General features: G+C 68.3%; 109 protein-coding genes (2 of these 109 cut by a window edge). 60 read left to right on the top strand and 49 right to left on the bottom strand.

Translation table 11 applies throughout. The annotated features are described in order from the left end of the window. The 3 genes in view from ACLJO0_RS02175 to ACLJO0_RS02165 are tightly spaced (at most 40 nt apart) and all read right to left on the bottom strand, a layout consistent with a single transcriptional unit that may run on beyond the window. Positions 1-1,660: the 5' portion of a VanW family protein gene (locus tag ACLJO0_RS02175; RefSeq protein WP_410576332.1), read on the bottom strand. Its footprint begins 185 nt before the window's first position; only the first 1,660 of its 1,845 coding nucleotides appear in the window; it begins with the start codon at positions 1,658-1,660; the stop codon falls past the left edge of the window. A 30-nt stretch (positions 1,661-1,690) separates the two neighbouring features. Beyond that, positions 1,691-1,984: a GroES family chaperonin gene (locus ACLJO0_RS02170; protein ID WP_007032412.1), complete on the bottom strand. Its 294-nt coding sequence runs from the start codon at positions 1,982-1,984 to the stop codon at positions 1,691-1,693. 40 nt (positions 1,985-2,024) lie between these two features. Then, on the bottom strand, positions 2,025-3,833 hold the full coding sequence (locus ACLJO0_RS02165) for an NHL domain-containing thioredoxin family protein (RefSeq protein WP_410576949.1): 1,809 nt from the start codon (positions 3,831-3,833) through the stop codon (positions 2,025-2,027). Positions 3,834-4,012: 179 nt separating this feature from the next. On the opposite strand from ACLJO0_RS02165, the gene ACLJO0_RS02160 reads away from it, so the two are divergent. After that, positions 4,013-4,582: a hypothetical protein gene (locus ACLJO0_RS02160; protein ID WP_410576331.1), complete on the top strand. Its 570-nt coding sequence runs from the start codon at positions 4,013-4,015 to the stop codon at positions 4,580-4,582. On the opposite strand, the gene ACLJO0_RS02155 is transcribed toward ACLJO0_RS02160, so the two are convergent. Both ACLJO0_RS02155 and ACLJO0_RS02150 read right to left on the bottom strand, forming a co-directional pair. After that, the gene (locus ACLJO0_RS02155) at positions 4,549-5,046 is read right to left on the bottom strand and encodes an SRPBCC family protein (protein WP_410576330.1); all 498 of its coding nucleotides are present in this window, start codon (positions 5,044-5,046) and stop codon (positions 4,549-4,551) included. The two genes, ACLJO0_RS02160 and ACLJO0_RS02155, sit on opposite strands and share 34 nt — an antisense overlap. Before the next feature lie 35 nt (positions 5,047-5,081). Then, the gene (locus ACLJO0_RS02150) at positions 5,082-7,427 is read right to left on the bottom strand and encodes an oxidoreductase (RefSeq protein WP_410576329.1); all 2,346 of its coding nucleotides are present in this window, start codon (positions 7,425-7,427) and stop codon (positions 5,082-5,084) included. A 273-nt stretch (positions 7,428-7,700) separates the two neighbouring features. Between ACLJO0_RS02150 and ACLJO0_RS02145 the strand changes: the two genes are divergently transcribed. From ACLJO0_RS02145 to ACLJO0_RS02130, 4 genes are all read left to right on the top strand, one after another. After that, positions 7,701-8,294 (top strand): DUF3558 domain-containing protein, encoded by a 594-nt coding sequence (locus ACLJO0_RS02145; RefSeq protein WP_410576328.1) that lies wholly within the window; start codon positions 7,701-7,703, stop codon positions 8,292-8,294. A 172-nt stretch (positions 8,295-8,466) separates the two neighbouring features. After that, positions 8,467-9,588: a DUF3558 domain-containing protein gene (locus tag ACLJO0_RS02140; RefSeq protein ID WP_410576327.1), complete on the top strand. Its 1,122-nt coding sequence runs from the start codon at positions 8,467-8,469 to the stop codon at positions 9,586-9,588. Continuing rightward, the gene (locus ACLJO0_RS02135) at positions 9,585-10,793 is read left to right on the top strand and encodes a hypothetical protein (RefSeq protein WP_410576326.1); all 1,209 of its coding nucleotides are present in this window, start codon (positions 9,585-9,587) and stop codon (positions 10,791-10,793) included. Before ACLJO0_RS02140 ends, ACLJO0_RS02135 begins: the two co-directional genes overlap by 4 nt. Before the next feature lies 1 nt (position 10,794). Then, a complete protein-coding gene (locus ACLJO0_RS02130; protein WP_410576325.1) occupies positions 10,795-11,538 on the top strand; it encodes an ESX secretion-associated protein EspG in 744 nt (247 codons plus the stop codon). On the opposite strand, the gene ACLJO0_RS02125 is transcribed toward ACLJO0_RS02130, so the two are convergent. The 4 genes from ACLJO0_RS02125 to ACLJO0_RS02110 all read right to left on the bottom strand — a co-directional run bounded on the left by ACLJO0_RS02125 (position 11,535) and on the right by ACLJO0_RS02110 (position 14,490). Next, positions 11,535-12,290, bottom strand: a complete 756-nt coding sequence (locus ACLJO0_RS02125; protein WP_410576324.1) for an amino acid ABC transporter ATP-binding protein — start codon at positions 12,288-12,290, stop codon at positions 11,535-11,537. The genes ACLJO0_RS02130 and ACLJO0_RS02125 overlap by 4 nt on opposite strands. Further along, complete coding sequence (locus ACLJO0_RS02120) at positions 12,287-13,093, bottom strand: amino acid ABC transporter permease (RefSeq protein ID WP_410576323.1); 807 nt, start codon at positions 13,091-13,093, stop codon at positions 12,287-12,289. The genes ACLJO0_RS02125 and ACLJO0_RS02120 overlap by 4 nt, the downstream gene beginning before the upstream one ends. 70 nt (positions 13,094-13,163) lie before the next feature. Beyond that, positions 13,164-13,985, bottom strand: a complete 822-nt coding sequence (locus ACLJO0_RS02115; protein ID WP_410576322.1) for a transporter substrate-binding domain-containing protein — start codon at positions 13,983-13,985, stop codon at positions 13,164-13,166. 217 nt (positions 13,986-14,202) lie between these two features. Then, on the bottom strand, positions 14,203-14,490 hold the full coding sequence (locus ACLJO0_RS02110; RefSeq protein WP_410576321.1) for a hypothetical protein: 288 nt from the start codon (positions 14,488-14,490) through the stop codon (positions 14,203-14,205). Positions 14,491-14,689: 199 nt separating this feature from the next. Between ACLJO0_RS02110 and ACLJO0_RS02105 the strand changes: the two genes are divergently transcribed. Genes ACLJO0_RS02105 through ACLJO0_RS02095 form a run of 3 tightly spaced genes read left to right on the top strand, consistent with a single transcriptional unit; the run spans position 14,690 to position 18,149 of the window. Beyond that, entirely contained in the window at positions 14,690-16,351 is a 1,662-nt protein-coding gene (locus ACLJO0_RS02105) for a circularly permuted type 2 ATP-grasp protein (protein ID WP_410576320.1), read from the top strand. Positions 16,352-16,362: 11 nt separating this feature from the next. Next, a complete protein-coding gene (locus tag ACLJO0_RS02100) occupies positions 16,363-17,310 on the top strand; it encodes an alpha-E domain-containing protein (RefSeq protein ID WP_125790813.1) in 948 nt (315 codons plus the stop codon). Next, on the top strand, positions 17,307-18,149 hold the full coding sequence (locus ACLJO0_RS02095) for a transglutaminase domain-containing protein (RefSeq protein WP_125779889.1): 843 nt from the start codon (positions 17,307-17,309) through the stop codon (positions 18,147-18,149). The genes ACLJO0_RS02100 and ACLJO0_RS02095 overlap by 4 nt, the downstream gene beginning before the upstream one ends. Here the strand turns inward: ACLJO0_RS02095 and ACLJO0_RS02090 are convergent. Both ACLJO0_RS02090 and ACLJO0_RS02085 read right to left on the bottom strand, forming a co-directional pair. Continuing rightward, positions 18,146-19,150 (bottom strand): FecCD family ABC transporter permease, encoded by a 1,005-nt coding sequence (locus tag ACLJO0_RS02090; RefSeq protein WP_396554232.1) that lies wholly within the window; start codon positions 19,148-19,150, stop codon positions 18,146-18,148. The two genes, ACLJO0_RS02095 and ACLJO0_RS02090, sit on opposite strands and share 4 nt — an antisense overlap. Then, positions 19,147-20,130: a FecCD family ABC transporter permease gene (locus tag ACLJO0_RS02085; protein WP_410576319.1), complete on the bottom strand. Its 984-nt coding sequence runs from the start codon at positions 20,128-20,130 to the stop codon at positions 19,147-19,149. The genes ACLJO0_RS02090 and ACLJO0_RS02085 overlap by 4 nt, the downstream gene beginning before the upstream one ends. Before the next feature lie 114 nt (positions 20,131-20,244). Here ACLJO0_RS02085 and ACLJO0_RS02080 point away from each other — a divergent pair, with 114 nt between their 5' ends. After that, positions 20,245-21,243, top strand: coding sequence for an ABC transporter substrate-binding protein (locus ACLJO0_RS02080; protein ID WP_410576318.1), 999 nt, complete (start codon positions 20,245-20,247; stop codon positions 21,241-21,243). Here ACLJO0_RS02080 and ACLJO0_RS02075 read toward each other — a convergent pair. Both ACLJO0_RS02075 and ACLJO0_RS02070 read right to left on the bottom strand, forming a co-directional pair. After that, complete coding sequence (locus tag ACLJO0_RS02075; protein ID WP_410576317.1) at positions 21,240-22,097, bottom strand: alpha/beta fold hydrolase; 858 nt, start codon at positions 22,095-22,097, stop codon at positions 21,240-21,242. The two genes, ACLJO0_RS02080 and ACLJO0_RS02075, sit on opposite strands and share 4 nt — an antisense overlap. 85 nt (positions 22,098-22,182) lie before the next feature. Further along, positions 22,183-23,595 carry a M20/M25/M40 family metallo-hydrolase gene (locus tag ACLJO0_RS02070; protein ID WP_410576316.1) on the bottom strand — a complete coding sequence of 471 codons (1,413 nt, stop codon included), beginning with the start codon at positions 23,593-23,595 and terminating at the stop codon, positions 22,183-22,185. A gap of 373 nt (positions 23,596-23,968) precedes the next feature. On the opposite strand from ACLJO0_RS02070, the gene pdhA reads away from it, so the two are divergent. From pdhA to ACLJO0_RS02035, 7 genes are all read left to right on the top strand, one after another. After that, positions 23,969-25,174 carry a pyruvate dehydrogenase (acetyl-transferring) E1 component subunit alpha gene (pdhA, locus tag ACLJO0_RS02065; RefSeq protein ID WP_125790807.1) on the top strand — a complete coding sequence of 402 codons (1,206 nt, stop codon included), beginning with the start codon at positions 23,969-23,971 and terminating at the stop codon, positions 25,172-25,174. A gap of 1 nt (position 25,175) precedes the next feature. Beyond that, the gene (locus ACLJO0_RS02060; RefSeq protein WP_125780070.1) at positions 25,176-26,168 is read left to right on the top strand and encodes an alpha-ketoacid dehydrogenase subunit beta; all 993 of its coding nucleotides are present in this window, start codon (positions 25,176-25,178) and stop codon (positions 26,166-26,168) included. 16 nt (positions 26,169-26,184) lie between these two features. Next, the gene (locus ACLJO0_RS02055; protein WP_410576315.1) at positions 26,185-27,537 is read left to right on the top strand and encodes a dihydrolipoamide acetyltransferase family protein; all 1,353 of its coding nucleotides are present in this window, start codon (positions 26,185-26,187) and stop codon (positions 27,535-27,537) included. A 148-nt stretch (positions 27,538-27,685) separates the two neighbouring features. After that, positions 27,686-28,264: a TetR/AcrR family transcriptional regulator gene (locus ACLJO0_RS02050; protein WP_410576948.1), complete on the top strand. Its 579-nt coding sequence runs from the start codon at positions 27,686-27,688 to the stop codon at positions 28,262-28,264. A gap of 32 nt (positions 28,265-28,296) precedes the next feature. Further along, positions 28,297-30,231: an ABC transporter ATP-binding protein gene (locus ACLJO0_RS02045; RefSeq protein WP_410576314.1), complete on the top strand. Its 1,935-nt coding sequence runs from the start codon at positions 28,297-28,299 to the stop codon at positions 30,229-30,231. 2 nt (positions 30,232-30,233) lie between these two features. Further along, positions 30,234-30,734 carry a DNA topology modulation protein FlaR gene (locus tag ACLJO0_RS02040; RefSeq protein ID WP_410576947.1) on the top strand — a complete coding sequence of 167 codons (501 nt, stop codon included), beginning with the start codon at positions 30,234-30,236 and terminating at the stop codon, positions 30,732-30,734. A gap of 58 nt (positions 30,735-30,792) precedes the next feature. Next, positions 30,793-31,275: an FxsA family protein gene (locus ACLJO0_RS02035; protein WP_410576313.1), complete on the top strand. Its 483-nt coding sequence runs from the start codon at positions 30,793-30,795 to the stop codon at positions 31,273-31,275. Between the two features lie 382 nt (positions 31,276-31,657). On the opposite strand, the gene ACLJO0_RS02030 is transcribed toward ACLJO0_RS02035, so the two are convergent. Beyond that, positions 31,658-32,305, bottom strand: coding sequence for an SCP2 sterol-binding domain-containing protein (locus ACLJO0_RS02030; RefSeq protein ID WP_410576312.1), 648 nt, complete (start codon positions 32,303-32,305; stop codon positions 31,658-31,660). A 29-nt stretch (positions 32,306-32,334) separates the two neighbouring features. After that, a complete protein-coding gene (locus ACLJO0_RS02025; protein ID WP_410576311.1) occupies positions 32,335-32,970 on the bottom strand; it encodes an SCP2 sterol-binding domain-containing protein in 636 nt (211 codons plus the stop codon). Between the two features lie 127 nt (positions 32,971-33,097). Here ACLJO0_RS02025 and ACLJO0_RS02020 point away from each other — a divergent pair, with 127 nt between their 5' ends. After that, the gene (locus ACLJO0_RS02020) at positions 33,098-33,763 is read left to right on the top strand and encodes a TetR/AcrR family transcriptional regulator (protein WP_007032385.1); all 666 of its coding nucleotides are present in this window, start codon (positions 33,098-33,100) and stop codon (positions 33,761-33,763) included. Here ACLJO0_RS02020 and ACLJO0_RS02015 read toward each other — a convergent pair. Both ACLJO0_RS02015 and ACLJO0_RS02010 read right to left on the bottom strand, forming a co-directional pair. Further along, positions 33,746-34,591 (bottom strand): MaoC family dehydratase, encoded by an 846-nt coding sequence (locus ACLJO0_RS02015; protein WP_410576310.1) that lies wholly within the window; start codon positions 34,589-34,591, stop codon positions 33,746-33,748. The two genes, ACLJO0_RS02020 and ACLJO0_RS02015, sit on opposite strands and share 18 nt — an antisense overlap. 2 nt (positions 34,592-34,593) lie before the next feature. Next, positions 34,594-35,928 carry a 3-oxoacyl-ACP reductase gene (locus ACLJO0_RS02010; RefSeq protein WP_410576309.1) on the bottom strand — a complete coding sequence of 445 codons (1,335 nt, stop codon included), beginning with the start codon at positions 35,926-35,928 and terminating at the stop codon, positions 34,594-34,596. Between the two features lie 92 nt (positions 35,929-36,020). On the opposite strand from ACLJO0_RS02010, the gene ACLJO0_RS02005 reads away from it, so the two are divergent. The 4 genes from ACLJO0_RS02005 to ACLJO0_RS01990 all read left to right on the top strand — a co-directional run bounded on the left by ACLJO0_RS02005 (position 36,021) and on the right by ACLJO0_RS01990 (position 39,604). After that, on the top strand, positions 36,021-37,310 hold the full coding sequence (locus tag ACLJO0_RS02005; RefSeq protein WP_125790802.1) for an acetyl-CoA C-acetyltransferase: 1,290 nt from the start codon (positions 36,021-36,023) through the stop codon (positions 37,308-37,310). 69 nt (positions 37,311-37,379) lie between these two features. Beyond that, positions 37,380-38,333 (top strand): ATP-binding cassette domain-containing protein, encoded by a 954-nt coding sequence (locus tag ACLJO0_RS02000; protein WP_410576308.1) that lies wholly within the window; start codon positions 37,380-37,382, stop codon positions 38,331-38,333. Further along, positions 38,330-39,133 (top strand): ABC transporter permease, encoded by an 804-nt coding sequence (locus ACLJO0_RS01995; RefSeq protein WP_125679465.1) that lies wholly within the window; start codon positions 38,330-38,332, stop codon positions 39,131-39,133. Before ACLJO0_RS02000 ends, ACLJO0_RS01995 begins: the two co-directional genes overlap by 4 nt. 99 nt (positions 39,134-39,232) lie before the next feature. Beyond that, positions 39,233-39,604 (top strand): YciI family protein, encoded by a 372-nt coding sequence (locus tag ACLJO0_RS01990; protein ID WP_125790800.1) that lies wholly within the window; start codon positions 39,233-39,235, stop codon positions 39,602-39,604. Between the two features lie 67 nt (positions 39,605-39,671). Here the strand turns inward: ACLJO0_RS01990 and ACLJO0_RS01985 are convergent, their stop codons facing one another. Further along, the gene (locus ACLJO0_RS01985) at positions 39,672-40,178 is read right to left on the bottom strand and encodes a DoxX family membrane protein (protein WP_410576307.1); all 507 of its coding nucleotides are present in this window, start codon (positions 40,176-40,178) and stop codon (positions 39,672-39,674) included. A 129-nt stretch (positions 40,179-40,307) separates the two neighbouring features. Beyond that, positions 40,308-41,339, bottom strand: a complete 1,032-nt coding sequence (locus ACLJO0_RS01980; protein ID WP_410576306.1) for a glycerophosphodiester phosphodiesterase family protein — start codon at positions 41,337-41,339, stop codon at positions 40,308-40,310. 71 nt (positions 41,340-41,410) lie between these two features. Here ACLJO0_RS01980 and ACLJO0_RS01975 point away from each other — a divergent pair, with 71 nt between their 5' ends. The 7 genes from ACLJO0_RS01975 (at position 41,411) to ACLJO0_RS01945 (ending at position 47,410) form a co-directional block, all read left to right on the top strand. Further along, positions 41,411-42,172: a MerR family transcriptional regulator gene (locus ACLJO0_RS01975; RefSeq protein ID WP_410576305.1), complete on the top strand. Its 762-nt coding sequence runs from the start codon at positions 41,411-41,413 to the stop codon at positions 42,170-42,172. Between the two features lie 176 nt (positions 42,173-42,348). Further along, positions 42,349-43,539 carry an ATP-binding protein gene (locus ACLJO0_RS01970; RefSeq protein WP_125790796.1) on the top strand — a complete coding sequence of 397 codons (1,191 nt, stop codon included), beginning with the start codon at positions 42,349-42,351 and terminating at the stop codon, positions 43,537-43,539. A 256-nt stretch (positions 43,540-43,795) separates the two neighbouring features. Further along, positions 43,796-43,945, top strand: a complete 150-nt coding sequence (locus ACLJO0_RS01965) for a hypothetical protein (RefSeq protein ID WP_007032374.1) — start codon at positions 43,796-43,798, stop codon at positions 43,943-43,945. Positions 43,946-44,180: 235 nt separating this feature from the next. Further along, complete coding sequence (locus ACLJO0_RS01960; RefSeq protein WP_410576304.1) at positions 44,181-45,104, top strand: GNAT family N-acetyltransferase; 924 nt, start codon at positions 44,181-44,183, stop codon at positions 45,102-45,104. Between the two features lie 69 nt (positions 45,105-45,173). Further along, positions 45,174-45,521, top strand: a complete 348-nt coding sequence (locus ACLJO0_RS01955) for a YciI family protein (protein WP_125790794.1) — start codon at positions 45,174-45,176, stop codon at positions 45,519-45,521. 19 nt (positions 45,522-45,540) lie between these two features. Next, positions 45,541-46,746 (top strand): RNA polymerase sigma factor, encoded by a 1,206-nt coding sequence (locus ACLJO0_RS01950; RefSeq protein ID WP_410576303.1) that lies wholly within the window; start codon positions 45,541-45,543, stop codon positions 46,744-46,746. A 43-nt stretch (positions 46,747-46,789) separates the two neighbouring features. Then, a complete protein-coding gene (locus ACLJO0_RS01945) occupies positions 46,790-47,410 on the top strand; it encodes a hypothetical protein (protein ID WP_410576302.1) in 621 nt (206 codons plus the stop codon). 1 nt (position 47,411) lies between these two features. Here the strand turns inward: ACLJO0_RS01945 and mctP are convergent, their stop codons facing one another. After that, positions 47,412-49,055, bottom strand: a complete 1,644-nt coding sequence (gene mctP / locus ACLJO0_RS01940; RefSeq protein ID WP_410576301.1) for a monocarboxylate uptake permease MctP — start codon at positions 49,053-49,055, stop codon at positions 47,412-47,414. Further along, positions 49,052-49,330, bottom strand: a complete 279-nt coding sequence (locus ACLJO0_RS01935; RefSeq protein ID WP_199746190.1) for a DUF3311 domain-containing protein — start codon at positions 49,328-49,330, stop codon at positions 49,052-49,054. The genes mctP and ACLJO0_RS01935 overlap by 4 nt, the downstream gene beginning before the upstream one ends. A gap of 205 nt (positions 49,331-49,535) precedes the next feature. Here ACLJO0_RS01935 and ACLJO0_RS01930 point away from each other — a divergent pair, with 205 nt between their 5' ends. Together ACLJO0_RS01930 and ACLJO0_RS01925 are read left to right on the top strand one after the other, a co-directional pair. After that, complete coding sequence (locus ACLJO0_RS01930) at positions 49,536-51,152, top strand: alpha/beta hydrolase (protein WP_125790790.1); 1,617 nt, start codon at positions 49,536-49,538, stop codon at positions 51,150-51,152. Positions 51,153-51,369: 217 nt separating this feature from the next. Beyond that, entirely contained in the window at positions 51,370-51,645 is a 276-nt protein-coding gene (locus ACLJO0_RS01925; protein ID WP_125790789.1) for a helix-turn-helix domain-containing protein, read from the top strand. On the opposite strand, the gene ACLJO0_RS01920 is transcribed toward ACLJO0_RS01925, so the two are convergent. The 11 genes from ACLJO0_RS01920 to ACLJO0_RS01870 form a co-directional block, all read right to left on the bottom strand. After that, a complete protein-coding gene (locus ACLJO0_RS01920; RefSeq protein WP_125790788.1) occupies positions 51,642-52,217 on the bottom strand; it encodes an EndoU domain-containing protein in 576 nt (191 codons plus the stop codon). The genes ACLJO0_RS01925 and ACLJO0_RS01920 overlap by 4 nt on opposite strands. 76 nt (positions 52,218-52,293) lie before the next feature. Then, positions 52,294-53,541 carry a hypothetical protein gene (locus ACLJO0_RS01915; protein ID WP_410576300.1) on the bottom strand — a complete coding sequence of 416 codons (1,248 nt, stop codon included), beginning with the start codon at positions 53,539-53,541 and terminating at the stop codon, positions 52,294-52,296. Between the two features lie 31 nt (positions 53,542-53,572). After that, positions 53,573-54,178, bottom strand: a complete 606-nt coding sequence (locus ACLJO0_RS01910) for an ATP-binding cassette domain-containing protein (RefSeq protein WP_410576299.1) — start codon at positions 54,176-54,178, stop codon at positions 53,573-53,575. Further along, positions 54,175-55,047, bottom strand: a complete 873-nt coding sequence (locus tag ACLJO0_RS01905) for an LLM class F420-dependent oxidoreductase (protein ID WP_410576298.1) — start codon at positions 55,045-55,047, stop codon at positions 54,175-54,177. Before ACLJO0_RS01905 ends, ACLJO0_RS01910 begins: the two co-directional genes overlap by 4 nt. A 237-nt stretch (positions 55,048-55,284) precedes the next feature. Beyond that, positions 55,285-57,108, bottom strand: a complete 1,824-nt coding sequence (locus ACLJO0_RS01900) for a phosphoenolpyruvate carboxykinase (GTP) (protein ID WP_410576297.1) — start codon at positions 57,106-57,108, stop codon at positions 55,285-55,287. 396 nt (positions 57,109-57,504) lie between these two features. Then, positions 57,505-58,227, bottom strand: coding sequence for a DUF6802 family protein (locus ACLJO0_RS01895; protein ID WP_410576296.1), 723 nt, complete (start codon positions 58,225-58,227; stop codon positions 57,505-57,507). A gap of 91 nt (positions 58,228-58,318) precedes the next feature. After that, positions 58,319-60,154, bottom strand: coding sequence for a dynamin family protein (locus ACLJO0_RS01890; protein WP_125790782.1), 1,836 nt, complete (start codon positions 60,152-60,154; stop codon positions 58,319-58,321). Further along, a complete protein-coding gene (grpE, locus tag ACLJO0_RS01885) occupies positions 60,151-60,636 on the bottom strand; it encodes a nucleotide exchange factor GrpE (protein WP_410576295.1) in 486 nt (161 codons plus the stop codon). Before grpE ends, ACLJO0_RS01890 begins: the two co-directional genes overlap by 4 nt. 39 nt (positions 60,637-60,675) lie before the next feature. Beyond that, positions 60,676-61,332: a TetR/AcrR family transcriptional regulator gene (locus tag ACLJO0_RS01880; RefSeq protein ID WP_410576294.1), complete on the bottom strand. Its 657-nt coding sequence runs from the start codon at positions 61,330-61,332 to the stop codon at positions 60,676-60,678. Further along, positions 61,329-61,808, bottom strand: a complete 480-nt coding sequence (locus ACLJO0_RS01875; protein ID WP_410576293.1) for a hypothetical protein — start codon at positions 61,806-61,808, stop codon at positions 61,329-61,331. The genes ACLJO0_RS01880 and ACLJO0_RS01875 overlap by 4 nt, the downstream gene beginning before the upstream one ends. Positions 61,809-61,934: 126 nt before the next feature. Beyond that, positions 61,935-63,509 carry a dynamin family protein gene (locus ACLJO0_RS01870; RefSeq protein ID WP_410576946.1) on the bottom strand — a complete coding sequence of 525 codons (1,575 nt, stop codon included), beginning with the start codon at positions 63,507-63,509 and terminating at the stop codon, positions 61,935-61,937. Positions 63,510-63,674: 165 nt separating this feature from the next. Here ACLJO0_RS01870 and ACLJO0_RS01865 point away from each other — a divergent pair, with 165 nt between their 5' ends. From ACLJO0_RS01865 to ACLJO0_RS01855, 3 genes are all read left to right on the top strand, one after another. Beyond that, on the top strand, positions 63,675-64,871 hold the full coding sequence (locus ACLJO0_RS01865; RefSeq protein ID WP_410576945.1) for a sensor histidine kinase: 1,197 nt from the start codon (positions 63,675-63,677) through the stop codon (positions 64,869-64,871). Beyond that, entirely contained in the window at positions 64,868-65,524 is a 657-nt protein-coding gene (locus ACLJO0_RS01860; RefSeq protein WP_410576292.1) for a response regulator, read from the top strand. Before ACLJO0_RS01865 ends, ACLJO0_RS01860 begins: the two co-directional genes overlap by 4 nt. A 117-nt stretch (positions 65,525-65,641) precedes the next feature. Beyond that, positions 65,642-66,055, top strand: coding sequence for a VOC family protein (locus tag ACLJO0_RS01855; protein WP_410576291.1), 414 nt, complete (start codon positions 65,642-65,644; stop codon positions 66,053-66,055). Between the two features lie 101 nt (positions 66,056-66,156). Here the strand turns inward: ACLJO0_RS01855 and ACLJO0_RS01850 are convergent, their stop codons facing one another. Both ACLJO0_RS01850 and ACLJO0_RS01845 read right to left on the bottom strand, forming a co-directional pair. Beyond that, positions 66,157-67,068 (bottom strand): SDR family NAD(P)-dependent oxidoreductase, encoded by a 912-nt coding sequence (locus tag ACLJO0_RS01850; RefSeq protein WP_410576290.1) that lies wholly within the window; start codon positions 67,066-67,068, stop codon positions 66,157-66,159. After that, positions 67,069-67,647, bottom strand: coding sequence for a TetR/AcrR family transcriptional regulator (locus tag ACLJO0_RS01845; RefSeq protein WP_410576289.1), 579 nt, complete (start codon positions 67,645-67,647; stop codon positions 67,069-67,071). A gap of 190 nt (positions 67,648-67,837) precedes the next feature. Between ACLJO0_RS01845 and ACLJO0_RS01840 the strand changes: the two genes are divergently transcribed. The 6 genes from ACLJO0_RS01840 (at position 67,838) to trmB (ending at position 72,793) form a co-directional block, all read left to right on the top strand. Further along, complete coding sequence (locus ACLJO0_RS01840; protein WP_410576288.1) at positions 67,838-68,776, top strand: ABC transporter ATP-binding protein; 939 nt, start codon at positions 67,838-67,840, stop codon at positions 68,774-68,776. 28 nt (positions 68,777-68,804) lie between these two features. Then, positions 68,805-69,536: an ABC transporter permease gene (locus ACLJO0_RS01835; RefSeq protein WP_410576287.1), complete on the top strand. Its 732-nt coding sequence runs from the start codon at positions 68,805-68,807 to the stop codon at positions 69,534-69,536. 149 nt (positions 69,537-69,685) lie between these two features. Then, positions 69,686-70,606, top strand: a complete 921-nt coding sequence (locus ACLJO0_RS01830; RefSeq protein WP_410576286.1) for an ABC transporter ATP-binding protein — start codon at positions 69,686-69,688, stop codon at positions 70,604-70,606. Further along, positions 70,603-71,355 (top strand): hypothetical protein, encoded by a 753-nt coding sequence (locus ACLJO0_RS01825; protein WP_125790771.1) that lies wholly within the window; start codon positions 70,603-70,605, stop codon positions 71,353-71,355. The genes ACLJO0_RS01830 and ACLJO0_RS01825 overlap by 4 nt, the downstream gene beginning before the upstream one ends. A gap of 159 nt (positions 71,356-71,514) precedes the next feature. Beyond that, positions 71,515-72,066 (top strand): hypothetical protein, encoded by a 552-nt coding sequence (locus ACLJO0_RS01820; RefSeq protein ID WP_125791548.1) that lies wholly within the window; start codon positions 71,515-71,517, stop codon positions 72,064-72,066. 43 nt (positions 72,067-72,109) lie between these two features. Beyond that, entirely contained in the window at positions 72,110-72,793 is a 684-nt protein-coding gene (gene trmB / locus ACLJO0_RS01815) for a tRNA (guanosine(46)-N7)-methyltransferase TrmB (RefSeq protein ID WP_410576944.1), read from the top strand. A gap of 367 nt (positions 72,794-73,160) precedes the next feature. Here the strand turns inward: trmB and ACLJO0_RS01810 are convergent, their stop codons facing one another. Both ACLJO0_RS01810 and ACLJO0_RS01805 read right to left on the bottom strand, forming a co-directional pair. Next, positions 73,161-75,410 (bottom strand): FtsX-like permease family protein, encoded by a 2,250-nt coding sequence (locus ACLJO0_RS01810; protein WP_410576285.1) that lies wholly within the window; start codon positions 75,408-75,410, stop codon positions 73,161-73,163. Further along, on the bottom strand, positions 75,410-76,105 hold the full coding sequence (locus tag ACLJO0_RS01805; RefSeq protein WP_125779989.1) for an ABC transporter ATP-binding protein: 696 nt from the start codon (positions 76,103-76,105) through the stop codon (positions 75,410-75,412). Before ACLJO0_RS01805 ends, ACLJO0_RS01810 begins: the two co-directional genes overlap by 1 nt. 180 nt (positions 76,106-76,285) lie before the next feature. Between ACLJO0_RS01805 and ACLJO0_RS01800 the strand changes: the two genes are divergently transcribed. From ACLJO0_RS01800 to ACLJO0_RS01790, 3 genes are read left to right on the top strand one after another with little or no spacing between them, the layout of a single operon-like run. After that, the gene (locus ACLJO0_RS01800; RefSeq protein ID WP_410576284.1) at positions 76,286-78,061 is read left to right on the top strand and encodes a sensor histidine kinase; all 1,776 of its coding nucleotides are present in this window, start codon (positions 76,286-76,288) and stop codon (positions 78,059-78,061) included. Beyond that, complete coding sequence (locus ACLJO0_RS01795; RefSeq protein ID WP_125790766.1) at positions 78,058-78,708, top strand: response regulator; 651 nt, start codon at positions 78,058-78,060, stop codon at positions 78,706-78,708. Before ACLJO0_RS01800 ends, ACLJO0_RS01795 begins: the two co-directional genes overlap by 4 nt. A gap of 14 nt (positions 78,709-78,722) precedes the next feature. Continuing rightward, positions 78,723-80,030, top strand: coding sequence for an amidohydrolase family protein (locus ACLJO0_RS01790; RefSeq protein ID WP_125790765.1), 1,308 nt, complete (start codon positions 78,723-78,725; stop codon positions 80,028-80,030). 66 nt (positions 80,031-80,096) lie between these two features. On the opposite strand, the gene ACLJO0_RS01785 is transcribed toward ACLJO0_RS01790, so the two are convergent. The 8 genes from ACLJO0_RS01785 to ACLJO0_RS01750 all read right to left on the bottom strand — a co-directional run bounded on the left by ACLJO0_RS01785 (position 80,097) and on the right by ACLJO0_RS01750 (position 91,303). Next, entirely contained in the window at positions 80,097-80,783 is a 687-nt protein-coding gene (locus ACLJO0_RS01785; protein WP_410576283.1) for an SDR family oxidoreductase, read from the bottom strand. A gap of 105 nt (positions 80,784-80,888) precedes the next feature. Beyond that, positions 80,889-82,616: a hypothetical protein gene (locus ACLJO0_RS01780; RefSeq protein WP_410576282.1), complete on the bottom strand. Its 1,728-nt coding sequence runs from the start codon at positions 82,614-82,616 to the stop codon at positions 80,889-80,891. A gap of 53 nt (positions 82,617-82,669) precedes the next feature. Continuing rightward, positions 82,670-83,293, bottom strand: a complete 624-nt coding sequence (locus ACLJO0_RS01775) for a class I SAM-dependent DNA methyltransferase (protein ID WP_410576281.1) — start codon at positions 83,291-83,293, stop codon at positions 82,670-82,672. 180 nt (positions 83,294-83,473) lie between these two features. Next, entirely contained in the window at positions 83,474-85,093 is a 1,620-nt protein-coding gene (locus tag ACLJO0_RS01770) for an SdrD B-like domain-containing protein (protein WP_410576280.1), read from the bottom strand. A gap of 110 nt (positions 85,094-85,203) precedes the next feature. Then, positions 85,204-87,306, bottom strand: coding sequence for a PhoX family protein (locus ACLJO0_RS01765; RefSeq protein ID WP_410576279.1), 2,103 nt, complete (start codon positions 87,304-87,306; stop codon positions 85,204-85,206). Between the two features lie 178 nt (positions 87,307-87,484). Further along, positions 87,485-89,527 carry a PhoX family protein gene (locus ACLJO0_RS01760; RefSeq protein WP_410576278.1) on the bottom strand — a complete coding sequence of 681 codons (2,043 nt, stop codon included), beginning with the start codon at positions 89,525-89,527 and terminating at the stop codon, positions 87,485-87,487. A 98-nt stretch (positions 89,528-89,625) separates the two neighbouring features. Next, positions 89,626-90,843 carry an MFS transporter gene (locus ACLJO0_RS01755; protein ID WP_410576277.1) on the bottom strand — a complete coding sequence of 406 codons (1,218 nt, stop codon included), beginning with the start codon at positions 90,841-90,843 and terminating at the stop codon, positions 89,626-89,628. Further along, positions 90,833-91,303, bottom strand: a complete 471-nt coding sequence (locus tag ACLJO0_RS01750; protein ID WP_410576276.1) for a MarR family winged helix-turn-helix transcriptional regulator — start codon at positions 91,301-91,303, stop codon at positions 90,833-90,835. Before ACLJO0_RS01750 ends, ACLJO0_RS01755 begins: the two co-directional genes overlap by 11 nt. Before the next feature lie 77 nt (positions 91,304-91,380). On the opposite strand from ACLJO0_RS01750, the gene ACLJO0_RS01745 reads away from it, so the two are divergent. Next, positions 91,381-92,016, top strand: a complete 636-nt coding sequence (locus tag ACLJO0_RS01745) for an HAD family hydrolase (RefSeq protein WP_410576275.1) — start codon at positions 91,381-91,383, stop codon at positions 92,014-92,016. A gap of 152 nt (positions 92,017-92,168) precedes the next feature. Here ACLJO0_RS01745 and ACLJO0_RS01740 read toward each other — a convergent pair whose 3' ends face one another. After that, positions 92,169-93,251, bottom strand: a complete 1,083-nt coding sequence (locus ACLJO0_RS01740) for an inositol-3-phosphate synthase (protein WP_125790757.1) — start codon at positions 93,249-93,251, stop codon at positions 92,169-92,171. A 63-nt stretch (positions 93,252-93,314) separates the two neighbouring features. Next, entirely contained in the window at positions 93,315-93,860 is a 546-nt protein-coding gene (locus ACLJO0_RS01735) for a PadR family transcriptional regulator (protein WP_005168208.1), read from the bottom strand. A 248-nt stretch (positions 93,861-94,108) separates the two neighbouring features. Here ACLJO0_RS01735 and ACLJO0_RS01730 point away from each other — a divergent pair, with 248 nt between their 5' ends. The 3 genes from ACLJO0_RS01730 (at position 94,109) to ACLJO0_RS01720 (ending at position 100,108) form a co-directional block, all read left to right on the top strand. Further along, a complete protein-coding gene (locus ACLJO0_RS01730; RefSeq protein ID WP_410576274.1) occupies positions 94,109-94,522 on the top strand; it encodes a DUF5318 domain-containing protein in 414 nt (137 codons plus the stop codon). A gap of 493 nt (positions 94,523-95,015) precedes the next feature. After that, positions 95,016-97,403, top strand: a complete 2,388-nt coding sequence (locus ACLJO0_RS01725; RefSeq protein ID WP_410576943.1) for a transglycosylase domain-containing protein — start codon at positions 95,016-95,018, stop codon at positions 97,401-97,403. A gap of 161 nt (positions 97,404-97,564) precedes the next feature. Further along, positions 97,565-100,108 (top strand): transglycosylase domain-containing protein, encoded by a 2,544-nt coding sequence (locus tag ACLJO0_RS01720; RefSeq protein ID WP_410576273.1) that lies wholly within the window; start codon positions 97,565-97,567, stop codon positions 100,106-100,108. 85 nt (positions 100,109-100,193) lie between these two features. Here ACLJO0_RS01720 and ACLJO0_RS01715 read toward each other — a convergent pair whose 3' ends face one another. Next, a complete protein-coding gene (locus ACLJO0_RS01715) occupies positions 100,194-101,243 on the bottom strand; it encodes a Gfo/Idh/MocA family oxidoreductase (RefSeq protein WP_410576272.1) in 1,050 nt (349 codons plus the stop codon). 55 nt (positions 101,244-101,298) lie between these two features. Here ACLJO0_RS01715 and ACLJO0_RS01710 point away from each other — a divergent pair, with 55 nt between their 5' ends. Then, complete coding sequence (locus ACLJO0_RS01710; RefSeq protein WP_410576271.1) at positions 101,299-102,387, top strand: ROK family transcriptional regulator; 1,089 nt, start codon at positions 101,299-101,301, stop codon at positions 102,385-102,387. A gap of 17 nt (positions 102,388-102,404) precedes the next feature. Then, the gene (locus tag ACLJO0_RS01705; RefSeq protein ID WP_410576270.1) at positions 102,405-103,982 is read left to right on the top strand and encodes a glycosyltransferase family 87 protein; all 1,578 of its coding nucleotides are present in this window, start codon (positions 102,405-102,407) and stop codon (positions 103,980-103,982) included. A gap of 124 nt (positions 103,983-104,106) precedes the next feature. Here ACLJO0_RS01705 and ACLJO0_RS01700 read toward each other — a convergent pair whose 3' ends face one another. Further along, on the bottom strand, positions 104,107-104,616 hold the full coding sequence (locus tag ACLJO0_RS01700; RefSeq protein WP_125790752.1) for a hypothetical protein: 510 nt from the start codon (positions 104,614-104,616) through the stop codon (positions 104,107-104,109). Positions 104,617-104,790: 174 nt separating this feature from the next. Next, the gene (locus ACLJO0_RS01695; protein ID WP_410576269.1) at positions 104,791-105,570 is read right to left on the bottom strand and encodes a deoxyribonuclease IV; all 780 of its coding nucleotides are present in this window, start codon (positions 105,568-105,570) and stop codon (positions 104,791-104,793) included. A 119-nt stretch (positions 105,571-105,689) separates the two neighbouring features. Here ACLJO0_RS01695 and ACLJO0_RS01690 point away from each other — a divergent pair, with 119 nt between their 5' ends. The 12 genes from ACLJO0_RS01690 to dnaB all read left to right on the top strand — a co-directional run. Then, on the top strand, positions 105,690-106,496 hold the full coding sequence (locus ACLJO0_RS01690) for a hypothetical protein (RefSeq protein ID WP_410576268.1): 807 nt from the start codon (positions 105,690-105,692) through the stop codon (positions 106,494-106,496). Positions 106,497-106,620: 124 nt separating this feature from the next. Further along, on the top strand, positions 106,621-107,508 hold the full coding sequence (locus tag ACLJO0_RS01685) for a hypothetical protein (protein ID WP_410576267.1): 888 nt from the start codon (positions 106,621-106,623) through the stop codon (positions 107,506-107,508). Positions 107,509-107,609: 101 nt separating this feature from the next. Beyond that, the gene (locus ACLJO0_RS01680; protein WP_410576266.1) at positions 107,610-108,497 is read left to right on the top strand and encodes a hypothetical protein; all 888 of its coding nucleotides are present in this window, start codon (positions 107,610-107,612) and stop codon (positions 108,495-108,497) included. A 102-nt stretch (positions 108,498-108,599) separates the two neighbouring features. Further along, on the top strand, positions 108,600-108,920 hold the full coding sequence (gene rpsF, locus ACLJO0_RS01675; RefSeq protein ID WP_173426372.1) for a 30S ribosomal protein S6: 321 nt from the start codon (positions 108,600-108,602) through the stop codon (positions 108,918-108,920). A gap of 17 nt (positions 108,921-108,937) precedes the next feature. After that, positions 108,938-109,447, top strand: a complete 510-nt coding sequence (locus ACLJO0_RS01670) for a single-stranded DNA-binding protein (RefSeq protein ID WP_125679406.1) — start codon at positions 108,938-108,940, stop codon at positions 109,445-109,447. Positions 109,448-109,524: 77 nt separating this feature from the next. Next, positions 109,525-109,773, top strand: coding sequence for a 30S ribosomal protein S18 (rpsR, locus tag ACLJO0_RS01665; RefSeq protein WP_005168122.1), 249 nt, complete (start codon positions 109,525-109,527; stop codon positions 109,771-109,773). Positions 109,774-109,785: 12 nt separating this feature from the next. Continuing rightward, positions 109,786-110,241 carry a 50S ribosomal protein L9 gene (gene rplI, locus ACLJO0_RS01660; protein ID WP_005168124.1) on the top strand — a complete coding sequence of 152 codons (456 nt, stop codon included), beginning with the start codon at positions 109,786-109,788 and terminating at the stop codon, positions 110,239-110,241. Between the two features lie 142 nt (positions 110,242-110,383). After that, on the top strand, positions 110,384-110,788 hold the full coding sequence (locus ACLJO0_RS01655; protein WP_199748673.1) for a hypothetical protein: 405 nt from the start codon (positions 110,384-110,386) through the stop codon (positions 110,786-110,788). Next, on the top strand, positions 110,788-111,381 hold the full coding sequence (locus tag ACLJO0_RS01650; protein WP_410576265.1) for a DUF3558 domain-containing protein: 594 nt from the start codon (positions 110,788-110,790) through the stop codon (positions 111,379-111,381). Before ACLJO0_RS01655 ends, ACLJO0_RS01650 begins: the two co-directional genes overlap by 1 nt. Before the next feature lie 3 nt (positions 111,382-111,384). Beyond that, entirely contained in the window at positions 111,385-112,725 is a 1,341-nt protein-coding gene (locus tag ACLJO0_RS01645) for a hypothetical protein (RefSeq protein ID WP_410576264.1), read from the top strand. 97 nt (positions 112,726-112,822) lie between these two features. Beyond that, complete coding sequence (locus ACLJO0_RS01640) at positions 112,823-113,620, top strand: ESX secretion-associated protein EspG (RefSeq protein ID WP_410576263.1); 798 nt, start codon at positions 112,823-112,825, stop codon at positions 113,618-113,620. Between the two features lie 475 nt (positions 113,621-114,095). Then, positions 114,096-114,920, top strand: the 5' portion of a protein-coding gene (gene dnaB, locus ACLJO0_RS01635) for a replicative DNA helicase (RefSeq protein ID WP_125791544.1). The gene runs 585 nt beyond the window's last position; 825 of the gene's 1,410 nt are visible here — the first part of the coding sequence; the start codon lies at positions 114,096-114,098; the stop codon falls past the right edge of the window.

The following is a 114,920-nucleotide window of genomic DNA, read 5'->3' as shown; positions in this document are numbered from 1 at the left end:
GTTCGCCGCCGACGCTCTGTACCGAAAACCGTTTCGTGCCCCAGATCCGCACGGTCACCGAGCCGTTGGCGGGGAGCACCTGGATCGCGATCCCGGTCGGCGCGTCGTTGACGATCTGCATCTCGACCGGTGAGCCGTTGTTGTCGATCGCCTTCACGTCTCGCGCGACCGGATAACGGTCGAGGTAGTGGTCGTGCTCCAGATGTCCGCCGTCGGCCATACCTGCCAGGTACGCGGCGTTGTAGAGCGTCGTCGCGAGCTGTGAAACGCCGCCGCCGACCACGACCGGGCCGGAGCCGTCCTCGTTCACCGGGGCGGGGACGTAGCCCGCTTCCGCCGTCCTCGGCCCGGATCGCGCGCCGAGGCTGAACGTCTCGTTCGGCTTCACGATGGCGCCGGAGACCCTGGCGGCCAGCGCCTGCACGTTCGTCATCGCGGGCCCGCTCAGGCCCGACGTGGTGAACTCGCCGATGACCTCGTTGATCCCGAGGACGTTCGCCGCGTCGGTGCTGACGGCCGGGCTGCTGGCGTCGTAGACCGCTTTCAGTTCCCTGTCCTGGCTCTTGGCGAGCGTCGAGGTCAGCGCGGAGAACGTGAGGCCCCAGTTGACCTTCCGCGCGTCCTTCGACGGCTGGACGGCCGGCCTGTCGCCGACGAAGACGATCTGCGCGTCCGCCCCGTCGGTCTCGGTCTCCTTGAGCTGCGGCTGCGCCGCGGCCCGCAGTTTCCCCTGGTCGATGCGGACTTCGAGGTTGCCGTCGTCGCGCGCGGCGAACTGGAAGGACCCCGCGATCGTGTCCGGTTTCAGCGTCGCGTCCTTGCCTTCGCCCCGGATGACGAGCGGCTTCGCGACCGCCGGGACGACGATCTTGACGAGCGCCGCGTGCACCCCCGGCGAAGTCGCCTTCACCGGCGAGACGTTCACCTTCAACTCCACGCCGCCGTCGCCCAGCCAGCCGTCGATGACCGCGGCGACCGCCGCTTTGACGTCGGCGAGCGACTGACCGGCCCGCGGTTCGACCGCGGCCGGGACGACCCCGCCGTCAGTGCCCTCGACCGACCGGAAGGTGATGTTCCCTTCGATCGGCTGGCGGTTCAGCTGCGCGGCGGCGAGATCCGAGACGGTCTTTTCGAGTTTCGGCGCGTCGGTCCAGGTGACGACGCCGACCTCGCGGCTGGTGAAGAACGACATCACCCGCGTGTACGGGCTCAGCGGCTGGTGGCCGGCGCGGCCCAGCGTCTGCGGCCAATCCAGGCCGAGGCCGGACGACGTCGGGTACAGCACCGTGCGGACGTCTCCCGCCCGGACCCGGACCGGCTCGATCAGCTTCGGTTCCAGCTCACGGCGAAGCTTCGACTCGGCCTCTTTGTGCGTCAGGCCGCCGACGTCGATCCCGGCGACAGTGACGCCGCGCGGGACGTCCCCGGCGCTGACGATGAGATCGACCGCGTACGCGAGCACGAACAGGCCCATGAGGACCCCGGTGAGCATGAGGGCCTTGCCGAGGCCCCGGCGGAACTTCGACGCGGGTGTCGGTGGCGGCTGGACCACCCTGTCGCCCTCGAAGAGCTCGTCGACCAGGTCTTCGTCGGTGTCCGCGGGGGGCAGGAGGTCGTCGGTGAACAGATCGGTGCCCGGCTCCTCGTGGTCATCGCGCACCTTCCCTCACCACCCCTCCCGCGGCTCGAGCTACAGGTACAACCCCGTGCCGTGTTCGGTCCGTTCGGTCGCCACGGCGTGGATGTCCCGCTCCCGCATCACCAGGTGCCCCTCACCCTGGATCTCGACCTCGTGCTGGTCGTCCGGGTTGAACAGCACCCGATCGCCGGTCTTCACGTTGCGCACACTGTTGCCCACGCCCAGTACATCACCCCAGGCGAGCCGCCGCGCGACCTGCGCGGTGGCGGGGATGACGATCCCGCCGGAACTCCGGCGCTCTCCGTCCTCGGGGGACAGCTTCACGAGCACCCTGTCCTGCAGCATCTGAATCTCGAGTTTCGGCCCGTCTGACACGAGTACGACTCTACTTACCCGGATCGCCCGCCATGACCAGGCTCAGCACGCTTTCTCCACCGGTTTCGAACCGCACCGGCACGCCCCAGTCCTGCCGGGTGATGCGGCAGGCCGGGTGTTCGCCGCCGTCATCACAGCTCGCGGCCTGCGCGACGACCTGCAGGACGCCCGCGGTGACACCTTCGGCGAAGCGGAGCTTGCGGAACAGGTCCGTGCCCACGCCCGCGCCGTCGGCGAGCAGTTCCGGCGGCGACGCGCTGATCTCCAGCCGTGTCGAGGGCCCGTAACGGTCGTCGAGCTTCTCACCGGGAGGCGGGGTGAAGACGACGGAGAACTCCAGTTGGCCCGGCGCGAGCACGGTCGGCGGACGGCGGACCGCGTGCGCGTCCCCGGCCACGGCCTGCTCACCGAGCGGCACCGGCCCGATCCGGCCACCCGCCGACTCGACGACCAGCAGTTCGCCGTCGTGCACCAGCAGACCGGACGGCTCCGCGAGACCGGACGCGAGCGTGGTCACCTGGCGGGTGAGCGGGTCGAAGCGGCGGACGGCGCCGTTGTAGGTGTCGGCGATCGCGATGGTGTCGCCGGGCAGCACGGCGAGGCCGAGCGGATGCTGCAAGAGCGCCTTGTCCGCGGGGCCGTCGACGTGACCGAAGGAGAACAGGTCGACACCGACCGCGGTGTGCACGGTGAACGTCTCGCCGTCGGGCTCGATCCAGCGCAGCGCCGACGTCTCCGCGTCCGCGAGCCACAGCTTCTGCCCGTGAGGCGTGAGACCGGACGTCTGCGCGAAGAACGCTTCATGGACGTCGCCGTCACGCAAGCCCTCGACGGTTGTACCGGCGAAGCGGCGGATGGAGCCCGAGACCGGCTCGAACACGCTCAGCGTGTGGTTGCCCGCCATGGCGACCACGACTCCGCCCGCGGGGCCCCACCAGGCGACGTCCCACGGGCTGGTGAGGTCGATGTCGAGCGCCTTGCCGGTGTCGACGCCGTCGCGCCACTGGCGGCCGGTGCCGGCGACCGTGGAGACCTCACCGGTGATCAGGTCGATACCGCGCAGCCGGTGGCCGGCCGTGTCGGCGACGACGGCGTGGTAACCCGCGCGCTCGGCGACCTCGTACGGCAACAGGGTGATTCCGGCCGGCTCGGTGAAACTCGCCAGGTCGAACGGACCGTCCTGCGCGCCACGCTCACCGCTGCCGAAGCGGCGGATGATCGTCTCGCCGTCGGACGCGAACTCGACGATGGAGTGGTTGCCGGTGTCGGCGACCAGGATGCGGCCTTCGGCGGTGGTGACGGCCTTGCTCGGGAAGCGCAGCTCGGTGCGCTGCTCCTCGGCGGGCACGTACGGGCTGCCACCGCGGCGCAGCGTGCCCTTGGCCTCGTGGGTCGCGACGAGATCGGCGATCACCCGGCGCAACGCCTCGGCATGCCCCTCACCGGCGGCGACGTGGACGACGTAACCCTCGGGGTCGACGACGACCAGCGTCGGCCACGCCTTGACCGCGTACTGCGACCAGGTGGTCATCTTCGGGTCGTTGAGCACCGGATGGTGCACCTCGTAGCGCCGCACGGCGGCCTCGATCGCGGCCGCCTCGCCCTCGTGCAGGAACTTCGGCGAATGCACGCCGATGGTCACCAGGACGTCGGCGAACTCGGCCTCCAGCGGGCGCAGCTCGTCCAGCACATGCAGGCAGTTGACGCAGCCGCTGGTCCAGAAGTCCAGCAGGACGACACGGCCGCGCAGCCCGGCGAGCGTGAGCCGCTCGCCGCCGGTGTTGAGCCACACGTCACCGGCGAGCTCGGGCGCCCGCACGCGGGACTGCGTTCGTGGGGAAGTCACGACATGAGTGAACTACACCGATGGCCGCACTGTTCCGAGGTCCAGGCGTTGAGAGGGCGAGCTCACCCCGGGGGAGGAGCCTCATGTGGGTGATGAGGGAGTGGTGTTAAAAGAGAAGGCGCCCACGCGGTACGCAATTTAGGCTCGAACACATGTCCACTGTTGAGCACGCCTTCACCATCGAGGAGGCACACGACCTCCAGGCGAGCTTGGCCGAACCCGTGCGTCCCGGGTTGAGCGAGGCCGAGCTCGACGACGTCGAAGCCCGTTTCGGCTTCCGGTTCGCCGCCGATCACCGCACGTTCCTGTCCGCCGGGGTGCCGATCGGCGACCGCTGGCCGGACTGGCGCTGCGGCAACCCCGACCAGCTGCGGAAACGCCTGGACTGGCCGGTCGACGGGGTGCTTTACGACGTCGAACACAACGGCTTCTGGCTGCCGGACTGGGGCATGCGCCCGATCGACCTCGACGACGCGCTTTCGCGGGCCCGCTCGCAGTTGGCGCGCGCCCCTCAGCTCGTGCCCGTCTGCGGGCACCGGTACCTGCCCGGGATAGCCGGGAGCACGGGGTATCCCGTGCTGTCGGTGTATCAGACCGACATCGTCTATTACGGCTACGACCTGCGGGGATACCTGCGGCACGACTTCTGCGACCAGCCCTTGGGCCCAGCACCGGACGGCGGGCCGCGTCAGATCGAGCTCTGGTCGCGGTTCGTGGAGTGAGCGGACTCGGCGGCGGCCTTCAGCCGGGCCAGCGTCGCGGCGATGTTCGCCCGGTTGGCGTCGTCCCGCTTCCAGACCCCGGTGAACAGCGACGTCGGCCCGCGTAGCCAGCCCGGCCGCCGGTCCCACGTGCTTTCGACGGCCACGCAACCGTCACCCGTGGGCTCGATGTCGTACTGCCAGCGCGCCACGGGGAGTCCGGCGACGGTGGTCACCTCGAACGCGAACCGCTTGCCCTCGTCGGCGTCGGTGATCGTCGAAAGGGTGCTCCAACGACGGATCCCGTGGCGGTTGCGGCCGCGGAACTTGGCGCCGACGGCGGGCTCCTTCGCCGCACCGACCCAACGGTGCCCTTCGTACTCCTCGGCCATGCCCGCGAGCGCGCCCGGGTCGCTGACCAGGGCGTACACCTTCTCAGGCGGGGCGGCGATCGTGATCTTGCCGGTGGCGCTGGGCTCCGTCATGACATACCTCCGTACTGATGGTATGTGAAATACCCTCAGTTGTCGCGGCGGAGCATGCGGCTTATCCCGGCCGCCACCGTCGTCGCCAGCACCCAGCCCGAGGCGGTGAACCCGGCCGCGACCCAGTTGTCCATCCCGTGCATGTACCAGCGCGACTTGTTGCCGAAGTCGACGATCGGCACCAGGAGGTCGATCGTGTACAGCACCGGATTCCACTGCAGCCCGGTGTCGTCCTGGTTGACCAGGCACCGCGGCCCGCTCACCGTGAGCTTCGGATTCGTGATGCAGTCGTCGACGCCGAGCCCGAACCACAGACTGCCCAGCACGAGCAGCGTCAGCAACCAGCCGAGCGCGCGCACCGGACGGAAGCCGTAACCGACCATCGACCGCTGCAACCAGCTCCACACGTGCACGCCGGGCCCGAAGAACTTGAAGCCCTTCGCGAGCGCTTCGTACCGGAACTGCTGCTTCTTCAGCAGCACCGTGGACGCGTGCTCTTCATTACCGGACGCGCGCAGCGTCGCCGCCAGCTGGTCGTACGGCCCCGGGCGGTAACCGTCCATCGCCTTGCGCAGCAACACGATCCGATGGTCGATCGCCCGGTCGTCGTCGAGCGCGATGTCCTCTTGCAGCGCGTCGTACCGGAAATCCTCCAGCTCGATCCCCGTCGCCGACGCCCAGAACGCCTCATTGTCGCCCAGCGTCCCGCAATGCGCGCGCCGCAACACGATCCGGCCGTCCGGCGGAGTGCCCGGCGTGAGCAGGAACTCGTCGGCCGAAACGTCACTGCCGTCGAGCGCGACCCCGTGCTGCGGAAGGGAACCGAGCCGCGCGCCACGGAAGTCGACGCGCCGCGCGACCTGCGCGCCGTCGAGGTTGACCCCGCCCTGCGCGACGAACGGACGCTCCTTGTTCTCGGTGAGGATCAGATCCCGCCCGATCCGCGCGGTGCGGACGTCCAGCGAGTAACTGGTACGCGTGCGCGCGCCGGGCTCGGTCAGGCTCGTGCCGAAGAGGTTCACGCTGCCGCCGACCTCGGCGCCCTGCAACCGCAAGGTGCCCTGGACGGTCGCGTCGGTGAGCTGGAAGTTGCCCGCGATCTTCGCGCGCCGCGCGGAAAAGACGTCACGGCGCGGATGCAGGAACATCGAGTTCCACGCCAGTACGTTGCCGCCGACGGTGATGTCGGCCATGCGCAACTGCCCGGACGGCACGCGCAGGCTCGTCGCTTCGAGATCGCCGCCGATGGTGGTCCCGTCGAGATGGATCGCGCGGTCGTAGTAAGGAATGCTCTGCCCGCGGACGACCTGGACCTCGGCACCCGCCAGCCGCAGCGAACCGCCGATCCGGGCGTTGACCATCCGCAGGGTCCCGGTCACCTGCATACCGTCGCTCAGCTCGAGGTTTCCGTTGACCGTACATCGATCCGCGACCAGCGCCGGCCGCGGATCGATGTACGGATCGTTCGACTTCCACGCGTCGACCACGATCGGCCCGGACTGGTTCACCGACAGCTTGGCCTCGCGGAAAATGATGTCACTGTCCACGGTGGCGCTCGGCAGGAACATGATCCCACTGGCGGAGAAGCGTTTCCGCTGCGCGGCGGGCCCGTAGTTGTCCACCTCGCACAGCAGGCTGCCACCGATGTGGATCCCGTTCCCGTTGAGCGCGAAGCCGTCCCGGTTGTTCAGCGTCGCGCCGGAGAAGTTGACGTTACCGCCGGCCCGCATCCCCGGGATGCGGACTTCTCCGTTGGCCACCAGCCGATACGCCAGCAGCGCGCCCACGATGTTGACCCGGTCCGCCTGGATCGCCTTGCCGCGCGGATGCGTGATCACCGTGCGGGTCAGCACGACCGAGCCCTCGATGACCGCGTCGGTGAGGTTGACCGCCGCGTTCGGCATCCCGCGCTCGCGATCGTCGCCGCGCTGGACCGTGGTCTCCTCGATCTCATGCTCGGCGTCGACGTGCACGACACTGCGGATCAGGCGGACGTCGTTGCGGGTACGGAGATTGCGCGCCTTGAGCCCGGGCAGCCAGCACTTGCGGAACACGAGTCCCAGCAGATGCGCCTCACGGACGTCCGGCGGATGCTCGAACCGGCACCGCTCGAACCGGAACAGATACTTGATGTCGGCCGCGCGCAGATCCAGCGTCCCGGTGATGTACGCGTCCTCGACCTGCACGATCGGCGCGTTGGTCGCCTGGCGACGCCACCGGAGCAGCCCCGTCGACCCCGGCTTCATCAGCTCGGACGCCGGGACCTCGTACCGCTTGTCGGGGTTCGGATCGAACGGGTCGAGCGGCGGCAAGGACGTGTCGCCGTTCTGGTCACCTTCCCCCGGATCGCGCGGCCCGTTGTTGCGCCGAAAACCCGGCATCGTCTCGCTTCCCTCCCCATCGTTCCCCGGCCACCAGCGAAGCCGATCACGCACGGGATTCGCAAGTGGCCCAGGACAGTAGACCGGAACCTGCCACAGGACTACGACGGCAGAACAGCCACCCCGGGTTCCGGACCAGGGTTTCTCTGGACGTTGGTGATCTTGGCCGGATTCGGCGTCGGGGCGATGGTTCGCTGCTACCGTCACTCAGCGGAGTCGGTGATGGACTACGGGTAGGTCGCGCCCTTCGCGGCCCGTGCGGGGAGGCACGAGATGAAGAAGAATGTTCTGCTCTTGGCAGCGGCAGCATCACTCTTGACCGGTGGTTGCGGCACACAGGTGACCGGCACCGCGACGACGAGCGCACCTTCCTCGGCGCGGCTTCCGTCCGATGGAGCACCGGCGGTGACAGCCCCGATCAACGACACGGCAAGGGTCGAGAAGGACCCGTGCAGCGCCATCCCGACGGCCGAGATCGAGGCGATCGGCGGCAAGGTCAAGAACTCCCGCCTTGATGATTTGACCATGGGAAACAACTGCGTCTGGGTCTTCCAAGAATCGCCTAACACCGTCAGCGCCGGACTTGTCACTGGAAACAAGGACGGTCTGAGCGCCCTCTATGCACAAAATGCAGCTGCCGGCCTGACCACCTTCAAACCGGTCGATCCGATCAACGGGTACCCAGCAGTCATCTTCGCCAACGGCGGCGAGGGCGAAGGAAACTGCACTCTCGCCGTCGGTGTTCGAGATGACCTGGTCTACACCGTTATCCCGCGCCTGACCGACCAGCACCCTTCCTTCTCAGACCCATGCGGCATGGCGACCAAGGTGGCGGCTGCGGCGATCAACAACATCAAGAAGCCCTGATCAGGCAAAACCGCCGTTCAGGACAAAGCACGCCGGACACCCCATCTTCGATGGTGATCTTCCTCGAAGTAGCTGATCAACGGTTTACCTGCTGCTATCGTCACCGGTTGGAGTCAGTAGGGAACTACGGGTAGGTCGCACCCCATCGCGGCCCGTGCGGGGAGGCACGTCAATGACAGGACCGGGACGCGGCCCTCAAGGGGTCTACGACCAGCTGAACGCCACGCCACCGCAAGCACCGTCGCCAGGCTCGGGGATGATCTCCGGGGCAACGGCCGCCTCAGCCCCCGTCGACCCGGACCAATACAGCAAGCTTGGCAGCGGACAGGCGAAGGCCGACTTCGCGGCCGCGTCGGCGAACGGTGGCTGGGAGTTCGACCCAGCGGCCATGGACAAGGTCATCAAGGCACTTCAAGACAGTTTGGACAACGACTACAGCCGCGCCAATGTCGAGGCGACGTTCCTCACCGGAATCGATGCCATGGGCACGGAGGTGGGCAGCGAGGGATACGTGGCCAAAGCCAACGCTTCCGGCGCCGCCTACCAGGAGTTTCTTCGCAGCGCGGTGGATTACACCACCGCCTATGTGGATACATTGAGGCAAATCCGCGATGCGTACCAACGGCAGGACCAGGCCGCCCTGGACGCCATTCGCGACGTCGGAAAGGCAGTTAGAATGGGATCGCGTTCGGCCCTTTTGGTTTTGGCGACAGCAGCGTTGCTCGTCAGCGCGTGCAGCGATTCCCGCAACGGCAACCCGACAACACCAGCCCCGTCGTCATCCGCAGGGCAGGCGGGTTCGCTACCGCGGGCCGGTGCACCGAACATCGATCAGCCTCTCGACACCGCTGCCGCCGAAGCCGATCCTTGCAGCGTCGTGAAGAACGATCAGGTACAAACGTTCGGTGGCGGCGCAGTGGACCGGTCCCGGGTGGAAGACCTGTCCTCCGGCAAGGTCTGCACGTGGGTGTTCGCCAACGGACTGGGCACGATAAGCGCAGGGATGAACACTGGTGAACGTGATGGTCTCAGTCATCTGTACGCGTTGAACGCACAGGGCAGCGGCCTCACGACCTTCAAGCCGTCGGAACCGATCGACGGATATCCCTCTGTGGTCTTCGCGAACGGTGGCGAGCGCAGCTATGTCTGCAATCTCGCCGTCGGGGTCCGCAACGACCTCATGTACACGATCGTCGCGACCCCTGGAACCAGCAACCCGAACCGCTCCGACCCCTGTGGAATGGCCACCAAACTCGGCACGTTCGCAATTCAGCATCTCAAGGCGGCGCAATGACCTACAGCGGCTGGGAGATCTTCGACAAACTCAACGCCAATCCCAACACCACTAAGCGACTCGACGCGGCACAGGTAGCCTCCCACAAGTTGTTGGTCATCCATGAGGACATCAGCAAAGCGATGACCAACAGTCAAACGGCGCTGAGTTCCTTCTGGAAGGGCAAAGCCGCCGACAGCGGCGTAGCGGGCCTTGCTCCGCTCATCGCGACTTCCAAGATCGCGGGCGAGAACATGGACCGCGCCCGGCAGTCGATGTACGACCAGAACGCCTCTTTCCATTACACGCGCGGCAATGTCCGGCCGGTCGAGAAGGAGCGCGCGGGGGACAGCGGGCCGGAGGACGTTCTGTCCATCGGGGCGAGTGACGACGAGATCGCGGCCGCGAAGTTCGACGCGGACACCAAGCACAACGTCGAGATCTACGAGCCGTACTACCAGGGCACGCAGCCTCGGCAGCAGTCGCTCGCGCCGGCGTATCCGGCCGCGCACGATCCGAACGTCTCGTCCGGGCCGATCACGCCGGATCCGGTCGATCCTGGTCAGACCAAGGTCAGCGGGTTCACCGGTGGGCCTGGTGACTCGGGGCGGCATGGTGGACCCGGCGGGTACACCGGCGGGCCGAGTTCGTACAGCGCGCCTCCGGGGGCCGAGGGGTATCAGGCGCCGAGGCCGCCGCAGGTTCCGCAGCCGCCGAGGATGCCGCAGATGCCGAGTCCGCGGCCTTCGCCGCAGCCCAACGATCGGACCGACCTGTCCTCCAAGGCGGACGACAAGGTCCAGGGGCGTCCAGGCAACTTCCCGCCGCCAAACTTTGGGCCAGGAACCGGTGGGCCCGGTGGTGGCAGCGGATTCGGCCCGGGTTCGGGTGGGTTCAGCGGCGGTTTCGGGCCTGGTGGCGGGTTCGGGCCGGGTGGGTCGACGGGCGGGCCGGGGAGCATGGGGCCCGGTCGCGGTGTCGGCGCCGGGATGCCCGGCGAAGGCGCGATGCGCGGGCCGGCCGGGACGCCGGCGGGTGGCCCCGCCACGGGACGTCCCGGAGCGCCGGGCATGGGCGGTGGAGGCATGGGTGCGGGCGCCGGCAAGGGCAAGGGTGGCGAGGACGAGGAGCACCAGCGCAAGATCATGCTGCAGGAAGAGGACGGCGACTCCCTCTTCGGCGGCTACGACGGGGACAAGCCGGTGCCGCCGGTGATCGGCGCGTAACGTGCTGCGGAAACCCGTCGAACTGACGCTTCAGACTTACGAAACCCTGCTGGATCAACACAATCTGGGCGACATCCACCCGACGCTCGTCCGTGGCGCGCAGTGGTATCTGCCCGAGGAACGTCGCGAGCTCACCGTGACCGCACAGTCCGAATTGGACAGACAGGGTCTGCTCAGGCATGGCCGGATCGACGACGAATTCCTCGACGCGCTGCGTTTTCTGCAGCGGCCTGCGGTGGAGTACTACTCGTGGGTGAAGTCCGAGGGGCGTGAGCGGACCGTTCGCGCCGCGGGCAGTGGCCGGGAAGCGGTCACGGTCGTCTTGGTCGACAAGGTCGTGTACCTGAAGCCGACCAGGCCGGACGCGCTCGCGCAGGATTTCACCGGTCTGCTCCCGGAGGCTCCCGCCGCGCGCACACCGTCGTTGAACTGCGCGGAAGCCGATCTGCAGGTCCTGATGAAGGGCGAAACGCTGACCGGCACCGGCCCGAGCATCCGCGACGCCAAGAAGATCATCCAGTGGATCCGGTCGCCGCACACCTTCTTCGGCAGGCTGTACGTCGCCATCCGTGACGGCGGCGGCAACCGGAAACGCGTCGAAAGGCCACCGGGCTGGATGGACACCGAACAGGGCCGCGTCGTGTTCGGCCCGGACGCCAAGGGCTGGGTGAGCCTCATGGGCGCCGGGCCGCACGAAATCGTCTCCAAGGTGGTCCAGCTCCAGGCGCAGCTCCGGGGACGTTAGCCCTGGTGGTTCGGGTTCAACACCCGCGAGAGGAACGTCTTCGTGCGCTCCTCCTGCGGGTCGCCGATCACCTGGTCCGGCGAACCCTGCTCGACGACGACACCGCCGTCCATGAACAGCACGGTGTCGGCGACCTCGCGGGCGAACTGCATCTCGTGCGTGACGACGAGCATCGTCATGCCCTCCTGCGCGAGCTGCCGCATGACCGCGAGGACGTCACCGACCAGTTCGGGGTCGAGCGCCGACGTCGGTTCGTCGAACAGCATGACGTCGGGGTCCATCGACAGCGCCCTGGCGATCGCGACGCGCTGCTGCTGCCCGCCGGAAAGCTGTGTCGGCAGCGAAGATTCCTTCTCCGCCAACCCGACCTTCGCGAGGTTCTCCCGCGCGATGCGCTCCGCCTCGTCCTTGCCTCGCTTCAACACCTTGCGCTGCGCGACGGTGAGGTTGTCGAGCACGCTCAGGTGCGAGAAGAGGTTGAACGACTGGAAGACCATGCCGATCTTCGTGCGGGCGCCGTCGATGTCGACGTCCGGGTCGGTGATCTCGCTGCCGTTGACCACGATCTTGCCCTGCTGCGGTTCCTCGAGGAGGTTGACGCAGCGCAGCAACGTCGACTTGCCGGAGCCCGACGGGCCGATGATGCAGACGACCTGGCCGCGCTCGACGTGCAGGTCGATGCCCTTGAGCACTTCGAGTTCGCCGAACGCCTTGTGCAGTCCTGAAACCTCGACGATCGTCTGGGCGCTCATACCGTTCCTCCGCCGGGCACTCCGGCTCCGTATTTCTTCTCTAGCCGCTGCTGCAGGATCGACAGCGGAATGGTGATGACCAGATAACACAGACCGGCGACGACGATCGGTGTCAGGCCCTTGGCCTCCAGCAGCGCCTGACGGCTGAACTGCGCGAGTTCCTGCTGCGCCGGCGTGGTGCCGAGCAGGAACGCCAGCGAAGAGTCCTTCGTCAGCATGATCAGCTCGTTGGCCAGCGGCGGCAGGATGATCCGGAACGCCTGCGGGATCACGACGGTGATCATCGTGCGCGCGGGCGACATGCCGAGCGACCGCGCGGCCTCGACCTGTCCGCGCGGCACCGCCTGGATACCGGCGCGGATGGTCTCCGCCATGTAGGCCGAGGACACGATGCCCAGCGCCAGCATGATCGAAATGTTCCGCGGCAGGAACACGTTCGGGAAGGCGATCGGCACCCCGACACCGACCGCCAGGAAGATCAGCAGCGCGGGCAGGCCGCGGAAGAATTCGATGTACCCGCGCGCGAACCAGCGGTAGGGGGCGACCGAGGACAGTCTCATCAGCGCGAGCAGGAGACCGAGCCCGAGGCCGAGCGCGAAGCCCAGCGCGGTGAAGATGATGGTGTTCTTCAGTGCGACGGTGATGACGTCCGGGAACTGCTTCGCGGCGACTTCGAGGTCGAAGAACGCCTTGCCCAGCCGTCCCCAGTCGGCCAGCAGCGCGAACACCAGGACGATCACCAGCAGCAGACCGTACTGCGCCCACCGGAACGCCGATCGTCGCTGGCGGCGGCTCAGAGCCATTTCTCTCCTCAAACAGGTGGTGACAAGCCTGTGGCCGGTGCGCTGGGCACCGGCCACAGAGGACGGATTATCAACCGGCGGCCGGGCTGCCCGGCTGCCAGGTCGGCGCCTTGCCGAACCACTTCTGGTAGATCTGCGCGTACGAGCCGTCGGCGGCCGAGGCCTTGAGGACCTCGTTGACCTGGTTGAGGAGGGCGGTGTTGCCCGTCTTCATGCCGATTCCGTAGAACTCGTTGGTCTTGAACTCGGTGACGACGGTGGTGTCCGGGTTCGTCTTCACGAAGTCGTAGAGCACGCCGTTGTCGTTGATGCCCGCGTCGATCTGGCCGCTCTTGACCGCCTGCTCCAGCAGCGCGAGGTCGTCGAAGGTGACGATCTCGGCGCCGGCGGCCTTCTCCTTGGCGTAGTCGGCACCGGTGGTGGCCGACTGGACGCCGATCTTCTTGCCCGCGACGTTGCTCAGGTCCTTGATCGGCGAACCGGTCTTGACCAGCAGCGCCTGCGACGCCTCGAAGTACGGGTCGGAGAAGGCGAACTTCGCCTTGCGCTTGTCGTTGATCGTCATGCCCGCGGCGGCGAGGTCGCACTGACCGGTGTTCATCGCCTCGCCGGACTCGATGTTCTCGAAGGCGATGTCGACGATGCTCTGCTCGACGCCGAGCTTCTTCGCCACGAGGTCGACCAGGTCGACGTCGAAGCCGACGATCTTGTCGCCCTGCTTGACCTGGAACGGCTGGTAGGGCAGGTGTGTGCAGGTGGTGAGCTTGCCGGAAGCGACGAGCTGGACGCCACCGGCCGCGGTGCTCTGCCCACCTTCTTCGCCACACGCGGTCAGCGCACCCGCGGCTAGGGCGAGCGCCGGGATCAGGGCGAGCGCTTTCAATCGGGCCACGTCGTCACTCCTTGTAGTTCCCATGTGTCGAGAGCACGCATATTGCCACTCATCCGGCGGCAAGCACAGCACCGAGACGTTACAGCGCTGTTTCCACCGACGATCGTCCCGACGACGGGATCGAGCCGACCTCGGTCCCGATGGGTCACGACAGGGGGTTCAACCGGCCCGGCACGTGAAACACGGTGGGGCGCCGAAGCGCCCCACCGCCGCCTTACTACTTGTTCCAATAATCGAACACGTAGCCGTTGTAGCAGATACCCGCACAACTGGGGTCAACAGGAAAGTACTGGAGCGGCCCAACGTTGTAATACCGGGCGAATTCGCTCCGCTCCCGGACACAGCTGTTGTAGTTATGGCCGCACCAGCGGCTCTTGACATCCGCCACGCCGACACTGGCCGTCGGCGCCGCGGCACCCTCCTGAGCAGCCATCGCGACACCCGGAACAGCCAACGCCGCCACTGCGGCACCGGCCACGATGAACGTCTTCACAAGATTCTTCACAATTCCCCTTGAAAATTGCAGGTAAAATTCAGAGCCTGCTTATCCAGCAGGTAATGCGCGAGTTATCACATGGCGAAACGCCAAACAGAATCCAACCTTCCCCAGTCAGGTTTGAATACGTCCGGGAGGCTAGCATCAGGTTGATCATTACAACAAGCCAACCCCGGTGACTCGCGTCGGACGGGGTTCATGGGTCACGATGGCCCCCATGAACAACAACCCGGCGCCGCGTCTCCCACCTGCGGGCCGCCGCCCGCGGACGACGACGTCGGCGCGGCGCGCGGCGAAGCCAGGGGCGCAGTTCGACGGCTATCTCTCGCCGTCCCGGCCGCACGCGGACGCGTACGACGAGATGTTCACCGCCGACGGCACGGTCCGCCAGCCGTATCGGGCGCTGTACGAGTCGATCTCCTCGCTGACGTCGGCGGATCTTTCGTCGCGGTCGGCGGCGATCGACCGGGCGATGGTGGATCAGGGCATCACGTTCTCGCTGTCCGGCCAGGAACGCCCGTTCCCGCTCGACCTGGTGCCGCGCGTGATCACCTCGTCCGAATGGACCAGACTCGAACGCGGTGTGGCGCAACGGGTCCGCGCGCTGGAGGCCTTCCTCGCCGACGTGTACGGCGATCGGCAGATTCTGCGGGACGGTGTGCTCCCGCGCCGGCTGATCACCTCGTGTGAGCATTTCCAGCGCGAGGCGTTCGGGATCAACCCGCCCAACGGCGTCCGCATCCACGTGTCCGGTGTGGACCTGGTGCGTGACGAGGAGGGCACCTTCCGGGTGCTGGAGGACAACCTCCGCAATCCCTCTGGTGTTTCGTACGTGATGGAGAACCGCCGCACGATGGCGCGCGTGTTCCCGGATCTGTTCGCCCAGCACCGGGTCCGCCCGGTCGGCGACTACGCCTCGCATCTGCTGCGCGCGCTGCGGGCGGCGGCCGCGGCGAACGTCGCCGATCCGATGGTCGTCGTGCTCACGCCGGGGGTGCACAACTCCGCGTACTTCGAGCATTCGCTGCTGGCCCGGCTGATGGGGGTCGAGCTGGTCGAAGGCCGCGACATGTTCTGCCGTGACAACGTCGTCTACCTGCGCACCACCGAGGGCGAACGGCAGGTCGACGTCATCTACCGGCGGATCGACGACGAGTTCCTCGACCCGGTGCACTACCGGCCCGATTCCGTGCTGGGGGTCGCCGGGATCCTCAACGCGGCGCGCGCGGGCAACGTGGTGATCTCGAACGCGGTCGGCAACGGTGTCGGTGACGACAAGCTCGTCTACACCTACGTGCCCGAGATGGTGAAGTACTACCTCAACGAGAAGCCGCTGCTGCCCAACGTGGACACCTTCCGGTGCTGGCTGCCGGACGAGTTCGACCACGTCATGCGGCATATGGACGAGCTGGTGATCAAACCGGTCGAAGGCTCCGGCGGATACGGCATCGTGTTCGGCCCGGAGGCGTCGCAGGCCGAGCTGGCCGCGTTGAAGCGGAAGGTCCGGGCGCACAAACGCGGCTGGATCGCGCAGCCGGTGGTCCAGCTGTCCACCGTGCCGTCCAAAGTGGACGAACGGCTGGCGCCGCGGCACGTCGACCTCCGGCCGTTCGCGGTCAACGACGGCAAGGAGATCTTCGTGCTGCCGGGCGGGCTGACCAGGGTCGCGCTCCCGGAGGGCAGCCTGGTGGTCAACTCGTCGCAGGGCGGCGGCTCCAAGGACACCTGGGTGCTGGCGCCGCGGTCTTCGACGGCGGAGCGGGAGCTGGAACGGCCCGCGCTCGGCGCACTGTCCGAAGTGGACGGACTGGTCGCCGAACAGGGCCCCGAGCTGACCACGACCCAGCAGCAACAGCAGCAACAGGCCTAAGGGAGGTTGACGTGCTAGCCCGTAACGCGGAATCGCTGTACTGGATCGGCCGCTACGTCGAACGCGCCGACGACACCTCCCGCATCCTCAACGTCTCCGTGCACCAGCTGCTCGAAGACGCGAGCGTCGACCCGGACCACGCGAGCCGCCAGCTGCTCGCCGTCCTCGGCATCTCGCCGGAGGGGATGGATTCGCTCGACGTGTGGAAGCTGACCGAACTGGTCGCCTACGCCAAGGACAACCCGGCGTCGATCGTCGGTTCGATCAACTCCGCCCGCGAGAACACCCGCGGCGCCCGCGAGGTCGTCTCGACCGAGCTGTGGGAATGCCTGAACGCGACCTGGAACGCGGTGCCGGACAGGCAACGGTACGCGCGCCGCGCCGGACCGCACGCCTTTCTGTCCTTTGTGGAGGAACGCGCGGCGATGTTCGCCGGGCTCGCGGATTCGACGATGAGCCGCGACGACGGCTGGCTGTTCATGGTGCTCGGCCGTTCGATCGAACGCGCGGACATGGTGGTGCGGTTGCTGCTTTCGCGGGTCCAGGACAGCGCGTCCTCACCCGGCTGGATCACCGTGCTCCGTTCGGCCGGCGCGCAGGACACCTACCTGCGGACCTATCGCGGCGCGCTCGACGCGGCCCGGGTCGTGCAGTTCCTGATGCGCGACACGCTGTTCCCGCGTTCGGTGTTCCACGCGCTGCGCCAGGCGGAGGAATGCCTGGAACGGCTGGATCCCGGTGTCAACTCGCGGGCCAACGAGAAGTCCGAGGCGCTGCGGCAGCTCGGCCGGGCCCGCAGCGAGCTGGAGTTCCTGCGGCAGTCCGATCTGCTGGAGGACCTGCCGAAACGGCTCGGCGCACTCCAGACGTCGATCAAGGACATCGGCGACGCGGTTTCGGTGCAGTACTTCCATTCGTCGCCTTGGGTGGCCTGGAGCGGTGCGGAGGTTTCGCTGTGACCTGGCAGCTTCGGGTGGCGCATCGCACGGGATACCGGTACGCGACGCCTGCCACGCAGTCGTACAACGAGGCGCGGCTGACCCCGCGGTCCGATCGGCGGCAGACCACGGTCGTGAACCGGGTCGAGACGACGCCCGCGACCCGCGCCTACCGGTACACGGACTACTGGGGCACCGTCGTGACCTCGTTCGACCTTCACGCGCCGCACACCGAGTTCACCGTGCTCGCGACGTCGGTGGTCGAGACCGCAGACGAGGGCGAGCCGATCCGCTCGGCGTCGTGGAAGGACCTGCGCGGCGACACGGTGGTCGACCACCGCACCGAGTACCTGACGCCGACGCCGTACACGCCGCGCGATCCGGAACTGACGAAGGTCGCGCGCGAACTGCGGAAGGGGCTCGACCCGGCGGAGGCCGTGCTCGCCGTCTGCGAATGGGTCAACCAGCAGCTCAAGTACCAGCCGGGGACGACCGGCGTGCACAGCACGGCGACCGACGCCTGGCGTGCGCGCGAAGGGGTTTGCCAGGACTTCGCGCATGTGACGCTGGTGATGCTGCGCGCGATCGGCGTCCCGGCGCGGTACGTCTCCGGGTACCTGCACACGAAACCGGAGGCGAAGCTCGGCGAGACGGTCGAGGGCGAGAGCCACGCCTGGGTCGACGTGTGGACCGGCGGCTGGTGGGCCTACGACCCGACGAACGCGATCCCGGTCGGACCGCGACACGTCTGGGTCGCGTACGGCCGCGACTACGCCGACGTGCCGCCGCTCAAGGGCATCTTCACCGGTGGCGGTCAGTCCACTTTGGACGTATCGGTGCAGCTGACCAGGCTGACCTAGGCCCTGCGCCGCAGCAACAACCAGAGCAGGTAGGCACCGCCGAGGGCCGCCGCGACGACGCCCGCGGGCAGCAGCGAAGACGCCAAGAGGCGCTGGCCGAGGAAGTCCGCCGCGACGACCAGGGTCGCCCCGACGAACACCGACGCCACCAGATTGGGCCCCGGCAGCCGCGTCATCCGGCGCGCCAGCTGTGGTGCGGCGAGGGCGATGAACGGGAGCGGGCCGGTCGCCGCGGTGGCGGCGGCGACCAGCGCGACGGCGACCAGCACCAGCGTCAGCCGCACGCGGTGGACGTCGACGCCGATGCCGGTGGCGGTGTCGTCGCCCATCTCCAGCATGCGCAGCGCGCGGCCGTTCGCGAAGACGACCGGGGCGAACACCGCCATCGCGACCGCCAGCGGCACGAAATAGCTCCAGTCGCGGCCGGACAGGTCGCCGACCAGCCAGCCGACGGCCTGCGCGGCGGCTTCGAGGTTCGCCTTCACCAGCAGGTACGAGTTCACGCCGACCAGCACCGCGCTGACCGCGATCCCGAGCAGCACCAGCCGCGAGCTCAGCAGGCCGTGCGGCGCGCACAGCGCCATGACGACCAGCGCGGTCAGCAAACCGCCGGCCAGAGCGCCGAACGAGACGACAGCGGGACTCCCGCCGAAGACCAGGAACGTCACGATGCCGCCGGTCGCGGAACCCGTGGTGAAGCCGATGATGTCCGGGCTGCCCAGCGGATTACGGGTGATCGTCTGGAAGATCGCCCCGGCCAGCGCGAGCGCGGCGCCGACAAGGATCGCGACCAACACCCGCGGAAGCCGCCCCATGACGACCAGGTACTGCGCCTTCGTCCCTTGGCCTGCCAGTGTCGCGAGCACCTCGCCGGGACTCATCTCGTAGTCGCCCGTGCCGACCGAGAGCACGACGAGCGCCAGGACCACCAGTGCCAGCGCGGCGATGACGACCAGCGATCGTCTGTCCAAACCGGACTCACGGCGGACGGGGGCGGTCATCGGCGCACCGCCCGGAGTTTCCTTACCACGATCACGAACGCGATCCCGCCGACCACGTCGGTCATCACGCCGACCTGGATCTCACCCGGCGCGCCGAGCAGGCGGCCGAGGACGTCGCAGCCGAGCAGCAGCACCGGCCCGAGAAGCGCCGAAAGCAGCATCACCCAGCGCTCGTCCTGGCCGATCAGCGACCGGACGACGTGCGGGATCATCAGGCCGACGAAGGCGATCGGCCCGCAGGCCGCGGTCGCCGCCGCCGACAGAAGCCCGACGGCGACCATCCCGGCGACGCGGACGAGCGCCGGATTCGCGCCGAGACCGCGGGCGGTGTCCTCACCGAGCGCCAGCGCGTTCAGCGCGCGGGCCAGCGCGATCGCGATCACCACACCCGCGACGAAGAACGGCAGCAGCACGGACAACTGGTCCGCGTTCCGGTTGACCAGCGAGCCGACCAGCCAGAACCGCATCGCCTGCAGGTTGTGCGTGTTGATCATCTGCATGCCCTGGTTGATCCCGACGAACACCGCCTGCACCGCGACCCCGGCCAGCACCAGCCGCAGCGGGCTCGTGGCGCCCCGCGTGCCGCCGATCACCGAGACCAGCGCGGTTCCCACGAGCGCTCCGGCGAAGGCGAACCAGACGTACTCGCCGGGCGAAGTCACCGAGAACACCGCGGAGCCGAGCACGATCGCGACGGCGGCCCCGTGGTTGATGCCGAGCAGACCAGGCTCCGCGACCGGGTTGCGGGTGATCGCCTGCATGAGCGAACCGGCCAGCCCGAGCGCCATCCCGACCAGGACACCGAGCACCGTGCGGGGCAGGCGATCGTCGCGGACGACGACATCGTTGTAGCTGCCGTCGTAGGCGAAGAGAGCGTGCAGCACTTCGCCGAGGGAAAGGCGGTTCGAGCCGAAGCCGATCGACAGCAGGACGACCGCGGCGAGCGCTACGAGCGACCCGGTCAGGACCAGCGTTCGCACGGAAACACTGGTCCTCGGTGTTCTGACGCGCTCCGTGACCTGGACCATGGCGTTCACGATAAGGGAAGGCTAGCCTAACGCCGAACTTCGGTCCCTCGGTGAAAGAAGATCTCCATGCACCTCTCTCGACGCGGCTTCCTCGCCGGCACCGCGGCGCTCGGCGCCACCGGCCTCCTGACCGCCTGCGGCTATCAGGAAGAGGCACCCGCCCCGGGAGCGGGCGAGACCTGGTCCTTCACCGACGATCGCGGCCGGAAACTCGAAGGCGAGCGGCCGACGCGGATCGTCGCGCAGGTGACCGCCGCGGCCGCGCTGTGGGACCTCGGCGTGAAGTCGGCCGGGATCTTCGGCCCGTCGAAGTTCGCCGATGGCAAGCCGGATCCGCAGGCGGGCGGCGTCGACCTGACCGCGGTGACCTCGCTCGGGAACGTCTACAACGAGTTCAACTTCGGCAAGTTCGTCTCGCTGAACCCGCAGCTGCTGGTCAGCGTGATGTACCTCAAAGACCAGATGTGGTACATCCCGGACACGCAGACGGAGAAGATCGACAAGGCCGCGCCGAGCGTCGGCGTCCGGCTGCAGGGGCTCGCGATGCCGGAGGGGATCGCGAAGTTCATCGCGCTGGCGAAGGCGCTCGGGGCCGACACGGACACTCCGGCGATCCAGGCCGCGAAGGCCGAGTACGAGAAGGCCGACGCCGCACTGGGCGACGCGATCAAGAAGGCCTCCGGGCTGAAGGTCCTCCTGATCTCCGCGCAGAAGGACACCGTCTACATCGCGAACCCGCCATCGTTCGCGACCTCGAAGCACTACCAGAACAAGGGGATGAACTTCGTTCTCCCCGAGGCGCCGGACCAGAGCCAGGGCGGCTACTACCAGCAGATCAGCTGGGAGAACATCGGCAAGTACACCGCCGACGTGATCATGTACGACAACCGCGGCGGTTCGCTCTCCCTCGGCCCGGACGGGCTCGGCGGCGTGCCGACCTGGGGCCGGCTGCCCGCGGTCAAGGCGGGGAAACTGATCCCTTGGAACAACGAGACACCGTTCTCGTACCAGCGCTTCACACCGCAGCTGACGGAGCTCGCCGCCGCGCTGAACAAGTTCGCCTAGGCCAGGAACTCCCGCAACGCCGCCGCGAGGTCGGCCGGGTTGTCCTCGGCCACGTGGTGCCCGGACTCGATGGCGAAGCCGCGGACGTCCTCTGCCCATTCGCGCCACACCGCGATCGGGTCGCCGTACAGGTCGGCCATGTCGTCGCGGCTGGACCACAACATGAGCAAGGGACAGCTGAGTTTCCGCCCGGCCGCCTTGTCTGCGTCGTCGGCTTCGCGGTCGGGGCCGAGGCCTGCGCGGTAGTCCTCCAGCATCGCGTGGACGGTGTCAGGATCGTGGATCGCGCGCAGGAAGTCGGCGTGGTTCTCCGCACCCATCGCCTCGGGATCGCCGCCGTACCAGGCGTCCGGGTCGGCGTTGATCACGTGCTCGGCGGGTTTCGCGAGCTGGCCGAAGAAGAACCAGTGCCACCATTTCCGCGCGAAGTCCGCGTCGGCGCGGGCGAGCGCTTCGCCGATCGGGACGCCGTCGAGGATGACCAGCTTCGTGACGTTTTCGGGGTGGTCCATGGCCAGCCGGTGCGCGACGTAACTGCCGCGGTCGTGCCCGGCGACGGCGAACCGCTCGTACCCGAGGTGACGCATGAGCGCGACGATGTGCCGGGCCATGGCGCGTTTCGAGTGCGCGGAGTGATCCTCGCGGGTCTCGGGTTTCGAGGACTGGCCATAGCCGGGGAGATCCGGGCAGACGACGGTGAACGCGTCGGCGAGCCGGGGCGCGACGTCGTACCAGGTGGTGTGGGTGCGGGGATGTCCGTGCAGGAGCACGAGAGGCGGTCCCGATCCGCCGTAGCGGACCCTCAGGTTCACTTCGCCGACATCGACGTTTTCGAGCTCGAAACCCTCGAACACGTTCCTCCCGCCTACGCCATGAAAGGTCCTTTCCTTGCAAATTTTGCAAGGAAAGGACCTTTCATGGCAGCGTGAGCGGAGGAGATCAGCTCCGTGCGTGCGCGTCCAGGATGTGCGCGACCGCTTCGGTGACCCGCTGCGCGAAGTCGATGTTCAGCCACTCGTCCGGCACGTGGATGTTCGAGTCCGGCCCGCAGGCGCCGGTGACCACGAACTGCGCCTCCGGGTACTTCTCGCCGAGCAGCCCCATGAACGGGATCGACCCGCCCATGCCGTAGCTCTTGTGCGGCGCGCCGAAGACCTCGCCGCTCACGTGGTGCAAGACGTCGTCGAGCCACGGCGCGGTGGCCGGCGCGTTCCAGCCGTTTTCGGCCTGGAAGTCTCCGAGCTCCACCGAAGCGTCGTACGGCACGTCGGTGGTGAGGACGCGGCGGACCGCCTCCATCGCGGCCTGCGCGTTGACGGTCGGCGGCAGGCGGAAGCTCAGGGTGAGCGTGGTGCTGCCGCGCAGCACGTTGCCCGCCTCGGCCGGGAGCGGGAAGCCCTCCGCGCCGATCACCGAAAGCGTCGGCCGCCACGAGTTGTTGAGCAGCAGTTCCAGGTCGTCGTCGGACACCGTCCGGCCGACCACCGGGAAGAGCGTCTTCGCCGCGCCGGGCGCGATCTCGGCGACACCGCGGGCTTCCTCGACGCGGTTCTCCGGGATGTCGACGCTCAGCTCGGCGAGCTTGATCTCGCCGGTCTCGGCGTTCTCGATCCGGTCGAGCAGGGCACGCAGGACACGGAACGAGCTCGCGACGATGCCGCTGGCCATCCCCGAGTGCTGCGCGGACTCGAGCACCTTCACGGTGACGTTGACGTGCAGCATGCCGCGCAGGCTGGTGGTCAGCCAGAGGCGCTTGTAGTCGGTGCCGCCGGCGTCGAGGCAGACGACCAGCGAGACGGCGCCGAGCTTCTCCTTCAGGTGCTCGACGTAGGCGGGCAGGTCCGGGCTGCCGGATTCCTCACCGGTCTCCAGCAGCACGACCGCGCGGGAGTGCTCGCCACCGGCGGCGCGCACGGCCTCGATCGCCGTCGTCGCCGCGTAGCCCGAGTAGCCGTCGTCGACCGCGCCGCGGCCGTACAGCCGCCCGTCGCGGATCACCGGCGTCCACGGGTCGAGCCCCTCGGACCAGCCGCCCACCGGGGGCTGCTTGTCGAGGTGCCCGTACATCAGCACGGTGCCCTTGTCGGCCGCCGCGGACGTCGCCGGGATGTCGACGACCAGCAGCGGGCTGCGGCCTTCGAGCTCCACGACCTCGAGCGTCGCGCCGGGGATCTCCCGTGCGGCGATCCAGGACCGGACGTGCTCGACGGCGGCGGCCAGATGACCGGTCTTCGCCCACTCGGAGTCGAACGCCGGCGACAAGGCGGGGATCGCCACCAGGCCGGACAGGCTGGGAAGGACGTCGTTCGTCCAGTTCGAAACCACGGTTTCGCGTACGGATTTCTGCTCCACGTCCGCCATCCTGCCACGGGTCCGGGAGGGTGGGATGGGTCACAGCGGCGGGCACGGATCGTCATCGATCAAGCCGGGCAGGACACCCGTCCGGACGAACCGTCCGCTGGTCGGCCCGCGGGTGAATTCCCTACTTTCGGCGGCCCCACACTCGGGCTTCCTAGCATTTTCCCTGATCAGGCACCCTTTCTCAGCAACAAATCAGCATCCGCCACTGACCAAAACGGCGTCCGGCATGCCAGGATGTGCGCACGAACCGTCAACGCCGATGGTGACCCAGCGCTTCAGATCCGACGCGCTGGTCCCCGCCGGCGCAGTCACTGTGGCCGCCACAAGTGGCCGCCAGAGGCGCCGACATCAAGGAGAGCAGCGCATGCCGTCCGAACACTGGACGCACCCGGAGCCTGGAGATGGTCCCGCCGCCGTAGCGGCGCAACCTTCCCCCGAACAGGTGATCGCCGGTTTGCGAGCAACGAGCGAAGGTGGCGCTGAGCTGACTCAGCTGCTCACCCCCGAAGGCGAACGAGTCGCCTCGCCGCAATTCGACCGCTACGTCGACGACATCGACATCGAAGCCCTCAAGGGCCTCTACCGCGACATGGTCCTGGTCCGCCGCGCGGACCGCGAGGCCAACGCGATGCAGCGCCAGGGCCAGCTCGGCATCTGGGTCCCGCTGCTCGGCCAGGAGGCCGCGCAGATCGGCTCCGGCCGCGCGCTGCAGAAGCGGGACATGGCCTTCCCCAGCTACCGCGAACACGGTGTCGCGTACGCCCGCGGCGTCGACCTCAAAGAGGTGCTCGGCATCTTCCGCTGCACCGACCACAGCGGCTGGGACTACAAGGAACACGGCTTCCACCCGTACACCATCGTGATCGGCAACCAGGTGCTCAACGCCGCCGGTTACGCGATGGGCCAGAAGTTCGAAGGCAAGGTCGGCGACGACGACGGCGAAGCGACCATCTGCTACTTCGGTGACGGAGCGACTTCGCAGGGCGACGTGCACGAAGGCTTCGTCTGGGCCGCCGTCTACGACGCGCCGCTCGTGTTCTTCTGCCAGAACAACCAGTGGGCGATCTCGGAGCCCACCGAACGCCAGTCGCGGCTGCCGCTGTACCAGCGCGCCCGCGGTTACGGCTTCCCCGGCATCCGCGTGGACGGCAACGACGTCCTCGCCTGCCTCGCGGTCTCCCGCTGGGCGCTCGACGAATGCCGCCACGGCAACGGCCCGGTGCTGATCGAGGCGTTCACCTATCGGATGGACGCGCACACCACCACCGACGACCCCACCCGCTACCGGCTCTCCGACGAGCTGGAGGAGTGGAAGCTGAAGGACCCGATCGAGCGCGTCCGGGCGTATCTCGCCCGCGGTGGCGGCGCCGACCAGGCGTTCTTCGACCAGGTGCAGGCCGATTCGGACGCGTTCGCGGCCGAGCTGCGCGAGTACTGCTTCAACATGCCCGAACCGCCACCCGAGCGGATCTTCTCCAACGTGTACGCGGAATCCACGCCGCTGCTGGACGCGCAGCGCGAAGAGTTCCTGTCCTACATGGACGGTTTCGTCGGGGCGGGTGAGCACTGAAATGGCCGACCTCCAGAAACTCACCATCGGCAAGGCGATCAACCTCGGCCTCCGGCGCGCCATGGAAGAGGACCCCAAGGTCCTGGTCATGGGTGAAGACGTCGGCAAGCTCGGCGGCGTCTTCCGCATCACCGACGGCCTGCAGAAGGACTTCGGCGAGCAGCGCGTCCTGGACACGCCGCTGGCCGAATCGGGCATTATCGGCACCGCGGTCGGCCTCGCCGTCCGCGGTTTCCGCCCGGTGTGCGAGATCCAGTTCGAGGGCTTCATCTTCCCTGGCTTCGACCAGATCTCCAGCCAGGTCGCGAAGCTGCACTACCGGACACAGGGCAAGATCAAGATGCCCATCGTGATCCGGGTGCCGTTCGGCGGCGGTATCGGCGCGGTCGAGCACCACTCGGAGTCGCCGGAATCGCTGTTCGCGCACATCCCCGGGCTCAAGGTCGTGTCGGTTTCGAACGCCGTCGACGCCTACTGGGGCATCCAGCAGGCGATCAAGTCCGACGACCCGATCCTGTTCTTCGAACCGAAGAAGCTGTACCACTCGGGCGCTTTGAAGGCCGAGATCGACACCGACGCCACGCCGGACCCGCTGTTCAAGTCCCGCGTCATCCGCGAAGGCACGACGGCGACCGTCGTCGCGTACGGCCCGTCGGTGAAGGTCGCGCTCGACGCGGCGGCCGCCGCCGAGGACGAGGGCAAGTCCCTGGAAGTCATCGACCTGCGGACGCTGTCCCCGCTCGACCTGGAGCCGGTGTTCGAATCGGTGCGCAAGACCGGACGGCTCATCGCGCTGAGCGAGGCGCCGTCGGAGTCGTCGCTGACCTCGGAGATCGCCGCGCGTGTGCAGCAGGAATGCTTCTACTCGCTGGAAGCCCCCGTGCTGCGGGTGACCGGATTCGACACGCCGTACCCGCCGGCCAAACTCGAGGAGCACTACCTCCCCGATCTGGACCGGGTCCTGCACACCGTCGACCGCTCACTCGCCTGGTAAGGGGGAAGTTCCTGAAATGCCCGAGTACAAACACTTTCCCCTCGCCGACACGGCGGAGGGGCTGACCGAGGCCGACATCATCGCCTGGCAGGTCAAACCGGGTGACACCGTGACGGTGAACCAGATCGTGGTCGAGGTCGAGACCGCGAAGGCCGCCGTCGAACTGCCCATCCCGTGGGCGGGCGTGGTCACCGAACTGCTCGTCGAACCGGGCCAGACGGTGGAGGTCGGCGCGCCGATCCTCACCATCGACGTCGACCCGGACGGCAAGGCGGCCCCCGCGCCCGCCGCTGCCGCCCCCGTGGCGGAAGAGCCGGCGGAAGAGGAGATGAAGCCGCTGGTCGGCTACGGCTCCAAGGCCGTCGTCACGCAGCGGCGTGCGCGGAAGGGCGCGGCTCCGGCCGCTCCGGCCGCTCCTGCCGCCGCTCCGGTGGCTGTGGCGCCCGCTCCTGTCGCGCCTGCTGTGTCTTCAAAGCCGAAGGGCGGGTACGTGCCGCTGGCGAAGCCGCCGGTACGCAAACTCGCCAAGGACCTCGGCGTCGACCTGCACGCGCTCACCGGCACCGCCGAGGGCGGCGTCATCACCCGTGACGACGTGCAGGCGGCCGCCAACGGTTCCGCGGCACCGGCCTCCGCAGTGTCCAGTGTGGACAGTGGCTACGACCCCGCGACGCGGGAACGCCGGGTGCCGATCAAGGGCGTCCGCAAGGCCACCGCCGCCGCGATGGTGCAGAGCGCCTACACCGCCCCGCACGTCACGGAATTCCTCACCATCGACGTCACGCCGATGATGGATTTCCGGGAGAAGCTCAAGAAGTCGCGCGAGTTCGCCGGGGTCAAGGTCACCCCGCTGACCTTCGCGGCGAAGGCCGTCTGCCTGGCGGCCAAGCGCACTCCGGACGTCAACGCGGTGTGGGACGAGGCGGCACAGGAGATCGTCTACAAGGACTACGTGCACCTCGGGATCGCCGCGGCCACCCCGCGCGGGCTCGTCGTGCCCAAGGTCCGTGACGCGGATTCGATGTCCCTCAAGGAACTCGCGATCGCGCTCACCGAGCTGACCGACGTCGCCCGCGAGGGCAAGACCACCCCGGCGGCCATGCTCGGCGGCACGATCACCATCACCAACGTCGGCGTCTTCGGCGTCGACACCGGAACGCCGATCATCAACCCCGGCGAGTCCGCGATCCTGTGCCTCGGCGCGATCAAGGACACCCCGTGGGTGGTCGACGGCGAGATCAAGGTGCGCAAGGTGCTCCAGCTTTCGCTGAGCTTCGACCACCGCGTGGTCGACGGGCAGCAGGGTTCGGAGTTCCTGGCCGACGTCGGCGCTCTGCTGGCCGACCCCGCGGTCGCGATCACCTACTGAGCCAAAGTCCGTGAAGGCCTCCTTCCCTACTCTCAGGGTAGGGAAGGAGGCCCTCACGGACCTCTGCCTTAATCGCTTGACGGAGTGAGCGCTCACTCCGCACACTGGAGGTATGACAGAAACCGCCTCCCGGCGGAGAGCGCCGGGAATGAGTGCCGACGAGCGGCGCCGGATGATCGTCCAATCCGTGCTGCCCTTGCTGGTGGAGTACGGCGCCGGTGTCACGTCCAGCCAGATCGCCCGGGCCGCGGGCATCGGCGAGGGCACCGTCTTCCGCGTGTTCAAGGACAAGGACGAACTGTTCGCCACCTGCTTCGCCGAGGCGCTGAAACCCGACCAGGTACTCGACGCGATCGCGGTCATCGACCTCGACCAGTCCCTCGATGACAGGCTCATCGAGGCGGCCGACGCGCTCAGCGCGCATCTCCAGCGGATGGGCGCGCTGATGGCGGTCATGCACGGCTCCGGCAAGCGGCCGGAGCATCGCCGCGGCGACCACAGTGACCACAGCGACCGGCGGAAAGAGTCGATGAGCGCGATGCGCGACGCCATGGCCGAACTGTTCGAGCCGGAGAAGGACCGTCTCCGCCTGCCTCCGACGCAGTCCGCGGCGCTGTTCCTGTCGTTGCTGTTCAGCGGCCGGATCCGGTTCAGCGAGACCGGTGACGAACCGACCACGATGGAACTCGTCGACGTGTTCCTCAACGGCGCCTTGGGGACCGCGTGATCGGCCCGCCCGGTGGGAGCCTGGAACTGTTCATGGCTCGCGGCAGACGCCGTCGCCCGCCGTCGACGGTGCCCGACAGCGGCTTGACCGGCCCGGTCGACATCCCGGAGCCCGAACCCGAAGCCCTCCCGAAAGACCTGAAATCCCGGCTTAACCGCATGTGGGTCAACATCGCGGGCACGGTCCGTGGCCTGCCGAAGGTCGCGAAGCTGACCTGGCAGGCGAGCCCGGCGCTGACCATCGTGATCACCCTGGTGACCCTGCTTTCCGGTCTCCTCCCGACGGCGACCGCGTACATCGCGAAGCTGCTGATCGATTCGGTGGTCGCGGCGATCCAGGGACACGGGACGAAGAGCGCGATCGTCGGCGTCGCCCTCTTCCAGTTCGGCGTCCTCGTGCTCACCGCGATTTCGCAGGCGCTGACCACGTACGGCCAGACCCTGTTGCAGGAGCGGATGACGCTGACCATCCGCCATCAGGTGATGAGCCACGCGAGCGAACTGCAGCTTTCGTACTTCGAGGGTTCCGCGTCCTACGACATGCTGCGCCAAGCCGCGCAGGAGGCGCCGACGCGGCCGCTGTCGATGATGAACTCGGCGCTCGGCCTGATCCGGACGTTGATCACCTTCAGCAGCATGATCGTGCTGCTCGTCTCGATCAGCCCGCTGCTGGCGCTCGTCGCGCTGGTGGCGCCGATCCCCGCGTTCATCTCGCAGTCGAAGTACGGCGCCCGCGCGTTCTGGCTGACGTTGATGATGTCCCCGCTGAAACGACGCATGGACTATCTGTCCTCTTTGGTCACCACGGACACCTACGCCAAGGAGACCAAGCTCTTCGGGCTCGGCCCGTACTTCGCCGACCGGTTCCAGCGGCTCGGCCAGGTCTCCTACGACCGTCAACGGACACTGACCCGCAAACGCAGCGTCAGCTCGACGTCGTGGGGGTTGCTCAGCACCGCCGCCGGATCCGCGATCGCGCTGTACATCGCGCTGGAGGCCGTCGGCGGCAGGCTCACCCTGGGCGACCTCGCGCTGTACACGGCCGCGGCGGCGTCGGTGCAGACGTCCGTCCAGGGCCTGTTCACCGCGTTTTCCGGGATGTACGAGAACAATCTCTACCTCGACACGCTGTATCGCTTCCTCGGGACGAAACCGGAGATCGTCGCGCCGCCGGAGCCGCGACCCCTTCCGTCCACTGTGGAGGGGCACATCCGCTTCGAAGAAGTGTCCTTCACCTATCCCGGAGCACCCGACCCCGCTCTCGACGGCGTGAGCTTCGAGATCCGGCCGGGTGAGACGGTCGCCGTCGTCGGCCGCAACGGAGCCGGGAAGTCGACGCTGTTCAAACTGCTGTGCCGGCTGTACGACCCGACGGGCGGGCGGATCCTGCTCGACGACGTCGACATCCGCGAATACGACCCGGTGGAACTGCGGCGGCGGATCAGCGCGATGTTCCAGGACTACGTGACCTACCAGGGCACCGCGGCCGAGAACATCGGGCTCGGCGACCTGACCCACCTCGTCGACCGCGAACAGATCGAGACGTCGGCGAAACGGGCAGGCGCCGACGAGCGGATCGAGCGCCTGCCGAGCGGCTACGACACTCCACTCGGCCGCTGGTTCGACCAGGGTGTCAGCCTCTCCGGCGGCGAATGGCAGAAGATCGCGCTGGCCAGGGCGTTCCTGCGGGAAGCGCCGATCCTGATCCTCGACGAACCGACGTCCGCGCTCGACGCCCAGGCCGAGCACGACCTCTTCTCGCGGCTGCGGCAACTTTCGGAGGGGCGCACGACGCTGTACATCTCGCACCGGTTCTCCACGGTCCGGCAGGCGGAGCGGATTCTGTTGCTGGAGAACGGAAAGGTCGCCGAATACGGAACACACGACGAGCTGATGGCGGCGAAGGCCGGCTACGCCGAACTGTTCACCCTTCAGGCCGCCGCGTACCTCGACGACGCCGTCGGGTGACGATGCGGCGGATCATGGTCGTCGGCTGTAGCGGCGCCGGGAAGTCGACGTTCTCGCGTCGGCTGGGCGCCGCTCTCGGCCTGCCGGTCACCCATCTCGACCGGCTCTTCTGGCGGCCGGGGTGGACCCGGGCGCCCGAGGACGAGTTCCACGCCGCGCAACAGGAGATCGTCGAGTCCGAGGCCTGGGTGATCGACGGCAACTACGGGGCATCGATGCATCTGCGGCTGCCGCGGGCCGACACGATCGTCTTCCTCGACTTCCCGCGCCGCGTCTGCCTCCGGCGGGTGGTGGTGCGGTGTCTGCGCGAGTACGGGCAGGACAAACAGGCATCCGGCTGCCCCGAGCACTTCGACCGGGAGTTCTACTCCTACGTCTGGCGCTGGCCGAAGGACCACCGGGAACGGACGGTACGTCGGCTGGCGGACCAGGGAGCCCACGCGCGGCGGGTCGTGCTGACCAGGCCGCGTGAGGCCGAGGAGTTCCTGCGCCGGATCGGTTGACCTCGGTCACCGTATCGGGGGTTGGGAGCAAAACGGGCAAGCCGTACGTTGTCCAAGTATGGCTGTCGCGTTCCTGCTCTATGTCGTCGCCGAGATCGCCGCCGTGTGGGCGGTGGGCTCGGCCGTTGGCGTGCTCGGCACGATCGCGCTGCTCTTCGCCGGTGTGTTCATCGGCTTCTGGCTCGCCCGCCGCGAAGGCGGCCGCGCCTTCCGCGCGTTCGCCGAGTCCGCGCGGCTCGGGCGACCGGCCGACGCGGAGAAGGAACTCACCGACGGGATGCTGATCGGGCTCGGCGGTCTGCTGATCCTGCTGCCCGGTTTCGTCAGCGACGTCATCGGCCTGCTGTTCATCCTGCCGCCGACACGGAGTGTCGCGCGCAAGGTCTGGCAGAAGCGGATGGCGCGGCGGGCGGTCAAGTTCGCCAACCGCACGCGCGGGCCGGTGATGGTGGTGGACAGCGAGGTCGTCGCGGACACCCCGCCCGCCGAGGCCGCCAAGAAGCAGCCGCCGGTGATCGAGGGCCGCATCGTCGAGGGCTGAGTGCCGCTCCAGCCATCAGCGAACTCTCGACGAGGCAGGTGCCGAGGGTTGAGCCCCTTCCCGAGTGGTGGGGTGAAGGCTCCCTTCGCCGGGTCTGATGCGATGAAGGACGCCTTCGGCCCTGATCAGGTGCGAGGGGGCACGCGTCGATACAGGGGGTCGTGAGTGGCGATTCGGGTTCTATTGACGGGTAGGGCAAAGGTCGCAACGTCGGGGCAGAGGTGCCGTCGCTGAACCCCATGGTCGAGATGCGTCGCGAAAGCCACTTTCGCGACGCCTGAGGTCCCGAAAGTGGCTTTCGCGACACGGCTGCCCCACGGCCGCGAGCGAATCCCCGCAACCCGACACCTTTGCGTTACCTCTCAATAGCCTGAATCGCCACTCACGAGCCGCTCGGTTTGGGAATATCGAAATACCCGCTGAACCGCACCGCCGGCGCGTACTCGCCCTTCACCTTCACCTTGCCGGTGACGAACATCGCCGCCACGGCCGCGTTGCCGGTGGCCATCCGGATGAAGTCGTCGACGGACAGCGTGATGGTGGTGTCCGGAGTGCGCGCGAGATCGGTGCTGGAAACGCAGACGCCGTCTTCGATGACCGTTTGAAAGCGATCGAAACCGTCTTCTCCGTGACCGTCGGTAAAACGCCATGCGACGACGAAGTCGACATGCCGTGCGCGTTCCGGTGCGAAATGATCCGACATTCTGCGGAAAATCTCGTCGAGGAACGCCGCACGCAGTTCCGGATGATCGGCGATCGCCTTGAGTTGCTCGCGTGACGCCCGTTGCACGACGTCGACGAGCACCTCGGTCTCCAGCGAGCTCAGCTCGATGCCCGCACCGGTTTCGCCCAGCATGTGCAGGGTTTCCAGGACCTGGGTGAACTGCTCGGGGCTCAGTTTGGCGAGCTCGAGCTTCTCCGCGAAAGCGTTGACGACGTGCTCGCCACCGGTGCGCGTCTTGTGCGGCCGTAACGGACGGGAAAGGCGTACCTTGTCCCGCCAGCGCCGGATCGGAGAATTTCGGGGCACGGCACGGAAGTGTATCTGCTCGGCCGGGTTCAGGACGGCTTCGGCAGGTCGAAGAAACCGATCAGACCGGCCGCGAATGCCAGGTCACCTTTTACTTTGATCTTTCCGGTGACGAATAGCACAGCGGGCGTCGCCTGATGGGTGATGAGCCGGAAGAAATCGACCGGCGCGATCGTGATCGTCACCCTCGGTTTCTCCCTCATGTCCCGGCTGACCGTGCACTCGCCGTGCGAGATGACCGTCTCGTAGCGGTCGTACCCGCCGTCGCCGGTGCCGCCGGACAACCGCCAGTGGACGACGGCGTGCAGGGTCTTCGCGCGGTCCTGCCGGATGTGCGCGCCCATGCGGTCGAAGATCTCGCGCAGCACCCGGTCCCGGAGCGGCCGTTCGGCGATGACGCTCTCGAGTTGCGTACGCGAGGCGCGCGCGACGAGGTTCGCGAAGCGGGCCGGGTCGACCTTGCGGAGGTCGAACGCGGGCGCGGACTCGGCGAGCCGCCCGAGCGCGGCCAGCAGCCGCCGGACGTCGTCCTTGCCGAGGTCCTTCGGGTCGATCGCGCCCGCGACCTCGTTGACGTCGAGAGAGTGCGCTTCGGCGGAATCCGGCTCGATCCGCTCCAGCGCGTCGACCAGCGCGCGGCCGGTCAGCCCCACGATCTCGGTCATCTTCCCTCCAGTTCCGCCTACCCGAGCGTAAGGCTACCCGCGAGTAGGTAGGCGGGCAAGCGTGCCGAAATCACCCTTGCCGGTGGTAGCCCGGTAGCGTCTTACGCGAACTAAGGGGAGGTCCTGAGTGTCCGAGGAAGTACCGCGTCCCGCCGAACGCGCCAAGAGGCTGCCGAGAGCGGTGCGGGAACGCCAGATCCTGGACGCAGCGGTCTCGGTGTTCTCGCGCTACGGCTATCACTCCGCGTCGATGGACGAGATCTCCGAGGTCGCCGGCGTGTCCAAGCCGATGATCTACACCTATCTCGGCTCGAAGGAAGACCTCTTCGGCGCGTGCATCCGCCGCGAAGCCACCCGCCTGCTGGAGGCGGTGCAGGACGGGATCAAACCCGATCTGCCGCCCGACATGCAGCTTTGGCACGGGCTCCGCGCGTTCTACCGGTTCGTCGCCGACTACCGCGAGTCGTGGACGGTGCTGCACCGCCAGGCCATGACCGTCGGCGGCGCCTTCGCCGCGGAGATCACCGACATGCGCACCCGCGCGATCGAGCTGGTCGCCGCGCTCGTCGTCTCCGCGGGCACCCGCAAGGGTCTCGGCGAGCAGGCCGAGTTCTCCGGCGCCGGGCTGTCCGCCGCGCTGGTCGGGGCGGCCGAGTCGCTGGCCGACTGGGCCCTCGACCACCCCGATGTCTCCGACGGCGTACTCGCCTCGTGGCTGATGAACCTGGTTTGGCTCGGGTTCAACGACCTCGTCGAGGGCGAGATCTGGAAGCCGTCAGAGAGCGACGACTGAGCCCTCCAGGTGCGGCTTCGGCTTGCGCGCGTTCCAGAGTTCGAAGGCCCAGCCCTCGCCCTCACTCCAAGTGGTGAACGCCGCCTTCGCCGGCAACAGCACCGGCTGCTTGAACTTGACGTCGACGGTGAACGCCTCCGGAAGCCTGCCTTCGAACGCCGCGAGCGCGTGCGCCTTCGTCCACATGCCGTGCGCGATCGCGGACGGGAAGCCGAACGCCTTCGCGGTGATCGGGTGCAGGTGGATCGGGTTGCGGTCGCCGGAGACCTCGGCATAGCGGCGGCCGATGTCGCCGGGCACCTGCCAGATCGCGGTGGGCGACGGCTGCGAGAGCTGCCCGCGCGAGGTCTTCTCGCCGCTGCCGCCACCGCGGCGCAGATACGTGCTGACGTCCGTCCACACCGGACTGTCGCTGACGAGCAGCTCGCTGATCACGTCGAACTGCTTGCCCTTTTCGTGCGGGCGCAGGTCCTCGGCGCGCACGCGCAGGGTGAACGTCTCGTCGAGCCGCAGCTGCCGGTGCTGGGTGATCCGGTTGGCGACGTGCACCATGCCCAGCAACGGGAACGGGAAGTCGGCCTCGGTCATCAACGCCATCTGCAGCGGGAACGCGAGGATATGCGGATACGTCGCCGGGAGGACGTCGTCCAGCCGGAATCCGCACACCTGGTTGTACGCGGCGAGATGCGCCGGGTCGACGACGACGCCCTCGCGGACGAACTCGGTGCCGGGCAGCGTGTTCCCGCCGCTCTTGCGCAGCGAGCCGAGCAACGCCTTGGGGTACAGCGAAGACAGGCTCGGCGATTCGCGAAGTTCCTTGACCGCCATGATCACGCCCCCAGGAGTGCCTGGCCGCAGACGCGGACCACGTTGCCGTTGACCGCGACCGAAGCCGGGTTCGCGTACCAGGCGATCGTCTCGGCGACGTCGACCGGGAGCCCGCCCTGGCCGAGGCTGGAGAGCCGCCGCCCGGCCTCGCGGATGAACAGCGGGACGGCGGCGGTCATCTTGGTCTCGATGAAACCGGGCGCGACGGCGTTGATCGTGCCGCCGTATTCGGCGAGCTTCGGCGCGCCGTCGTTCACCATGCCGATGACGCCCGCCTTGCTGGTGGCGTAGTTGGTCTGGCCGACGTTGCCCGCGATCCCGGCGATCGAGGAGACGCCGATGATCCGGCCGTTCTCGTGCAGCACCTTGTCGGCCACGAGCTTTTCGTTCACCGCGAGCTGCGACGCGAGGTTGACCGCGATGACCGAGTCCCAGCCGCCTTCGGTCATGTTGCCGAGCGTCTTGTCGCGGGTGATGCCCGCGTTGTGCACGACGATGTCGACGCCGCCGTGGCGCGTGGTCAGGTACTCGGCGAGCTTCTCCGGCGCGTCGGCGGCGGTGATGTCCAGCTGCAGCGAGGAGCCGCCGACCTTGTTGGCCACCTTGGACAGATCCGCGCCCTGCGCGGGGATGTCGAGCGCGACGACGTGGGCGCCGTCGCGGCCCAGCACCTCGGCGATGGCGGCGCCGATACCGCGGGAAGCGCCGGTGACCAGGGCGACCTTGCCTTCGAGGGGCTTCGTCCAGTCGACCGGGGCGGAGGCGGTCTTGGTCTCGGTGCCGACGCGGATGACCTGGGCGTCGACGAAGGCGGACTTCGACGACAGTAGGAACCGGAGCGTGGACTCAGTGGCCTCTTCGGCTCCTTCGGCGACGTACACGAGCTGGGCGGTCGCGCCGCGCTTCAGTTCCTTACCGACGGAGCGCACGAAGCCTTCGAGGGCGCGCTGCGCGATCCTCTCGTGTCCTTCGGCCAGCTCCGGCGGCGTTCCGAGGACGACGACGCGGCCCGACGGCCCAACGCTCCGGATCACCGGGTGGAAGAAGGAGTAGACCTCGCGAAGCTGCTTCGGGTCCTTCACGCCAGTCGCGTCGAAGACGAGCGCGGCGTGCTTGTCGGCAGCCGCCGAGATGACCTCGATACCCGCGCGGTGCAGCTGCGCCTCGATCACCTTTTCGAGGCGACCGCCCGGCGCGGCACCCAGAAGTGCGGGACCCTCGAGAGAGGGCTGACCGGGCTTGTACCGGCGGAGCGTCGCGGGATTCGGCAGGCCGAGCTTCGGCACCACGAACTTCCCCACCGGGGATTTCGTGAACTGCTGGTACCTGTCAGCCATTACGTGCCTCCCGTGCAGTTTGCGTCACGTCGCATTCTAACCTACTCGCTAGTAGGTTACAGTGTGAGAGAGCCTACGGAGGAGTGGAAAAAATGGCCACGAAAAGGACGGCACCCGTGCGCAAGGTCGCGATCATCGGCGGCAACCGGATCCCCTTCGCCCGCTCGAACGGCCCGTACGCGCAAGCGTCGAACCAGGACATGTTCACGGCCGCCCTCGACGGCCTGGTCAGCCGATTCTCCCTCCAGGACGAGGTGATCGGCGAGGTCGCCGCCGGCGCCGTGCTCAAGCACGCCCGCGACTTCAACCTCGCCCGCGAGAGCGTCCTCGGCAGCAGGCTGAACCCCGCCACCCCGGCCTCCGACGTGCAGATGGCGTGCGGCACCGGTCTCCAGGCGATCATCAACGTCGCCAACAAGATCGCGCTCGGCCAGATCGACTCGGCCATCGCGGGCGGCGTCGACACCACGTCCGACGCGCCGCTGGCGGTCAACGACGACCTGCGCCAGATCCTCGTGCAGCTCAACGCCGCGAAGACGCTCCCCGACCGGCTGAAGCTCGCCGCGAAGCTGCGCCCCGGCCACATCGTCCCCGAGATCCCGCGCAACTCCGAGCCGCGCACCGGCCTGTCCATGGGCGAGCACGCGGCGCTGACCGCGAAGGTCTGGGAAATCACGCGCGAGGCGCAGGACGAACTCGCCGCGACCAGCCACCAGCGCCTCGGCGCCGCGTACGACAAGGGCTTCTTCGACGACCTGGTGACGCCGTACCTGAAGCTGGCCCGCGACCAGAACCTGCGGCCGGACTCCAGCGTCGAGAAGCTCGCGAAGCTGAAGCCCGCCTTCGGTGGTCCTGACGGCACGATGACCGCGGGCAACTCGACGCCGCTGTCCGACGGCGCGTCGACCGTCCTGCTCGCGACCGAACAGTGGGCCAAGGCCCGGAAGCTGCCGGTGCTGGCGTACCTGACGTTCTCGCAGACCGCGGCCGTCGACTACGTCCACGGCGACGAGGGACTGCTGATGGCGCCCGCGTACGCCGTCCCGCAGATGCTCACGCGCGCCGGGCTCACCTTGCAGGACTTCGACTTCTACGAGATCCACGAGGCCTTCGCGTCGCAGGTGCTCGCCACCCTCAAGGCGTGGGAGGACCCGGCGTTCGCCAAGGAGAAGCTCGGCCTCGACGAGCCCCTCGGCGCCATCGATCGGGCGAAGCTGAACGTCAACGGCTCGTCGCTGGCGGCCGGGCACCCGTTCGCCGCGACCGGCGGCCGTATCGTCGCCACCCTCGCGAAGCTGTTGGGCGAGAAGGGATCCGGCCGCGGACTCATCTCGATCTGCGCCGCGGGCGGCCAGGGCGTCACCGCGATCCTCGAAAAGTAACCGTTCGCCCGCAGCGGATCGGGGAAAAACCCGGGTGCCTTTGTCGGTGCCCGGGTCTAGCGTGTGCGCATGTTCGCAGTTCAGGCGAAAGCGCTGGTCAAGACCTACGGGTCCACACGGGCACTCGACGGGGTCGACCTGTCGATCCCGAAGGGCAAGGTGCTGGGCCTGCTGGGGCCGAACGGTGCCGGCAAAACGACGACCGTCCGCATCCTGACCACCCTGCTCCGTCCGGATTCGGGCGAGGCGGAGGTGGCCGGGCACGATGTGCTGGCCCAGCCCGACGCCGTCCGGCGGTCGATCGGGTTGTCCGGGCAGTACGCCGCCGTGGACGAGAACCTCACCGGGTTCGAGAACCTGTACATGGTCGGCAGGCTGTACGGGAGCAAGAAGGCCGCGGCGAAAACGCGGGCACGGGAACTGCTCGCCCGGTTCCGGCTGGAGGACGCGGCGGATCGCCCCGCCAAGACGTATTCCGGCGGTATGCGGCGACGGCTCGACCTCGCGGGCGCGCTGGTCGCCGAGCCGACCGTGGTGATCCTCGACGAACCGACCACCGGGCTCGACCCGCGCGGCCGGATCGACACCTGGGAGGTCATCAAGGAACTCGTCGCCGACGGCACCACGGTGCTGCTGACCACGCAGTACCTGGAGGAGGCCGATCAGCTCGCCGACTCGATCGTGGTGATCGACAAGGGGAAGGTCATCGCGCGCGGCACGGCCGACGAGCTCAAGCAGGAGATCGGCGGCGAGCGGCTGGAGCTGGTCGTGGCGAACACGAGCGACCTCGCCGTCACCACGCAGGTGCTGACCGAGGTCGGCTCGGGGACACCGTCGGTCGACGAGCACACCCGCAAGGTCGACGTCCTGGTCGAGGGCGGGCCGAAGGCGTTGATCGAGGCGCTGCGGCGGCTGGACGGCCACGGCGTCGCCATTCAGGACGTCGCGCTGCACCGGCCGACGCTCGACGACGTGTTCCTTTCGCTGACGGGGCACGCGACGGACGAGGGGGAGAAGAAGTGAGCGCGGTCGCGAAGGCCTTTTCCGATGGTGGCGTGATCACCTGGCGGAACCTGAAGAACGTCCAGCGCAACCCGGACTGGCTGATGGCGGCGACCCTGCAGCCGATCATGTTCGTGCTGCTGTTCGCGTACGTCTTCGGCGACGCGATCGGCGGCGAAGCGGGCGGGCTCGCGTACCGGGAGTTCCTGATCGCCGGCATCTTCGCGCAGACGGTCGCGTTCAACTCGGCGTTCACCGTGATCGGATTCGCGAACGACCTGCAGAAGGGCATCATCGACAGGTTCCGTTCGCTGCCGATCTCCCGCCTCGCGGTGATCTTCGGCCGGACGACCTCGGATCTGGTGATCAGCGTGGTCGCGCTGATCGTCATGTCGCTGTGCGGGCTGCTCGTCGGCTGGCGGATCCGCGGCAGCTTCCTCGACGCGGTGCTCGGCTATCTCGTGATGCTGATGTTCGCCTGGGCACTGTCCTGGGTCGGCGCGTGGATCGGGCTCGTCGCACGCAGTGTCGAGGTCGCGCAGAGCGCCGGGCTGATGTGGATGTTCCCGCTGAGCTTCATCTCGACGGCGTTCGTCCCGGCGGACAAGCTGCCGGGAGTGCTGAAGGCGATCGCCGACTGGAACCCGTTCACCGCGGTGATCAACTCGGCCCGTGACCTGTTCGGGAACCGCTTCGGCGCGGCACCGACGGGTTGGCCTGCCGAGAACGCTTCGCTGTACGCGATCCTGTGCTGCGTCGCCATCATCGCGATCTTCGCGCCGCTCGCGACGGCCCAGTACAAGAAGGTCGCGAGCCGCTAGGAAAACTTCTGTGCAGAAATGTCGAACCGCCGTCGGGCCGCTCGACGCGTCGGTGAAGGCGGGGTAGAAACAGCCCCGCCAAGACACTGAGGAGCAGCGATGCGGTTTCTGATGATGCACCGGCTCGACGAGAGCGCCCCGGAAGCCTGGAACCCCAGCAAGGAGTTCATCGAGCAGATGGGCGCCTTCATCCAGGACTCGTTCGAGAAGGGCATCCTGATCACGGCGGAGGGCGTGCACCCGTCGGAGAAGGGCGCGAAGGTCCGCAAGGTGCGCGGCGGCAAGATCACCGCGACGGACGGCCCGTTCACCGAGGCCAAGGAGGTCATCGGCGGGTTCGCGCTGATCAACGCCAAGGACCTGGCCGAGGCCGTCTCGTTCGCCGAGTCCTACGCCGCGCTGTTCGACGAGATCGAGGTCGAGGTGCGGACGGTCGTCGAGGAAGAGGACATCGCCGCCCTCACTTCATGACCCCACGCAATTAGTCACCTACTTGCGGCCTCTTCCCGGCGCAAGTAGGTGACTAATTGCGGGAGTTCTACTTCGTGATCGCCTTCTCGGCCTTCTTCGCCAGCTTCTCGGCGTGCTTCTCCGTCTTCGACGCGGCGCGGCGGGCACGCCAGCCGAGCGACGGCTTGCCGGCGGTGTCGGCGGCGGCCAGCAGCAGGCCACCGGCGAGACCGGCGTTCTTGATGAACTGGATCTGCTGCTGCTGACGTTCGGCCGGTTCCTTGATCTCCCAGAACCGGTGCGCGGCCAGCGTGGTCGGGACGAGGCTGCCGAGCAGCAGCAGCGAGGCCAGGCGCGGCGCCTTGCCCGCGGCGAGCGCGACCCCGGCGCCGACCTTCACCGCGGCGTCGATCCGGATGAGGGTGGCGGGGTCGCGCGGCACCGCCTCCGGCACCACGCCTTCCAGCTTGTCGAAGGACTCGGTGAGGAACGGCTCCGCTGCCTTGGCGTGCCCCTGGGTGTCCCTCAGCGCGCCGATCCCACCGGAGATGAAGATCGCGGCGAGGAGCGGACGTGCGACGCGACGGAGAATCACGGTCGTAACCTTTCTGATCCGGACCCGGGAAACAAACCTATCCCCAGTCTTCCCGCCCGCCACATCGCCGAACCGCGCTAACGGAGTATCCCGGAATATTTCTCTGGCACTAGACGGGTCTAGATTTCCCTAGCGATCCCGATACGCCTTCGGCAGCTTGAAGCCGCGGGCGGCCGCGACCTCCCGCAGGCGGTCGGGATAGTCGGTGATGATGCCGTCGACCCCATCGTCAATGAGCTTGTGCATGGTGGCCGGGTCGTTGATCGTCCAGGGGACGACCTTGATCCCCGCGCGATGCGCCTCGGTGACCAGCGCCTTCGTCGTGAACGGCCGGTAGTCCGGGTCGCCGACCTTGCCGCCCTGCGGGTTGCCGTGCACCGGCGAGAGCGCCTTCGCGCCGAACGACTTCACCGCGCGGACGGGGCTGCCGCCGAAGTCGTCGATGTCGAGCCCGCCGAGCCACGGCGATTTGCCGGGCTGCCCCACCTGCAGGAACTCGGGCTGGGTCAGCGCGACCGTCGGGAGCCAGGGCGCGACCTCGCGGAACCGCATCAGCGCGCCCCAGTCGAAGCTCTGGATCGAGACGTTGTGCGCGAATCCTCCGCGCACGATCTCGCGCACCGCCCGCTGGACGAACTGCTCACGCGGCGCCGTCTCGTGCGGCGCTGCGGCCTCGACCTTCGTCTCGATGTTGAACTTGATTCCCCAGGCCCGGTGGTCCCTGGCCAGCTGGAACAGCTCGGCGAGCGTCGGCATCTTGGCGCCGGGGGAGAGCGTCTGGCCGGGATGCGCGGGCTGGCGAATGGACCCGCAGTCGAGCGTGCGGACCTGCGCGAACGTCAGGTCCTTCACGTATTTTCCGACATACGGGTACGCCGGGTCGCCGGGTGTCGCGGGCGCGGTGTCGCGGCATTTGGCGGGTGTCGTCTTGCGGTCGTGGGTGATCACCTCGCGACCGTCCTTGGTGATCTGGATGTCGAGTTCGAGCGTGGTCACCCCCAGCTCCATCGCCTTGCCGAACGACGCGAGCGTGCTCTCGACCGTGAGGCCGAGCCCGCCTCGGTGGGCCTGGATGTCGAAGGCGCGACGCGGGTGCGCGTCGGCGACCCCGGCCGTCGTCAAGGTCAGCGCAGCGGCCATGACCAGCGCGAATGTCTTCATTCGTGAACCATGCCACGGTCGGGTGAACTTCGATTGACTTTGACGCAACGTCAACCTCTACCTTCGTGGACATGCCGAACGAGAAGGAGTGGTCGATCCAGGACATCGCCCGCTCGGCCGGGACCACGAGCCGCACGCTGCGCCACTACGGCGACATCGGGCTGCTCGAACCGAGCCGGGTGGGGAGCAACGGATACCGCTACTACGACCAGGACGCGCTGGTGCGGCTGCAACGGATCCTGCTGCTTCGCGAGCTCGGGCTGAGCCTGCCCGCGATCGGCGAGGTGCTCGAAGGGGAACAGGACACGACCGCGGCGCTACGCACGCACCTGAAGTGGCTGGAGCAGGAGCGACAGCGGCTCGGACGGCAGATCGAATCGGTCAGGACGACCTTGAAGAAGACAGAAAGAGGTGAACAACTGATGGCAACGGAAGTGTTCGACGGCTTCGACCACACGAAGTACGAGAAGGAGGTCACCGAACGCTGGGGCGCCGACGCCTACAAGCAGGGCGACCGGTGGTGGAAGTCGCTGAGCGCCGAGGACAAGAAGGCGCACCAGCAGGAGCAGAAGGTCATCGCGGCGGCCTTCGGCGAGGCGCACGCCAAGGGCCTGCCCGCCGACGGCGACGAGGCCCAGGCGATCACGCAGCGGCTGTACGAGTGGCTCCGGCCGGCCGTGCGAGCCGTGTCGAAGGGCTACTTCGCCGGTCTCGGGCAGCTGTACGTCGACGACCCGCGCTACGGGCAGTACGACGAGAAGCACGGCGCGGGCACCGCGGAGTACATCCGTGACGCGATGGCGGTCTACGCCGAGCGCAACCTGCGCGACTAAGACCGAGGGGCGGGGCTGCAGACCCGTCCGTTCGGAGCCACCAGGACGCTTTCATTGCAAAATTTGCTATGAAAGGCCCCTTCATCTCACGCCGGTCGGCGTAACCCGGCGCGACACGCCTATCCCTCTATGGCGGAATATCGGCTCCACACTAGAAACGCCGATAGCGTGTGAGAGTGGATCCCATCCGCAACCCCTTCGCCCCGGGCGCCGGTCAACGGCCGCCCGAGCTGGCAGGCCGCGTGCGCGAGCTCCAGGCCTTCGAGGTCGTGCTCGAACGGGTCGCCCGCGGGAGACCCGAACGCAGCCTGATGCTGACCGGCCTGCGTGGCGTGGGGAAGACCGTGCTGCTGGGCGAGCTGCGCTCGCGGGCCATCAAGCACGGCTGGGGCGCCGGCAAGATCGAAGCCCGCCCGGACACCGAACTCAGGCGGCCGCTTTCGGCCGCGTTGCATCGCGCGATCCGCGACCTCGCCGTGCGCCATCGCGCGCCGGACCGGGTCGAACAGGTGCTCGGCGTGCTCAAGGCGTTCGCGCTGCGCGCCAACAAACCGGACGCGAAGCTCCGTGACCGCTGGCAACCCGGCATCGACGTGCCAGCCGCGCAGGGGCGCGCCGATTCGGGCGACATCGAGATCGACCTGGTCGAGCTGTTCACCGAGGTCGCGGAGCTGGCGGCCGACGTCGGTACCGGGGTCGCGCTGCTGATCGACGAGATCCAGGACTTGCTGCCCGAAGACGTCTCCGCGCTCTGCGCCGCCTGTCACGAGCTCTCGCAGTCCGGGGCGCCGCTGGTCGTGGTCGGTGCGGGGCTGCCGCACGTGCCCGCGGTCCTTTCGGCGTCGAAGTCGTACTCGGAGCGCCTCTTCCGCTACGCGCGCATCGACAGGCTCGATCGCGAAGACGCCGACCTCGCGGTGATGGCACCCATCGAACGCGAAGACGCGGGCATCGAGCCGGAGGCGCTGGACGCCCTGTTCGACGCGTCGGGCGGATATCCGTACTTCATCCAGGCGTACGGCAAGGCCGCCTGGGATGCCGCGCCCGCCGATCCCATCACCGTGAAGGACGTCCAGGTCGCCGCTCCGGAGGCCGAATCGGAACTCGCGGTCGGCTTCTTCGGCTCCCGGTACGAACGCGCGACGCCCGCCGAGCGTGAGTACCTGCTCGCGATGGCCGAGCTGACCCAGGGCAAGGACGAGTCCGCCGGCACCGCCGATGTGGCCGTCTACCTGGGACGGAAGCCTTCGTCGCTGTCTCCGGCGCGGGACAGCCTGATGAAGAAGGGCCTCGTGTACTCCGCCGAGCGCGGGCACATCGCCTTCACCGTCCCGCATTTCGGCCACTACCTGCTCGGCCGGGACTAAGCCTCTCTCCGGCTTTATCGCCTCAACGCTAGAAAGCGGTAGAGACCCCTACCGTCGCTTCATCGCGCCCGGCGGCGTTACCAAGAAGTGACCGGCACCACCAAATCTCTCCGGTTTTACGCTCTTGTTGCCGACGATTCATCGGCGGGTGTGCCAAGTCACCGGATAATCGTTGGCTTCCTTGTGAAAAAGGGTGCATACTAGAAGCACAGCCACGAAGACGCAAGATCTACTCCCAAGGGGATGACACAAACCGATGAACAACATCGCCGCCAAGCTCCGTGCCCGTCGCGCCGAGGCTCGCACTCGCCGGGCCCTGAACCGGGCGATCGACACCGCGGCCACCGCGACCGTTCGTCAGGAGCTCATCGCTATCTCCCAGGCGCGTCACACGCACATGCGCTGACCCGACAACAACCGTTGTAGGTGTCGCCCGTTCGAGTGACCTACGACACATAGTGCGTGAGGTGTAACGCCGCTGAACGTGGCGTCGATACCCACTACGACCCCGTGATGCTGGCGGACCCCCGACCTGGCAGCATCACGGGGTTTCCATATGTCCACCCCCGGAAAGATTTCTTGCCTTCACCGCTCGGCGGAGTAACACTTGACCTAGTCAACGAATCTGTTGAGGTGGTCAAATGAATCGTTCCGCGGACCGGGTGGCGACCGTCCGGGCCTTCAACCGCCTGTACACCGGCGTGATCGGCGTCCTCGACGAAGGACCGGCCGACGCCGAGTACTCCCTGAGCGAAGCCAGGGTTCTCTTCGAACTCGCGCAGCAGGACCCCACCCAGGTCACCGACCTGCGCAAACGTCTCGACCTCGATGCCGGATACGCGAGCAGGCTGCTCGCGAGGCTCGAAGGGCGAGGCCTCCTCACCCGCGAGCGCAGCGACGAGGACGCCCGCCGTCAGATCGTCCGGCTGACCGAGGACGGCCGCAAGGCCTTCGCCATCCTCGACCAACGGTCGGTCGGCAGGATCGGCTCGCTGCTCGGCAAGTTCGGCGAAGACGAGCAAGATCGGCTGCTCGGCGCCATGGACACGATCACCTCGCTGGTCGGCGAGCGTGCCTCGAATCCCACGCTGGTCCTGCGCCCGCCCCGGCCCGGCGACTTCGGCTGGGTGGTCCACCGCCACGGCGCCCTCTACTCCCGCGAATACGGCTGGGACGAACGCTTCGAAGCGCTCGTCGCCCGCGTCGTCGCCGAGTACGTCGACAGGCGCGGCGACCCTCGCCAAGCGGGCTGGATCGCCGAACTCGACGGGGAACGCGTCGGCAGCATCTTCTGCATGCCCGCCGAAGACGGCATCACCGCGAAGCTGCGGATGCTGCTCCTCGAACCGGCCGCGCGTGGCCGCGGCGTCGGGAAACGCCTGGTCACCGAGTGCGTCGAGTTCGCGAGGGCGTCCGGCTACCCGGCGATGGAACTCTGGACGGTCTCTCTGCTGGACGCGGCGAGGGCGATCTATCGGAAGGAGGGTTTCCGGCTGGTCAGCGAAGAGACGATCGAGGGCTTCGGTTACGAGCTGACCGGCCAGACCTGGCGGCTGGAGCTGTGACCTGTTCGGATGATGTCGATTCGCGGAGCGCTTGTTCGTCTAGGGACCATCGATCCCAAGGAGGACGCCATGCCCCACTACATCGGTTTCATCCGCGCCACGAAGGACTCGCACGACCACCTCGGCCCTGACGAAGCGCAACGCGTGCTCGAGAACTACCTGGCCTGGGCGGAGGAGCGCACGAAGGAAGGCCGCTTCGTCGACGGCGGCGGGCTGTCGAAGAGCGGCCGGGTGCTGCGTGGTTCCGGAGGCGCGACCGACGGCCCGCACACCGAGGCCACCGAGATCGTCGGCGGCTACCAGGTGATCGAGGCCGCGGACCTCGACCAGGCGGAGAAGATCTTCGCGACGCATCCGCATCTGGAGTTCGGGCCGATCGAGGTGCGCAAGGTCGGCGAACGCGGTTGCGAGGAATGATGCTGAAGGCAGAGTTGTCATGAGCCGCCCGGCCGGCGTGGTGGAGCATCTGTTCCGGCACAGTGCCGGGCGGATCGTCGCCACGCTGGCCAGGGCGCTCGGCCCCGAACGGCTGGACCTGGCCGAAGAGGCCGTCGCCGACGCGCTGGAACAGGCGCTGCGCACCTGGCCGCGGTGCGGGATCCCGGACAATCCGCGGGGCTGGCTGTTCCGGGCCGCGCGGAACCGGGCGATGGACGTCGTCCGGCGCGAGCAGACCCTGCGCGCGCTGCTGCCGCGGCTCGTGGAGCTCGACGGCTACGAAGCCGATCGGCGCACGGACGACGAACTCGTGTTGATGTTGCTGTGCTGCCATCCCGCGCTGCCGATGGTGTCGCAGGTGGCGCTGACCTTGAAGACCGTCGGCGGGCTCGGGGTGAACGAGATCGCGGCGGCCTTGCTGACGAAACCGGCGACGGTGGCGCAGCGGCTCGTGCGGGCGAAGAAGTGGTTGCGCGCATCGGGGAAACCGCTCAGCCTGCCGGGACCGGACGCACTGGAGTCCAGAGTGGACAGTGTGCTGGCCGTGCTGTACCTGCTGTTCAACGAAGGTTACGACGCGACGGCCGGAGAGGTCGCGGTGCGCGGCGAACTGTGCGGTGAGGCGATCCGGCTGGGACGGCTGCTGCTCGCCGAGCCGAAGACGGATCTGCCGAGGGTGCGGGCGCTGGTGGCGCTGATGCTGTTGCAGGGGAGCAGGCTGCCCGCGCGGGTCGACCGGGACGGTGATCTGCTGCTGCTCGACGAACAGGACCGCGACCGCTGGGACCACGCGATGATCGCGGAGGGGACGCGGCAGTTCGAGCGGGCGTGCACCGGGCCGGAGATGTCGGCGTACCACGTCGAGGCGGCGATCGCGCTGTGCCACAGCACGGCCCAGCCGCCCGACTGGCGCCGGATCGTCGGCCTGTACGACGACCTGCTGGCGCTGCGCCCGTCGCCGGTGGCGCGGCTGAACCGCGCGATCGCTCTGTCCATGGTGGACGGTGCCGTCGCCGGGATCGCCGAACTCGAAGCCGTCGAGGCCGACCTGCCGGACTACACCCTGCTGCCCGCCGTCCTCGGCGCGCTGTGGCTGCGGGCCGGCGACCCTGCGCGAGCCGCCGAGCACTATCGGCGAGCGCTCGCGCTGCCCTGCTCGGAACCGCAACGCCGCTTCCTGACCCGACGCCTGGAGGCCTGCTGACCGGCGACACCCGCAGTTCACGTGGGCACCGTTATCTGGAGAGGTGAACTGGACGGCGTACATCGACGGCTACTGCGAACGCCTGGCCCCCGGACTCTGGGGTGAACCGCTCAACAGCCTCAGCAATCTCGCGTTCCTGATCGCCGCGATCGCCGTCTGGCGGCGACCCAACGGCCGTGTCCTCGCGGTCCTCATCGGACTGGTGTTCCTCGGCAGCACGGCCTTCCACCTGCTCGCCACCCGCTGGTCCGCGGCCGCCGACACCGGCTTCATCCTGGTGTTCGTCCTGTACTACGCCGCCGTGTTCCCGCACGTGTTCTTCGGCGTCGGCCGCAGGCTGTCCTGGATCGGCGTCCCCGTGTTCCTCGCGTTCACCGCCCTTGTCGCGTCGCTGGGCGGTGGGCTGTACCTCTCGGCGTTGATCGGCCTGGTGATCTTCGCGGTCGTCCTCAAGGGTGAGCACCGCCGCAGGTTCGCCGTCGCCGCGGGCGTCTTCGGGGTGTCCCTTTCGTTCCGCACGGCCGACCACACGGTGTGCGGGAACTTCCCTGCCGGCACCCACTTCCTGTGGCACCTGCTGAACGGGCTCGTGCTCTATCTCGTCGCGGACGCCTCAACGAAAAGGGCCGCGTCCCGGCAGGACGCGGCCCCTTCTCACAGCTGACTCAGTGGACGCCGATCTCGCGGAGATCCTTGTCGTGCTCGTCGGCGTGGTAGTCCGCGGCCTCGGTGTCGTCCGTGCCGTTGAAGACCTTCATCTGCCGCGCGATCACCGTGAAGATCACGGCGATCAGCAGGTTCGCGGCCAGCGCCACGAAACCGACGTAGATCTGCAACTGCGACCCGCTGAGCGGGTGCCAGCCGAAGATCGACAGGTCGCCGAGCTTCAGCGCCGAGCCACCGAAGTGCGCCTTGCCGGTCGCCGCGTTCGGGATGTTGTAGAGCATGACCAGGCCCCAGCCGATGCCGACCACCCAGCCGGCGATCAGGCCCCAGCGGTGGAACCACCGCGTGTAGAGCGAGATCGCGACCGCCGGCAGCGTCTGCAGGATCAGCACGCCGCCGATGAGCTGGAGGTCGATCGAGAACTGCGGGTCGATGAACAGGATGAACGCCACCGCGCCGAACTTCACGATCAGCGAAGCGAGCTTGGCCTGCTTCGCCTCCTGGCGCGGCGTCGCGTCCTTCTTGATGTACTCCTTGTAGATGTTGCGGGTCCACAGGTTGGCCGCCGCGATCGACATGATCGCCGCGGGCACCAGCGCGCCGATGCCGATCGCGGCGAACGCGATCCCGGCGAACCACGACGAGAACTGCGAGTCGAACAGCACCGGGACGACGGTGTTCGTGTCGGGTTTGCCGGTGGCGTTGTTGGTGATCGGCGAGACCGACGCGCTGATCGCGACGTAGCCGAGCAGCGCCAGCAGGCCCAGCACCAGCGAGTACGCCGGGAGCGCGACCATGTTCCGCTTGATCACGCTGCGGCCGCGCGAAGCGAGCACGCTGGTGAGCGAATGCGGATACAGGAACAACGCGAGCGCCGAACCGAGCGCCAATGTCGCGTACTGCAACTGGTTGTTCGCGTTGAGCAGGATGCCGTCCGCCTGGGACGGCGACTTGTCGAATTTGGCGTCGGCCGCGTCGAAGATCGCCGACCAGCCGCCGAGCTTCGAGGGCAGGTAGATGATCGCCACGATGATCACGAGGTAGATCAGGATGTCCTTGACGAACGCGATCAGCGCGGGCGCGCGAAGGCCGGACTGGTACGTGTAGACCGCCAGGATGATGAAGGCGACCAGCAGCGGCAGGTGGCCGACGACGCCGGAGCCGTTGATGCCCATGGTCCGCAGCACCGCTTCGAGGCCGACGAGCTGCAGCGCGATGTACGGCATCGTCGCGATGATGCCGGTGATCGCGATCAGCAGCGCCAGCGTCGGCGAACCGAAACGGCCGCGGACGAAGTCGGCGGGGGTGACGTAGCCGCGGACGCGGGAAACCGACCACATGCGCAGCGCCGGCATCAACACGATCGGGTAGACGATGATCGTGTACGGCAGCGCGAACATGCCCATCGCGCCGGCGCTGAACATCAGCGCGGGGACGGCGACGAACGTGTACGCCGTGTAGAGGTCACCGCCGAGCAGGAACCAGGTGATCCACGAACCGAACTTGCGGCCGCCGAGGCCCCATTCGTCCAGGTGGTCGAGGGTGTTGCCGGCCTTCCAGCGCGAAGCGACGAAGCCGAGCACGGTGACCACCGCGAAGAGGATCGTGAAGATGATCAGCTCTGGCCATTGGATGTTGCTCACTTGGCGTCCCCCTCGTCGAGCTCGTCCACGGACAGCCGGTCGGGACGCTCACTGGTCGGCTTGTCCTTGGTCATCACGAAGACGATCCAGGTGCACAGGACGCCGACGGCCACGAACACGAATTGGAACCAGTAGAAGAACGGCATCCCGAACACGCGCGGCCCGTCCGAATTGAACAGGGACGTGATCAGCACCAGCAACGGGATGATCAACAGGAGGTTCCAGGGGCTGAACTGAAAGCCCCTCACCTTCCCGTCTGCCTTACCTGACGCCATCGGACCTCACCTAACGTTTCCCGTACCCCCGGATGGTCCCGATGACCCTAGAACCTCTCCCCCACCCGGGTCACGCGTGCCCGATATCGATTTGATCAGCGGCGCCCCATACGACGAAGGGCGGTTGCCGTCCCGCTCCCCGCCGGATATCAATAGCCGCAAGTCGCGAACAGGAACTTCGCACGCAAGATCAAAGGGGCATCGGATGAAGAAACTCCGCTATGCGGTGGTGATCCCGGCTGTCGCCGGCACCATGCTGGCCGGGTTCACACCTGCGTTCGCAGGACCGGAGGCTGCTCGGCAGCAGCCGCTGAACTCCACCAACATTCCGGCGAAGTACGCGGACCAGAAGCTGGACTGGCACAAGTGCACCGCCGGCGAGCTGCCGTCCGCGCCGCCTCCGGGGGCCGAGAACATCGAGTGCGCGACCTACCGCGCACCGCGCAACTGGTACAAGACGAACGAGGCCATCGACCTGACGATCGCCGTCAGCCGCCTCGCCGCCACCAGCGGCAACGCGACCGCCAGCGTGATCACGAACCCGGGTGGCCCCGGGGCTCCGGGCCGTAATTTCCCGGCCCGTCTGCGTAACCAGACGAAGCTGCGCGCGAACCAGGAGATCATCGGTCTCGACCCGCGCGGCACCGGCAAGAGCACCAACATCACCTGCGGCAACGCGATCGGCACCGGCTCCGACCTCGACCCGCGCGACCGCAGCCGGGCGAACCTCAACCTGATCCTGGACGCCACCAAGTACGCGGCGGACTCCTGCCAGGTGAAGTCCGGCGAGCTGGGCCCGCTCATCAACACCGCGCAGACCATCCGCGACATCGACCTGCTGCGTGTCCTCCTCGGCCGCGACAAGATCAACTGGGTCGGCTACTCGGCGGGCACCTGGATGGGCGCGCACTACGCGCAGCAGTTCCCCACCCGGACCGGCAAGTTCCTGCTCGACTCCTCGACCGAGTTCACCACCACCTGGCAGAACTCGTTCGACGGACAGCCGCTCGGCTTCGAGCGCCGCTGGCGTCAGGACTTCCTGCCGTGGATCGGCAAGTACGACAAGGTCTACGGCTTCGGCAAGACCGGTGAAGCCGCGCGCCAGACGTACGAGAAGGTCCGCTTCGCGCTGACGCAGAACCCGGTCGAGGTGGACGGCGTCCCGGTTTCGGCCAACGCCCTCGACTCGACCATCGCGGGGTACCTCTACTCGAAGCGCAACTTCCCCGCGCTGGCCGACTACCTGGTCAACCTGAAGACGCTGACCGAAGGCACCTCGACGCAGCAGCAGAAGTCGGCCGCCGCGCAGAAGGTCAAGGCGGAGACGGTGGACGGTGACGGCGTCATCGGCCCGCAGCCGCTGTTCGTCCCGACCGACGGCGACTCCTACAACGCCAGCTTCTGGACCATCCCCTGCAACGAGGGCAAGTGGACCGGTAACCGGCAGAGCGTCATCCGCCAGTCGCAGAAGCTGATCGACCGCGACCTGCCGCTGCTCGGCGCGGGCTGGCTGATCCAGCCGTGCATCTTCTGGAAGAACAAGCCGGTCGACCTGCCGAAGCTCGACGGCCGCGGCGTCCCGCCGGTGCTGATCGTCCAGTCGGTGAACGACCCCGCGACCCCGATCGAGGGGGCGACCCGTGCGCACCGCGCGTTCGCCGGCTCGCGGATGATCACGGTGACCGGTGAAGGCGACCACGGTATCTACGCCGGCGGCAACGCGGGTGTGGACAAGGTCGTGGAGGACTTCCTCGTCGACGGCAAGGTGCCGAACGACCAGAGCCTCCCCGGACTCCCACTTCCGGTGCCCGCGGGCGCCTGAAGCCACTAGGGATTGTGGCCCCGTCGAGCTTCGGCTCGGCGGGGCCCTTTCTTTGGGGTTGCCCACGACCTGTGCACAGAGTTATCCACAGGCTGGGGGTAACTCGGTGGGGACAACTCGGTCGCCGAGGCGGAACTCGCGTGATCGGGGCCGTAACTCGCGTGATTGAAGGCGTAACTCGCGTGCGCCTGGCCGGACCGGTATTAGTATTGGCGTCATGGTGCGAGTGCCGTTGACGGACGAGGAACGCGAACGCGGCGAGCGGCTGGGGCTGGCGCTCCGGGACGCGCGCGCGTCGGCGTCGCGGAGCATGGTCGAGGTCGCGGCAGAGGCCGGGATCTCGGTGGAGACGCTCCGCAAGATCGAAACCGGCCGGATCCCGACGCCCGCCTTCTTCACGGTGATGGCGATCGCGGACGCCGTCGGACTGCCGCTGGACTCGTTGCGCGCGGCGGCCGAGGGCAGTACCGAACAGGTCGCCGAAGCGAGCTAGGGGCGCAGGGCGGCCAGGGCGTGTGCCCGGTCGTTCAGGTAGAGGAAGCCGTCGATCGGCAGGTCGAAGCTGCTCAGCAGGCTTTCCAGGGTGGCGTATTCGTCCACGCCGAGCCGCAGGTTCTCCTTCATCGCGTGTGCGACGAGGACGTCCGCCAGCTCTTCCCACTCGCCCGACCAGTGCAGCGTGCGGTAGAAGGCCAGGACGTCCGGCGTGATCCGGTCGGCGATCTGGTCGAGCAGGCTGTCGCCGAAGAAGCTGATGCGGCCGGCGGCGAGGTCGGCGACGGTCGGGTTCGCCGGGTCGGCCGCGGTGTCGGGATTGCGGACCACGCCGGGGCCAGCCACCGGATAGCCCGTCTTGACGTGGCCGTTGTCCTCGACCAGCACGATCAGATGCACGCCGTAGCGTTCGCCGGCGCAGCGCCAGCGGCCGTTGGGCAGTCTGACGCGGGGTTCGCTCGGATCGTTCGCGACGTCCTTGATGACCGCGATGATCTGCTCGTCGGTCCAGCCCGCGGGGAACTCGCTGGTCGCCCGCCGTCCCTTTCCCGGTGCGTGCCCGCCGCCCACTCGTGCTCCTTTCGTCGCATCGAGGGTAACCCGCGTTCGGAGTATCCGGATGATCCGAACGCGGGAACGGGTGACCTCAGGCGATCACGCTGAGCAAGACGGTGCCGACGGCCAGGACGTCCACGCCTCGCAGGGCCTGGAATCCGGCGGCCCCGCCGCCGACGTCGTAGTTCATCGGCGGCCGGGTCGCCGTCCGCAGCGCGGCGACCACGGCGAGCGGGATCGCGAGCCACACCGGCCAGGCCGGGGTCGCCCCGAGGGTCAGCGTCACCACGCCGAGCAGCACTCCCCAGCCGAGGCCGAGCAGGGCGAACACCAGGCCGTTGACCAGCCGCAACTCCCAGTCGGACGCGCCGAGCCATCGCCTGCGGCCGGGATTGCGCCACAGTTCGCCGAGCCCGCCGACGAACGGCACGAGCGCCGCGTACGCGCCGAGCGCGAACAGCGGCACCACGGGGACGGCGGGGAAGGCCAGCTGCCCGAGACCGACCAGGCAAGCGATCACCACGCCGGCCGCCGCGTAACGCATCCGGCCGAGCACGCCCGCCCACGCGAGCCGCAGCGTCGTCGGACGCCGCAGCGTCAGCCACGGCACCGGCTTCGATTCCGGGATCAGCAGCATGGGGTCCATGAAGACCGCGGCCATCGCCCGCAGGAGCCGCGCGTTCCAGCCGTCGACGAGTTCCTGGCGCCCGACCCCGGACATCGGCTCACCGCCGAAGGCCACCGCCACCGCCACCACGAACAGCGCGCCTGCCAGCACCTCGATCGCGATCGGGCCCAGCCCCGCGGCCGCCGTCGCCAGACCGGCCAGCGCGAGTACGACCGGGCCCGCTGTTTCCCCGCGGATCGCCGTTCGCCGCGCGGTGACGGCGGCCAGGATCGCACCGGAGGCGGTCAACGCGGACATCGCGATCCACACGTCCTTCGACCCGCCACCGATCGCGGTGACCAGCGCCCCGGTGTAGCCGACCACGACGACCAGCCCGGACCAGAGCGTCCACATCCGCTTCACGACGACACGGCGCCTGTCCACGCGGGCGAAGTCCATCCAGGTCAGCGCCGCCGGCTCGGCCCAGACGAAGCCACGGCGGAGCAGGCTGCGCCAGAACATCGCGCACAGCACCACCAGCAGGCCGAACACCGCCGGAAAGTCCACAACGGACTGTCCAAAAAGGAATTCACGGAGTTTCGGCAGGTTCTGGAATGCGGTGAACAGCGCGCCGAAGCCGAACAGTGCCAGGAAGGTCTGGTAATCCCCGTTGAACAACCCGCCGAATCGCTGTCGTCCCGGGACGTACGTGGGGGCTTTCGTGGTCACCACCTTCGAGGTACTCCTTTCCGCCGAGAAGGCATCAGCAGAGCTCGAGGGTGGAGTCGGCCGCTTCGAGCAGCGGCGGATGATGCGTGGCCACGACGACCGCCGCCCCGGCATCGGTCGAGCGCTTGATCAACGATGTCAGCCATTCCTTCCCGGCGACGTCGAGCGCCCGTTCTGGCTCGTCGAGCAGCAGGACGTCGTGCGGCCGCGCGGTCGCGCCGAGCAGCAGCAGGCGACGGCGTTGCCCGGCGGAGAACTTGCCCGCGGTGACCTTCGCGCGTTCCGAGAGGCCCGCGTCCCCCAGCAACGCGTCGAAATCGCCGAGATCGGCCCCGAACGAGCCCTCCAGCAGTTCTAGATGCTGAAGCGGAGTCAGTTCGGCGAAGAAATCGGAGTCGTCGAACAACACGGAAACCTTGCGGCGAAAGGAAACGTCGCGTTCGTCGGGTTTCCCGCCCGCGACGACGACGCGTCCGCGCTGCGGGGTCTGCGTGCCGTACAGACACCGCAACAGGGTCGATTTCCCCACTCCGTTGGGGCCGACGATGACCGCGCATTCGCCCGCCTCGACCTCGAAGTCGAGGCCGTCGAACAACCAGAGATCCCCGGCCTGGACGCCGAGCCCGCGTACGTCGATCATGTGGCGCGCAACAACTCGATCACCGGTGCGAGCGCGTCCATGTTGTGCTCCAGCACGGTGAAGTAGGTGAACCCGAACCGCTCGCGATGTGCCAGGATCTGTTCGGCGATCTGCTCGTGCGTGCCGACCAGCGCCGTCGGAAGTTCGGCGAGCTGGTCGACGGTGAGCTTGCCCCCGAGCAGCTTTCGCAAGCTCTCCAAACCCTCTTGCCGGTCTTCGACCACGGCGACGAAATGCGCGAGGATATTGAATTCGGCGGCACGGCCCTTCAGTTTTCCGCGGACGAAGTCCACCCGCTCCGCGATTCCGGCGGCGTCGTCGACGGCTAGTTCTCCTCCGTCGGGAACGGCGGCCGTGCCGGTGAACGCGATGATGTCGGCGTGTTCGGCGGCGAGCGTGAGCAGCCTGTCGCCGCGGCCGGCGATCATCAGCGGCGGGCCCGGTTTCTGCACCGTGGCCGGTTTGTGCTTTTCGTCGGCATAGAGCCGGTTGAGTTCTTTGATCGTTTTTTCGAGGTGGGCGACGCGCTGTCCGGCGCGGGGGAACTCCATTCCCGCCGCTTCGAATTCGGCCTTCACGTAACCGGCCCCCAGGCCGAGCTCCAGCCTGCCCTCGGTGAACTGGTCGGTGCCGGTGACGTCGCGGGCGAGCAGCACCGGGTTGTAGAAGGCCGTGTTGATGACGAAGGTGTTGAGCCTGGGGCGGCTCGTCACCTCGGCGGCGAGCACGAGCGCCGGGAAGGGCGGTGCCATGCCGAGGTGGTCCGCCGCGCCGATCACGTCGAACCCGAGGTCTTCCGCCTTGCGGCACTTGCCGACCCACGCCGCGCGGGTCTCCGGGACGACCATGTTGACGCCGAATTTGACCATGCGGCCACGGTACCGAGCGCGAAAGAAGAAGGCCTCATCCCCGGGAATGACTCCGAGGATGAGGCAACGGTGGCTTGTCGCGAAAGCCACTTTCGCGACGCTTGATGTCCTGAAAGTGGCTTTCGCGACACCGGCTGAGGCACCCAGAGCAGTCGAGTGGGGAGGATCCAGGACGTTCAACGTCCTGAATCCTCCCCACTCATCTCAACGAAACCTGAGCGACGCCGATGTCGGTGGTCAGCCGAGACGCTGCTTCAATGCGTCCAGCTCGTCGCGCAGCGAAGCCGGGACCTTGTCGCCGATCTTCTCGAACCACTCCTCGATGAGCGGCAGTTCCTGGCGCCACTCCTCGGCGGAGACGTCCAGCGCGGCCTGGATGTCGGCCAGCGGCTCCTTGAGGCCATCGGTGTCGAGGTCCTCGGCCTTCGGCACGAAGCCGACCGGGGTCTCGTTCGCGTTGCCCTTGCCCTCGACGCGCTCGATGACCCACTTCAGGATCCGCGAGTTCTCGCCGAAGCCCGGCCACAGGAAGCGGCCGTCGTCGCCGCGGCGGAACCAGTTGACGTAGAAGATCTTCGGCAGCTTGTCCGCGTCGGCGTTCTTGCCGAGGTCCAGCCAGTGCTTGAAGTAGTCACCGGCGTGGTAGCCGAGGAACGGCAGCATGGCCATCGGGTCGCGGCGCACGTTGCCGACCGCGCCGGCGGCGGCCGCGGTGGTCTCCGACGACATCGTGGCGCCCATGAACACGCCGTGCTGCCAGTCGCGGGCCTCGTTCACCAGCGGGACCGTGGTCTTGCGGCGGCCGCCGAACAGGATCGCCGAGATCGGCACGCCCTGCGGGTCGTCCCACTCGGGCGCGAGGATCGGGCACTGCGACATCGGCGTGCAGTAACGCGAGTTCGGGTGCGCCGCCTTCTCTTCCGACTCCGGCGTCCAGTCCTGCTTCTTCCAGGAGGTGGCGTGCGCGGGCTTCTCGCCCATGCCTTCCCACCAGACGTCGCCGTCGTCGGTGAGCGCGACGTTCGTGTAGACCGTGTTGCCCTTTTCGATGGTGCGCATCGCGTTGGGGTTGGTGTGCCAGTCGGTGCCCGGCGCGACGCCGAAGAAACCGAACTCGGGGTTCACCGCGTACAGGCGGCCGTCCTCGCCGAACCGCATCCACGCGATGTCGTCACCGAGGGTCTCGGCGCGCCAGCCGGGGATGGTCGGCTGCAGCATGGCGAGGTTGGTCTTGCCGCAGGCGCTCGGGAACGCCGCCGCGACGTAGTGGACCTTGTCCTCGGGCGAGATCAGCTTGAGGATCAGCATGTGCTCGGCCAGCCAGCCCTCGTCGCGGGCGATGACCGAGCCGATGCGCAGCGAGTAGCACTTCTTGCCGAGCAGCGAGTTGCCGCCGTAGCCGGAGCCGTAGCTCCAGATCTCGCGGGTCTCGGGGAAGTGCGAGATGTACTTGGTGGTGTTGCACGGCCAGGAGACGTCCTCCTGACCCGGCTCCAGCGGCGCGCCGACGGAGTGCAGGGCGGGGACGAACGCGCGCTCGGTGCCGTCCTCGGTGACGAACTTGTCCAGCGCGGCCTTGCCGGCGCGGGTCATCACGCGCATGGAGGCGACGACGTAGGCGAAGTCGGTGATCTCGATGCCGAGCTTGGGGTCTTCGGCGCCGAGGGGGCCCATGCAGAAGGGGATGACGTACATCGTGCGACCGCGCATGCAGCCGCGGTACAGCTCCGTCATCGTGGCCTTCATCTCGGCCGGGTCCATCCAGTTGTTGGTGGGACCGGCGTCGTCTTCGTTCTCCGAACAGATGAAGGTGCGCTCTTCGACGCGGGCGACGTCATTCGGGTCGGAAGCGGCCCAGTACGAGTTGGGCTTCGCGTCGAGCTGCACGAACGTGCCGGCGGAGACCAGCTCGGCGTTGATGCGCGCGGCCTCTTCGTCGGACCCGTCGACCCACACCACGCGGTCCGGAGTGGTCAGTTCGGCGACCTCCCGGACCCAGGACAGCACGCCACTGTGCGTCGTCGGCGCATTTTCCAGTCCGGGGATGGCGACTGCGGTCATCTCTACTCCTGACTTCCGACGGCAGAAGCCCACACCGGGAACGACGCTGTTCCGATGCGGGCTTCGATGCCGGCGACCGAATGGCTTCGCACACCGGCGGGAAGGCCGGTGTGCAGGTTTTGGGATTCCCCGAGAGTAGCCGGATGACCGGCAGGTAACCGAGAGCTGACCTGTCGGTTCTCTCACAAGAACGATAAGGGAATCGATTCAGTATCACCGGAATGGGCCATACGCAGAAATTCTTCCGGTGATCGACAGCACGGTGACGGGGCGAATCGGACATGAGAAAGCCCGGCACGAGGTCTCGTACCGGGCTGTTCTGTGACCAGGATTACACGAATTCGGCTTTTAAAATGGCCTAGACCATTCTGGCGGTGGTTTAAACCATTTCCGGAATCAGTTGGGGCTGATCCACTGGCCGGTCGAAGAATCGATCTTCGCCACACCTTCGAGTGTTTCGGTGCCCGCGCCACCCCACGCCGCGTCACCCGCGGGGTCGCCGTCGACGGCGGCCGGAGTGCTCGCGAAGGCCGAGCCGATGTCGTCGTTGACCACGCCGCTGCTGACCTCGGTCCACTGGCCGGGGCCGGTGTGCTCGTAGGTCTTGGAGTTGCCGGAAGCGTCGGTCTCCACCGCGATGTCGGCGTTGCCGTCGCCGTCCTTGTCGGTGAAGGCGATCGTGCGGCCGTCCTCCGTCGTGACGACGGCGGTGTCGGGAGTCCCGTCACCGTCGGTGTCGATCGTCGGCGGGCCGATCTCGACGTCGCCGCTGGGCATGTCGGCGTGCATGGTGCCGCTGGTGCCCGCGTCGGAACCGCCGTCGTCGCTACCGCCACCGGCCTCGACCCAGGCGCCGGACGCCTCGTCGTAGACGGCTTCCTGGACGACCTTGCCGTTCTCGTCCAGCACCGCGTACTGGTCGGCCTCGCCGTCGCCGTCGGTGTCGACGAACGCCTGGCCGGTGCCGTCTTCGTGCTGGATGACCGCGGCGTCGTTCACGCCGTCCTTGTCGAGGTCGTAGTTGAGCTCGGCCTGGTACTCCTCGCCGTCAACGTGGACCGTGACCGCCTCCGTGGAGCCCGCCTCGGTGTCCGTGCCGCCGCTCTCGTCGACCCACATGGGATAACCCCCTCGTTGACCTGCTGGTGTGTCGAAGCTTAGGACTCACCGTAGGCCGGTTCGGTTCCGGTCCACAACAGGACCACCCTGGTCAGGCGTCGCGCAGTGACCGAATGCGACCGAGCAGCGCCTCAGCGCGATCACGACCGTCTGAGACGTCCTTCAGGCGCTTCGCGACGACCGAGATCTTCTTCGCCCGTTCCTGCGCGCCCATCTTGATCGTCTTGTCGACTTCCTTCAGCTCCGCTTCGATCGCGTCGATGCGGCGGCCGAGGGCTTCGTCGAGCGCCATCGACAGCTGCTGTTCGGCCTCGATCAGCTGCTCCGCGACGAGCTGGTCCAGGGTGGAACGCGCGTCCGCGATCGCCTCGACGAGCCACTGCTTCATATGCTGCTTGTCCGAGGCGTGTTTGCGGGTGCGCGCCATCCACCAGCCGGCGCCGAGGCCGATGATGATCGTGGCGGGCAGGATCACCGGGTTCAGGATCGCGACGCCCGCCAGCGGCAGCGCGGCGACCTTCCCGGCACCGAGACCACCGGAAACGCCCATGAAGATGAGCAGTTTGTCCTCGGCCGTCGGCGGTTTCTTGTCCGGCGGGCGCAGCACGACCGGCGGGCCGCCCGCCCTGGCGAACTGACCGCGGATGATGGCGAGTTCTTCGGCCGAGAAAAGCTCCGAAAGCGCGACGTTGGTGACCTGGTTGAGCCGCTGGGAGAGCAGCATCGAGATCCGCTGCGACGTCGTCTGCAACGCGATGTCGACCTGCTGGGGCAACGCGGCTAGGGCGTCCCGTTTCGCGCCGTCGATCTGCTGCCGGAAATGCGTCGACGCGTCGCGCATCTGCCTGCTGGTCTCGTGTCCGACCTCGACGCGGGTCCGCTGGATCTCCGCGCGCAGTTTCAGCTGCCAGCCCCGCGTCGACGAGCGCCGTTCGGTGGTCAGGTCGTCGCGGCGCTGGCGGAGCTGCTCCGCCTCGGCCTCACCGGCGGACAGCGCACGGCTTTCCGCCTGCAACTTCGCCTTGAGCTCGCCGAGGGCGCTCGACAGCGCGCGCAGGGTGTTGGCCTCGCCCAGCATCGCCGAGCGGCCGACCAGCATCTCCTGCAACGCGCCCTGCAGTGCGCCGATCCCGGCCTTTTCCCGCAGCATCATGGCCATCTGCTCGTTCGGGGCCTTGGCCGCCGTCTCGAACATCCGCGCGGAAACCGGGTGGAACACCGCGTCGGCGAACCGGGGAGCGTGCTCGGCGAGCAGCCGCCGGTCGGCCTCGAGGACCTCGCGCCAGCCGCGGAACTGGTCGGTCTTGGTCAGCGCGAACAGCACGGTTTCGACGCGCTCGCCCATGTCCTGCAGGAAGTGCAGCTCCTGCGCGGTGAAGGGAGAGGAGGCGTCGACGACGAACAGCAGTGCGGTGGCGCCCGCGGCGGCCTCCTTCGCCAGTTCGCCGTGCATCGAGTCGAGCCCGCCGACGCCCGGGGTATCCACAATGGACACTCGTTCGAGCAGCGGGACCGGGCCGGAGACCTCGACGTAACGCGGCGGGATCTGCCCTTCCGGCAGTTCGTGCGCGGCCGAAACCCAGTGGATCAGGTCGTTGAGGTTGATCGGCACCGACGCCAGCTGGCCCGGGTAGCAGGCCTGCGCGGACCACTGCTCGGCATGCTCGAAGACCAGATACGTCGCCGTGGCGACGTCGGCGTCCACAGGGGACAGTCCCGGCATGGACAGGAGCGCGTTCACGAGCGAGCTCTTGCCGCGGTTGGTCTCGCCGACCACCACGACCGACGGCTTCTTCGGCCGCGCCTTCCGGATGTCCTCGACCCATTTCGCGGCCTGAGGATCGGCCTCGCGGACGACGGTGAGCAGCTGCTCGCGCGTGCTCTTCACGACCGCCGGCAGATTGGTCGCCGCGCTCGGAGCGGTCACTGGGCCTTCTTCGCGTAGACGATGACGATCGGCGCGCGCAGGACCCGGTCGTGATCGGCGAACCCGACGACCTCGGTCTCCGCGACGAGCCCTTCGAGCGCCGGATCCTCGGTCGCGACCGCGCCGCCCGCCTCGTGCACGGCGGGGTCGAACCGCTCGCCGTCCGGGCGCAGGGCACGGACACCGATCCCGGCGAGACCGTGTTCCAGCCGCTCGACGACGCCGCCGCTGCGGGCGCGATCGAGGGCGTACAGGCAGAGCTGGATCAGCGCCTGCCGGTCGGCGAGAGCCTGTTCGAGGTCGGCCGGACCCGTGGTCGTGGACTCCACATCGGTCTTCGACGTGGCTTCGACGGCCACGGTTCCCTCGGACGGCGAAGTCGCGCCATCCGCCTCGGCGATGATCGCCGCCGAGATCTGGCCGGTCGGCACTTCGTCCGGGTCCACGTCGTCGACCGCCTTCTTGCGCAGCCAAGCACCCACCCGAATCGACCCCCGTAACTGGTGTCCCGGGCCTGCTGATCAGCCCGGGGAGATTTCACCAGTGTCGACCAATCGCCCGTCGGCCGGGGGCGAAATCGGCAGAACGGGACGAAGGAATCTGGCGATCAGCTCCTTCATCACCGCGAGTTCCGCTTTCGGATCGAGGTCCGGCTCCAGAATCACGCGTGAAAGCGGTGCGTCGACCAACGCGACCAGCCAACTCGCCACCGTCTTCGAATCGAGTCCGGGATCGATCCGGCCCGCTTCCACCGCCCCCTTCACGAGGTCGGTGAGCCCGTCACGGAGGGCACGGTCGTTGCCCTGGACGAGCCTGGCCAGATCGGCGTCGCGGGAACACTGCGCGGCGACCTCGAGGACGAGTTTGGCCGCGAGAGGTTGCAGGAGCTGCTCCGACACCTGCGCGACGACGTGGAGGATGGCCTCCCACGGGTCCTCGATCTCCCCGGCGGCCGCGAGCAGGGCCGCGGTCTCGTCGCCGTCCTGTTCGAAGATGCCGACGAAGACCGCGCGTTTGTTCGGGAAGTAGTGGAACAGGCTGCCGGTGCTGATCCCGGCCGCGCGGCAGATCTCCGCCGTCGTGGTCTTCTCGAAGCCCTTCATCGCGAAGCAGCCCGCGGCGGCGTCGAGGATGGCGCGGCGTTTCGCCTCGTGCTTGGCCGGGTCGACCGTCCTCATTTCACCGCCGGCGGCTCGTCTTGCCACGGGTAGCCGTGGTCGAGGAAGGCCTTGGCGACGGCCTTGCGGTCGACGTCGCCCTTCTGCCGCACCAGTTCACGGCCGTCGGCGGCGAGCAGGACCAGCTCCTTGCCGTCGAGGAAGACGGCTTCGAGCCGGGCTTCGTAGGCGCGGCTGCGGCCCTTGGTGGTCAGCGTGATGCGGGTCGGCGTCACCTTCACGATCAGCCGTTCGTGCGCCCAGACCGCGGCGAAGAACAGGCCGAGCACCAGGCCGACGCCGATCCCGGTGACCATGCCCCATGGCCGCGGCATATCCGAGACGAGCTGGAAGGGGCCCTTGAACGGGACCCAGCTCAAGGACGCCACCCAGCCCGAAATCGACTGGAGGAACCAGCCGAGCGCGGCGCCCACCAGCGGACAGCCGAGCCAGGAGGCCGTGCGCAGCCACTGGGGCTCGTCGACGATCGTTTCCATGCGCCCCATTATTAGACCGAGCGCTCGGTTTATCAAACCCGGCCCGCAATTCGTCACCTACTTGCCCTGGACGTCTTCCGGCGCGCGTGTGCGGTCAGGGCAAGTAGGTGACGAATTGCGGAGGGGTCACTCGCGGATCTGCTGCCAGATGAGGAAGTACGCCCGGTGCACGACGTGCGCGACGCGGCTCTGGGCGGGCGTCGCGCCGAAGGACGCGAAGGAGCGCCACCAGCCGGCGCGTTCCAGGGCGTGAGCCGCCAGCTCGGCGCGCGGAGCGCCCGGTTTACCGAGCTGGGCGCCGATGTCGGCGTTGCTGCCGACCCGCAGGACCTCCTCGGACAGGTCCTCGGGCATGTCGACCGCGCCGGAAGCGACCAGCGTGAGCGCTTCGAGCAGCCGGAGCTGGTGTGCCTCGGGCTTGGCGAGCAGGACCTCGATCGCGTCGTGGACGCGCTGCCGTTCGGCCGGGTCGCCGGACGCGTGGGCCAGCGCGGTGACCGAAGCCAGCGCGGCGGCGGCCTTGATGCCGTCGGCGCGGGCGGCGAAGACGATGCTCAGCCGCTGTCGGACGGCTTCGAGCCCGGAGGCGTCGAGCAGCTTCCGCCGCAGCGAGCCCGCGGTGATCTCGGGTTCCTTGCGGATCGCCTCGACCGCGTACCGGACGCCGAACAGGTCCAGTTTCTCCAGCAGCCGCAGCCGGGTGCCCGCCGCGACGTCGCATTCCCAGCTGGTGAAGATGTCCGCCGAGATCAGCATGGTCTCGAGGATGTCGTCGTCCATCTCGGCCAGCTGACGCAGCGCTTCGGCGTCGGGGGAGGTGAAGCCGCCGGACTCGGCCGACTCCGCGATCAGCCCGATCACCGGCAGCACGTCCGCGACGCGGGGCTTCAGCGTCGAGGCCTGCTTCTCCGACAGGAGCGTGGCGGCCTTCCACACGTCGCCGCCCGAGCCTTCGACCGACTCCGGCGCGATGGTGTCCGCCTTGTTGAGCACCGCGATCGCGTTGACCGGACCCGCCTCGCGGCTCGCGGTCGCGGCGGTGAACGCGGCCAAGGCCTGCTGGTCGTCGGCGCGGACGCCCTGCGTGACGACGTAGAGCACGGCCTCGGCACCGGCGACGGCGTTGCGCGAGGTGTCGTCCAGCTCGTCGGAGCCTTCTTCTTCGTCCTCGTCCTCGTCACCGTCGGGCTTGCGGTGCTTCGCCGCGCCCAGCAGCTCCTCGGTCCGCGACACCGAAGCGGCGTCGAGCGAGCCGAGGCCGGGCGTGTCGATGACGGTCATGCCCTGCAGGACCGCGTTGGTGAGGTACGCCTCGATATGCGAGACCTTGTCGATGTCGATGCCCAGCTCCGCCGGGATCATCCCGTCGGCGGAGAAGGGCAGCACCTGTTTGCGGCCGTCGTTGAAGACGATCTCGACGCGGTCGACGGTGCCGTACTGGAACCTGGTCACCAGCCGGGTGCACTCGCCGACGTCGGTCGGCGCGACCCGGCGCCCGATCAGGGCGTTGACCAGGGTGGACTTACCCGATTTGATCCGGCCCGCGACGGCGACCTGCAGCGGTCCGCCCAGCCTGCGCAGCACTTCGGCGAAGCCGGCGGCGGTCCGCGCGGACACCTGCGGTTGCAGGCGATGGCAGAGATTGGCCACCGACATCGACAGCGGACCGGCGAGCCGTCCCTGCTCCGAAGGTGACGTCACGGCGCCCTGCCCCTCCCAGTCGTCGAGCCTGCCGAGGAGAATCGTGCCATGCCGCTCATCCTCGGGTCGCACCGAAGGTGGTACCGGCGACCGACGCGCGAACGGCACAGGCCGACATAGTGTTACCAGGTGCGACGGTTAAGCCTCTGGATGCGTGCCCACCCCATGGCGGGGGACAGTTCCATCGCCGTCATCCTGCTGCTGACCGACCTGCTGCTTTACGTCGCCGCCGCCGAGACGCCGGAAGTGCCGTCGATGCCGCCCTGGTACGTGGCGGTGCCGCTGGACATCGCGATGGTCGCGCCGCTGGTCTTCCGGCGGAAGGCGACGCTGTGGTCGGCGTATCTGGTGCTGCTGATCGGCATCCCGCACGGGGCGCTGGAGCTGGGCGCGGCCAGCGCGTTCGCGGTGATGATCAGCATCTACTCGGTGCTGGTCTACGTCGGGCGCAAACAGGGCCTGCTGTATCTGGTGGCGACGCTGGTCATCTCGGGTCTCCAGCTGTGGGCCGACCCGCCGGAGGACGTGTGGGTGCTGGCGATCATCGGCATCTTCTCCAGCGCACTGTGCTGGACGCTCGGCGAGTTCGCCGGCGCGAGGCGCGCCTATCACGAGGAGGTGGAAGCCAGGTTGCATCTGCTTGAGACGGAACGAGACCAGGCGACCAGGATCGCCGTCGGTGAGGAACGCGGACGGATCGCCCGTGAGCTGCACGACGTCGTCGCGCACGCGGTGAGCGTGATGGTCGTGCAGGCCGACGGCGCGTCCTACGCGATCGACGGGAATCCCGAGATGGCGAAACGGGCCTTGCAGACGATTTCGGAAACCGGCCGCGGCGCGCTCGCCGAGCTGCGACGGCTGCTGGACGTGCTCCGCAGTGACGGCGACGACGAGCCGCGGGTGCCGCAGCCGGACGCCAGCGCGCTGACCGACCTCGCGGACCGGATCCGCCAGGCCGGCGTGCCGGTGACGCTGGCGATCGGTTCCGACGCGCTGGCCGGGCTGCCCGCCGGTGTCTCGCTCGGCGTGTACCGGATCGTCCAGGAGTCGCTGACGAACACGCTGAAACACGCCGGACAGGGCGCGCAGGCGGAGGTGCTGGTGCGCCGGGAGGCCGACGTGATCGACGTCCGGATCACCGACGACGGCGCCGGCCGCGCGAAACAGCTGGTGCCCGCCGCGACGAAGACGGGGTCGCACGTCGCGCCGTCGGGGCCGCGGAGACTCACCGTCCCCGGTGGGAACGGATTGATCGGAATGAAGGAACGGGCGAACGTCTTCGGCGGCACGCTGGAGGTCGGACCCGCTCCCGGTGGAGGGTGGCAGGTGCACGCGAGGCTCCCGGTTAGGTTGGCGACGTGATACGGGTGGTGGTCGTCGACGACCAGGAATTGATGCGCGTCGGGTTCCGGATGGTCCTGGGCGCACAGGCCGACATCGATGTCGTCGGCGAGGCCGGCGACGGGGCGCAGGCCATCCGCCTCGCCGAGGAACTGCGGCCGGACGTCGTGCTGATGGACGTCCGGATGCCGGTGCTGGACGGGGTCGAGGCGACGAAACGGATCGTCGAGGCCGGGACGGCGCGGGTGCTCGTGATGACGACGTTCGACCTGGACGAGTACGTCTATTCGGCGTTGCAGGGCGGCGCGAGCGGGTTCCTGCTGAAGGACACCCAGCCGGATCACCTGGTGTCGGCACTGCGGGCGGTCGCTTCGGGCGACGCCGTGGTCTCGCCTTCGGTGACCAGGCGGCTGCTCGACCGCTTCGTCGGTGCCGGCGGGAAGCCGATGCGGGACGCGGCCGAACTCGACGTCCTCACCGAACGGGAGCGCGAGGTGCTCGTGCTGATCGCGAAGGGCCTCTCGAACCTGGAGATCGCCGAGACACTGTTCCTGTCCGAGGCGACGGTGAAGACGCACGTCGGGCGGATCCTGTCCAAGCTCGACCTGCGCGACCGGGTGCAGGCCGTGGTGCTCGCCTACGAGACCGGTTTGGCGCGCCCCGGGGTCAGCTGAGGCGGGATCGCCGCAAGTAGGCGACTACTTGCGGCGATCCCTGCGGAAAAGTGGTCATTCGGTGAGCACTTTGCGGTGGATCCTTGTCTCCAGAGCCACTTGATGGAGGAGAAGGAAATGCTGCGAGGTCTCACCACCACCACGTTCTACGCCGACGACATGGCCGCCGCGATCGAGTGGTACTCCGATCTCTTCGGGATCGAGCCGTACTTCGTCCGCAACGGTCCCGACGGGAAGCCCGCCTACGTCGAGTTCCGGATCGGCGACTACCAGCACGAGTTCGGCGTGGTCCGGGGCGACTACCGGCCGCCGCCGGCCCAGCCCGGTCCCGGCGGAGCCATCGCGAACTGGGCCGTCGACAACGTCGAGGACGCCTTCGCGAAGCTGCTCGAAAAGGGCGCGAAGGAGTACGAGCCGATCATCGAGCGCGGGCCTGGCTTCGTGACCGCGGCGGTCGTCGACCCCTTCGGCAACGTCCTCGGTGTCATGTTCAACCAGCACTACCTGGACGTGCTGGCCGGGAAGAAGTAGCTCCCCGGCCGGCCCGGGGTCGAGGCGTGTCGCGAAAGCCACTTTCGCGACGCCTGATGTCCCGAAAGTGGCTTTCGCGACACTGGCCGGCGGCCGGTGCCTCAGCGGTAAAGGGCGTGGTCCGCCGTCTCCGCGTCCTTGCCCGCGTCCCGGACTTCGGCCATCCACTTGCCGAAGTCGGGGCGTGAGCCGTCGACGTCGGTCAGGCCGTACTCGTTCATCAGCGTCCACGACGCGAGCGTCTTGCCCGCGAACCGCGAGACCTCCGGGTCGGTCGCCAGCTTCGCGACACCTCGCCCGAGCAACGCCGGGGTCTCCGAGATGGCGAAGTCGACCGGCGCCGTCTTGCCGACGGCGTCACGCCACGTCGTTTCGGTGACCCCGAAGTGGTCGAGCATGGCTTCCGAACGCAGGAAGCCGGGCGTGACGGTCATGCCGACACAGTCGTACTTCTTCAGTTCGGCGCCGAGCGCCCTGCCGATCGCGCGGATCCCGCATTTCGCGAGGAAGTACGGGATCCCCGCGCCGACGTACTCGTCGTGGTCGCCGTCGGTGACCTCGATGACGAGACCGCCCTCACGCCGCACGACCAGCGGAAGCAGCCGGTGCAACGCGATCAGGTGCGTGTCGATCGCGTTGTGCACCAGCGTGAGTGCGTCGTCGAGGCTGGAGTCCCAGTACGCCCCTTCGAAGTCCGCGAACGGGTCGCCACCCCAGACGTCGTCGACGAGTACGTCGATCCGGCCGTCCACTTCGGACTCGATACGCGCCTTCAAGGCGTCCACATCGGACACGACGGTGAAGTCGGTCCGCACGGGGATACCCCTGCCGCCCACCGCGTCGACGAGTTCCGCGGTGTCTTCGATCGTCTCCGACCGCTTCATCGGCGACTGCTGTTCGCGCGTCGTGCGGCCGGTGACGAACACCGTCCAGCCGAGCCTGCCCAGTTCCACCGCGATCGCGCGGCCACAGCCCCGCGTCGACCCCGTGACCACGGCCACTTTCCGGTCCATTCAGGACACTCCTTTCCATGCGGTCAGTACCGCGTCCACGTCTTGCCCCAGCCGGTCGGCGATTCGGCCCTTCGGCCGGATCGACCAGTCCAGCGCGGCCCCGTTCGCCACCCCCAGCAGCACGCGCGCCGCACGGACGACACCGGGCGCGCCCGGCAGGTCCCGTGCCGCGACGCGCGTCAGCCGCCGCAATTCCGCCTCCACGGCGGTGAAATGTTCACCCAGCAGGGCACGGAGTTCCGGATCCCCGATGTCCACCCCCAGCTGCCCGAGATGGTTCGCCGCCGTCTCCGGGGTGCCCAAACCCTCGTAGACCACGACGACCGCCGCCCGCAGCGCCTCGACGGGATCGGCGAGCTCGCCGCAGTCGGCCATCCGCCCTACGACCGACCGCGTGTTCAACCGGCTCAATGCCTGCAAGAGGCCGTTTTTCGAGCCGAATCGCTGGGCGACGGTGCCGACCGCGACCCCGGCTTCCGCCGCCACCTGGGCGAGCGTGAAACCCGGGCCCACCATGCCGATCACGGTCTCCGCCGCGGTCAGCAGTCGTTCGTCGGTGATGGTGCGCGGCCTCGCCATGCGGTTATTGAACCACGATTCATTAACCCTGGCGAATCAGGGTCACTCTCAGGGGTATCACCGATCGCGTACGCCGCCTGGAGACGGCAAGCTACGTCTCAGGTCGGGTATCAGGTTGGCACCTCAGGATGACGCGCTCGACCACCCACATGGACGACGATTGTTCTCGCAGTCGCCGAGGGGAGCAGACATGATCGAGGCAGTGGGCCTCACCAAGCGGTACGGCAAGACACTGGCGGTGAACGACCTGTCCTTCTCAGTCGCGGGCGGGGAGGTCACCGGATTCCTCGGCCCCAACGGGGCGGGCAAGTCGACGACCATGCGGATGATCCTCGGCCTGGACAATCCGACCGCGGGCCAGGTGCGCATCGGGGGCAAGCTGTACCGCGAGCTGAAGGAACCGCTGCGGACGGTCGGCGCGCTGCTGGACGCCAAGTGGGTGCACCCCAACCGGTCGGCGCGGGCGCATCTGCGGTGGATGGCGAAGTCCAACAAGATCGCGGAGAGCCGGGTCGACGAGGTACTCGAGACCGTCGGGCTCACCAGCGTCGCCGGAAAGCGCGCCGGTGGTTTCTCTCTCGGCATGTCGCAGCGGCTGGGGATCGCGGCGGCGCTGCTGGGCGACCCGGAGGTCCTCCTCTTCGACGAGCCCGTGAACGGCCTCGACCCCGAGGGCATCCTCTGGATCCGGAAGTTCATGCACCGGCTCGCCGACGAAGGCCGCACGGTATTCGTTTCCTCGCACCTGCTTTCGGAGATGGCGCTGACCGCGAGCCACCTGGTCGTGATCGGCAAGGGGCAGCTGATCTCCCAGTCCTCCACCGAGGACTTCGTCTCGCGGGCCGCCGAGAACACGGTCAAGGTCCGGTCGCCGCAACTGCCCGCGCTGCGCGCCGCGCTGGCGCAGGCGAGCGCACAGGTCACCGACGTCGACAAGTCGCTCGTCGTGTCCGGTATGGACAGTGACAAGATCGGCGAGATCGCCGCGGCCAACCAGATCGTGCTGCACGAGCTCAGCCCGCAGACCGGCTCCCTGGAGCAGGCCTTCATGCAGATCACCGGCGATTCGGTCGAGTACCACACGGGTCTCGAAGCCGAAGCCGCCGAAGTGGTCACAGCCGCCCAGTAGCCGCTCACCTTCCGAGGAAAGAAAAGCCATGACTCTGCTCGCCGTGGAACGCATCAAGCTGTTCACCACACGCTCACCCTGGTGGTGCGCGCTGGCCGCACTGGCGGTCGTGATCGGTTTCGCCGCCATCGTCTCCGGTGCCGCACCCGAAGGGGAACTCACCGACGTCAGCCTGACCCAGTTCGGTTACGGCTTCGGCATGGCCGTGATCATGGTGCTCGCCGCGCTTTCGGTGACCACCGAATACCGCTTCAGCACCATCCGGACCACCTTCCAGGCCGTGCCGAACCGCACCGCGGCGCTGCTGGCCAAGACCGGCGTGGTCGCGATCCTGTCGCTCGTGGTCGGCGAGGTCGCCGCATTCGGCGCCTGGGGCCTCGCCTCGGTCATGCGGCCGGAAGACCTCGCACTGAACACCGCCGCCGAGTGGACCAGTGTCGCCGGGGTGGGCGTGGTGTTCGCACTCGCCTCGGTGATCGCGATCGCCGTCGGCATCCTGATCCGGCACAGCGCCGGGGCCATTTCGCTCGTGCTGATCTACGCTCTCGCGGTGGAGAACCTGATCCAGCTCATCCCGAAGATCGGCAAGGACATCTACGAGTGGATGCCGTTCCGTGTCGCCGACAGGTTCCTCACCGGTTCGGGCCCCGCCAGGGCGGAAGCACCGTTGAGCCAGGCCGGATCGCTGGCCTACTTCGCGGGCTTCGCGCTGGTGCTGCTGGTCATCTCGCTGTTCGTCGCGAACAAGCGCGACGCGTAAGGACTTCCACAGGGGAAAGCCGGACGTCTCACTCGGGGGAGTGAGACGTCCGGCCGGGGAGAAAAAGGGGAACAAGGACCGGGCCGCCTAATCGGGGGGCAGCCCGGTCCTTTCCCGCGTAATGTCGGAATCCACCGGAGGGAGGGCTGATGATCGAGGCCACCGGACTCACGAAACGCTACGGCGACAAGCTCGCCGTCGACGAACTTTCCTTCACCGCCGAAGTGGGGCGGGTGACGGGATTCCTCGGCCCCAACGGGGCGGGGAAGTCCACCACCATGCGGATGATGCTCGGGCTCGACAATCCGACGTCGGGCACCGTGACGATCGACGGCAAGGCCTACCGCGAACTGCATGATCCACTTCGGACGGTCGGCGGCATGATCGACGCCACCTGGCGGCATCCCGGCCGCACCGCGCGCGAGCACCTCCGGTGGATCGCCGCGACCAACGGCCTGCCGGACAAGCGCGTCGACGAGGTGCTCCGGCTGGTCGGGCTGGACTCGGTCGCCCGCAAACGGGCCGGGCAGTTCTCGCTCGGGATGTCGCAGCGGCTCGGGATCGCCACGGCGTTGCTGGGCGACCCCCGTGTGCTGCTGTTCGACGAGCCGGTCAACGGGCTCGACCCCGAGGGCATCGTGTGGATCCGGCAGCTGATGCACGCGCTCGCCGCCGAGGGCCGCACCGTGTTCGTGTCCAGCCATCTGCTGCCGGAGATGGCGCAGACCGCGCAGGACCTCGTCGTGATCGGCCGGGGAAAGCTGATCTACCAGGGCACGATGGAGGACTTCATCGGCCGGGCGAAGGGCCTCGGCGTCCGGGTCCGCAGCCCGCAGCTGCCCGAACTGCGAACGGCGCTGACCGAGAAGGGCGCCGGATTCCGCGAGGAGGACGGCGCGCTCATCGTGTCCGAAATGGACAGCGACGACATCGGCGAACTCGCGTTCGCCGCCGGCGCGACCCTCCACGAGCTGAAGCCGCTCACCGGCTCGCTCGAACAGGCGTACATGCAGCTCACCGCCGGAGCCGTCGAATACGGCACCGGCCCGGTTCCGGAGGTCGTCCGATGACCGCGGCGAACATGCTCCGCGCGGAGCGGATCAAACTGCTGAGCACCCGCGCGCCCTGGTGGTGCGCGGGGATCGCGGTCGTGGTCGCGCTCGCCTACACCGCGCTCTTCTTCGGCTTCGTACCGCTCGAGGGCCAGACAGGCGTCAACTCGACCCAGGTCGCCAGCGCGCTCGGCCGCACCGTGGTGCTGGTCCTCGCCATCCTCGCGGCGGCGACGGAGTTCAACTGGGGCACGATGAAGCTCACCTTCCAGGCGGTGCCCTCGCGGGTGCCCGCGCTGCTGGCGAAGGGCGCCGTCGTCGGAGTGTTCTCGGGGCTGATCGGGCTGCTGGTGGGCTTCGGCTCGTGGGCGGTCGCGTATCTGATCGAACCGGCCGCCGGCCTGGGTATCGCCTCGGGAGCCGACTGGCGCGCGGTGGCGGGCCAGGGCCTGACCTTCCTCCTGACCGGGCTGCTCGGCGTCGGTCTCGGGCTGCTGTTCCGTAACCCCGCGTTCGCGCTCGGGTTCGCGCTGGTCTGGACGCAGCTGATCGAGGGCCTCGTCGTGCTGATTCCGAAAGTGGGCGGCGACATCTACCAGTGGATGCCGTTCTTCGCGGCCAATCAGTTTTCCGGACCGGATCTCACGGTGGCGATGTTGAAACTCGAGCCGCCGTTGGGGCCGTGGGGTTATTTGGCTTATTTCGGCGGCATCTGCGTGATTGTGTATGCGGCCGGGCTGATGATCACCCATCGACGGGACGCGTGAGCTTTTACCGCCTCCAAAGGAGTTAAGTCCACGTTAAGAGGCTGTGGCTTCTCTCACAGGAAGCGGACATACTGTTCCCCACCGGGCGATGCTCGGGATGAGCCTATTTCGGCTCTTCGGCCCCGGAGGTGATCCTTGACGGTGGATTCCGGTCAGGGAGTGGAACGCAAGATCCCGCAAGCCCGCACGGAAAGTATGCAGCCCCGGCTCGAGCCCATGCTCGACCTGGAATGGTCACAGGCGATCGAACTGCCCCGCACGGTCGCGTCCGCGACGAGGCCATCCGATATCCGCCGCGCGTGGGTGCACCGCGCACCCGAAGATCTCGTTGTCGCGCTGTACCGCGCGTCCAGTGGAATGCACGGTGAAATTCCCGCGCCGTGGTGGCTTCGCGCCGTCGTGGAAGGCAGGCTCGAATCGCGGGAACTCGGTTTCCGCATCGAAGATCGCATCGCAGGCCTGCTCGGCAGGCGACCAGGTTGGGAATTCGTCCCGTGGGCCGCGGACGGAGAATCCGGTTACTGGGAGTTCATGCCTTCCGAACGCGGAGCGTCCGGACTTTCGATCCCGACCACCGTGCTGAACACCAGCCGTCACGACGGCTGGATCGACGTCCTCCCCGCCCATTCCAGTACGACGCCGGCCCCGATCCCGGTCGCCGGATTCGCGGGCCTGCGCTCGCGGCTGGGGGAGTTCGAAGCGGTCCGGTAACCCCACGTTTAATGGGTGGGTGGAAAACGAGGACCAGCCACGGATGCGCAGCGTGGTCAGCTATGTCAACCGCGGCGGCCGGATGACCGTCGGGCAGCAGCGAGCCTGGGACGAACTCTGGCCGTCGCTCGGCCGCACCGTCGGCGAACTGCCCGAAGGTCCGGTGGACTTCGACGGGTGGTTCGGCAGGCGGGCCCCGGTCATGGTGGAGATCGGTTCGGGCATGGGCGAGACCACGTCCCAGCTCGCGGCCGCCGCCCCGGAGCTCAACTACGTCGCGGTCGAGGTGTACGAACCGGGCCTCGGCCAGCTGATGTTGCGTGCCGAGAAGCTCGGGGTGAAGAACCTGCGGCTGATGCACGGTGACGCCGTCGTGCTGCTGACCTCGCATGTCGAGCCGGGCTCGCTGTCCGGGGTCCGGCTGTTCTTCCCGGACCCGTGGCCGAAGAAGCGGCACCACAAGCGGCGGATCGTGCAGCCGGAGTTCGTGTCGCTGATCGCCTCGCGGCTCGCGCCGGGCGGGACCTTCCACATGGCGACCGACTGGGAGAACTACGCCGAACAGATGATGGAGGTCTGCTCGGCCGAGCCGCTCCTGCGTAACCGCTACGCCGACGAGGCCGGTGGTTGGGCGCCGCGTCCGGAGTGGCGGCCGGTCACGAAGTTCGAGAACCGCGCCGACGTCGAAGGCCGGATCTCGCATGACCTGATCTTCGAGCGGGTCTGAACTGGGTAAGGGCCGGTCAGGACCACATCGACGGGTAGCGAAAGCCTCCTTCACTACCCTCAGGGTAGGCAAGGAGGCCTTCACCGACCGGTGAGCGGCTCGTCGGGAAGGGTCGCCCGCCGACGTTGCGAACCCTCCACTGCTCACTCAGCACGACGGAAAGGGCCGGTCAGGACGTCCCCACGTCCCTGACCGGCCCTTTCTCACACCCCGCACCTCGGGATACCCCCTGCGTATCCCCGGCGCCCGTTCATCCCTCCCCCGACAGAGGGACGACCGGGCACCCGGCCCGTGGGTGGATCATCACCGACTCCACCCACGAGACCCGCCCGCCCGGATGCCATGACGCCATTCGGGCGAACTTTTCTCATTCGTCGGCCAGGGGCTCCGACTGCACCCGCTTGAGCGCCGGGGTCGAGACGGATGCCCCGAGCAACGCCACCCCGATTCCCAGCACAACGGGTGCCAGCAGCCAGGGACTCAGCACGACCGCGTCCTTCTCGACCATGCTGTAGAGCCCCATGCCGACTCCGATCCCGACCACACCCGCGCCGATGGTGGCCACCATCGCGGGCAGGGCCGCTTCCATCCGCAGCGCCCTCGCCAGCACCCGGACCGGTGTCCCGGCCGCGATGAGTGCCCCGAAGGTGCGGCGGCGGTCCATCACCGAACCCGCGGTCGCCACGGCCGCGCTGCATCCGGCGAGCACACCGGCGGCGATCAGGCCGATCACGGTGACCCGGCGCAGGTCGCCGAGTTCCTGCTGCTGGCCGATCAGGTGCAGGCCGCGGCTGCCGACCTCCTGGCCGGGTGCCGCGCCGACCAGCGCGGTCCGGACGACCTCGGCGTTCGCCGGGGTGGTCGGCACGACCACGTCGACGTATTTCGGCTCGACACCCGCGGGCAGCAGGGCCGGGTCGATCACGATCGTGCTGGACGTGTCCTCGTCGCCGTTCGGGTAGAGCTGCACCGGAACCTTCGGATCCAGCGCCGTGCCCGCCTTGTCGTACTCCGACGTCACGCGGTACGCCGCCGGGTCGATCTTGTGCGTGCTGTAGATCGCGGGGCCCTGCGCGCAGGAGCCGCCGATGTTCACCCGCAGCAGTTTCGTGGCGTCCTCGCAGGTCATCACGAACGCCCGGTTCAGCGACTGGCTGCGGGTCCCCGTCTCGCCGGTGGCCAGGTAGACCTGACCGACCGCGATGGCCTTGTCGGTGATCCCGTTTCGGGCGAGGGAGGCGTTGGTCTGCTCGACCGTCTGCCCCGCGTGGGCCGCGTCCGACTCGGCGTAGAGGACGTTGTCCTTGAAGGTCCGGCCGCCGCCCGCCATCGACTCGAACGAGGGCAGCAGGGTGAGCGCCATGGAGCCGGTGAAGACGGCGAGCACGACACCGGCGGTGGCGCGGTAGGCGCTCTTCGGGTCGTCGCGGAGCCTGCGCCCGGCCAGCAGCGACGCCGGTTTGCGCCAGATCCGGACGAACGTGCCGCCGACCGCCGAGGTGACCCACGGTCCGACGATGGCCGCCGAGCCGACCAGCAGGAACAGGCCGAGCATCACCATCATCATGCTGGCCTCGTCCTGGCTGACCGCGAAGAGGAAGAAGGCACCGGCCACGGGCACCGCGAGCAGACGCCACCAGTGCAGTGGTTTGCGAGCGTGCGCCGAAGCGGCGAACAGCGGCGTCTTCAGCACGCGGCGGATGCCGAGGACCCCGGCGAAGACCACCAGCAGCGGGATCGCCACGGCGATCGCGATGGTCGAGCCGATCGAAAGGCTGAAGTCCGACGCGAGCCAGGTGCCGCCGCCCCACGGGACGAACGTCGAGAGACCTTGCAGCGCCGGTGCCACGAGGATGCCGAGCAGGGCACCGACACTGGCGGACAACGCCGTCTCGGCGGCGACGATCTTCGTCACCTGGCCCGGAGTCGCTCCCGCCAGCCGCAACGCGGCCATCCGCAGCTCACGCCGGGCGGCGGTCAGCCTGGCCGAAGACGCGACGAGCACCAGGCTCGGCACGAGCAGGACGATGACACCGACCCAGGCGAGCAGCGCGAGCAGCGGGTCGGGCTTCGCTTCCTTGACGGGGAAGCCGTCCGCGGCCATCGCCGATGTCGGCATCGACTCCGGGGTGTGGCCGACGACGGCGACCAGCTGCTCCGGGTACAGCAGCGAATCGGGTCCGAGCGAGTCGACGAGTTTGCCGAACCGGTCCCCGAGCTGCGCCTGCGGCGTCGACTGGATCAGTTTCCCGAGCGCCGGGGAGACGATCGCCTCGCCGGGCGCGGGCAGCCGCGGGATGCCCGGCGGCAGGCTGAGCATCGGCGAAGTGCCGGTCTGGGCGATGTCGACGCGGGTGATCTCGCGGTCACCCGAGTAGTCCTTGTTCGCGGCCATCAGCAGCGGCGCCGCGCGCTGGGGCTGATCGGACTCGGAGTAGTAGCTGTGGATGTCCTGCCAGATCGCGCGCTGGGCGCGGGCCTGCGTGGCACCCGGGAGAGAGGCCAGCAGGATCACCAGACTGGTCGCGACGGCGACCCCGACCGCGGTGAGGATGGCCGACGTGCGGGTCCGGCGGTCGACCCGGAGCACCCGCATGGCCAGCTGGAAACTGTTCATTACGCGGCCAGCCTCGTCGCGATCAGGCCGTCGCGGATGGAGACGGTGCGCGGCATGGCTTCGGCGAGCTCGCGGTCGTGGGTCACCACGATCACCGCGGCGCCGCTGTCGGCGGCCGCGGCGAGCAGCGCGTCCATGGTGGCGCGGCCGGTGCGGGTGTCGAGGGCACCGGTCGGCTCGTCGGCGAAGATCACCTTCGGCCGGTGCGTCAGCGCCCGCGCGATCGCGACGCGCTGCGCCTCACCGCCGGAGAGCTCACCGGGGCGGCGCTTCTCCTTGCCCGCGAGGCCGAGCTTCGCCAGCCATTCGCGGCCGGCCTCGATGGATTCCTTGCGCCCCTTGCCGCTCAGCAGCGACGGCAGCGCGACGTTCTCTTCGGCGCTCAGCTCGGCGACGAGCATCCCGGACTGGAACACGAAACCGAACTCGGTGCGCCGCAGTTCGCTGCGCTTGCGCTCGTTGAGCTGGTCGACCCGCTGTCCGGCAAGGAAGATCTGCCCGGAGTCGGCGCGGAGGATCCCGGCGAGCACGTGCAGCAGCGAGGTCTTTCCGGAGCCGGAAGGCCCGACGATGGCGACCGCGTCCCCCGCCTGGATGTCGATGTCGATCCCGGCCAGCGCGTGCTGCGTGCCGTATCGCTTCACCAGTCCACGCCCGGCGAGTACCGGCTGCCCTGTCCACTGTGGATCTACCACCGCGAGTCTCCCTAGTCAGTCACTTGTGTTCGGCTTCGGGGAAGAGCTTCGCGGTGAACCACCTGTGTCCACTTCGGGCAGACGGCCAGTGCTGATCACGCGCGCATCGGCCGATCGGCCGACCCGGGTCGGGCCGGTCGGCCAAGGTGCGGACGGCGGCGGATCCTCTACCGTCACGGTGTGACAGCAGGTCCATCCCAGAACAAGTTCTACGCCCGCGCGGGTTCGCTCGCGCGCCGCCTCGGCATGCCCACCGTCGTACTGCTGGCCGCGCTCGCGTTCGACCTGTTCTTCATCACCGACGCCGCACTCGACGACACGGGCCCTCGCGGTATCGACCTGCTGCTGTTCCCCGGCATCTTCGCGATGGTGTTCTGCGCGCTCTGGGCGCAGAAACGGGCAGCCGTCGCGGCGGTCGCGGCGTCGGTCGTCCTGGTGGCGTACACGCTGGTCGTCCGGTATGTCGACATCCCGACCTACTCGAGCGTGCTCGCCCATCTGTCCATCACCGAGGTGGTGGCCGGGGTCGAGATCCTGTTCTACGCCGCCCGCCGGACGCGGCCGGGTGTCGCGTTCGCCGTGATCTCCGGCCTGGTCTTGGCCACGCTGACCGCGGTGTCCGGCCGGTACTATTCCGGCGACAACTCGAACGGCACCATGGCGCAGGCGATGTTGTTCGGTGGCATCCTGCTGGGCGGCACCCTGGTCTTCGCGATCCCGGGACGCGACCGCACGGCGCACCCGAACCGCTACGAGAAGCTGCAGAAGCTCAACAAGCTGGTGATGGGCCAATGGCCGCTCATCGGCCTGCTTGGCATCGCGCTGATCCTGGAATTCGGCTTCACCTACGAGAGCGGGGCGCACGGCTTCCCGATCCTGGTGTGCTCGATCGTCGCCGCGGTCATCGCGGTCGCCGCGCCGCGTCGACCGGCCGACGCGATGGTCGCGCTCACCGCGGTCATGCTGCTTTCCGCGCTGGTGACGCCGTTCCTGCGCTTGAAGTACGACTACCCGACACCTGGCGGAGTGCCGGGAACACAGGTCGTCGCGGGGATGGGACTGGTCGTCACCCTGGTCCGCGCGGTCGGGCTGAGCAAAGCCGTGCCCCGGATCGCCGGACTGTCCGTGGTGGTCGCCCTGGCCTGCGTCCTCAACGCCAAGCGGCCGACCCCCAACCTGACGACCGACCCGGACGACCTCGCCGGTTTCGCCGTCATCGCGCTGCTACTGCTCGGCATCTCGGTGGCGGTCGGCCTGGCGCTGCGTTCGCGGGATTCGGAACGCACGCAGGTCATCCAGTCGGCGATCAGCGACGCGCAGACCTCGGAGCGGATGGCGCTGGCGCGGGAACTGCACGACGTCGTCGCCCACCACGTCACCGGGATCGTCGTGCAGGCGCAGGCGGCGAAGATGATGGGCGAGAAGAATCCGCAGGTCGCGGTCGAGGCGATGGGCCGGATCGAGGACGCCGGAGTCGAGGCGCTCGCGGCGATGCGGCGGCTCGTGCGGAGCATGCGTGGCGACGCCCCGGCCGGGAGCAGCGAGTTCAGCGAACAGGCCACCACCGATCTCGCCGCCGACCTGCGGACGCTGATCGAACGCTCGAACCACGGCGTGAAGACGTCGATGAAGCTCGAACTGCCGTCGAACGTGCCGCACGAGGTCGGGCGGTCGGCGTTGCGGCTGGTGCAGGAGTCGCTGACGAACGTCGGCAAGCACGCGTCCGGTGCCACGGAGGCGCTGGTCATCGCCGAGGTGACCGGGAACGAACTGCACCTCCAGGTGACCGATGACGGACGCGAGCTCCAGCGCCGTCCGGCAGGCGGGTCGGGCGGTTACGGTCTGATCGGCATGCGCGAACGTGTCGCCCTGCTCCACGGCCGGCTCTCCGCCGGACGGGCGCCGGGCGGCGGATGGCGCGTCGAAGCGTGGCTACCACTTGAAGGAGAAGAGTGATCCGGGTATTGATCGCCGACGACCAGGACATGGTGCGGATCGGCTTCCGGATGATCCTGGACGCGCAGGACGACATCGAGGTGGTCGCCGACGTGGCGGACGGCGTCTCGGCGGTCGCGAAGGCGCGCGAGCTGCGGCCGGACGTCTGCCTGCTGGACATCCGCATGCCGGGGATCGACGGGCTCGAGGTCACCAAACAGCTGGCGGGCCCGGACGTCGTCGATCCGCTGAAGGTGGTCGTGGTCACGACGTTCGATCTCGACGAGTACGTGCACACCGCGCTGCGGAACGGCGCGAGCGGGTTCCTGCTGAAGGACGCCGGGCCCGCGCTGCTGATCGAGGCGGTGCGCGCGGCCGCGCGCGGGGACGCGCTGGTCTCGCCGCAGATCACCGTCCGGCTGCTGAAGCATTTCGACGGCGGGACGGTGAAACGCGACGTCAGCCCGCCTTCGGAACCGCTGACCGCGCGCGAGCTCGACGTGGTCAAGGCCGCCGCGAAGGGGCTGACGAACACGGAGATCGGCGCCGAGCTGTTCCTTTCGCTGTCCACGGTGAAGACACATCTGGCGTCGGTGCAGGGCAAGGTCGGCGCGCGGAACCGGGTGGAGATCGCGGCCTGGGCGTGGCGGAGCGGTGTCGTGGACTGACCTAAGCTCTTTACATGCAACGCCGTTTCCACGCTCCCGTCGTACTCCCCGCCGACCCCGGTTGCTCGTTGCTGCGTGACGCCGTGGTCGACGTGGACGAAACGGGGCGTATCACCCATGTCGGTCCCGCGTCCGGGGCTCCCGAGACGTCCGCTCCCGTGACCCGGTTGAGCGGTCTTCTCCTGCCCGGCCTGGTCAACGCGCACGCGCACAGCCCGATGACGCTGCTGCGCGGGATGGGCGGCGACCTGCCGCTGCTGCGGTGGCTCACCGAGATCATCTGGCCGACCGAGGCGAAGCTGAAGCCCGCCGACATCCGCACCGGCATGATGCTGGGCTCGGTCGAAATGCTGCGGCACGGCGTCACGACCAGTGCGGAGATGTACTTCGAAGGCGAGCAGCTCGCCGACGCCGTGCTCACCACCGGTGGCCGGGTGGTGCTGGGTCCGCCGATCATGGAACTGCCGGGGATGGACTGGCGCGCGATGCTGAAGAGCATCGAACGCTGGATCGACACCGACGGTCTCCGGTTCGGGCCCGGCGAGCGGATCGAGGTCGGCTACGGGCCGCACTCGGCGTACATGCTGAACGCCGAAGCGCTGCGCGCGACCGCGGAATCGGCGGCCGAACGCGGCGCGCTGGTGCAGATCCACGTGGCCGAGGCGGCGCTCGAAGACGTCAAACAGCGTGAAGAGCACGGCTCGGTGCCCGCGCTGCTGGAGAAGGTCGGGATGCTGCGGGGCCGGACGCTCGCCGCGCACGCCATCCACCTGTCCGACGAGGACATCGCGCTGTTCGCCGCACGCGGCGTCGGGATGGCGCACTGCCCCGGCTCGAACGCGAAGCTCGCTTCGGGCATCGCGCGCGTGACGGAACTGCGGAAGGCAGGCGTCGCCGTCGGGCTCGGCACGGACGGCCCGGCGTCGAACGACGACATCGACCTGTGGGAGGAACTGCAGCTCTCGGCGATGTTCGCGCGGCTCGCGACCGGCGAATCGACCGTGCTGACCGCGGCCGACGCGTTCCTGCTCGGCACCCGCGGCGGCGCGGACGCGCTGGGCCGGACCGACATCGGCGCGCTGGAAACCGGCCGGTGGGCGGACATGGTGCACGTCGACCTCGACGACCCGGCGTTCGCGGCGGGCATCGACGTCCCGGACGAGCAGCTGCTCTCGAACCTCGTCTGGGCCGCGGGCTCGCGGCGCGTCCGCGACGTGTGGGTGGCGGGCGAGCAGGTCGTCGGCGACGGCGAATCCCTGCGCGTCGACCGCGCGAAGGTGCAGGCCGAAGTCGCGGAGACCTCGGCGCGGCTGCGCTCTTAGGCCCCGGGTGGTCGTGAGTGGCGATTCGGGTAGAACACGAATCGCCACTCACGACCCACGTGACGGCTAGACCAGGCCGCGCGGCCGAAGGGTGACGTCCGTGGGGTGCGCGTCACCGGTGGCGGAGACCGCGGCGACGACGGCGGCCGCGACGGATTCGGGGCGCAGGAAGCGTTCCGGCTCGTACGCGCGGCCCTCGTCGGCGACGATCGCCTGCTGCATTTCGGTGTCCGTGCGGCCGGGGTAGACCGACGTCACCCGCAGCGCGGACTCCTCCTCCCGCAACGCGTCGGCGAAGGCGCGGACGGCGAACTTGCTGGCCGCGTACGGACCCCAGCCGGGACGCGCGTTCTGCCCGGCACCCGAGTTGATCACGACGACGTGCCCCTTCGCGGCACGCAGCGCGGGCAGCAACTGCCTGGTCAGCGTGACGACTCCTAGGACGTTGACCTCGAAGTTCGCCCGCCAGTCGGCGTCGGTCGCGGCCTCGACCGTGCCGAGCCTCGCGACGCCCGCCGAGTGCACCAGCACGTCAAGTTCGCCGAATTCGGCGGTCGCCGCTTCCAGTGTCTCGGTGTCGGTCAGGTCGATCGGCCACGGCCTGGCGTCGGGCAGCGTGCCGGCCAGCGCACCGAGCGCGTCGGCGTCGCGACCGCCGAGCAGCAACCGGTGGGTCGGGGCGAGCGCGCGGGCGACCGCGGCGCCGATACCGCGGGTGGCGCCGGTGACGAGAGCCAAGGGGAGATCAGCCATACCGCCACGCTAGTGGTTCGGGTCTGAACCGCTCACGCGTGTCCAGAGAGCGATCTCGCGTGATTGAGGGCGGAACTCGCGTGATTGGGGGCGGAACTCGCGTGTTCAGTTGCCGCACACGACGGGCGGCGTCGCCACCCGGGGGAACCGGACGGAACCGCGCGTGAACGACCCGATGAGGTTGTCCGCGAACCGTCCCGCCGTCAGCGGATCCCGCACCGACGCGTCGATCTCCACGATGGCCGGGCAGTCGAGCGCCGCTCGTGCGGCGACGACGTCCTCGCCGCGGGCCGGACCGCCCTCGGCGATCGGGAGCCGCGCCGAATTCGCCAGCTCCCACACCGGGGGCAGCCATTTCTGGTGGCCGGGCCTGCCGTTGACGAGCGAAGTCGAATGCGCGGCGAACGGGTTGGCGAGGCCGTATCCGTCACGCAGTCGCATGTCGAGCGGGATCAGCAGGCCGAGTGCGCCCATGCTGTCCGCGGCGACGGTCACGTACGGCCGGTCCGTCGAGTACGCGTACCAGCGTCTGGTCGCGTAGTCCTGGATCAGCACCGCGGGGCCGCTCACGCCGCGGATCGCTTCCAGCGTCGTCGGCATCAACGGGTGATCGGCGTAATCCTCCGCCAGGACCGGGTGCTCGTGCCCGGTCGCTCGCGACCAGAACGAGCGCTCATCCGTGACGCCGACAGCGCGCGGAGAAGCCGAGTACGACGGGCGAAGCGACCCGGCGGCCACGACCGCCCAGATCCCTACGACGGCAAGAAGCACCACGGTCACCCTCGTCACCGGCAAGGCCAGCACGGGCAACAGCAGGCAGAACAGCGCCGGGAGCAGCATGCGCCCGTGCATGAAATCCCCGCCGACCCGGATCACGTACAGCGCGAGCAGCACCGCGCCGACCACCGGGACCGCGGTGAGCACCGCGAACGTCTTGTCCACAGTGGACGCGACGGTGACCACGGCGGCGACGAGCGCCAGCAACGGGAGCCACAGCCAGTACGGCTGGACGAGGTCGGTCAGGTACGCCCAGCCGCGAGCCCAGTTCGCCTCCGACGCCTCCTTGACCAGCGCGGTGTTCGGCGTCAGCAGACCGTAGTAGCCCATCCGGAACACCTGATAGGCCAACGGGAGCGCGGCCGCCACCGCCAGCAGACCCAGCGCGCGACGACGTCCCGGCCGCGCGAGCACGAACAGCGCGGCCAAGGCGACGGCGCTGAAGAGCGCGAGATCGGGCCGTACCAACGGCCCCAGCCCGGCGACCAGCGCGACCGGCCAGGTACGCAGATCGTCCATTGTGGACATACGGCGGACGAGCAGCCACCAGGTTCCGCCCAGCCACAACGTGATCAGGCCGGTCTCTAGCCCGGACGTCGCGAAGTCGCGGAACGGCGGCAACGCGCACACCACCAGCGCGCCGGCGGGTGCGAGCCCGTGGAACGCCAGCGGCTGGTAGAGCCGCCGGGCACCGTCCAGACCGAAGAACAGCCCGGCGACCGAGAAGAGCAGCCCGGTGACCGCGGAGATCCACTCCAGCGGCACTCCCGGGATCAGCCCGAGCACACTCAGCACCGCTGTCCACAAAGGACTGGTATTGGCCTCGACCCGCTCGCCGATGTTGAACACCGGCCCGTTCCCGGCCAGGATCTGGCGGACCGTCCGCAGCACGATCAACCCGTCGTCGCTCATCCAGCGGCGGCGCCAGGCCAGCTCGGCGTAGACCATCAGCACCAGGCCGAACCCGAACCACGTCCAGGTCGACGGCCGCCGGAACCAGGTACGCGAAGGCCAGTCGGGCGTGTTCTCACCCGTCGTCGTGTTCGTCTGCGTCATGGCCCCGCCCGCCTCGGTTGCGTGCGCAGGAGATCAGGTCCGCGACCCAAGAGTCAAACCGCCCTGGCGGCGAGACAGGACTGTGGCAGCTTCCTCCCTTCCATGGTCAGCCGCGCGGTGACCTCGAAGCCTGCCCTCCCCAGCAGGTCGGCGACCTTGCCGGGCTCCAGCAGGTACGCGTCGTAGGTGACCGGGTGGCCGTACGCCGTCTCCGGGCTCAGGCGCTCGTCGCCGACGTGGAACCCGAGCAGCAGCCGCCCGCCCGGCGCGAGCACGCGGCGGAACTCCGCGAACACCGCCGGGAGCACCTCCGGCGGCAGATGGAAGATCGACCACCAGGCGACGAGACCGCCCAGTTCGCCGTCCGGGAGATCGAGGGCGGTCATCGAGCCGACGAAGAACCGCAGCTCAGGGTGCTGACGGCGAGCGATCTCGATCATTTTCGGCGACAAGTCGACACCGGCGACCTCGAGGCCGAGCGACGCCAGATGGGCGGTGACATGGCCGGGGCCGCAACCGACGTCGACGACCGGGCCGCGCACCTGCTCGGCGAACGCGGCGAGCATCGCGCGGCTGATCGGCTCCTGTTCGAAGAGCGGCCCGATCCGCGCCACGTAGTCCTCGGCGACGGTGTCGTAGGACTCGCGGGTGCTGGTCAGGAACGAAGGTTCGGTCACGATGGGCGACGTTAGCGGCACCCACCGACAGTTCTCGTTCGTGAGCGGCGAGGGGTAGGGCGAATCGGGCGTGTCGCGAAAGCCACTTTCGGGACGCCAGGTGTCGCGAAAGTGGCTTTCGCGACATCAGAACCGGGGCCGGTGCTCAGGTGAGGGATTCGTGATCCGGCGTAAGTGAGCTCACGGTTCGAGCAGTCCGGCGTCCCTGGTCAGGTCCTCCGGCGCCCTCGGTTCGGCCACCGGCGTGCAGCCGGTCGCGGGATCCGCCGCCGAATCGGTGCCGTTGTACCGCGCCGCGCCGGGCCGGGTCAGCTGACGGGAGCCGACGTCGAAGCACACCTGGTACGAGCCCGGACGCAGGCTTTCGAAGGCGTAGCGCCCGTCCGGCCCGGTCACGGTCGAGCCTGCTTCCTTGCCCGACGCGTCCTTCAGCGTCACCTTCACGTCCGGGACGCCGAGCTCGTCGCGGCTCTGGATGCCGTCTTTGTCCTTGTCCAGCCACACGAGGTCGCCCAGTTTGCTCGTCGGCGCGGTCAACCCCGCCGCGAGCGTCAGGTCCAGGCGTTTACGAGGGCCGACCGTGGTGGTCGCGGTGCAGCCGGTCGCCGGGTCTGCGTCCGAGTCCTTCGCGTCGTCGCCCGCGTCCTTCGTCGTGTACGTGAAGGGAAGTCCGCTGATGTCGAAGCAGACCTGGTAGATGCCGTCTTTCAGCTTGGTGAAGCGATACTTGCCGCCGGCGTCCGTCGTGAGGGTGCCGAGCGCAGTGCCCGACGCGTCCTTCAAAGTCACCTTCACGCCCTGCACTCCCGGTTCCCCGGAGTCCTGCAGACCGTTGCGGTCGAGGTCGTTCCAGACGAACTCGCCGATCTCGTCGATCGCGGGTGGCGGGGTGACCTTGATGGTCGTGGTCGCGGTCTTCTTCGGCACCGTGCCGCTGGAGACGGTCACGGTGCTGACGTGGCCGTTGTCCGCTTCGGTGACGTTCTTGTGGTCGCAGGTGACGGTCGCGGACTTACCGCCTTCGAGGGTCGCGATCGGAGCTGGTTTCACGTCGCAGTACGGGTCTTCGACCTTGATGTCGGTCAGTGTCGTGGTGCCGTCGTTGGTGACGGTGAACCGGTAGTTCGCGGTGGTGCCCGCCTCCAGCGTGGCCGTGGCGCCCCAGGCCCCGCTCGCCGGATCCCGCACCTCCGCCTTGGCCGAGAACGAGGCGACCCGCAGGTGGACGCAGTCCCACATGACCCAGTTGCGGTCGGTGGCGGCGAAGAACTTCACCGAATTCGCCGACGGCGGGGCGGTCGACGGCGGGAAGTCCTGCCTGGCCAGTTTGCCGTCGGCCTCGACGGCGTGCACGACCTTGAGCTTGTTCTCCAGGACGACCTTGCCGGAGCCGTCGTAGAACCGCAGCCCCGTCTCCTGGACGGCGTCCGCGCGCCGGAGGTTGCCGTCGTTCGTGCCGGTCCAGTCGGTCAGCGTGTAGACGGCGCCGGGCACGAACTTCATCGCCGCGTAAGCGGTGCTGATCATCTTGTCCGGCGTCGAGATCAGGGCGTATTTGCCGCCGTCGGACTGGTAGCCGCCTGCCGTCGACAGCCGTGGCTGCTTGCTCCTCGGCGTTCCGTTGGGCACCGGGGCGGCCGGGTTGAACGTGTACCCGGCGGGCGGGCTGCCCTGTTCCACGCTCGGATTCGGCGCGGCGCCGCCGGTGCAGCCGGACGGGACGGTCGCGGCCTGCGCGGACGCGGGAACGATACCCGCCACGAGTGCGCCTGCCGCCATGAACACCAGTGCCCTTTTCACAGGGCTGAAGCTAATGAGCGCGACGGGGTCCCGTCATCACCGAACGGTGTCGTCCGGCGCCCCGATCAGGCAGAAGAGTCTCGCCGAGAGTGATCGGGGCGCCGGAGGCACTACTTGACGCCGATGCGGCCGACCTGGCCCCAGCGGCCCTTCTTCCACACCGAAACGATCGACGGCCGCGGCTGCGAAGTGCCGCCGTCCGGCCAGTGCGACACCGGGCTACCCGAGTTCGGCGCGTCCTCACCGGGGTGCTGGACCGCGACGAGCACCAGGTGATCGGTCACGACCGGGCCACAGGCCTCTCCGCCGTTCGGCACGGTGAGGAACTGCTTGACCTGCCCGCGCTGAGGACCGGTGACCGGGACCGAGAAAAGGCCGTCGTTCGAGCCGAGCGCGTTGCCGTCGGTGGAGATCCACAGGTTGCCGTGCCGGTCGAACGCGACGTTGTCCGGGCAGGAGATCGGGCTGACCTGGTCCTTCGGGAAGCCGCCGAAGTAGGTGTCCGCCGTCTTCGGGTCACCACAGACCAGCAGCAGCCGCCAGGAGAACTTCGTCGACGCGGCGTCGCCGCCGTTCTCTTCCCACTCCAGGATGTGGCCGTTGCGGTTGTTCGGCCGCGGGTTCGCCTCGTCGACGTTCGCCTTGCCTGCGGGGCCACGCTGGCTGTTGTTGGTCAGCGCCGCGTAGATCCGGCCGTTGACCGGGTTCGGCTCGATGTCCTCCGGCCGGTCCATCTTGGTCGGCTGGACCTTGTCCGCGGCTTCGCGGGTGAAGATGTAGACCTCTTCGGCGGTGAAACCGTCCACAAAGGACTTGTCACCGGCGGCCAGCGGGATCCACTCGCCGACACCGTCGAATTCGCCGTCCGCCGGGAGCTTTCCGGTGCCGTCGATCTCGGCGGCCGGGCTGTCGCCGGTGAACCGGCCGACGTACAGCGTGCCGTCGTCGAGCAGCGCCGAGTTGTGACGACGCGCGTGCGCGCTCTTGCCGGGCTTGTACTTACCCTTGGAGACGAACTTGTAGATGTACTCGAAGCGCTCGTCGTCACCCGAGTAGACGGCGACGCGGCCGTCCTTGGTGATCTTGACGTTCGCTGCCTCGTGCTTGAACCGGCCGAGCGCGGTGTGCTTGATCGGCGTCGAGTTCGGGTCGTTCGGGTCGATCTCGACGACCCAGCCGAAGCGGTTGGCCTCGTTGGGCTCCTGCGCGAGGTCCCAGCGCTTGTCAAACCGCTCCCACTTGCGGGTGCTTTCGGTGCCGGAGAAGCCGTACCGCTTCAGGCGGGCCGCCGCGACCGGGTCGGTGACCTTGGCCGCGTTGGCGAAGTACTGGTTGACGTTCTCCTCGCCGGAAAGCACGGTGCCCCACGGGGTCACGCCGCCGGCGCAGTTGTTCTGCGTGCCGAAGACCTTGCGGCCGGTCGGGTCCGCGGAGGTCTTGAGGTACTTCGAACCCGCGGCCGGGCCGCGCACCTCGAAGGCGGTGTTCAGCGTGATGCGGCGGTTGAACGGGCTCGGCGTCACGCGCAGGGCGCCACCGATCGGGTCGCGGAAGGCCTGGACGACCGAAAGGCCGTGCGCGGCCCACGCGATCTTGACCTGCTCCTCGGTCGGGTTCTTCGGGTCGTACTGGTCGACCGGGAACATGTGGACCTCGGTGGTGTACTCGTGGTTCACCACCATGAGGTTGCGGATGCCCAGCGGATCCTGCGGGATCAGGCCGACGAAGTCGCAGTTGTAGCCGAACTGCTTCGCCTGCGCGGCAGCGGTCTGCTTGGTGAAATCGAACTTCGGCGCGCCGGATTCGACGGCGTCGCCCCAGCGGATGACGACGCGCTGCTCGTAACCCTCGGGGATGGTGACCGCGTCGAGCGTGTTCGGCGGCACCGCTTCGAAGTCGGTGCCCGGCACCGGACGCCCGGGGCGGCCCGGCTTGCCGTGGCCCGCGGCCGAGACATCAGCCGGGGTTTCGGCGGCGGCCGTACCGGACAGCGCGGCGAAACCACCGGCGGCCGCGGCCATCACGGCGCTCGCCTTCAGCGCGCCACGACGGGACAGCATGTTCTTGACGACGTCGCCGAAGTATTCGTTGTCCGACGTGTTCGGCTCGGGGTGGGCGCACGCGTTGCCGCAGCGGTACTCGCAGGTGACCGCGGAGCGGCCACCGGGGTGGGAGGTGATCAACGGCAGCAGCCGCTGAGGCTCGAAGGACACAGGGCCTCCATGGTCGCGGTGGGTACACGTAGTCCAGTCGGGGGAACGTCGTGACGGTAAGCGACCAAAACGATCCAGCTCTGGCCAGCAGATGAACAGCGCGCGAACGAGCGATGGCGCGCTGCCGGACCGGCCGCGCGCCATCGACGAAAAGTACTGCTAGATCGTTGCTTACCGACTAAGAACCGATGTCGGACAGGCCGTGCCTGCCGGGTTTCCAGACCGCCACCACCGAGGGACGGGGCTGGGTTTCCCCGCCGTCCGGCCAATGGGAGGCCGGTTTGTCGGCGTTCGCGCCGTCGACTTCACCCGGATGCTGGACACAGACCGTGACGATCTTCCGTTCGACGATCGGCCCGCAGGTCTCCGCGCCGCGGGGCACGGTGAGGAACAGCTTCAGCTCCCCTCGGTTGCGGCCCTCCAGCGGCACCGAGTAGAGACCGTCGTTGATGCCGAGCGCGCCCGCCGAGTCGGTGGAGATCCACAGGTTGCCGTGATCATCGAAGGCCACGTTGTCCGGGCTGGAGATCGGCGAGACCTGGTCCTTGGGGAAACCGGCGAAGTAGGTGTCCGGCGACGCGGGATCACCGCACACCAGGAACAGCCGCCAGCTGAACGTCAGCGCGAGCGCGTCCCCGCGCCGTTCCTCGAACTCCAGCACCTGACCGTGCTTGTTGTTCAGCCGCGGGTTGGGCTCGGTGGCGCCTTCCTTGCCGGGGTTGCCGCGCTCGACGTTGTTGCTGAGCGCGCAGTAGATGCGGCCGGTGCGCGGATGCGCCTGGATGTCCTCCGGGCGGTCCATCTTGGTGGCGCCGACCTTGTCGGCCGCCTCACGGGTGAAGACGTACACCTCTTCGGCGGTCATTCCGTCCACAAAGGACTTGTTGCCGGACGCCAGCGGGATCCACTCGCCGCTGCCGTCGAATTCGCCGTCACTGGGCAGTTTCCCGGTTCCGTCGATCTCGGCGACCGGGCTGTCGCCGGTGAACCGGCCGACGTAGAGCGTGCCGTCGTCGAGCAGGGTCATGTTGTGCCGCCGGGCGTGCGCGCTGTCGCCCGGCTTCATCCGGCCCTTCGAGATGAACTTGTAGATGTACTCGAAGCGCTCGTCGTCGCCGGAGTAGGCGACCACGCGGCCGTCCTTGGCGATACGGATGTTCGCCGTCTCGTGCTTGAACCGGCCAAGATGCGTGTGCTTGACCGGGGTGCTGTCCGGATCGTTCGGGTCCAGTTCGATCACCCAGCCGAAGCGGTGGGCCTCGTTCGGTTCCCTGGCGATGTCCCAGCGCGCGTCGAACCGCTCCCACTTGCGGGTGGTCGCGGTGCCCCTGATGCCGTAGCGCGCGTATCGCTTGCGCTTCACGGGGTCGGCCACCGTGTCCGCGTTGCCGAAGTACTGGTTGATGTTCTCTTCGCCGGACAGGATCGTGCCCCACGGCGTGACGCCGCCCGCGCAGTTGTTCATCGTGCCCAGCACGACCGTTCCGGTGGGGTCGGCGGCGGTCTTGAGCAGGTCGCTGCCCGCCGCCGGACCCGTCACCTTGAACGGCGTGTGCAGCGTGATCCGCCGGTTGTAGCGGGACATCCTGGGCCGCAGATGCCCGGTGTCGCGTCCGCGCGACACCTGGACGACGGTCAGCCCGTGGGCGGCCCAGGCGATCTTGACCTGTTCCTCGGTCGGGTTGTTCCGGTCGTAGCCGCGGAACATGAACTCTTCCGAGGTGTACTCGTGGTTCGTGACCAGGAGCGAGGAGAGTCCCCAGCGATCGAGCGGCAGCAGCGCGGCGAAGTCGCAGTTGTAGCCGAACTGCTTCGCCTGCGCTTCAGCGGTCTGATGGTCGAAGTCGAACTCCGGCGCGCCGGGCAGCACCGCGTCACCCCAGCGGATCACGATGCCCTGCTCGTAGCCCTCCGGCACGACGACGGCGTCGAGCGTGTTCGGCTGGACCCGTTTGTAGTCGGTGCCGGGTGGTGGTTTCGGGCGCCCCTCGGGGGCGGCCGACGCGGGCGCGGCGAGCGCGAGCGGGGTGCCGGCGGCCAGCGCGACGACGGCTGTCGCCTTCAGAGCGCCACGTCGGCTCACCGCGCCGAGCACGTCGGCGAAGGTGGGGTTGTCCGAGGTGTTCGGCGCGTCGTGGAAGCACGCGTCGCCACAGCGGTAGGTACAGGTCACTGAGGCCCGGCTTGGTGAGTGGCCGGCCAGCAACGGAAGGAACTTCACTCGGACCTCCGGTCAGGCAGTTCGGGAGGTCGACGCTAAGGCACCGGACCAACGAGAGGAAACCCCTCGTTGGTCCGGCGTTCACCTTTTGTTCCGATTCACATCTCTTCGCCCACGAGAACCGCTTCGGCCGGGATCGTGTGCGGGTCCGCGGTCTTCTCGCGGATCGTCAGCAGGGCACCGGCGAGCACGCACAGGATCGCGGCGATGACGAACGGCGCCTGCTTCGCGCCGAACCACTCGGCCAGGTGACCGACGACGGTCGCGGCGACCGCGCCACCGAGCCAGCGGCAGAAGTTGTAGCCCGCGCTCGCGACCGGACGCGGGGCGCCGCTGATCGACATGGCCGTGCCGGTGAAGAGCGTGTTGAGCAGACCGGACACCAGCCCCGACAGGATGATGCCGACCACCAGCACCGGCTTGCTCGGGATCGCCATGACCAGCAGCAGCACGGCGTAGCCGAAGACGGCGACCACGGTCGCGTGCCGCTCACCGAGCTTCGCGGCGAGCTTCGGCGCCAGCACCACCCCCGCGACGGCGACCGAAAGGCCCCAGCCGCAGAAGATCAGGCCGACCGCGACGGCGCTCCACTCCAACACGAACGGCGACCAGGCCAGCACCACGAAGAACGCGGCGGTGTAGAGCGCGGAACCGATCGAGGTACGCAGCAGGCCGCCGTGCTTCAGCGCGCGGAACGGGTCGAGCAGGCGGATCTTGGGCCGCTGCTCCTTCGCGTCGGCGGTCAGGAAGATCGAGCACAGCACGAGACCGCACAGCATCAGCAGCGAAGTGCCGAAGAACGGGCCACGCCACGAGATGCTGCCGAGCAGGGCGCCCAGCAGCGGACCGACCGCGAGACCGACACCGAGCGCGGCTTCGTACAGCAGGATCGCGCCGGCCTGGCCGCCGGTCGCGGCGCCGACGATGACCGAAAGCGCGGTCGCGATGAAGAAGGCGTTGCCGAGACCCCAGACCGCGCGCAGCCCGATGAGCTGCTCGATCGACCCGGACGCGGCGCACAGCGCGGTGGCGACGACGACCAGCGTCAGCCCGGCGACCACGGTCCGCTTGGCCCCGAACCGGGCACTCATCGCACCGGTCACCAGCATGGCGACCGCCTGGACGCCGAGGTAACTGGAGAACAGCAGCGTCACTTCGGACGGCGTCGCTTGCAGGCCTTCGGCGATCGACAGCAGGATCGGGTCGACCAGTCCGATGCCCATGAACGCGATGACCGCGGCGAACGCGGTGATCCATACCTGTTTGGGCTGTCCCTTGACGGCGTCCAACAGGCTCGAGTGGTGCTCAGCGCTCATCGCGGATCAGTTCCTCCTTCTTGTCTTCGTGCTTGTGTTCGCGCAGCAACCTGGTGAGAGCGGGGAGCGCGGCTTCGATCGTGGTGCGGTCGGTCTCGTCCAGCTCGAAGAGCCGCTCGCGGAGGAATTCCTCCCTGGCGACGATCAACCGCCGATGGAACCGGCGCCCCTGTTCGGTGACCTCGACGAGCACCGCCCTGCCATCGGCGGGATCGCGACGGCGGCTGACCAGGCCGAGCCGTTCGAGACGGCGGACGACGTCGGTCATCGTCGGCATCCGGACCCGTTCCAGGTCGGCGAGCGTGCTCATCCGGCGCGGACCGCCGTTCAGCAGCTCCGACAGCACCGATCCCTGGGTGAGGGTGAGCTGCACCTGCGGCGTCTCCCGGCGGACGAGGTAGTACAGCCGGAACACCAGCGGGCGGAGCCGGTGGGCGAGGTCGGCGACTTTCGTGGTCACTTAGCCATGCTAACTAAAATTACTGAGCATGGCTAAGTAATATGCCGCACAGGTTTCCACCGCCTAGGCTTGGGGGCGTGGAAGCGGTGATCTTCGATCTCGACGGTGTCCTGGTGGATTCGGAAACGATGTGGGACGAGGTCCGGCGATCCGTCGTCCACGAGTTCCACGGCACCTGGCGGGAGGAATCGACCAGGGCGACGCAGGGGATGAGCACCCCCGAATGGGCCGCCTACCTGGCGCACGACCTGGGCGTGCGGCTCCGGCCGTCGGACGTCGCGCAGGTGGTGATCGAGCGGATGGCGCGGCGGTACGCGGAGAAGCCGCCGATCATCCCGGGCGCGCCGGGTGTCGTACGCGAGGTCGCGAAGCACTGGCCGGTGGCGATCGCGAGCTCGTCACCGCCGCTGCTGATCAAGGCGTTCCTCGACATCACGCGGCTGCCGGTGCCGACGGCGGTGTCGTCGGAGCAGGTCGGCGCCGGGAAACCGGCGCCCGACGTGTACCTGAAGGCGGCCGAGCTGCTGGGCGCGGAGCCCAAGAACTGCGCGGCCGTGGAGGACACGACGAACGGGCTGCGCGCGGCGCTGGCCGCGGGGATGAAGGTGTACGCGGTGCCGAATCCGCACTTCCCGCCGGATCCGGCGGTGCTGGCGGAGACGACTGTGGTCGGGAAGATCACGGACCTGCCGGCGGCGCTTCAGGAGAGCTGAAGGGGACTTTCCCCGCATTACACGCGGTGAAGGGCGCTTTCCTCGCGTCGCACGCGGTGAAAGCGTCCTTCAGCCCCCGCCCGATGCAAGGAACGGTCCTTTCCTTGCGAAATTTGCAAGGAAAGGACCGTTCATAGCGCGCTACGGGAGGGTCACGCCTCGCCGGCGATGAACTTCTCCACCTCGTCACGCGCGGTGCCGTCGTCGTACTGCTCCGGCGGCGACTTCATGAAGTACGAGGAAGCCGACAGGATCGGGCCGCCGATGCCGCGGTCCTTCGCGATCTTCGCGGCGCGCACGGCGTCGATGATGATGCCCGCCGAGTTCGGCGAATCCCACACCTCGAGCTTGTACTCCAGGTTCAGCGGCACATCGCCGAAGGCGCGGCCCTCGAGCCGGACGTAGGCCCACTTGCGGTCGTCGAGCCACTGCACGTAGTCGGACGGCCCGATGTGGACGTTGCCCTTGCCGAGCTCGCGGTCGACCTGCGACGTGACCGACTGGGTCTTCGAGATCTTCTTCGACTCGAGCCGCTCCAGCTCCTTCATGTTCAGGAAGTCCATGTTCCCGCCCACGTTGAGCTGCATCGTCCGGTCGAGCTGGACGCCGCGGTCTTCGAACAGCTTCGCCAGCACACGGTGCGTGATGGTGGCGCCGACCTGGGACTTGATGTCGTCACCGACGATCGGGACGCCGGCCGCGCGGAACTTCTCCGCCCACTCGGGGTCGGAGGCGATGAACACCGGCAGCGCGTTGACGAACGCCACACCGGCGTCGATGCACGCCTGCGCGTAGAACTTGTCGGCCTCTTCGGAGCCCACCGGCAAATACGAGACGAGCACGTCGACCTCGGCCTCGCGCAGTGCCGCGACGATGTCGACCGGGGTCTCGTCGGACTCCTCGATGGTCTCGCGGTAGAAGCGGCCGAGTCCGTCGTAGGTGTGACCGCGCTGCACGGTGACGCCCAGCGGCGGCACGTCGGCGATCTTGATGGTGTTGTTCTCGGAGGCGAAGATCGCCTCGGACAGGTCGCGGCTGACCTTCTTGGCGTCCACGTCGAACGCGGCGACGAACTCGATGTCGCGGACGTGGTACTCGCCGAACACGACGTGCATCAAACCGGGCACGCGAGTGCCGGCATCTGCGTCGCGGTAGTACTGAACGCCCTGGACCAGCGAGGCCGCACAGTTGCCGACGCCCACGATGGCCACCCGAACGCGGCGGTTCTCGCCCATGCCGGTTTCTCCTTCATTAGTTCAACAGTTGTAGGTGGTGCGCAGCGAGCACTCCGGAGCGCCTCAGGTCTCCGGTCCACGCTGCTCGGCCTGTTCGTGCGCGATGAGCTCGTTGAGCCAGCGCACCTCCCGCTCACTGGACTCCAGCCCGAGCCGGTGCAGTTCACGGGTGTAGCGGTCGATCTTCTCCTCGGCCCGCGCCATTGCCGTCCGAAGCCCTTCTCGGCGCTCCTCGACCCGACGACGACGGCCTTCCAGGATTCGCATCCTGACGTCGGCCGGTGTCCTCGAAAAGAACGCCAGGTGGACGCCGAAGCCTTCGTCGTCCCACGTCTGCGGCCCGGCGTCGCCGAGCAGTTCGGCGAACCGTTCCTTGCCCTCGGCGGTGAGCTTGTACACGCGTTTGCCCCGGCGTGCCCATGCCCGGTCTTCCACCTCTTCGAGTTCCTCGACGAGGTAACCGGCGCGAAGCAGCCGACGCAAGGTCGGGTACAGCGAGCCGTACGAGAACGTCCGGAACATCCCGAGCGTCTCATGCAAACGTTTGCGCAGCACGTAACCGTGCATGGGGGTCTCGTGCAGCAGCCCCAAGATCGCGAGCTCGAGCACACCGCACCCCCTTCCGGGAACAAACCGCGACCGGTCGCGTTGGCCACCGAGACCGGCTCGGTCAACCTACCGGCCCACTATATCGCGCCGATACATCGAAGTGGTGTAGCTAACCCCGATCGGGTACCCGGAAATCAGCCCGAAATTCATCGGACAGTTATCGAATCTTCGGCGTGTCCGACCGCGCACGGACGGTCCCCTCGCGAACGGGGCGTGGACCACACAGCAATAGCCCGTACTCTGTTGGCGTGCGAAACCAGCGGCAGGTCGTGGACTACGCCTTACAGCGGCGCTCGCTGCTGAAGGGCGTCCACTCCGGACGCGTCGGCACGTACGACGTCTGCGACGCGGGCCCGTACCTCCTGCGGGCCGCGAAATTCCACGGACGACCAGGTGAGCGGGACTGCCCGGTCTGCCATCGGGCGGAACTGACCCTGGTGTCCTGGGTGTACGGCGACGAGCTCAAGCACGCCGCCGGATCGGCCAAGACACCGGAAGAACTGGTACGGATGGACGGGCTCTTCGCGGAGTTCACCGTCTACGAGGTCGAGGTCTGCGGGAGCTGTCACTGGAACCACCTGGTGCGCTCCTACGTCCTCGGAACAGGAGATCCGGGAACCACCCGGCCACGGACCCGTTCGCAGAGGACAGCGGGTCAGTGACAGGTATCGAAAACGCAGTTGAGCACAGAGCGGCGTCCCCCGAAGCGCCGGTCTGGGAGGCCCATTCGTGAACGACGACCGCAACCGCTCCTGGCCAGGCCAGGAGCCTGATGCACCTCGCCGTGCCCAGTGGCCGGGTGAAGCCGACGAACCCGGCTGGCCGAGCGAAGAACCCCCGCGCCGCCCCCAGCGCCGGACCCCTCCGAACGGCACTCCCCGCTCGACCCCGCCACGCTCCGCGACCCCACCGAATCCGCAGTGGCCGGGCGGTGACGGTGGCGGCCCAGAGTGGCCGTCAGACGACGAACCGCGCCGTCCCGCGGCCCCGCGCCGCCCCAACGGCATGCCGCCGCGCAGGCAGGGACCCCCGCCGCCGGTGCCCGCCCGGGGCCCCACCGGTGACCATCGTGTCCGTCAGGGCGCCGGCCACCGGCCACCGCCGCCTCCGCCCGGCAACCGCCGTCCCCCGGCTCCCGCCGACCAGGCGACCGCGCTGGTCCGGCCGGTCGAGCCGGAGCCGTACGAGCGTGAGCCGGACCTCATCACGCATCACGCGCACAACGGCACCGAAGACCCGTACGGCTACGACCCGTACGACGATCGCTATGACGATCGTCACGAAAGTGCCGCGCTCGGTGCCGAGGGCGAAGACCCGTACGAGGACGAGCCCGCCGACGACGAGGACGGCGACAAGAAGAAGGTCCTCACGCCGAAGCAGCGCAAGAAGCGACGCTGGCGGATCATCCGCCGCGTCCTCTACGCGATGTTCGGCCTGTTCGTCGTGGTGCCGGCGATCGCGTTCGTCATCACCTATTTCTTCGTGGACGTCCCGACGCAGGAAAGCGTCGCGAGCCTGCAGAGCCAGCCGATCACGCTGATGTACGCCGACGGCAGCCCGATGGGCAAGATCGCGCCCGCCAGTGGCGGCAGCCGGTACCTGCTGCAGCCCGGCGATATCCCGGAGACCGTCAAGAAGGCTGTATACGCGGCCGAGGACTCGTCGTTCGAGACCAACTCCGGCTTCGACGTCGGCGGCATCCTGCGCGCGGTCTACAACAACGTCACCGGCGGCCAGGGCGGCGGTTCGACGATCTCCCAGCAGTACATCAAGAAGGCAACCGCCAACGAGGCGCCGACGCTCACCCGTAAATGGACCGAGCTGGCCAAATCCTTCAAGATGAACAACCAGATGTCCAAAGAGGAGATCATCACCGCCTACCTCAACACCATCTACTTCGGCCGCGGCGCGAACGGCATCGAAGCGGCCGCGCAGGCCTACTTCAAGAAGCCTGCCAAGGAGCTCGGCGCGTCCGAGGCGGCTCTGCTCGCCGGCCTGATCCAGGGTCCGAGCAAGTCCGAGAACGACGCGTACGCGCAGCGACGCTGGAACTTCGTGATGGACCAGATGGTGGCGAACAAGTGGCTCGATCCGGGTGAGCGCGCCGCCGCGCAGTTCCCGAAGCCGATCCCGAAGGCGCAGGCGAAGGCCGACAACGCCGGGACGCTGAGCCTGCACATCCGCAACCGGGTGATCGACGAACTCGAAGCCCGCGGCTACGACCAGGACCGGCTGCACCAGGGCGGCTTCAAGATCACCACGACGATCGACCCCAAGGCGCAGAAGATGGCCGAGGAGTCCGTCGCCGAGGGAATGAAGGGCCAGACGGACGAGAACATCCTGAACGCGCTGGTCGCGGTAGACCCCAAGACCGGCGGCGTGGTCGCGTACTGGGGCGGTCCGGACTGGACGAAGAACGCGCAGGGCCAGGACGTCCAGGCCATCGACTGGGCGAACGTGCCGCACAACCCGGGTTCGGCGTTCAAGGCCTTCGACCTCGCCGCGTTCCTCAAGATGGGCAAGGGCCTCGGCGAGACCTTCGACGGCACCAACAACCGGAAGTTCGACGGCCGCACGGTCCGGAACGCGGGCGAGAGCGCCAGCTGCGGTCCTCAGTGCACGGTCGCCGAGGCGATGAAGGTCTCCGCGAACACCGTGTTCTACGACATGGTCCGCAACGAGACGAAGATCGATCCGGTGGCGAAGGCCGCGAAGGAAGCCGGCGTGATGGTGGAGGCCGAAGGCGGCAAGGCGAAGCTGAGCCCCGACATCAACATCGCGCTCGGCGGTGGTGGCACGGTGACCACCGCCGAGGACATGGCGGCCGGTTTCGCCACGTTCGCCGGTGAGGGTGTCCGGCAGAAGCAGCACTTCGTCGCCAAGCTGACCAACTCGCAGGACGAGGTCGAGTTCGACGAGACGACGCCCAAGGGCACACCCGCGTTCAGTGACGACGCCGACAAGAGCAAGCAGATCGCGGGCAACGTCACCGACGCGCTCGAAGAGGTGATCCCGTACTCGAAGCTCAAGTGCCCGAAGGGCCACGAGTGCGCGGGCAAGACCGGGACGCAGCAGTACGACTTCAAGGACAGCGACCCGGCGAGCTACCGCGACCGCAACGCGCAGACCTGGATGGTGGGCTACACGCCGAGCATCTCGACGTCGGTGTGGGTCGGCGGTGACGGCAACAAGCCGCTGCACGACAAGAACGGCAAGGCGGTCTACGGCCGGACGATCGCCGGGCCGATCTGGGAAGACTTCATGTCGCGGTACATGACCGGCAAGCCTTCGGAGAAGTTCGACAGCGTCAAACCGATCGGCAAGGACGCGCGGTACGTGCCGTCGACGACGGCCCAGAAGCCGCCGGAGACGTCGACGCCGCCCCAGACGCCGACGACCACCCCGACACCGTCGACGCCCACCTCGCCGACGGAGACGACGGAGACCGGCGGCTGGCCGACGAAGCCCACCAAGCCCACCAAACCGACAAGGCCGGGGCCGGGTACTTCGGATCCGTTGTTCCCGAACGCCGAAGACCCGTGATGACCGGGCAAAACGCATGAAGGAAGGTGTGCCGGGCGGTCGCCCGGCACACCTTTTTTCTTCGCGCCGGTGAACCTGAACCGATGCCACACGTCTTAACTAGAAGGAGACCTGCGACCGCAGGACCGCGCTCACCCACGGAAGGTTCGGAGGACGTCCCAGTGAACGACGATCCCCACGGCGGATGGCCAGGTCAGGACCCTGACCCCGCACGTCGTCCGCAACGCCCGGCCGGACCGCCCCGCCGCCCCGCCGGACCGCCTCCGGGATACGGGCAGCAGCAGGGTCCCGGCCGGCAGGGCCAAGGGCAGGCACCGTGGCAACGGCAGGGCGGGCCTCAGCAGCAGCCGCCCCCACCGCCACCGCGTCGTTCGCAGCGGCCGCCGGTCGCGCCGCAGCACGAGCCGGACCTCATCACGCATCACGAGCACAACGGCACCGTCGATCGCGGCGGTCGTGAATACGAAGAGCCGTACGAGGACGAGCAGTACGCCCCGGAGACCGACGAGAACGGGAAGCCGATCCTCACCCCGGCGCAGCGCAAGAAGCGCCGGTGGAGACGCATCCGGCGAGTGCTGCTCGCGCTGTTCTGTCTCTTCTTCGTGCTCCCGGCGATCGCGTTCGTGATCACCTACTTCGCCGTCGACGTCCCGTCGCCGCAGGCCATCGCGGCCACGCAGGGCCAGGCGGTGACGTACTACTACGCCGACAACACCGAGATGGGCAAGGACGTCCCCAAGGGCGGCAACCGGCAGATCCTGACGCCGGAGCAGATCCCGGACATCGTCAAGAAGGCCGTCATCGCCACCGAGGACGCCTCGTTCGAGACGAACTCGGGCTTCGACATCGGCGGCATCCTGCGCGCGGTCTACAACCAGATCACCGCGGGCAAGGGCGGTGGTTCCACCATCTCCCAGCAGTACATCAAGGTCGCCAGCGGGGACGACGAATCGTCGTTCGCCCGTAAATGGACCGAGCTCGCCAAATCCTTCAAGATGAACCAGACGTACGAGAAGAAGGACATCATCTCGGCGTACCTGAACATCATCTACTTCGGGCGCGGCGCGTACGGGATCGAATCGGCCTCGCAGGCGTTCTTCGCCAAGCCCGCCGGTGAGCTCAACGCGTCCGAGGCGGCGCTGCTCGCGGGCCTCATCCAGCAGCCGGGCCGCTCGGAGAACCCGAAGGTCGCGAACGATCGCTGGACCGTCGCGCTGAACCGTATGGTGCAGAACGGTTTCCTCTCCGCCGCCGACCGCGCGAACCTGCAGTTCCCGACGCCGATCCCGCAAGAGGACAAGCAGCAGGCAGGGGTGGTCAACCCGTTCATCCGCGACAAGGTCAAGGAAGAGCTCGCCGCGAACGGCATCACCGACGACGTCTACTACCGGGGCGGCTACAAGGTCTACACGACCATCGACCAGAAGGCGCAGGCCGCGGCCGAGCAAGCGGTCGCCGAGGGGATGAAGGGCCAGACCGACGAGAACCTGCTCAACGCGCTCGTCGCGATCGACCCGAAGACCGGCGGGGTGAAGGCGTACTACGGCGGGCCGTCCATCGTGAAGGGGCCCGACGGCAAAGACCAAAAGGGCCGGGACTGGGCGAATACGCCGCAGAACCCCGGGTCGTCGATGAAGCCGTTCGACCTCACCGCGTACCTGCAGATGGGCAAGGGCGGCATCAACTCGACGTTCGACGGCTCCAACAACCGGCAGTTCGGGAAGCAGACGATCCGGAACGCCGGTCCCGGCAGCTCGTGTTCGGCGCAGTGCACGGTGTCCGAAGCGATGCAGCGCTCCGCGAACACGGTGTTCTACGACATGGTCGTGAACGTGACCAAGCCCGGGCCGGTGGCGCAGGCCGCCAAGGACGCCGGGATCAAACCCGCCCCCGAGGGCGCCTCCGAACTGTTCGCCGACAACAACATCGCGCTCGGCGGTGGCAAGACGGCCGTCAGTCCGGAGGACATGGCCGCCGCGTACGCGACCTTCGCGGGCGATGGCCAGCGGCGGACCAGGCACTTCGTCGCCAAGGTGACCAACTCGCAGGACGAGGCCGCTTACTCGGCCCCGGAGGAGGCGAAGCCCGCGTTCTCCGACAACTCCGACAAGAGCAAGCAGATCGCCGGCAACGTCACCGAGTCGCTCAAGGGTGTCATCCCGTTCTCGAAGCTCAAGTGCCCCAACGGCCATGAGTGCGCGGGCAAGACGGGAACCCAGCAGCACACCTACCGGCCGGGCGAGCCCGCGTCGGCGAAGGACTCCAACTCGCAGACCTGGATGGTCGGCTACACGCCGTCGATCTCGGCCGCGGTCTGGGTCGGTGGCGACGGTGACAAGCCGCTGAAGGGCAAGAACGGCAAGGCGATCTTCGGTTCGACGATCGCCGGGCCGATCTGGCAGAAGTTCCTTTCCCTGTACCTGAACGGGAAACCGGCGGAGCGCTTCGACAAGGTCAAGATCATCGGCGGGGACGACAACAACACCGTCCCGTCGACGCAGACCCCGCCGGGCGAGGACGAGGGTTCGACCGAGACCGGCACGCCGTCGACCGGACCGTCGACCGGGCCTTCCTCTTCGCGGAACGAGGAAGAACCGCCGTCCAGCTCGCGGAACCCGCCTACGTCCAGTGAGAACGACGGCGGCGAAGAAGGCGGCGGCAACAACGGTCCCGGCCGCGGGGGCGGCAGAGGCGACAACGAATAGCTGAAGGGGCCCTTCACCGCATGGCACGCGGTGAAGGGCCCCTTCGCTTCATCTGATGCGGGGAAAGTCCCCTTCAGCTCCCGAGCTAGAGGGTGACCACGCGCCGTTCGGCACCCGAAAGGTGAGCGGCTTCGATGACCCGGAGCGCCTCGACGGCGGAGGCGGGATCGACCGGGAAATCACCCTTGCCGAGCAGCGCGTCACGCACCTGCGCGTAGAAGTCCTCGTAGCGGCCGACCTCGGTGGGCACGATTTCGACGTCGTCGTTCACGCCGAGCACGCCGGCGTCCGACGACGGTTCGACGCCCCAGCCGGGGCCGCCTGGCCGCAACCCGTCCTTGATCTGGGGTTCCTGCACGTCGAGGCCGTACTTGGTGAAGGTCGCCTTGTCGCCGAGCACGCGGAACCGCGGATTCCGGGTCCCCGCGAGCGCGGACGCCCACAGGTGCGAGCGCACACCGTTCGTGTGCTGGAGGGCGACGAAGACGTCGTCGTCGACCGACACCCCGGCACGGCGCTTGTCGACCTCCGCGTAGACCTCGGTGACCGGGCCGAACAGCTGCAGCGCCTGGTCGACGATATGCGCGCCGAGGTCGTAGAGCAGCCCGCCCGCCTCGGCGGGATCGCCGAACTCGCGCCAGTTTTCCCGCGGCTTCGGCACCCAGCGGTCATAGCGCGACTCGAAGCGGAAGACGTCGCCGAGGCGGCCCGCGTCGAGGACCTTCCGGACGGTGAGGAAGTCCGAGTCGAACCGCCGGTTCTGGAACACCGTCAGGCCGACGCCCTTGGCCTTCGCCGCTTCGGCGACCTTCGCCGCCTCGGCCGCTGTCGGCGCGAAGGGCTTGTCGACGACGACGGGCAGCCCTGCCTCGATCGCCCGAAGCGCGAGTGGGACGTGCGTGCGGTTCGGCGTGCTGATCACGACCAGGTCCAGCTCGCCGGCCTTCGCGAACAACGCGTCCGCGTCGGGCAGCACGTCGGCGCCCGGATAGTCGGCGCCTGCCTGCGCCACCCGGTCCGGGTTCGAGGTGACGATGGCGGCCGGGGTCAGCCCCGGCGTCGCGTCGACCAGCGGGGCGTGGAAGACGCGCCCGCCGGTGCCGTATCCGAAGATCCCCACTCGCAAGTCAGCCATGCCTCCATTAAACAACAGTGTTGCGTAATCAGCCAGTCATGGCAGGATGCGCGCTATGCCGGAGACCGGGGTCAATCTGCGCGGCCTGCGCCAGCACAACCGGGCGCTGCTGCTCACGCACATCCTGCGCGCGGGCGGCCTCAGCCGCGTCGAACTCGCCGAACGCACCCGGCTCACGCAGCAGGCCGTCTCGAAGATCGTCCCCGAACTGCTCGAAGCCGGCCTGCTGGACGAAGAACGCCAGCCCGCGTCCGGCGTCGGCAAACCGCGCACACTCCTGCGGGTCCGCGCGGACGCCCGGCACGCGCTCGGCGCCCAGCTCGACCGGGACTCGTTCCGGGTACTCATGACCGACCTGACCGGGAAGATCATCGCGTCGCGCGGCGGGCCGTTGTCACCCGGCTTCACTCCAGACCAGGCGGTTTCCGCCCTCGGCGAAGCGACCGAAGAGCTACTGGAGGGTGTCGAGCGTGAACACGTCCTCGGCCTCGGCGTCGGCTCCGTCGGCCCGCTCGACCACCGCGAAGGAGTGGTCCGGGACGCCACCAACATGCCGGGCTGGCACCACGTCCCCCTGCGCGACCTGCTCGCGAAACGCACCGGACTGCCCGTGCGGCTCGACAAGAACACCAACGCCGCCGCGTTCGCCCAGCAGTGGACCGGCGGCGACCAGACCGCGACCGCCGTCGTCCTCGTCGGCACCGGGATCGGCGTCGGCCTGCTGATCGACGGCAGGCTGTACCGCGGGCCGCGGACCAACGCGGGCGAATTCGGGCACACCACGCTCGCCTTCGACGGACCGCGTTGCGCATGCGGCCGCCGCGGCTGCGTCGAGGTGCTGCACAACGCGGCGGCGACCACGGAGGAGGCGGCCAACCTGCTGGGGATCGGGCTCGCCGACCTCGTCCAGGTGCTCGACCTCGAACGTGTCGTGCTGACCGGCCGTTCGGTCCGCGCGGAACCCGAGGTGTACCGCGACACCGTCGCCGCGCGACTGCGGGAACTCCTGCCTTTGCCGCACTGGCAACGGATCCAGGTCGATCTCGACGAGATGGGCGACGACGTCGTCGCGTTCGGCGCGGCCGCGGAGGTACTGGCCGGGTTCTACGGCAGCGGCGACATCACCGGGTGGTCACCCGGATAGGCGCTAACATCCGCCACGTGTCCGACCAGACGACCCAGCCCGAGGCTCCGCTCTCCCTCACCCCCGGCGAGCGGGTCATCCCGAGCTGGAACGAACCGCTCGTGGCCGCGGCCACGAGGCCGATCGGCGGCCCGCTCGGCGAGCACGCCGCCGTGGGACGGCACTGGTTCTGGTCGCCGCAACGGGTCGGGCTGCTGCTGGCCTGCCTCGCGCTGCTGCTCTCGTGGTTCGGCAAGGCGTCCTGCATTCAGCAGTACACCGACGATTCCGGGACCCATCAGCTCGACTGGCGGGCGGGGCGTCCGTTCGTCGCGATGTGTTACTCGGACATCGTCCCGCTCTACAGTTCCGAGCGGCTGAACGACCCGGACACCTTCCCGTACGTGACTTCGTGGACCGAAGACGCGGGGACGGCGAAGGAGACCACGCGGTACATGGAGTACCCGGTCGCGACCGGGCTGTTCCAGTGGATCAACGCGAAGCTCACCGAGGCCTGGCTTTCGGTCGCGGAAGCGGGCTGGCTGCCCGGCGCGCTGCCGGTGGCCGTCTATTTCAACATCTCGGCGCTCTGGCTCGCGCTGGCGTGGCTCGTCACGGTGTGGGCGACCGGCCGATCGCTGAAACGCCGTCCGTGGGACGCCGCGCTGGTCGCGATCTCGCCGCTGGTGCTGGTGCACGCCTTCACGAACTTCGACGCCATCGCGACCGCGTTCACCGCGACCGCGCTGCTCGCCTGGGCCCGGCGGCGGCCGGAGGTCGCGGGGTTCCTGCTCGGTCTCGGCGCGGCGGCGAAGCTGTATCCGTTGTTCCTGCTGATCCCGCTGTTCTTCCTCTGCCTGCGCGCGGGCAAGGTCAGACAGTGGACGCTCACCGCCGGACTCGCCGCGGCGACGTTCGTGGTGGTCAACGTCCCGTTCGCGCTCGTGGCGCCGACCGGCTGGTGGGAGTTCTTCCGGCTCAACACGATGCGCCCGATGGATCCGGACTCGCTCTACAACGTGATCTCCCACCTTTCCGGCTGGGCCGGTTTCGACGGGAAACTCACCGCGGGCCAGACACCTGTCGTGCTCAACACCGTCGTCGCGGTGCTGTTCCTCGCCGCCTGCGCCGGCATCGGATACATCGCGCTGAAGGCGCCGCGTCGTCCGCGGCTCGGGCAACTCGCATTCCTCGTGGTGGCCGCGTTCCTGCTGACCAACAAGGTGTGGAGCCCGCAGTACTCGCTGTGGCTGGTGCCGCTGGCGGTGCTCGCGATCCCGCGCTGGCGGCTGCTGCTCGGCTGGATGATCCTCGACGCGCTCGTCTGGGCGCCGCGGATGATGTACTACCTCGGCGTCGACAACAAAGGACTGCCCGAAGACTGGTTCCTCGGCGCCGTCGTCGTCCGCGACCTCGCGGTGGTCGGCCTCTGCGCGCTGGTGATCCGGGAGATCTACCAGCCGCGCAGAGATCCGGTCCGCGCCGCCGGGGACGACGATCCGATCGGCGGTTTCCTCGACGGCGCCCCCGATCCGGCCGACCGGCGCTCGGCGAGCCCTTCGGCCTCCACCAGGGCGGCGGAGCCGTCGAAGGCTGCGGGCCCGCCGAGCGGGTAGCCGAAAACGGTCAGTGCCTGCCAACGGGTTTCCGGCGCGGGGACGACGTGCTCCGCCCGGTACCCGGTCCGCTTCTTCATGCGGCCCAGGTTCGACCCTCCCGTGGTGTGAGGGTCAAGCGAATTCAGCGCACGAGGTAGCCGCCCGTGCTCGTTTCGAAGAACGGAATCGGGGCCGTGCACCGCAAGACGTCCTGGTCGAAGCCGCCGACGGCCCAGCTCCAGCCGATCCGGTCATGCCCGCGCGGCACGTCCCGTACCGAGAAGCCGACCCGGCGGCCGACCAGGTTCGCCGGGAAGCCCGGGATGTCGGCGCGTTCGATCACCCCGGTCAGGACGGCGAGGTCGCCATCCCGCGAGACGCAGTCGACCTTGCCGTCGAAGTCGGCGAACGGCTTTCCGTCCTTGGTCAGATGATTGACGTGGAACCGGCCCGAGGACTGCCCCGGATCGCCGAACGCGGCGAAGTCGAACCGGACCGGATCGCCCTCGAAACCGGGGAACGTCAGCGGTCCGCCCGCCGACCCGATGACGGTCGCTCCCGGCCCCGACGCCGCGTTCGCCTGCGTCGCCCCCAGCGTTCCCGCGGCGACGGCGAGTACGGCGACCGCGGCGATCTTCGACTTGATGTTCATGGCTTCCCTCCAGAACCGGGCGCTTCCCGGTCGAGGTCGAGCCTTTCGCGATCGACGGACCCTGCCCTCCCTCCCGAGAGGGAACGACCTCCCGCCCAGGTCCGAAACCGCAATTGGTCACCTACTTGCGCCGGTCGTCCGGGCAAGTAGGTGACCAATTGCGAGAGGGGGGAGTCAGGCGGAGGCGACGCGCTCCCGGAGGTAGGCGATGTCCGCGGCCTGGCCGTCGGCCGGGGTCTCGACGATCACGGGCGCGCCGGCCTCGGCCGCGACGGCGGCCAGCACCTCGGGATCGATCGTGCCGTCGCCGCCGACGACGTTCGCGTGCCGGTCCCGCGTGGAGCCGAACTCGTCACGCGAGTTGTTGAGGTGCACCAGATCGATCCGGCCGGTGATGGCCTTGACCTTCTTGACCGCCTCGGTCAGGTCCCAGCCCGCCGCGTACGCGTGGCAGGTGTCGAAACAGAAGCCCGCGCCGAATTCGCCGACCTTGTCCCAGAGCCGGGCGATCGTGTCGAGGTCACGGGTCATCGCGTTGTCGCCACCCGCGGTGTTCTCGATCAGGATCGGCACGGCGAAGCCGCCCTTTTCCTGTTCACGCTCGAAAAGCTTGCGCCAGTTGACGAGGCCTTCTTCGACGTCCGCCCCGGAGCCGACGTGACCGCCGTGCACGACGAGCCCTTTCGCGCCGATTTCGGCGGCGCCGTTCGCGTGCTGTGTGACGTTCTTCCGCGACGGGATGCGGATGCGGTTGTTCATCGACGCCACATTGATCAGATACGGCGAGTGGATGAACACCTCGACCGGCGATTCTTTGATCGCTTCGCCGTGCGGGTGGGGTTTGGGAGCCTTCCAGCCCTGCGGGTCGGAAAGGAAGAACTGGAGTACTTCGGCTTCGCGCTCGGCGACCGCGGCCAGCGGATCGTCGTCGCGGACATGGGCACCGATTTTCATGCCAGCAAAGTACCCTCGCCGGTTTTTCCCCGGCGCGCCCCAGTCGGTCACGCTCGTGGGGTAGCGTGAGCGCGTTCCGTTAAACCGCGTTGGGTCTTGAGGGGCGGAGGACGAACTCGATGGGGAAGACTGCCGGGCGGATCACGGCTTGGGGATTCGCGCTTTCGGTCACGGCCGGACTAGCGTTCCCGATGACCGCGACGGCCGCCGAGGAACCGAGCCCGACCCTTTCCGGCGAATGCGATTCGACGCTGCAGAACGGAAAGTCCGGTAACGGCCTCGTTCTCGACGCGGCGGCGCCACTCGGTTCGTCCGAGGTAGTGACGGTCGGCCTGGACTCGAAGGCCAAGACCGCCGAGGGCCGGAAGCCGCTGCTTTCACTGCCCGTCGGTGATCTGGTTAAGACGACCGGCCTGACCGACAATCCGGCCGGAGACCTCGTCGCGCAGGGCGTCTGCAAGCCCGCGCAGGGCGCGGTGAACGCCGTCGGCAACTTGACGCAAGGTGTCGTCGACGAGGTTCCGGGAGTCCCCGAGATCCCGCCGGGCCCGAAGCCGCCCGAGGACCCCCAGCCTCCGAAGCCCGAGCCCCCGAAGCCGGGGCCGGGTCAGCCCGGCGGCCCGGGCAGCGAACTCCCGGTCGAAACCGGCCCGGGTTCCGCCACCGGCATCGGCGGCGACTCGATCGCCGGCGTGATCAGCAACGCGGCGCTGCTCCCCGGCAGCTTCGTCCAGGCGCCGGTGATCACCGAGATCGTCCCCGGCGAGGTGCCGCCGCCCACCGTCGACGAGAAGGACACCGGCAACGCGCAGGCCGTGCAGGCGCCGGTCGCCCCGGCCAAGCTGCCGCTGCTGCTCGCGGTACTGGCGCTGGCCGTCGTCGCCGCGGCTCTGGTCCGCGCCTGGCTGCGGGGTAAGCCCGCCTGATCTTCACCCTCGGTGACGCCCGCTTCCACTCGAATGCCTGACCTCTTCGAGTGAGCGGGCGTTACTCGTCTCCATTAGCGTCGTTGTGCCGGTAGGTGACCCCGACGACGGAGGAGTCGAAGGCATGCGCGAACGGACACGGAGGGCGACTGCCCTGGGTGCGTCGGCCTTCATTCTCGCGGGCTCGGCCGCCCTCGCCATGCCCGGCACGGCCGCCGCCGCCGAGACCAAGACCGCCACCTGCGGCGGATCGGTGACCGCGAAGACCGGTGACACGATCCTCGGCAAGACGCCGCTGCTCGGCATTCCCCTCAACCTCGGCCAGGCCGGTCCGGTCTCCGGGGTGCTCACGGGCACGATCAACGCGCTGCTCGGCACGGTCTGCAAGGTGACGGTGACCGTGGTGAACACCGTCGTCGCGCCGGTCCCGGTCGTCGGCGAACCCGCCGCGGAAGCGCTGAACGGCGCGGTCTCCGGCACCCACGACGCGTTGACCGGCGGCGGCCAGCCCGCCCCCGGAACCCAGCCCCAGCCCGGGAAACCCGCCCCCGGAACGCCCGGCAGCGGCGGCCCGCAGACGGGCGGACCCGGTGCTCCGGCGCAGGGCGGCACACCGGAAGGCGGTATCCCGGCGGCGAACAGCCCGCTGCTGCCCGGCACCTTCACCCCGAACTTCGGCGGCCTGCCGTGGGGCGTCAACACCGGCTACGCCCCGATGCGTGACTACAGCTCCATCCCGATGGCGACGGCCGGTCTCTTCAGCCCGTCGCCCGGCCTCCGGTACGGCGGGCAGATCCCGGGTTACGCGCCGCAGTTCGGCATCGCGACCGAAAACCAGAACGGAAATCCCGACGTCCAAACCGCGGGACAGGCCGAAGCATTACCGAACGTGAGCGACGGATTCACTCAGGACGGGAAACTGCCGCTGCTGATCGCCGTTTTGGCACTCTCCGGAGTCAGCGCGGGCCTTGTGCGCACTTGGGTCCTACGCCGAATGGCCGCTACAAGTTAGTCCTACCGCCTAGTATCTTTCTGGTCACTCCCTCGTTATCCCCGTTGCGGTGCTTCCTCATGCACTGCCACACGCCCCCACCGACCCGGAGGATCGCGCTCGTGCGGAAGACCACCATCTGGCAGACCACCCGCAAGGCGCTCACCGTCACCGCACTCGCGACCATGGTCACCGGTGGCGCGCTCCTGACGGCGGGCACCGCGTCGGCGGCGGCCACCACACTGGCGAACGCGTGCAGCGGCACCGTCAACGGCGGAATGGGCGACACCGTCGCGATCACCGGCACCTCGGTCAAGGAACTGGTGCGTGCCGGCGCGAAGGAAGCGGGCACGCTGGCCCTCTACGACGTCGCCGCGAACGACATCGCCAAGGTCAACACCATCAACGTCGGCGCGGTCCCGAACGCCGCGGGCGGCGCGGTCGAGGGCAAGGCGATCGGCGCGGCCGTGCGGCAGGCGGTCAAGAACACCAAGTCCTGGGGCCTCGGGCTCAACCCCGAGAAGACCCTCGACTCCATCGAGCACAAGGTCACCGGCAGCTGCGGCCTGACCACGGTCGCGACGAACTACGTCGCACCCACCCTGCCGACGCCGGGCACCACCGCCCCGCAGCAGGGCGGCAACGGCGGCGGCACCAACGGGCTGCCGTCCTCACCGGGCCTGCTGCCCGGCGGCAGCAACGGCACCGGCTACGCCCCGCCGCGCGACTACGGCAACCTCCCGGTCGCGCAGCCGGGTGTCGCGGTGGCTCCGGGCGTGCGTTACCCGGCCAACAGCCCGCTTCCCGGCGAAGGTGCCCCGCAGTACGGCACCGACGGCCAGGCCGGACAGGGTGGCCCCGACGTCCGCAACGCGGGCAACGCCGAAGCGCTCGCGACCGATGGCATGCCCGGCGGCGACGTCCAGCTGCCGATGCTGCTCGCGGTCCTCGTGCTCGCCGGTGTGACCGCCGCGCTGGTCCGCACCTGGGTCCTGCGCCGCGTCTCCTGACGCCCGTTCGGGGACCGGCCGAAGCCGCCAGGTACGCTTACCTGGACAAACCCTCCTGCCACGGACAGTCCGTGGCCGTGAGCCCATAGGAGGTGAGTGGTTGTGTCACGCCATTACGAGGTAATGGTCATCCTGGACCCCACGCTCGACGAGCGTACGGTGGCCCCGACCTTGGACAACTTCCTCAACGTGATCCGTACTTCGGGCGGAAGCGTGGAGAAGGTCGACGTCTGGGGACGCCGCCGGCTGTCCTACGAGATCAAGAAGCACGCCGAGGGCATCTACGCGCTCCTCGACCTGAACTCGACTTCGGAAGCGGTCAAGGAGCTGGACCGTCAGCTCTCGCTGCAGGAGACCGTGCTCCGCACCAAGGTCATGCGCCGCGAGATCAAGCCGGCCAAGCCCGTCGCCGCCAAGGCCTGAGCCGAAGGACTTTTCCGATGGCTGGAGACACCGTCATCACGGTGATCGGCAATCTCACGTCCGACCCGGAGCTTCGCTTCACCCCTTCCGGTGCGGCGGTCGCGAACTTCACGGTCGCGTCCACCCCGCGCACACTGGACAAGCAGTCCGGTGAGTGGAAGGACGGCGAGGCCCTGTTCCTGCGCTGCAACATCTGGCGTCAGGCGGCCGAGAACGTCGCCGAGTCGCTGACGCGTGGCGCGCGTGTCGTCGTGCAGGGGCGCCTCAAGCAGCGGTCTTTCGAGACCAAGGAAGGCGAGAAGCGCACGGTCGTCGAGCTCGAGGTCGATGAGATCGGCCCGTCGCTGCGCTACGCCACCGCCAAGGTGAACAAGGTCAGCCGTGGCACCGGTGGCGGTGGAGGCGGCGGCTTCGGTGGCGGCGGCGGTGGCGGCCAGTCCGGCCCGCCCGCCGACGACCCGTGGGGTTCCGCCCCGCCCGCCGGTGGCGGCGGTGGCGGCGGGTTCTCCGACGAGCCGCCCTTCTGATCAGGCGCGCAGGCGCGGGCGAGAGCTCCGCGAGACGCCTCGAGACAACCACTACGTAAAAATCCAGGAGAAATACCGTGGCCAAGCCACCCATCCGCAAGCCCAAGAAGAAGGTCTGCGTGTTCTGCAAGGCCGAGAAGAAGGGCCGCCCGGAGAACATCGACTACAAGGACACCAACCTGCTTCGGAAGTACATCTCCGACCGCGGGAAGATCCGTGCCCGCCGGGTGACCGGCAACTGCAGCCAGCACCAGCGTGACATCGCCATCGCGGTCAAGAACTCCCGCGAAATGGCGCTGCTGCCCTACACCTCGACCGCACGCTAAGGAGGCACGTCAATGGCGAAGATCATTCTCACCACCGACGTCGCCAACCTCGGTGGGCCCGGCGACATCGTCGAGGTCAAGGACGGCTACGCGCGTAACTACCTGCTCCCCCGCGGCTACGCCATCGTGGCCACCAAGGGCGCGGAGAAGAACGTGCGCACGATCAAGCGGGCGCAGGAGAGCCGTCGCATCCGCGACCTCGACCACGCCAAGGAGATCAAGGCGACCCTGGAGGGCCTCGGCGCCATCCAGCTGAGCGGCAAGGCGGCCGAGGGCTCGAAGAAGCTCTTCGGTTCGATCACCACCGCCGAGATCGTGGACGCGATCAAGGCCGCTGGTGGCCCGCTGCTCGACAAGCGCGTCATCGAGCTGAAGGACCACATCAAGACCGTGGGCAAGCACTCGGTCGGCGCCCGTCTGCACCCCGACGTCCGCGTCGACGTGCGGCTCGAGGTCAAGGCCAAGTAACACCGCTTCGACAGAGGGCGGGACGTCTCCATCGCGGAGAAGTCCCGCCCTTTGCTTTGCGCGGAACCCCACCCGGCCGGGTCACGTCTTAGGATTGACTCGACGTCGAGGCACGGGGACTCAAAAAGGGGATCTGGAACCAATGGCTTACGACAGCAACGCCGAGCAGAACCGGCAGGAGAAGGTCACGGTGTCCGCGCCTGCCAATCCTGACAAGCCGTCGTCGGGCGGGGGCGGTGGCGGGTTCACCTTCGACAAGGACAAGATCGACGGCATCATCAAGAAGTGGACCGACCTGCAGGCCGAGCTCAAGCGGGACTACAACGACGCGAACCTGATGGCGAACGTCAAGGCGCCCGGCAAGGAGTTCGCGAGCGGCGACTGGGAGAAGCTGGCCAACCCGTCGGGCAAGGCGTTCCTGGAGCAGAACCAGAAGATGCAGGACTACGTCAAGAACTACATCGACCAGCTGACCGCCGCGAAGCAGAAGATCGCCACGAACGAGGCCGAAACGCAGGCTTCGCTCAACAAGCACAAGGCCGTGTGATGCGACGTTCCCTCGTTCTCCTCTTCGCCGCGGGCGCGCTGGTCGCCGGCTGTTCCGGCACCAAGAACGGCACCGCCTCGTCGGAGCCGACCTACACGACCGGTTCCCCCGGCGCGTCGAGCGGCTCGTCCGGCTCCGCGCCCAAGGTGTCGAACCCGTTGAACACCGCCTCGATCGAGAGCAACGCGTGCTCCGCGCTTTCCGCCGCGAAGCGCACCGAGCTCGGCCTCGGCGAAGGAGAGCAGCGCACGACGAGCGCCGGACCGGGCTGCTCGATCTTCGCCGCGGACGACCGGCTGAACCAGATCGAGATCAGCCCGGTGCTCGCGAACAAGAACGGCCTCAGCGACGTCTACGACACGAAGGCCAACAACGAGTACTTCGAGCCGACCGAGGTCGCCGGGTACCCGGCGGTGTACGCCGCGTCGCTCGACGCCCGTGACAAGGGCAAATGCGGCCTCTTCGTCGGCGTGACCGACCAGCTGGCCGTCAACATCCTGGTGCAGTACGACAACGGGCCCGGCGCGAGCGCGCCGTGCCCGGTCGCGCTCAAAGTGGGGGAAGCGATGATCGAGACGTTGAAGGAGGGCTGACGCGTGTTCCTGCTGCCGATCATCGCCGGATACTCGGCCTACAACCTGGCGACCACGAAATCCGGCGACTACGAAGCGTCGGGCGGCGATCGCAAGATCGACTGCTACAACATCTGGGAGAAGATCGTCACCGGTCCCGGTACCGGTTCGATCCAGGAGGGCCAGGCCGCGGCGACCCGGCTCAAGGCCGGCTACCAGGACAGGCTGACCACCATCGACAACCTGTCGAAGGAGATGGACGCCGCCTGGACCGGTAAGAGCGCCGAAGCCGCGCAGCAGTCCGGAGCACATCCGCTGCGCGCGTGGATGGACGACTCCGGCAAGAAGCTGGTCGACTCCGACAAGTACCTCGGCGAGCAGAACTCCGCGTTCACCACGGTGAAGGCGAAGGTGCAGCAGGTCCCGAAGGACCCGCCGAAGAACAACCTGCTCAACTCCATCACCCCGTGGACCACCGACACCGACCGCGCGATCCGTGACTACAACCAAAAGGGTCAAGCGAACGTCGACGCGTTCAACGAGTACTTCAAGGCCAGTTCCGAGAACGGCAAGAAGCTGCCCACCTACAGCAAGATGGAGGGGCAGAACACGAACGTCGACGTCAACGGCGGCGGCGGCAACGGCAAGGACAAGGACGGCAACGGGAACGGTCAGGGCGACCGGAACGGGCACAACGGCATGCCGGGCATCTCGACGCCGCCCGGTTCGATGCCGCCCGGCGGGATGCCGAGCGTCCCCGGTTCGAACATGCCGGGCATCGGCACGCCGGGTTCGAACCTGCCAGGGTCGAACCTGCCGGGCAGCAACATGCCCGGATCGAACATTCCCGGATCGAACATGCCGGGGTCCAACCTGCCCGGCGGGCAGTACAACCCGAACATCCCCGGCAGCAACTACAAGCCGCCGTCCTGGGACGACGGGACGAACGCGTCCGGCTACACCCCGCCGAAGATCCCCGGCGCCGGCGGCGGCGGCTTCGGCCCCGGTGGCGGCGGGGGAGGCGGCGGCTTCGGCGGCACCGACATCCCCGGTGCGGGCGGCTTCGGTCCGGACGGTGGCTTCGGCGCCGGATTCGGTCCCGGTGGCGGTAGCGGCGCGGCCCTGCCCGGCAACGCGGGTGCGATGGGCGGCGCCGGTACGGGCGGTGGCGCGGCCGGTTCCGGCTCCGGAGCGGGCCGTGGCGCCGGCGGCATGATGGGCGGCATGGGCGGTATGGGAGCCGGTGGCGCCAAGGGGAAGGGCGGCGAGGACGAGGAGCGCAGCGCCAAGTTCCTCGTCGGCGACGATCCCAACGAGATCTTCGGAACCGACGAACTCACCGCACCGCCGGTGATCGGCGAGTAGTCATCACGAGCGGGCCGGGCGCGTGCCAAGATTGGTGCGGCGCCCGGCTTGTCTTGTTCCGGGCTGGACGAACAAGAACGACTAGGGGGCAGTTCCGGTGCTGGACAAGCAGGTCACGATCACGACCGGCACCCTCATCACGCTGATCCGCCGACGGGGCGGCGAGCCGCACACGATCCTGTCGGAAACGCCGACCTGGTACGACGAGGACGCGCAGCGGGCCGAGGACGAGCGGACCAACGAGGAACTGGCGAGCCAGGGCCTCTTCGGCGCGCGGGGGCTGCACCCCGGCTTCAAGGCGACGCTCGAAGCGATCGCCAGGCCGTCACTCGAGTACTACGGCTGGGTCGACGGCGGCTTCGAGGGCAAGGCACTGAGCTTCAGCCTGCTCGCGGGGAGCGCCGGCGGTGAGGGTTTCGTCCTCGCCCGGCACAGCGAGCACGACGGCATCGCGCTCGCGTCGGTGCGGCCCGAAGAACTGCTCACCGAGTTCCTCGACCAGATCCCGAAGCTCGCGCCGGGACGCGGCCGCCCGATCGCCGTCCCGAAGAGTCAGGTCGAGGCCCCGCGGTCGTCGTCGACGGCGCAGGACGAGGGCTTCGAGGTGCTTCGCAGCGGACGGCAGAGCGCGGGCAGCCAGGAGGCCGACGAGCTTCGCCGCATCCTCGCGTTACGCCGTTTGGGGAGTGGCAGCCTCTACGTCGCGGCCCGCGGCCGGAGCGGCGCGCGGCAGCGGATCGAACGTCCGGTGAACTACATCGATACGACCGAAGGCCGGTGGCTGACCGAAGAGGTACCGGGGAGTGGCGAGCCGAGGATCGCCTTCACACCCGCCGACCAGCAGGTTCTCGCGGAACGACTACGGAGCGCACAGGGCAGGTTGTTCGCGTCCTGAATTCCGCTCCGGTCAGCCGGGCGGGGGACCCCTCTACTCTCCGTGGTATTCATCCACAGGGCACCCCTGTGCGCCCGCGTGCGACACGCCGAACGACGAGTTTCGCCCGACACGCCGGACGGAGTCGAATAAAGTTCTCCACAGTGTCTCCACAGGCGCTGACCAGCACTTTTGTCAGACCACTCCCTCGTTGCCCACAAGTTGTACACAGGCTTTCGGTCACCTGTGAAGGGATGCCCGTAGTCATCCCCAGGTTATCCACAGGGCGGTCCCCAGGCGAAATTGCGCTGGTCCTTTCGGGGGGCCTACCGTGCCCGCCGGGCCGGTACACACCGTGGTGGTCGTCCGGCAGGGGAAGAGCGCAGGGGAGCACCGGGAGCCGAGGGAGGGCGGCCCGTGGGCACGGGCGGACCGACCGGGGAAATTCTGGCATAATCGAACGCGTGTTCGATGTCTTGAGGAGGTGGCAGCAGCGGTGGCGCTGACCGACGACCGCAATCCGACGTACGCGGAGTCCGACCCGGGTCCCGGCGACCCCGGTCCGCGTGGCGGCGAATACGACCGCCAGCCTCCGCAGGACATCGCGGCCGAACAGTCCGTGCTCGGCGGCATGCTGCTGTCGAAGGACGCCGTCGCCGACGTCATCGAAGCCCTCGGGCCCGACGACTTCTACCGGCCCGCGCACCAGGCCATCTACGACGTCATCCTCGACCTCTACGGACGCGGCGAACCCGCCGACCCGATCACCGTCTCCGCCGAACTGGAACGCCGCGGCGAACTGGGCCGCGTCGGCGGTGCCCCGTACCTGCACACCCTGATCGCGACGGTGCCCACGGCGGCGAACGCCGGGTACTACGCCGAGATCGTCTCCGAGAAGGCGGTCCTGCGGCGTCTGGTCGAAGCTGGCACGCGGATCGTGCAGTACGGCTACGGCGCGGCCGCGGCCGACGGCGCGAACATCGACGAGGTCGTCGACCGCGCGCAGGCCGCGATCTACGACGTCACCGAGCGGCGCACCAGCGAGGACTACGTCGCGCTGGAAGAACTGCTCCAGCCGACCATGGACGAGATCGACGCGATCGCCTCCCGCGGCGGGCAGTCACAGGGCATCCCGACCGGGTTCGCCGACTTCGACGATCTGACCAACGGCCTGCACCCCGGCCAGATGATCATCGTCGCCGCGCGTCCCGGTGTAGGGAAATCGACCCTTGGTCTGGATTTCGCGCGTTCAGCGTCCATCAAACACGGTCTGACCAGCGTGATCTTCTCGCTGGAAATGAGCAGGACCGAGATCGTCATG

Source organism: Amycolatopsis sp. lyj-108, from assembly GCF_046549005.1.
Taxonomy (GTDB): Bacteria; Actinomycetota; Actinomycetes; order Mycobacteriales; family Pseudonocardiaceae; genus Amycolatopsis.
The sequence above is the reverse complement of the archived record's forward strand: the minus strand, read 5'-3'. Positions and strand labels throughout refer to the sequence as shown.

Coding starts and splice junctions, on each gene's coding strand:
- ACLJO0_RS02170 (WP_007032412.1), bottom strand. CDS start 1,984: ATGCTGCAGGACAGGGTGCTCGTGAAGCTGTCCCCCGAGGACGGAGAG.
- ACLJO0_RS02160 (WP_410576331.1), top strand. CDS start 4,013: ATGTCCACTGTTGAGCACGCCTTCACCATCGAGGAGGCACACGACCTC.
- ACLJO0_RS02155 (WP_410576330.1), bottom strand. CDS start 5,046: ATGACGGAGCCCAGCGCCACCGGCAAGATCACGATCGCCGCCCCGCCT.
- ACLJO0_RS02150 (WP_410576329.1), bottom strand. CDS start 7,427: ATGCCGGGTTTTCGGCGCAACAACGGGCCGCGCGATCCGGGGGAAGGT.
- ACLJO0_RS02145 (WP_410576328.1), top strand. CDS start 7,701: ATGAAGAAGAATGTTCTGCTCTTGGCAGCGGCAGCATCACTCTTGACC.
- ACLJO0_RS02140 (WP_410576327.1), top strand. CDS start 8,467: ATGACAGGACCGGGACGCGGCCCTCAAGGGGTCTACGACCAGCTGAAC.
- ACLJO0_RS02135 (WP_410576326.1), top strand. CDS start 9,585: ATGACCTACAGCGGCTGGGAGATCTTCGACAAACTCAACGCCAATCCC.
- ACLJO0_RS02125 (WP_410576324.1), bottom strand. CDS start 12,290: ATGAGCGCCCAGACGATCGTCGAGGTTTCAGGACTGCACAAGGCGTTC.
- ACLJO0_RS02120 (WP_410576323.1), bottom strand. CDS start 13,093: ATGGCTCTGAGCCGCCGCCAGCGACGATCGGCGTTCCGGTGGGCGCAG.
- ACLJO0_RS02105 (WP_410576320.1), top strand. CDS start 14,690: ATGGCCCCCATGAACAACAACCCGGCGCCGCGTCTCCCACCTGCGGGC.
- ACLJO0_RS02090 (WP_396554232.1), bottom strand. CDS start 19,150: ATGACCGCCCCCGTCCGCCGTGAGTCCGGTTTGGACAGACGATCGCTG.
- ACLJO0_RS02080 (WP_410576318.1), top strand. CDS start 20,245: ATGCACCTCTCTCGACGCGGCTTCCTCGCCGGCACCGCGGCGCTCGGC.
- pdhA (WP_125790807.1), top strand. CDS start 23,969: ATGCCGTCCGAACACTGGACGCACCCGGAGCCTGGAGATGGTCCCGCC.
- ACLJO0_RS02060 (WP_125780070.1), top strand. CDS start 25,176: ATGGCCGACCTCCAGAAACTCACCATCGGCAAGGCGATCAACCTCGGC.
- ACLJO0_RS02055 (WP_410576315.1), top strand. CDS start 26,185: ATGCCCGAGTACAAACACTTTCCCCTCGCCGACACGGCGGAGGGGCTG.
- ACLJO0_RS02050 (WP_410576948.1), top strand. CDS start 27,686: ATGAGTGCCGACGAGCGGCGCCGGATGATCGTCCAATCCGTGCTGCCC.
- ACLJO0_RS02045 (WP_410576314.1), top strand. CDS start 28,297: ATGGCTCGCGGCAGACGCCGTCGCCCGCCGTCGACGGTGCCCGACAGC.
- ACLJO0_RS02040 (WP_410576947.1), top strand. CDS start 30,234: ATGCGGCGGATCATGGTCGTCGGCTGTAGCGGCGCCGGGAAGTCGACG.
- ACLJO0_RS02035 (WP_410576313.1), top strand. CDS start 30,793: ATGGCTGTCGCGTTCCTGCTCTATGTCGTCGCCGAGATCGCCGCCGTG.
- ACLJO0_RS02025 (WP_410576311.1), bottom strand. CDS start 32,970: ATGACCGAGATCGTGGGGCTGACCGGCCGCGCGCTGGTCGACGCGCTG.
- ACLJO0_RS02015 (WP_410576310.1), bottom strand. CDS start 34,591: ATGGCGGTCAAGGAACTTCGCGAATCGCCGAGCCTGTCTTCGCTGTAC.
- ACLJO0_RS02010 (WP_410576309.1), bottom strand. CDS start 35,928: ATGGCTGACAGGTACCAGCAGTTCACGAAATCCCCGGTGGGGAAGTTC.
- ACLJO0_RS02005 (WP_125790802.1), top strand. CDS start 36,021: ATGGCCACGAAAAGGACGGCACCCGTGCGCAAGGTCGCGATCATCGGC.
- ACLJO0_RS02000 (WP_410576308.1), top strand. CDS start 37,380: ATGTTCGCAGTTCAGGCGAAAGCGCTGGTCAAGACCTACGGGTCCACA.
- ACLJO0_RS01990 (WP_125790800.1), top strand. CDS start 39,233: ATGCGGTTTCTGATGATGCACCGGCTCGACGAGAGCGCCCCGGAAGCC.
- ACLJO0_RS01980 (WP_410576306.1), bottom strand. CDS start 41,339: ATGAAGACATTCGCGCTGGTCATGGCCGCTGCGCTGACCTTGACGACG.
- ACLJO0_RS01975 (WP_410576305.1), top strand. CDS start 41,411: ATGCCGAACGAGAAGGAGTGGTCGATCCAGGACATCGCCCGCTCGGCC.
- ACLJO0_RS01965 (WP_007032374.1), top strand. CDS start 43,796: ATGAACAACATCGCCGCCAAGCTCCGTGCCCGTCGCGCCGAGGCTCGC.
- ACLJO0_RS01960 (WP_410576304.1), top strand. CDS start 44,181: ATGAATCGTTCCGCGGACCGGGTGGCGACCGTCCGGGCCTTCAACCGC.
- ACLJO0_RS01955 (WP_125790794.1), top strand. CDS start 45,174: ATGCCCCACTACATCGGTTTCATCCGCGCCACGAAGGACTCGCACGAC.
- ACLJO0_RS01950 (WP_410576303.1), top strand. CDS start 45,541: ATGAGCCGCCCGGCCGGCGTGGTGGAGCATCTGTTCCGGCACAGTGCC.
- ACLJO0_RS01935 (WP_199746190.1), bottom strand. CDS start 49,330: ATGGCGTCAGGTAAGGCAGACGGGAAGGTGAGGGGCTTTCAGTTCAGC.
- ACLJO0_RS01930 (WP_125790790.1), top strand. CDS start 49,536: ATGAAGAAACTCCGCTATGCGGTGGTGATCCCGGCTGTCGCCGGCACC.
- ACLJO0_RS01925 (WP_125790789.1), top strand. CDS start 51,370: ATGGTGCGAGTGCCGTTGACGGACGAGGAACGCGAACGCGGCGAGCGG.
- ACLJO0_RS01910 (WP_410576299.1), bottom strand. CDS start 54,178: ATGATCGACGTACGCGGGCTCGGCGTCCAGGCCGGGGATCTCTGGTTG.
- ACLJO0_RS01905 (WP_410576298.1), bottom strand. CDS start 55,047: ATGGTCAAATTCGGCGTCAACATGGTCGTCCCGGAGACCCGCGCGGCG.
- ACLJO0_RS01900 (WP_410576297.1), bottom strand. CDS start 57,108: ATGACCGCAGTCGCCATCCCCGGACTGGAAAATGCGCCGACGACGCAC.
- ACLJO0_RS01895 (WP_410576296.1), bottom strand. CDS start 58,227: ATGTGGGTCGACGAGAGCGGCGGCACGGACACCGAGGCGGGCTCCACG.
- ACLJO0_RS01880 (WP_410576294.1), bottom strand. CDS start 61,332: ATGAGGACGGTCGACCCGGCCAAGCACGAGGCGAAACGCCGCGCCATC.
- ACLJO0_RS01875 (WP_410576293.1), bottom strand. CDS start 61,808: ATGGAAACGATCGTCGACGAGCCCCAGTGGCTGCGCACGGCCTCCTGG.
- ACLJO0_RS01865 (WP_410576945.1), top strand. CDS start 63,675: ATGGCGGGGGACAGTTCCATCGCCGTCATCCTGCTGCTGACCGACCTG.
- ACLJO0_RS01855 (WP_410576291.1), top strand. CDS start 65,642: ATGCTGCGAGGTCTCACCACCACCACGTTCTACGCCGACGACATGGCC.
- ACLJO0_RS01850 (WP_410576290.1), bottom strand. CDS start 67,068: ATGGACCGGAAAGTGGCCGTGGTCACGGGGTCGACGCGGGGCTGTGGC.
- ACLJO0_RS01845 (WP_410576289.1), bottom strand. CDS start 67,647: ATGGCGAGGCCGCGCACCATCACCGACGAACGACTGCTGACCGCGGCG.
- ACLJO0_RS01840 (WP_410576288.1), top strand. CDS start 67,838: ATGATCGAGGCAGTGGGCCTCACCAAGCGGTACGGCAAGACACTGGCG.
- ACLJO0_RS01835 (WP_410576287.1), top strand. CDS start 68,805: ATGACTCTGCTCGCCGTGGAACGCATCAAGCTGTTCACCACACGCTCA.
- ACLJO0_RS01830 (WP_410576286.1), top strand. CDS start 69,686: ATGATCGAGGCCACCGGACTCACGAAACGCTACGGCGACAAGCTCGCC.
- ACLJO0_RS01825 (WP_125790771.1), top strand. CDS start 70,603: ATGACCGCGGCGAACATGCTCCGCGCGGAGCGGATCAAACTGCTGAGC.
- trmB (WP_410576944.1), top strand. CDS start 72,110: ATGCGCAGCGTGGTCAGCTATGTCAACCGCGGCGGCCGGATGACCGTC.
- ACLJO0_RS01810 (WP_410576285.1), bottom strand. CDS start 75,410: ATGAACAGTTTCCAGCTGGCCATGCGGGTGCTCCGGGTCGACCGCCGG.
- ACLJO0_RS01790 (WP_125790765.1), top strand. CDS start 78,723: ATGCAACGCCGTTTCCACGCTCCCGTCGTACTCCCCGCCGACCCCGGT.
- ACLJO0_RS01785 (WP_410576283.1), bottom strand. CDS start 80,783: ATGGCTGATCTCCCCTTGGCTCTCGTCACCGGCGCCACCCGCGGTATC.
- ACLJO0_RS01780 (WP_410576282.1), bottom strand. CDS start 82,616: ATGACGCAGACGAACACGACGACGGGTGAGAACACGCCCGACTGGCCT.
- ACLJO0_RS01755 (WP_410576277.1), bottom strand. CDS start 90,843: ATGAGCGCTGAGCACCACTCGAGCCTGTTGGACGCCGTCAAGGGACAG.
- ACLJO0_RS01740 (WP_125790757.1), bottom strand. CDS start 93,251: ATGGGCGAGAACCGCCGCGTTCGGGTGGCCATCGTGGGCGTCGGCAAC.
- ACLJO0_RS01715 (WP_410576272.1), bottom strand. CDS start 101,243: ATGGCTGACTTGCGAGTGGGGATCTTCGGATACGGCACCGGCGGGCGC.
- ACLJO0_RS01710 (WP_410576271.1), top strand. CDS start 101,299: ATGCCGGAGACCGGGGTCAATCTGCGCGGCCTGCGCCAGCACAACCGG.
- ACLJO0_RS01700 (WP_125790752.1), bottom strand. CDS start 104,616: ATGAACATCAAGTCGAAGATCGCCGCGGTCGCCGTACTCGCCGTCGCC.
- ACLJO0_RS01695 (WP_410576269.1), bottom strand. CDS start 105,570: ATGAAAATCGGTGCCCATGTCCGCGACGACGATCCGCTGGCCGCGGTC.
- ACLJO0_RS01690 (WP_410576268.1), top strand. CDS start 105,690: ATGGGGAAGACTGCCGGGCGGATCACGGCTTGGGGATTCGCGCTTTCG.
- ACLJO0_RS01685 (WP_410576267.1), top strand. CDS start 106,621: ATGCGCGAACGGACACGGAGGGCGACTGCCCTGGGTGCGTCGGCCTTC.
- ACLJO0_RS01670 (WP_125679406.1), top strand. CDS start 108,938: ATGGCTGGAGACACCGTCATCACGGTGATCGGCAATCTCACGTCCGAC.
- rplI (WP_005168124.1), top strand. CDS start 109,786: ATGGCGAAGATCATTCTCACCACCGACGTCGCCAACCTCGGTGGGCCC.
- ACLJO0_RS01655 (WP_199748673.1), top strand. CDS start 110,384: ATGGCTTACGACAGCAACGCCGAGCAGAACCGGCAGGAGAAGGTCACG.
- ACLJO0_RS01650 (WP_410576265.1), top strand. CDS start 110,788: ATGCGACGTTCCCTCGTTCTCCTCTTCGCCGCGGGCGCGCTGGTCGCC.